Here is a 115,343-nt window from a genome sequence, read left to right on the forward strand (position 1 = left end):
ATATCGAGTCCGTCAACCTGGCGCAGCTCGAAGCATTTTACGACCAGCAGGCCAGGCCCGCCGCCGTGGCGCTGGCCAGCGTGGAAACTGGATTGGAGCCAGAGCCGAACGGCTCCAACGGCTTCGCCATCGCGCCCGCCATCACGCAAAATGGCCACGCGCTGCTGATGATCAACCCGCACACCTCGTTCTACTTCCGTCCCGAAGTGCAGGTTACCAGCGGCGAAGGCCTGAACGCGTATGGCGCCGTCACCTGGGGCCAGTTCTTCGTCTACCAGGGTTTTAACGAGCGCCTCGGCTGGATGCACACCTCGGGCGGCGGCGACGTCATCGACGAATACCTGGAAAGCATCGTCGACCACGATGGCGCCTGGTTCTACCGCTATGACGGCGGCCTGCGGCCCTTGAAAGCCGTGCCGATTACCTTGCGATATAAACTGGCCGATGGCGGCGTGGCATCGAAAACCATCACCGTCTACTACAGCCACCACGGCCCCATCGTGCGTGCGCAGGATGGAAAATGGGTGGCGGTGCGCCTGATGAATGAACCGTTGAAAGCCTTGATACAGTCGTATACGCGCACCAAGGCACGCGACTACGCGGCGTTTTACCAGACGATGGAACTGCGCACGAATTCGTCGAACAATACGGTGTATGCGGATGCGGACGGCAATATCGCCTACTTTCACGGCAATTTCATCCCCATGCGCGACCCGAGCTTCAACTGGAAGCAGCCCGTCGACGGCAGCGACCCGGCCACGGAATGGAAAGGGCTGCACACGGTGGCGCAAACCATCACCCTGTTCAATCCGAAGAATGGCTGGATCCAGAACACGAACAACTGGCCGTATTCGGCGGCCGGCGCCCACAGCCCGCGCCAGAGCGATTACCCCGCCTACATGTCCGTGTATGGCGAAAACGCGCGCGGCCTGCATGCCGTCAAGGTCTTTCAAAATAAAACAGGCTTTACCCTCGACAGCCTGATTGCCGCTTCCTACGACAGCGAATTGACGGCGTTTGAAACGCTGCTGCCGCCACTGTTCGCGGCATACGATGCGCTGCCGGCCGGCGACGCGCAAAAGCTGGCGCTGGCCGACAAGGTGGCCTTGTTGCGGGCCTGGGACTGGCGCTATGCGCTGACGTCGACAGCCACCTCGCTGGCCGTGTTCTGGGGCCAGGAACTGGCGGAACTGACGGGCAAGCAGGCGCGCGAGCAGGGCGTGCCCGTGGTCGATTTCCTGGCGACGGACAAGGTCACGGCGGCGCAGCGGCTGGCTGCCCTGGCGACGGCGGCGGATAAACTGCAGCGCGATTTCGGCAACTGGCAAACGCCGTGGGGCGAGATCAACCGCTTCCAGCGCCTGACGGGCGACGTGGTGCAGCCGTTTGACGATGCGCAAGCCAGCTTGCCTGTGCCTTACGCGTCGGGCAACTGGGGCGCGCTGGCCGCGTATGGCCAGAGCAGCAAGAGCACGACGCGACGGATCTATGGCGAGCGCGGTAACAGCTTTGTCGCGGCCGTGGAATTTGGCCCCCGCATCAAGGCGAAAAGTATTCTTGCCGGCGGCCAGAGTGGCGACCCGAAGTCGCCCCACTTCAAGGACCAGGCGGCCATGTATGTGCAGGGCGAGTTCAAGGAGGTGCTGTTTTATCCGGAGCAGGTGGAGCAGCACCTGGAGCGCCGCTACCACCCTGGAAAATAAGCGCCGGGACGATCAGATTGCGTCGAGCGCCGTGCGCAGGTCATGGCGCAAATCCTCGATATCCTCAATCCCCACCGACAGCCGGATCAAGCCATCGCCGATGCCCAGCTTTGCCCGCTGCTCGGCCGGGATGCTGGCATGCGTCATCAGGGCCGGATGCTCGATCAGGCTTTCCACGCCGCCCAGGCTTTCGGCCAGGGCGAACACTTCGCAGCGCTCGAGGAAGCGGCGCGCGCCGGCCAGATCCGTATCGAGGTCGATCGAGATGATGCCGCCGAAACCTTCCATCTGGCGCTGCGCCAGCGCGTGCTGCGGATGCGATTCCAGCCCCGGATAGAACACCTTGCGCACTTCCTTCTGCTGCTCCAGCCACTGCGCCAGGGCCAGTGCGCTTTCGCAATGGCGCTGCATGCGGATGGCCAGGGTCTTGACGCCACGCAAAGCTAAAAAGCTGTCGAACGGGCCGGCAATCGCGCCTACCGAGTTTTGCAGGAAGGCCAGCTGCTCGCGCCATTCCGCCTGGCGTTCTTCCGCGCCGACGATGGCGATGCCGCCGATGATGTCCGAGTGGCCGTTCAAGTACTTGGTGGTCGAATGTACGACGATATCGAAGCCATGTTCCAAAGGGCGCTGCACCAGCGGGCTGGCGAAGGTGTTGTCGGCCACGGCGATGATGCCGCGCGCGCGGCAGATGTCGGCGATCGCGCGCAAATCGGCCAGTTTCAGCATGGGGTTGGTGGGCGTTTCCACCCACACCATCTTCGTTTCCGGGCGCAGCGCGGCCAGCAGATTCTCGGGATTGGTCAAATCCACATACGTGAATTCGTGGCCGGCCGAGCGGCGGCGCACGCGCTCGAATAAACGGTAGGTGCCGCCGTACATATCGTCGCCGGCGACGATATGGCTGCCCGCATCGAGCAATTCCAGCACGGACGAGATGGCTGCCAGGCCCGAGGCGAACGCGAAGGCCGCGCTACCGCCTTCCAGGTCGGCCACGCAGCGTTCGAGCGCCCAGCGCGTGGGATTGTGCGAGCGGCCATAATCGAGGCCCTTGTGCACGCCGGGGCTGTCCTGCACGAAGGTGGAGGTGGCGTAAATGGGCGGCATGATGGCGCCCGTCGACGGGTCGGGCGACTGGCCGGCGTGGATGACACGCGTGGCGAGATGGCTCTTGCGGGTGGTTTCCTGGCTCAAGATAGTGTCCTGCGTAAGTGGTTGAGAAGGTCGAAGCGGGTGATCAGGCCATAGAAGGCGGCATCGTCGGCGACGACGGCCGTCAAGCCCCGGTCCAGGGTGGCGCGCAGGGCGGGCAAGCCGCTGGATGGCGCCAGGGTTTCGATCTGCGTCGTCATGGTGGTGCCCACCAGCGACGCGAAATGGGCGGCGTCGCCGGAGACGTGCAGCAGCAAGTCCGATTCGTCAAGAATGCCGACCAGCTGGCCTCCGTCGATGACGGGCAGCTGCGCCAGGTCGCTGGCGCGCATGCGGTTGAAGGCCGTGAGCAGGGTGTCTCCCGGCGCCACGCTGACGACGTCGCCCTCGTCGTAGCGGCGCCCTATCAGGTCGCGCAAGTCGCCTGACACGGCCCGCTGCAACAGGCCCTGGTCGCGCATCCAGCCATCGTTGTAGACTTTGGATAGATAGCGCGTGCCCGTGTCGCACACAAAGGTGACGACGCGCTTTGGCGTCGTCTGTTCGCGGCAGTACTTGAGGGCCGCGGCCAGCAGGGTGCCGGTGGACGAACCGCCTAAAATGCCTTCGGCGCGCAGCAGGGCGCGCGCGGAATCAAAACTTTCCTGGTCCGTGATGGTGTAGGCTTTTTTCACGCTGTCCATGTCGGCGATCGACGGGATAAAATCTTCGCCGATACCTTCCACGGCCCACGAGCCGCTCGTGTCCGACACTTTGCCCGTGTCGATGTATTCGGTGAGGATGGAGCCTTGCGGGTCGGCCAGCACGAATTCCAGCTTCGGCTGCGCCTTGCGGAAGTAGCGGGTCAGGCCCGTCAGGGTGCCGGACGAACCGACGCCGACGACGATGGCATCCACGTCATGGCCGCTCTGTTCCCAGATTTCGGGCGCCGTCGTCGTTTCGTGGGCCAGCGGGTTGGCGGGATTGTTGAACTGGTCGGCGAAGAAGGCGCCCGGCAGCTCGCGCGCCAGGCGCGCCGCGTAATCCTGGTAGTACTCGGGATGGCCCTTGCCCACGTCCGAGCGCGTGGTGTGCACTTCGGCGCCCAGGGCTTTCAGGTGCAGCACTTTTTCCGTCGACATCTTGTCGGGCACGACGAGAATCACGCGGTAGCCCTTGATGCGGCCGACCAGGGCCAGGCCGATGCCGGTATTGCCGGCCGTGGCCTCGACGATGGTGCCGCCCGGCTGCAGGCGGCCGTCCGTTTCGGCCGCTTCGATGATGGACAGGCCGATGCGGTCCTTGATGGAACCGCCGGGATTTTGCGATTCCAGTTTCAGGAACAGCTGGCACAGGCCCGTGTCGAGCCTGGTCACTTCGACCAGCGGGGTATTGCCGATCAGCTTGTATAGCGCTGGCGGCTGGGGTGGGGATGGCATTCGATCATTCATGGTAGCTCCTGTCAGAGAAACAACGGCTCCGGATTGTGTCCCGAGCCGCCTTCCGTGCCGCGCAGTGTAGGCGGGTGGACGAGTGCGGCGAACGAATGTTTATATGCTTGCATATGCGCCGTTCGCATATCGGCTGCAAGGTTCGCGCTTCGAGTATGCGCCGTTTTTTACCCGCTTGCCGCGCCAAAGACACGACTATTAAGCTGCCGCAAGCCCGCCATTGCGATTTATAATCACGCCTCGAAAAGGTACTGAACAGTATCCTGAAAAACCAGACGAACAGGGCAGGCGGCAGTGGCAAAACTTTATTTCCGGTATTCCGCGATGAACGCGGGCAAGTCGACGGCCTTGTTGCAGGTCGCGCACAACTATGAAGAGCAGGGGCAGCAGGTGCGCCTGTACACGGCCGCCATCGACAGCCGCTACGGCGTGGGCAGAGTAACGTCGCGCCTGGGCCCGCAGCGCCAGGTCGATATCTTCCATGCCGACACGAATTTCCTCGACGATATCCCGCAAGTAGCCTGCCTGCTGGTGGACGAAGCGCAATTTCTCAGCACGGCCCAGGTGCAGCAGCTGCACCAGCTGGCGCAAGTGAAGGGCGTGCCCGTCATCTGCTACGGCTTGCGCACGGATTTCAAGGGCGAACCGTTCCCCGGCTCGGCCTATCTGCTGGCGCTGGCCGACGATATCGAGGAATTGAAGAATATTTGTACTTGCGGCAAGAAGGCCACGATGAACATCCGCGTGGATGAGCAAGGCCGCCGCATCAAGGAAGGCGAGCAGATCAGTATTGGCGGCAATGAGAGTTACCGCCAGGCGTGCGGGCGCTGTTTCTACTCGTAAATTAATCGGCGACGGGCGCGCCCACGTCGGCATCGTCCGCCAGCGCCAGATCACCCCGCTCGAAGGCGGCCAGGATGTCATTCGCGCGCGCCACGTCGTGCTCGCGCACCATGACGCGGGCGCCGCCGATGGCGGCAGCGAGCAGCATGTCGGCCTGCATGTGCTGGTCATCCGTCAGCAGCACGTCGATGCCGGCCGCTGCCAGGCAGCCACGGATGACGTGGGCGTCCGTGGGGATCATCAGCCGGGCAATTAAAACGTAGTCGTCGTGCATGGTCTCTCCTGAGGCGGTGGATTCTGCCCCATCTTAGCACCCGGATTGCACTTACAGCTTGAACACGCCCACTACCTGGTTCAGCTCCTGCGCCTGTTCCTGCAAGGCGTCGGCGGCCGCGGCCGCTTCTTCCACCAGGGCCGCATTCTGCTGGGTCACCTGGTCCATCTGGGCGATGGCCTGGTTGACTTGCTCGATGCCGCTGCGCTGCTCTTCGCTGGCCTGGGCGATCTCGGCCATGATGGTGCTTACTTGCTGCACGCTGGCCACAACCGTGTCCATGGTGGCGCTGGCCTGGCTCACCTGGGCGTGGCCCAGGTCCACCGTGCTGGCGGACGCCTGGATCAGATCCTTGATGTCTTTCGCCGCTGCCGTCGAGCGCTGCGCAAGGGTGCGCACTTCCGTGGCGACGACGGCAAAGCCGCGTCCCTGCTCGCCGGCGCGTGCCGCTTCCACGGCCGCATTCAAGGCCAGGATGTTGGTCTGGAAGGCGATGCCGTCGATGACGCCGATGATGTCGGCGATCTTGCCGGAGGAGCTGCGGATGGCGTCCATGGTGCTGGCCACCTGCGCCACGGCGGCGCCGCCTTCGGCTGCCAGGCTGGACGAGTCATGCGCCAGCCGGCTTGCCTGCTGCGCGTGATCGACGTTCTGGCGCACGGTGGAACTGAGTTCTTCCATCGAGGCGGCCGTTTCTTCCAGTGAACTGGCTTGCTGCTCCGTGCGGCTCGACAAGTCCAGGTTGCCGCTGGCGATTTCACCAGAGGCCGTGGCGATCTGCCCGGCGCTGCCGCGCACATTGCTGACCACTTGCGACAGGTTGTCGCTGATGCGGTTCATGGCCAGCAGCAGGCGGCCGATTTCGTCCAGGCTGGTCGTGTCGAGGTGCACCGTCAGGTCGCCGGCGGCGATTTGCGCGGCGGCCGTTTCGGCGGCGGCCAGCGGGCGCGACACGAGGGTGCGCACCAGCCAGTACAGCAGCAGGGCGAAAACGAGCAGGGCGATGAAGCCGGAAACGGCCAGCTGGTTGCGCATCTGGCGCGCTTCGAGGGTGATCTCGTCCGTGAACGTGCCGCCCGCGATGATCCATTGCCAATCCTTGAACTGGCGGTAATACAGCTGCTTTTCGCGCGCGCTGGTAGCCGTTTCGCCCGGCGCCGTCCACGTATAGCGCATGGCGCCGTCTTTTTGCGCCAGCATTTCCTGGATGAACATGCGGCCATCGCTGGCCTTGAACTCGAGCGCGCTCTTGCCTTCGCTGTTCGGGTGCAGTACCAGGTGGCCGTAATTGGCGCCGGGGGCCGTGTCGACGATATAGATGTAGCCCGTCTGGCCGATCTTGACCTGGCGAATCTTCTCTTTCAGCATGGCCAGATTCTTGCTGATATCGAGGCCGATGAACAGCACACCCACCACCTTGCCGCCCGCATCGCGCACGGGGTCATATTGCGTGATGTATTGCTTGCCAAACAGTGTTGCCATGCCAACGAAGCGCTGGCCGGCGCGCAGCGGCGCATAGCTGGGGTGGTTGTGATCGAGCTGGGTGCCGATGGCCCGTTCGCCATCCTGTTTTTTCAGCGAGGTGCTGATGCGCACGAATTCATCGCCGTTGGCGGCAAAAATGGTGGCGATCACGCCCGTCTGGGCCGTATAGCGGTCGACTACGGCCGTGTCGAGATTGAGTACCTTGCCGCCGTTGGCCAGCGCTGGCGTGGCCTTGCCGGCGACGGCCACCATGGCGCCCGTGTCGACCGTGAACGGGCCGGGAAATTCGGCCGCGAACAGGCGCGCGAAGCTGGCCGCCTCGTTGACCATGGCCGTGTGAAACACTTCCGTGGTCGTCATGACGCTATTGAGTTCGCTGGTGACGGCCGCTTCGGCGCGCTGTTCCAGGGCATTTGAGGTGCGGATACTGATCAAGGTCGTCAGGCTGGCGAGGATCAGGCTGACGAGCGCAAACGTGAAGACGGTAATCTTGCCGCCGACACTCCAGTGGCGGGGGGAGAACGAAATTGTAGGCATAGTGTGAGTCTGGCAAAGGGTAATCAGCTCGGCCATTCCTGGTCATGACATGACACGCGGGGAGGGGATCTGGTGGGGAATACTGTTGAAACGAAGGCGCGCCAGCCTTGTGGGCCGCGCACAGGCAAGCTGGATTTCAGGGCGCGATGATAGCATGTCGCTTGCGTTTTGTTACTAAGTGTTTCCCGCAGGAATCATTTTTTCGCATAAAAACATCATCTGCATCAAGGATAGCAAAAACAGCCTATTGACTTTTTTGATTGCAATGATGAATTCTGGTATTCATCAGCGATGGGCGATGTAATTTTTGTCACGAATGTTTCACTTTGTAATGAATGAGACGCCGCCCTTAATTCGCGTTTAAGCTTCCGGGAAGAAACTGATATTCCATGGGAGACTGCCAGGCCGTATCCTGTAGAATAATATGCAGACCAGTCGTGTATTCCCCTTACTGTCTTGCTGGCTGGCGCATGCCTATCTGCGCCGCCTGGAATTGATTCAACTAATTTTCGGAGAAGCCGATGAAGAAGCAAATGATGCTGGTCACCCTGGTGCTTGCACTGTCAGCCCACGCTGGCGCAGCCCAGACGGACAAGAGCGCCGCTCCTCCGCTACCCATGAAGCCGCTGGCCCAGCAAACGCAGGCCGCCTTGTGGGCATCGCGCGTATTGACGCGCGTCCATTACAAGGCCACGCCGCTCGACGACGCCATGTCGGAGAAAATCTTCGACCGTTACTTCAAGTCCCTGGACGCGGAAAAACTGTTTTTCGTGCAGGCCGACGTCGACCGTTTCGCGCCGCTGCGCACCAAGCTCGATGACGCCATCATCAATGAAGACCTGACAGCCCCGTTTGCCATCTACAACCTGTATCAGCAGCGTTTCGACGAGCGCATGGCGTATGCGCGTGAATTGCTGAAAACCAAGTTCGACTTTACGGCCGACGAGAGCTACCAGCTCGACCGCGAAAAGGCCGCCTGGCCGAAGAATGACGAGGAAGTGCGCGACCTGTGGCGCAAGCGCGTCAAGAACGACTGGCTGCGCCTGAAACTGGCGGGCAAGGAAGACAAGGCCATCCGCGAGACCCTGGACAAGCGTTATGAAAGCTACACGACCCGTGCGCGCAAGCTCAACAGCGAAGACGTGTTCCAGATCTTCATGAACTCGTACGCCATGTCGATCGAACCGCATACCAATTACCTGGGCCCGCGCGCTTCGGACAACTTCGACATCGCCATGCGGCTGTCGCTCGAAGGCATCGGCGCCGTGCTGCAGACGCGCGATGAATACACGGTGGTGCGCGAAGTCGTGCCGGGCAGCCCGGCCGGCTTGTCGGGCAAGCTGAAAGTGGGCGACCGCATCGTCGGCGTGGGGCAGGGCGAAAGCGGCCCCATCACTGAAGTGCTGGGCATGCGTATCGACGACGTGGTGCAGCTGATCCGCGGCGCCAAGGATTCCGTGGTACGCCTCGACATCCTGCCGGCCGACGCCGGCCCCGATGCCAAGCACGTGGTCTTGCCGCTGGTGCGCAAGAAAATCAGCATGGAAGAGCAGGCGGCGAAGAAATCCATCATCGAAGTGCGTGAAAACGGCGTCAAGCGCCGCATCGGCGTCATTTCCCTGCCGACGTTCTACCAGGACTTTGAAGCGCGCCGCCGTGGCGACAAGGACTTTAAGAGCGCCACGCGCGACGTCACCCGCTTGCTGGGCGAGTTGAAGAAGGACAAGGTCGACAACGTCCTGATCGACTTGCGCAACAACGGCGGCGGTTCGCTGAACGAAGCCGTCGAACTGACGGGCCTGTTCATCGACAAGGGCCCGGTCGTGATGCAGCGCAATGCCGAAGGCAAGGTCGAAGTGGAAAGCGATACGAATGCCGGCCTGGCCTGGGATGGCCCGATGGGCGTGCTGATCAACCGCGGCTCGGCTTCGGCCTCCGAAATTTTCGCCGCCGCCGTGCAAGACTATGGCCGTGGCGTCATCATCGGCGAAGGCAGCTTCGGCAAGGGCACCGTGCAGACCTTGTTCAACCTCGACCGTTTCGGCGGCAGCGAGAAAGCCCGTTTCGGCGAGCTGAAAATGACCATCGCCCAGTTCTTCCGCATCAATGGCGGCACCACGCAGTTGCGCGGTGTCACGCCTGACATCAAGCTGCCGGCCATGTCGGACGCGGAAAACTTCGGCGAATCAAGCTATGACAATGCCCTGCCATGGGTGGCCATCAAGCCGGCGCCCTACATGCCGACGGGCGACCTGAAGGAGATCGTGCCGTTGCTGGACAAGAAGCATGATGCGCGCGTGGCCAAGGACAAGGATTTCCAGTACTTGCTCGATGACATCGCCCTTGTCGTTAAGCAGCGCAAGGAAAACCAGATTTCGCTCAATGAAACCGTGCGCCGCAAGGAGCGCGATGCCCAGGAAGCGCGCGCCAAGGCCCGTGAAAAACGCCTGATCGCGCAGATTTCGAATCCTGCTGACGATCTGGTGGTGATTCCCGATCCGAAAGATGTGCTGAAGGGCGCGAAAGCGGCCAACAAGACGGCCAAGCAGATCGCCGCCGTGAAGGGCGCCTTGCGCACCGACGATGGCTTGCAGGGCGACGAACGGGCGCTGAGTGCAGAGCTGGACGCTGAAACGGCTGCCAAGAGCGCCAAGGACGTGCTGCTGAACGAAGCGGCGCGCATCCTGGCCGATGAAGTGGCGCTGATCAAGGCCGATACCCGCCTGGCATCCAAGGTCTTGCCGTATGCAGCCGATCTCAAGGCGACACCGGTGGCGGCGACATCGAAGTAATGAACGTGGAGTAAGGGGGGAGTTATCTGTTTCGCGTATTTCTATCATTCCAACAATCAATTGGATTGATATGCCGCGATGCAGCATAATGCACTCGTCTCCTCTATTCTCCTCCAAGAAAATAGATTCAGCCCGCTCTCGTAGCGGGCTTTTTTTTGCCTCAGATTTTGTGCGTGGGCAGTTGCACGTCGGGGTGGGCAGCCAGCAGGGCCGTCAGCCAGCCGGCAAACGCCTGCAGCTTGGGCGTGGCCAGCCGGCCTTGCGGCGTCAGCAGCGACATGGGCATGGGTGTGGGCAAGCAGTCGGGCAGCACGGCCACCAGGGCGCCGCTGTCGAGGTGCGCGCGTACCTGGTACATGGCCGCCTGCGCCACACCCAGCCCTTGCAGCGCGCAAGCGACGCTGGCGTCCGCGTCGTTGACGGCGATGGGGCCGCCCATCTGCACGCGCACGACCTCCTTGCCTTGTTGGAAATCCCAGTCGAAGGCGCGCCCCGTGCGGCCCGAGTAATGCATGATGCCGCTGTGCGCCGCCAGGTCGGCCAGGGTGTGCGGCGTGCCGTGCCGCGCCAGGTAAGCGGGGGACGCGCACGTGACGAAGCGCATCAGGCCAACTTGCTTGCCGATGAAGGCGGAATCCTGAAGGGTGCCTACGCGCAAGGCGCAATCGATGCCTTCCTGCGTCAGGTCGACCAGGCGGTCCGTCAGGCTCAGCTGCAATTGCACGTCCGGCCAGGCGGCGTGGAATTGCGCGATATGGGGAATGACCAGACGCCGGCCCACCGTATTGGGCAGGTTGATACGTAGCAAACCACGCGGTTTTTTCGCGTCCGGACCACGAAACGCTAGTTCAGCCGTATCGACGGCTTTCAAAATATCGATGCAATGGCGAAAGTACTCGGCCCCTTCCGGGGTCAGGGACAAACGGCGCGTGGTGCGCTGCAGCAGCTGCGTCCCCAGGTAGGCTTCCAGCTTCTGCAGGGTGGCCGTCAGCGCCGCGCGCGGCAAATTCAAGGTCTCGGCCGCCTTGGAAAAACTGTTGGCCTCGACGATGCGCACGAAGGTCTGCATGGCCTTGATCTTGTCCATGGGATAGCTTCCATTCTAATTGTTCATTTTATGTGAAAAGTATAAGTGGATTATGCCCTGATTATCTTTGCCAGAGTTTTGCCTAGAATGGCAACATCCCTATCGAACCGAGGAAACAACATGAACAAGGCCTCATCTTCCGCTCCCCACGACATTGCGCCGGCCATGGTGCTGCTGCTGGCCATCGCTTCCGGCCTGATCGTGGCCAATCTGTATTACGCGCAAACACTCGTCGGGCCCATCAGCGCTTCGACGGGCCTGTCGGCCAAGGCGGCCGGGCTGATCGTTACCCTGACGCAAGTGGGCTATACCCTGGGCCTGCTGTTTGTCGTGCCCCTGGGCGACTTGCTGGAAAACCGCCGCCTGATCGTCACGGCCTTGCTGGTGACGGCCACGGCCCTCGTGGTGGCGGCCCTTTCCACGGGCGCTATCGTGTTCCTGGCCGCCGCTCTGGCCATCGGCCTCGGTTCCGTGGCGGCGCAAGTGATTGTGCCGTTTGCGGCTCACCTGTCGCAGGAAGCGACGCGGGGGCAGACGGTGGGCAAGGTGGTCAGCGGCTTGTTGCTGGGCATCATGCTGGCCCGCCCCGTGGCCTCGCTGGTGGCGGCCCATGCCAGCTGGCACGTGGTGTTTGGCGGTGCCGCCGTGCTGATGGTGTTGCTGGCGCTGGTGCTGCGCCGCGCCTTGCCCGTGCGCCAGCCGGTGTCCAGCATGAAATATCCGGCCTTGATGGCTTCGCTGTGGCATTTGCTGCTGGGTACGCCCGTGCTGCGCCGCCGTGCCGCCTATCACGCTGGCCTGTTTGGCGCCTTCAGCCTGTTCTGGACCGTCACGCCGCTGGTGCTGGCCAGCCCCGCGTTCGGCCTGTCGCAAACGGGCATCGCCATCTTCGCCCTGGTGGGCATGGCGGGTGCCGTTGCCTCGCCCATCGCCGGCCGCCTGGCCGATGCGGGCCACACCTTGCCGGCCACGGCCGCCGCGCTGGCGCTGGGCATCGTCGCCTTTGCCTTGCCGATGCTGGCGCCAGAGTCAAAACACGTGGCGCTGGGACTGCTCGTTGTCGCCTCCATCGTGCTCGACATGGGCGTGGCGGCCAACCTGGTGCTGGGCCAGCGCGCCATCTTCAGTCTGGGCGCGGAAGTGCGGGGCCGCTTGAACGGCCTGTATTTCGCGCTGTTCTTCGCCGGCGGCGCAGCCGGCTCGGCCATCGGCGCCTGGGTGTATGCGAGTTACGGCTGGCAAGCGACCTTGCTGACCGGCATGGCGTTTCCGGGCTTGGCCCTGCTGGTGTGGCTGGCAGAATTTTTACCGCAGGCTACGCGCCGTACGGCTTGAAACCCTGATGCCGCCTCATTATCACTAATGGATATTTCTATCATCATGAAGATAAAGTGGCGTGATATGCCGCAATGCCGCAAGATGCACTTGTCTCCTCTATCTCCTCCAAGGAAATAGATTCAGCCCGCTTCCATAGCGGGCTTTTTTTTGCCTGTATTTTTTAAACTAAATCACCACCAGATCGAGCGCCCGCATGAAGTTCGCTGCCTGCGCATGCGTGATGACGGCGCCTTTCAGTAGCGCCGCTTCGCTCAATTTGAAGCCGTCGATATCGGCGCCGCGCAGGTCCGCGCCCTGGAACTTCGCCAGTTTGATGGTGGCATTGCGCAGGCTGCCGCCTTCGAAGACGGCCTCGCGGAAATCGCAGCCGGCCAGGTAGGCGTCGGAAAAATCCAGCTGTTTCAATGTCGCCTTGCGGAACGAGAAGCCGCGCAGGTCGGCGCCCACCAGCAGGCTGTCTTCGAAGGTGAGGCCCAGGTGGGCCACTTCTTCGAACGAGGCGCCGGTCAGCTTGCAGCCGCGGTAGGTGGCCGAAGCCAGCTTGGCGCGCCGCCATTTCGTGTTGTTCAGGTCGCAGCCTTCAAACGTGGCATCGACGGCGTCGACGGATTCGAAATCGGCGCTGCCTGCGCGGCAGCGGCGCCAGGTGCTGCGCGCCAGTTTGCTGGCGAACAAGTTGGTTTCAGCAAAGGTGCAGCGCTCGAAGATGCAGCCTTGCAAATCGAGGCGCGACAAGTCTTCGCCGTCGAACGCGCAATCGATGAAATGGCGCGCCGATTGCGCCAGTTGCTGCTCGATGCCGGCGCGGTCCAGGGTCATGCTGCTTACTGCGTTGTCGTGTGTTGCCATCCGTTTTATTCCTAATCAAAGCAGGGGAGGGATGGCGCGGCGGGAAAAATGCACGAACCAGAACACCTCCCCGGCTGGTGGTACAGCCAAAGGTCAGCGCCGTGGGTCCGCGTGGGCGGGAGCATGCCGGACGGTGCCGGGCACTTACCGGGTTACCAACCGGTGCGCTCATTTTCGATCAGCGCGTATTGTAGCTTGTCCGAATCAGCCTTGCCAGTTCTTGCGAAGACGGGTTAGTATCGTTGCAGGTGCAGCCACTGCGCCAACGTCGCTCGGACGGATCCGGGCGCTTACGTATAGAGATACCATGACCGACAGCCAAGCTCCGCGCAGCTTTTCGCGCATCAATCGCCTTCCCCCCTACGTTTTCAATATCACCGCCGAGCTCAAGATGGCCGCGCGCCGCCGTGGCGAGGACATCATCGACATGTCGATGGGCAATCCCGATGGCGCCACGCCGGCCCACATCGTGGACAAGCTGGTCGAGACGGTCAAACGCCCTGACACGCACGGCTATTCCGCGTCAAAAGGCATCCCGCGCTTGCGCCGCGCCATTGCCCATTGGTACAAGAAGCGCTACGAGGTCGACATCGACCCGGACAGCGAAGCCATCGTCACCATCGGCTCGAAAGAGGGGCTGGCGCACTTGATGCTGGCGACACTCGACCGTGGCGACACGGTGCTGGTGCCGAACCCCAGCTATCCGATCCACATCTGGGGCGCCGTGATCGCGGGCGCCGATATCCGCTCCGTGCGCATGGGGCCGGGCGTGGATTTCTTTGCCGAACTGGAACGTGCCATCCGCGAAAGCTACCCGAAACCGAAGATGATGGTGCTGGGTTTTCCATCGAACCCCACGGCGCAGTGCGTGGAACTGGAATTCTTCGAGCGTGTCGTCGCGCTGGCCAAGCAGCACAATATTCTGGTGGTGCATGACCTGGCGTATGCCGACATCACCTTCGATGGCTGGAAGGCGCCGTCCATCATGCAGGTAGCGGGCGCGCGCGACGTGGCCGTCGAGTTTTTCACCATGTCGAAAAGCTACAACATGGCGGGCTGGCGCATCGGCTTCATGGTCGGCAACGCGGAACTGGTGGCGGCCCTGGCGCGCATCAAGAGCTACCACGACTACGGTAGTTTTACTCCGGTGCAAGTGGCGGCCATTGCCGCGCTGGAAGGCGACCAGAGCTGCGTGACGGAAATCTGCGCCCAATACCAGCGCCGCCGCGACGTGCTGGTGAAAGGCTTGCATGAAGCGGGCTGGATGGTGGAAAAACCGAAGGCGTCGATGTATATCTGGGCGCATATCCCGGAAGCGTACCGCCACCTGGGTTCGCTGGAATTTGCCAAGCTGCTGCTGCAAAAAGCCAAGGTGAGTGTCTCGCCCGGCATCGGCTTCGGAGAATACGGCGATGAATACGTGCGCTTCGCCCTGATCGAAAACGAGGCGCGGGTGCGGCAGGCGTTGCGTGGCATAAAGAATATGTTGCGCTCCAGCGACGGGAAAGCGGAAGTGGCAGCATAAAAGTTGCCATATGGAATGCTTCGTTGCCCTTAATATCACTGCTGCGTATTTCTGACATCACGAATATAAAGTGGTTTTATATGCTGCGATGCGGCATCATTCAACTGTCTCCTCTATCTCCTCCAAGGAAATAGATTCAGCCCGCTCCCGCAGCGGGCTTTTTTTTGCCCGTCGTTTTGGCCCTGGGTTCCGACCGGCACGCTCGGCGAACGAGGCGGTCGCTTCGCGCAGCACGGCCAGGTGGATATGTTGGAACATGGTTTCACATGAATATTAATAATGGATACATGAAGTTTTACCATTATTTTTCATGGATGAAAGTCTCTATGATGTATTCATACTTCACTAGGAGGCACTACCGCCATGACCGTCACGACACATAATCTGGGCTACCCGCGCATCGGCGCCAAACGCGAACTGAAATTCGCCCTGGAAGATTACTGGAAGGGCAGCAGCACCCTGGATGCGCTGCAAGGCCATGGCGCGGAGTTGCGCCAGCGCCACTGGCAAGACCAGAGCGCACTGGACCTGGCGCCCGTGGGCGACTTTTCCTTTTATGACCAGGTGCTGGACCTGAGTTTTACCTTGGGCAACCTGCCGCAACGCGTGCGCGGCCTGGAAGGCGCGGAGCTCGATAACTATTTCCGCGTGGCCCGCGGCCGTTCGGCCAGCGACAGCGATTGCAGCTGCGTCCACGCCGGCGAAATGACGAAATGGTTCGACACCAATTATCACTACATCGTGCCGGAATTTTCGGCAGGGACACAGTTCAAGCTCGACAGCAGTCGCTTGCTGCAGCAACTGGCGCAGGCGCGCCAGCTGAAGGTCAACGCCAAGCCCGTGCTGATCGGCCCCGTCACCTATCTGTGGCTGGGCAAGGCCAAGGATGATTCCGACAAGCTGGCGCTGCTGCAAGGTTTGCTGCCCGTCTACGTGCAACTGCTGCAGGAACTGGCCGCCCAGGGCGTGGAATGGGTGCAGATCGACGAACCGATCCTCGTCACGGAGCTGGACGGCGCCTGGCAGCAGGCGCTGGTCACGGCCTACGAGGCCTTGAGCAAAGTCAATCACGTCAAACTGTTGCTGGCCACGTATTTCGGCAAGCTACAAGACAACCTGGCACAGGCGTGCAAGCTGCCCGTGCAAGGCTTGCACCTCGATGCCGTCAACGCCCGCGAAGAAGTGGGGCAGGTGATTGCCCAATTGCCCGCCAGCAGCGTGCTGTCCCTGGGCGTGGTGAATGGCCGCAATATCTGGAAGACGGATTTGAACGAAGTGCTGGCATGGCTGGAACCCGTGCACGCCAGCCTGCAGTCGCGCCTGTGGATCGCGCCGTCGTGCTCCCTGCTGCACGTGCCCGTCGACCTGGACAGCGAGCAAAAGCTGGATACGGATATCCGGTCGTGGCTGGCCTTTGCCCGCCAAAAACTCGATGAAGTACACACTATCGCCGGCGCCCTGAACCAGGGCCGCGCTTCCGTGCAGGGGGCGCTGGATGCTAATCATGCCGCCGTGCAAGCGCGTCGCCAGTCGAGCCGCGTGCACAATCCGCAAGTGAAAGCGGCCGTGGCCCGCATCGACGCAAGCCTGGGCCAGCGCGCTGGCGGCTATACCGAGCGTGCCGCCAAGCAAGCTGCACTGCTGCAACTGCCGCTGTACCCGACGACAACGATCGGCTCCTTCCCGCAGACGGCGGAAATCCGCCAGGCGCGCAGCCAGTTCCGCAGCGGCCAGCTCGATACAGCCGGCTACAAAAAGCTGATGCAGGCGGAAATCGCCCATTGCGTCCAGGAACAAGAGGTGTTGGGCCTGGACGTCTTCGTGCACGGCGAAGCGGAACGCAATGACATGGTGGAATATTTTGGCGAACAGCTCGACGGCTACGCCTTCAGCCAGTTCGGCTGGGTGCAATCGTACGGTTCGCGCTGCGTGAAGCCGCCCATTTTGTTCGGCGACATCAGCCGCCCGCGCGCCATGACGGTCGAGTGGAGCACCTATGCCCAGTCGCTGACGGACAAGCCGATGAAAGGTATGCTGACGGGCCCCGTCACCATCCTGAACTGGTCTTTCGTGCGCGACGACCAGCCGCGCTCCGTGTCATGCTACCAGCTGGCGCTGGCCATCCGCGCCGAAGTGCTGGACTTGGAACAGGCCGGTATCCGCGTGATCCAGATCGACGAGGCGGCGCTGCGCGAAGGCTTGCCGCTGCGCAAATCGCAATGGGCCGACTACCTGCGCTGGGCCGTGGAATCGTTCCGCATCACGGCCAATGGCGTGGCTGACGAAACGCAGATCCACACGCACATGTGCTATTCGGAATTCAACGACATCATCGCGCAGATCGCCGACATGGATGCGGACGTGATCACGATTGAAACCTCGCGTTCCGACATGGAATTGCTGGACGCCTTCGATGATTTCAACTATCCGAACGACATCGGCCCTGGCGTCTACGATATCCATTCGCCGAATATTCCCGGCCAGGAACAGATGGTCAAGCTGATGCGCAAGGCGGCCGAGCGCATCCCCGCCCAGCGCCTGTGGGTCAACCCCGATTGCGGCCTCAAAACGCGGGGCTGGAAAGAAGTCATACCCGCGCTGGCCAACATGGTGGCGGCCGCGAAAACCTTGCGCGGCGACACCGTGGCCTAAGGATGGCAGGGGCAGGGGAGGCCGCTATGGCTGAGACGTGGCTGAGATATAGAACAATCGTATTTCTGTCATCACAACATGCAATTGGATAGTGATGCTGCGATGCTGCATCATTCACCTGTCTCCTCTACTTCCTCCAAGGAAATAGATTCAGCCCGCTTCCATAGCGGGCTTTTTTTTGCCCGCGTGGTACGTGATGCGCTACAACACATTTGCCGCCACGGCCGAACTGTAGTTGCGCGCCAGGGCCGCGATGATGGCGGCCATCGCCTGCGGGTTGTCGGTGGCGCCGAAATGCGCCGCATACAGGCGCTTGGCCGCCTCGACTTGCGCGTTCGTCAGTTTCACGGCGTAAGCCATGCGCACGGTTTCAGGATTGTTCAGCGTCATTTTTCACCTTGAAGACAGGAATTTCGGTTGGCTCGTGTCCCTTGCCCGCGCAAAGGATTGCAATTACAATCGTTGCACTTGCAATCGTATAGGCAATGTCTGCCTTGCGCAAGCGATACCGAGACAGGAGCCGCCATGCATACACCCCTTCCCCATCCGCCACTGCCAGGCGGCGAGACGGGCCGCGCCGCCCATGCCTGCATGGCCGCGCTGGCGCCAGTGTCAGGATCGCCGCTGGCACATGCTTCGCCGCGCCGCGCGCTGGGCGCCATGGCTGGCAGCCTGAAGCAGGGTGGCGCCTTGGTGGCGCGGATGCGCAAGGTGGGTACGCAGGCGGGACCATTCCCGGACGGCGACTCCTGGGAAGTGGGCGCGTCCGCGGGCGCCTGGGCCGTGCGCTATCGCCATGGCGCGGCGCAGCCGGAAAAGCCGCTGCTCTACCTGTGCAGCCCCGCCTCGCTGCCGGCCTTGCGCGCGGTGCTGGTTGAATCGGGAGGGCGTGGCATCGTCTGCAATGATGCGGAAACGCAAGTCTCGCGCTGGCCGAAAGGCGTGCAGCCGGCGCTGCCCGCCTGGCTTGCCGCGCAGCACAATTGCATGCCGTTCGACCCGGCGACGGGCGAGGAAGTGCGCGCCATCCTGCGCGCGGCACTGGAAACGCTGTACCTGGAACAGCAGCCTGGCTATTACTACCTGGCCATACATGATGAAGGTGCCGATGAAGATGCGGACGAATTTGCGGTGGCGGCGCCCTTGTCGGCTGCCGATGCGGCAGCGGCCAGCCTGGGCATGTACCGTGTGTCGCCGCTGAGCCCTGAGCCATGCCGGGTGCGTTTGTGCGGGGCGGGAAGGATGCTGGCCGTCGTCGCCGATGCCGCCCGCTTGCTGCAGGAGGACTGGGATATTGCCGCGCAAGTGTGGAGTTGCCCCAGCTACACGCGCCTGGCGCGCGATGCGCAGGCGGCGGAGCAGTGGAACCTGTGTCACCCGCGCGCCATTCCAAGACTGGCCCATGTGCGGCGCTGCCTCGATGACAGCGCCGCGCCCGTCATCGCCGTCACCGGCTATGGGCAGCACATCGCGGGCCAGATCGGCGGCCATGTGCGTGGGCGTGTCATCGCCATCGGCGCCGATACCAGCATGGAAACGAGTGCGCCGTGGCTGGTCGTCACCGCGTTGAAAGCGCTGGCCGACGATGGCGCGCTGCCGGTGCAGTTCGTCGAGTACGCGCTGCGGCGTTACGCCTTGCTCTGAACCTTGCCCTGGCCTGCGCCGCGTGCCGCCTCGGCGGCGCGCACGAGGGCGGCGCTGAAGTCTTGCTGCCCGTCGCTGTCAAATTGCGCCAGGAACAGGTCGGCCACCGTGGCCTGGTACACGGCCCACATCTGCTTGCGCAGGATTTTCCCGTCTTCCGTGATGGAAACGAAGGCAGCGCGCCCGTCTTCCATCGAACGCGTGCGCGTCACCAGCCGGTCCGTTTCCAGCTTGTCCACCAGGCGCGTCAGGTTGTAGCGTTCGATGGCAAGCGCGTCGGCCAGTTCGTGCATGCGACGCGAACCGTCGGGGCCGCTTTCGAGTCCCCACAGCACGTCATACCACGCATATACGGGCAGCTTGGCCGCTGCCAGGCGGCGTTCGATTTCGCGGATCATCAAACGGTGCGCGCGCACGAACGAAAACCACAGGTCGGGCGCAGGTGCCGAGCCAATTTCAGGCGCAGTTTCAGACATCGGTATTCCTCCAGATCAATCACAGTTGCAAATGCAATTATAGCGCTATACAATGGCCGGCATAACGATTGCAAATGCAATGATTGCAGTAGCAATCGATCATGACGATGTATGCCCACCCTCAGGAGACTGCCATGACCCCATCCCTCGCCGTACCCGATATCGATCCGCAAGAAACCAAAGAATGGCTGGAGGCGATGCAGGCCGTCGTCGCCGTGGAAGGGCGCCCGCGCGCCCATTATCTGATCGACCAGCTCGTCGATATTGATGCCGCGCAGCACGGCGGCATGCACGGCCGCGTCACCACCGCCTATACCAACAGCATCGCCACGGCGCGCCAGCCCGCTTATCCGGGCGACCTGGCCATCGAGCGCCGCCTGAATGCCTACATCCGCTGGAATGCGATGGTGATGGTGCTGCGCGCGGCCAAACACTCGAACGTGGGCGGCCACATCGCCACTTACCAGTCGGCGGCCGTGCTGTACGACGTCGGTTTCAGCCATTTCTTCCGCGGCCATACGGATCAGTTTGCCGGCGACCTGGTCTACATCCAGGGCCATTCCGCGCCCGGCATCTATGGCCGCGCCTATCTGGAAGGCCGCATCACGGAAGCGCAGCTGGACAATTATCGCCGCGAAGCGGGCCGCGAGGGCTTGTCGTCGTATCCGCATCCCCGTCTGATGCCCGATTTCTGGCAATTCCCGACCGTATCGATGGGACTGGGGCCGCTGACGGCCGCCTACCAGGCCCGTTTCATGCGCTACCTCGAGTATCGCGACTTGACGCCACACCAGGGTCGCAAGGTGTGGGCTTTCCTCGGCGACGGCGAGATGGACCAGCCGGAATCGCTGGCCGCCATTTCCCTGGGCGGCCGCGAGCGCCTCGATAACCTGATCTTTGTCGTCAACTGCAACCTGCAGCGTCTGGACGGTCCCGTGCGCGGCAACAGCAAGGTCATCCAGGAGCTGGAAGGGACCTTCCGCGCGGCGGGCTGGCATGTCATCAAGGTCATCTGGGGCAGCGGCTGGGATGCTTTATTGCAGAGCGACACGAGCGGTTTGTTGCGTCAGCGCATGATGGAATGCGTGGACGGCGATTACCAGACTTTCAAATCGCAGAATGGCGCCTATGTGCGCGAGCATTTCTTTGGCAAGTATCCGGAACTGCTGGCGCTGGTGGCACATATGTCAGACGACGACATCTGGCAGTTGACGCGCGGCGGCCACGATCCCGAAAAAGTCCACGCGGCCTACGCGGAAGCCATGCGCACGACTGGCCGGCCTACCGTGATCCTGGCCAAGACCGTCAAGGGTTTCGGCATGGGTGAGGCGGGCGAAGGGCAAAATATCAACCATCAGCTGAAAAAGATGAGCGCCGACGCCGTGCGCGCGTTCCGCGACCGCTTCGCGCTGCCCGTCAGCGATGCCCAGCTGGAAGAGATGCCCTACCTGAAACCGGCGCCGGACAGCGAGGAAGGGCGCTACTTTGCCGCGCGCCGGGCGCAGCTGGGCGGCTACATTCCGGCCCGCATCAGCAAGGTGGCGCCCTTGCCCATACCGCCGCTGTCCACTTTCGCCACCCAGCTCAAGGATAGCGGCGAGCGGGGCGCGTCCACCACCATGGCCTTCGTGCGCATCCTCGGTACCCTGCTGAAAGATCCCGCCTTGAGCAAGATCATCGTGCCCATCGTGCCCGACGAATCGCGCACGTTTGGCATGGAAGGCCTGTTCCGCCAGATCGGCATCCATTCCTACCTGGGGCAGCTGTACACGCCGCAGGATGCGGGCCAGCTCAGCTACTACAAGGAAGCCAAGGATGGGCAGATCTTGCAGGAAGGCATCAACGAATCGGGCGCCATTTCCTCCTGGATCGCCGCCGGTACGTCGTACAGCAACCACGGCCTGGCCACCATTCCGTTCTACATCTTCTATTCGATGTTCGGCTTGCAGCGCGTGGGCGACCTGGCGTGGGCGGCGGCCGATGCCCGCACGCGCGGCTTTCTGCTGGGCGCCACGTCGGGACGCACGACACTGATGGGGGAGGGACTCCAGCACGACGATGGCCACAGCCACGTGCTGTCGTCCGTGATTCCCAACTGCATCTCGTACGATCCCACCTATGCCTACGAGCTGGCCGTGATCATCCACGACGGCATGCGCCGCATGTTTGCCGAGCAAGAAGATATTTTCTATTACATCACCTTGCTCAACGAAAACTATCCGCACCCGGCCATGCCGGCAGGCGCCGAGGCGGGCATCCTGCAGGGCCTGTACCTGCTGCAGGAAAGCCCGGCAGCGGCGGCCCCGCGCGTGCAGCTGATGGGCAGCGGCTCCATCCTGCGCGAAGTGCTGGCCGCCGGCGTGCTGCTGCAGCAGGATTTCGGCGTGGCGGCCGACGTGTGGAGCGCCACCAGCCTGACGCAAGTGCGGCGCGACGGCCTGTCCGTGGAGCGTTGGAACATGCTGCACCCGGACAGCGCACCCCGCGTGCCGTATATCGCGCAATGCCTGGCCGGCCGGCAAGGCCCGGTGGTGATCGCTACCGATTACATGAAGATCGTGGCCGACCAGGTGCGCCCCTTCGTGACGGACCGGCGCTTCGTTGCCCTGGGCACGGATGGCTTCGGCCGCTCCGATACGCGCGAATCCTTGCGCACCTTCTTTGAAGTGGACCGCCATTTCATCGTGCTGGCCGCCCTGACGGCGCTGGCGGATGGGGGCCAGCTGCCGCGCAGCAAGATTGGCGAGGCCATCGCCAAATACGGCATCGACGTGGAAAAACTGGATCCCGCGTCCGTGTAACTTTTCGAGGAGTGATCATGAAACTGTATTACGCAACGGGAACGTGTTCCCTGTCGCCGCACATCGTGGCCATCGAAGCGGGCATTGCGCTGGAGCTGGAAAGAGTTGATATTCGCAAGATTCCACGCGTCACGGAAACGGGCGCGGACTATGCGCAGGTGAATGCGAACCTGTACGTGCCGGCGCTGGCGCTGGACGATGGCACTATCTTGCTGGAAGGCACGGCCATCGTGCAATACCTGGCCGACCTGGCGCCGGCCAGCGACCTGGCGCCGCCGCCCGGCTCCCTGGCGCGCGTGCAGCTGCAGTCGTGGCTGGGTTTTATTGCCACCGAGCTGCACAAGGTGTTCAGCCCCTGGCTGTTCCACCCGGAATACGGCACGCAGGCGCAGGACGTGGCCCGCTCGCGCCTGGCCGCACGCCTCGACTATGTGGAGCGGCAACTGGCGGCCGGCGGACCGTATCTGCTGGGCGAGCGTTATTCCATCGCGGATGCCTATCTGTACACCATCCTCAGCTGGTCGGCGCACACCAAGGTGGACTTGTCGGCCTTCCCGCAAGTGAGGCGCTTGATCGAGCGTGTCGGCGAGCGTCCCGCCGTGCAGCAGGCCTTGCGCGAGGAGGAGGGCAGATATTGATAAAACATATTTCTATCATCACAACATAGAATTGGATGAATATGCTGCGATGCGGCATCATTCACCTGTCTCCTCTACTTCCTCACAGGAATTAGATTCAGCCCGCTCCCGCAGCGGGCTTTTTTTTGCCCATTTTTAAGGTGCAAAGCTGCGCACGCTTGCTTGTCATCATCGCCATCGTGTTGCTTTTGTGCATGCTAAACTGGGCCTTCCCCAGACCAAGGTTCCTGATGCTTCAATTATTTCGCCACACGCTGGAGTCCACGCCGATTCTCGCCCTGTTTCTCGTCATCGGCGCCGGTTATGCGCTGGGACGCATCAGCGTGTTCGGCTTTTCGCTGGGCGTGGGCGGCGTGCTGTTCGCGGGGCTGGCGCTGGGCGCCTTTGCTCCCGGTTCCGTGCCGCCGCCGATGGTCGGCTCCATCGGCTTGCTGCTGTTCCTGTATGGCATCGGGGTGCAGTATGGCGTGCAGTTTTTCGCCGGCTTGCGCGGCGCGGGGCAGAAACACAATCTGATCGCCTTTGCTGCAGTCATGGGCGGCCTGGCCGTGTCCGTCTGGGGCGGGCAGTGGATCGATATCTCGCTGCGCATGGCCAGCGGCGTGTTTGCCGGCGCCATGACCAGCACGGCCGCCCTGCAGGCGGCGCTGGAAGCGTCGCACGGCAATGGCGACGCGGCAGTCGGCTATGCCGTCGCGTATCCGTTCGGCGTGGTCGGCCCCATGCTGGGCCTGTACCTGGCCGGGCGGATATTAAAACCCGTGCTGACGCCGCCGCCGGCACCCATCGTCGTGTCCGAAATTACCATCGACGAAGCCAAATTGGCGGGCGCGGCCCTGTCTGAACTGGCCGACGGCCCGCTGGCGGGCGTACAGGTGATCGGCGTGCGCCAGGGCCACCAGAACCGCTTGCCCGATCCTGGCCTGGTGCTGGGCGTGGGCGACGCGCTGATGGTGTCGGGCACGGTGGCGGGCGTGGAAGCGGCGCGCACGGCGCTGGGCCATCTGGATCCGGGCCGGCTGATGAAGGACCGCAGCGCGTTCGACGGCACGGAAGTGTTCGTGTCGGACGCGGAAATCGTCGGCGTGCCGCTGGGCGAGTTGAATTTGGCGAAAGATTTTCCCCTGCAGATCGCTTTCATCCGCCGCGGCGATGCCATGATCCTGCCGCACCCGTTCCTGACCCTGGAGTTTGGCGACAGGGTGATGGCCATTGCGCCAGCGAAACATGCGGCCGACGTGCGCAAGCTGTTCGGCAATTCCATCACGGCCACGGCCGAGTTCAGCTATGTCTCGCTGGGTATGGGCATGGTCTTGGGTGTGCTGCTGGGCCTGGTGCCGATTCCCTTGCCATGGATAGGCTCGTTCAGCCTGGGCCTGGCCGGCGGCCCGCTGGTGATGGCGCTGATCCTGGGACGCCTGGGCAGGGTGGGCAAGATCAGCTGGCGTTTGCCCCTGTCGGCCAACCTGGTCATGCGCAACTATGGCTTGACGATTTTCCTCGCTTCCGTCGGCATGGCGTCCGGCTTGCCCTTCGTGCAGCAAGTGGGTGCGGATGGCTTGCCCATGCTGGCGCTCGGCGCCGTGACCGTGCTGGTGGTGGTGGCCCTCGTCGTGATCCTGGGCAAGGTCTTCCTGCGCCTGCCGTTTCCCGAGTTGCTGGGCATCGCGGCCGGCGCCACGGGCAACCCTGCCGTGCTGGTGTTCGCCAACCGCCTGGCCAAGTCGGACCGCCCGAACCTGGGCTACGCCATGATTTTCCCCAGCATGACCATCGTCAAGATTGTTGCCGTGCAAGTGCTGCTGCATTTGTATGGGTGATGGCGGCCAACAGCAGGCATTCGCTTCAGCGTGACAATATGTGAGCTTTTCTTTCTTGTAATTCGTTAAGCTCTGGATCCGCATTTTGCCGGAACCGCTCAAACAGATGAACTCGCTGGCAGTGCAACGGATATAGGAAAGAAATTCATGAGGAATAATGTATGGTTGGGTGCCGTAGTTTTAGTCTCTTTCATTTCAGGGTGCGGCGAATCTCCGCCAGCGAAGACCCCGGAAGAAATTGAAAAAATTGCGTTTGATTGTGGCGCTACGAAGCCACAAATTGAGGCATGGTTTGCAACGCATAAAACCGGTTGGGCGGAACACACCGCCGAGGGCGTAAAGTGCATTCAAGATCACCCGTAGGCGGCGAGGGAGTATTCCCTCGGCACCGATGTCAGTCAGGTTTTTTTCGGCCATCGATCAGCAATAAAGCCAGGTAACAAGCAATAAATACTGACGCAACAGAATTCATATGCCAATCAAAGCGAGTCCTTTTTGCTTCCAGGAGCAATTCGACTGGGGCGCAGACATATACTCCGTCTACTACGATGGTGGCTTGGTAATACGCGTCCTTCGAAATCGCAACCAAGTAAGGGAATGAGGTTACATTTTCCCAAGTTGAAGGTTTTCGGCTTCTGGATGAAATCTCTCTGGCGGAGTATTGGGTTGCTGAAGATTTCCCTTCAGCTTATCCGGTCCTTGAGGTGTTCGATGGCGGATGGGCGAGGGAAGAAGACGAGCGTCTTGGCTGTATCCGGCAGCAGCGAGAGTGGATCATTGTGACGGCTGGGACCTGTGTCAGCGTTTTTTCGCAGCATGAACCAGAGATTCGTGATGCAGTCTGGCGTGCCAACGCTTAGCGATTGCCCACGCTGAATGAATTGGGCCGCCAATGATTCAGTATCGCATCCCACGTCCGCTTTTGAGGTGAATCCTGTTAACAACTATCATTGGCAGTGAGGAAAACTATGCAAGTCACGCGTATCGTTGCAAATTTCCTGGCGTCGGATCTGGGCCTGGCGCGGACGTTTTACGAGGACGTGCTGGGCCTGAGCCTGTTGATGGACCATGGCTGGATCATGACGTATGGTTCGCAAACCGAGATGAGCGTTCAAGTGAGCTTTGCGACGGAAGGCGGCTCGAACACTGCCGTGCCCGACCTTTCCATTGAAGTCGATGACGTGGATACCGCATTCGAACGCATGTCCGGAGCAGGGTTCCCTATTGAATATGGCCTCACCGATGAACCTTGGGGTGTCAGGCGGTTTTTTGTGCGCGACCCGTTCGGCAAGCTCATCAATATTTTGTCGCACACATAGACGCGGTGCCACGGCGGCCAGCCGATGCCACCCGCTTCCCTTGCCGCGCCAGCCATTGTAAAAGGCCTGGCACCGCTCCCAATCTGTTGTACAATCCTTGAGAACGGTCGTGCTTTTTTGTGCGCTGAGCTTCCTTGCGTGCAGTCATCACGGCAACCGATAAGAACAAGGAGACAGACATGGACCTGCATTACACGGCCGAGGAGAGCGCCTTCCGCGACACGGTGCGCGCCTTCCTCGAGACCCATCTTCCGGCGGACTTGCAGCGCAAGGTGCGCCAGCATCTGCGCCTGAACCGCGACGATTATGTGCGCTGGCACAAGATTGTCGCGCAGCAAGGCTGGGCCGCGCCGGCCTGGCCCGTCGAACATGGCGGCACGGGCTGGACGGCCGTGCAGCGCCATATCTGGGAAGACGAGTGCGCGCGCGCCGCCACGCCGCCGATCCTGCCCTTCGGCGTCAACATGGTGGCGCCTGTCATCATGGCCTTCGCCAACACCGAACAAAAAGCATATTATTTGCCGCGCATTTTGAATTGCGACGACTGGTGGTGCCAGGGTTACTCCGAGCCGGGCGCCGGTTCCGACCTCGCCTCGCTGAAAACCACAGCCGAGCGCGACGGCGACCATTACATCGTCAACGGCCAGAAAACCTGGACGACGCTGGGCCAGCACGCGGACATGATCTTTTGCCTGGTGCGCACGGATAGCACGGTGCGCAAGCAGGAAGGCATCAGTTTCTTGCTGATCGACATGAAAACGCCGGGCATCACCGTGCGCCCCATCATCATGCTCGATGAAGAGCACGAAGTGAACGAAGTGTTTTTTGATAACGTGCGCGTGCCCGTCAGCAACCTGGTGGGTCAGGAAAACAAGGGCTGGACCTACGCCAAGTATCTGCTGGGGCACGAACGCACGGGCATCGCCGCCGTCGGCCGCTCCAAGCGCGAGCTGACTTTCCTCAAGCAGCTGGCCATGCAGCAAAGCAAGCGCGGTGCGCCGCTGCTGCACGATCCCGCCTTTGCGGCCAAGGTCGCCACGCTGGAAATCGAGTTGATGGCGCTGGAAATGACGGTCTTGCGCGTCATCAGCGACGAAGGCAAGGGGCCGGGACCGCAGGCGTCGATGCTGAAAGTGCGCGGTTCGGAACTGCAGCAGCAACTGACGGAACTGATGGTCGAAGCCATCGGCCCGCAAGCCTTGCCGTTCGACCCGGCATTCCTCGATGGCGGCGCGCCGCACAGCGCGGGCGGCGACGACCTGGCCGCACCGCTGGCCGCGTATTACTTCAATTACCGCAAGACATCGATCTATGGCGGCTCGAATGAAATCCAGAAAAATATCATCACGCAGATGATCCTGGGCCTGTAAGCCAGAAGGAGACGACATGGACTTTCATTTTAATCAGGAACAGCAGCAATTCGCCGATGCGCTCAGGCGCTGGGTCGACAAGGATTACCGCTTTGAAACGCGGCAAAAAATCATCCATTCCGCCACGGGCACGTCCGATGCCGCCTGGGCCACCCTGGCCGAGCTGGGCATGACGGCCTTGCCGCTGCCGGCCGGTGCGGGCGGCTTCGACGGCACGGCCGTCGACATGCTGCTGGTGATGCAGGAACTGGGCCGCGGTCTGGTGGTCGAACCGTATTTCGCCACCGTGCTGGGCGCGCGCTTTTTGAGCCTGGCCGGCGGCCACGACGGCGTGCTGGAACAGGTCGCCAGCGGCAGCCTGAAGCTCGCTTGCGCGCTGGGCGAACGCCAGTCGCGCCATGACTTGCACGATATCGCCACCACGGCCACTGCCAGTGGCGACGGTTTCGTGCTGGACGGCGAGAAAACCGTCGTCATCCACGGCGCGCAAGCGGGCGCCTTGATCGTGTCGGCGCGCAGCAGCGGCGGCCAGAGCGATACGGATGGCATTTCGCTATTCCTCGTGCCTGTTGACGCGCCCGGCGTTTCCGTGCGCGACTACCGCACCATCGACGGCCAGCGCGCCGCCACCGTCACCCTCGTGCAAGTGGTGCTGGGCCACGACGCCCTGGTTGGCCAGGCGGGGCAGGGCTGGGCCGTGCTCGACGCGGCCGTGGATTTCGGCGCCGCCCTGCTGTGCGCGGAAGCCGTGGGCGCCATGGACGCCATCTTTGCCGCCACTCTGGAATACCTGAAGACGCGCCAGCAGTTCGGCGCGCCGATCGGCAAGTTCCAGGCTTTGCAGCACCGCATGGCCGACATGTTCATCCACCTGGAGCAGGCACGTTCGATGGCCATGCTGGCCGCCGCCAAGGTCGACAGCGACGACGCGTCCGAGCGCCGCCGTACGGTCTCCGCCGCCAAGGCGCGTGTGGGGCTGGCTGCCACCTTTGTCGGTCAGCAAGCCGTGCAATTGCATGGCGGCATGGGCGTCACCGACGAATTGCCCGCCGCCCACCATTTCAAGCGCCTCTCCATGATCGCCCTGACCCTGGGCGACGTGGACCATCATATCGAGCGCTTTATCGCCCAGCCGGGCTTTTTGCCGACGGAGACCGCATGACCGCATCGCCTGCCACCACCCCGAAACACTGGTATTTCGAAGATTTCACGCAAGGCCTGGAAATCGACCTGGGCCTGCGCCACGTAACGGAAAAGGAAATCATCGCCTTCGCCACGGATTTCGATCCGCAGCCATTCCACGTCGACCATGCGGCCGCCGAAAAGACCATCTTCAAGGGCGTCATCGCCAGCGGCTGGCATACCTGCGGCATGATGATGCGCCTGGTGGTTGACAACCTGCTCAAGCATTCGTCCAGCATGGGTTCGCCCGGCCTGGACAGCATCCGCTGGCTCAAACCCGTGCGCGCGGGCGATACCCTGCAGCTGACCTACCAGGTCAAGGAAGTGCGCCCGTCGAGCAGCAAGCCGGACCGCGGCATCGTCATTTCCGTGTGGAGCGTGCGCAACCAGCATGGCGAAGTGGTAACTACCGTCGAAGGCATGGGCATGTTCGGCCGCCGTCCGGCAGGCGAAAACCATGCGTGACATCGCCGGCATCGCCGGTTTCCAGGCCTTGTCGGGACAGCACGTGGCTGTTTCGGACTGGCTGACCATCACCCAGCAGCGCATCGACACCTTTGCCGACGCCACGGACGACCATCAGTGGATCCATGTGGACGCCGAACGCTGCGCGCGTGAGTCGCCCTACGGCTGCACCGTGGCGCACGGTTTCCTGACCTTATCCCTGCTGCCGGCCATGTTGCAGGGAGCGCTGCACATGGCCGGCATCCGCATAGCCATCAACTATGGCCTGAACAAGGTGCGCTTTCCCGCGCCCGTGCCTGTCGGCAGCCGTTTGCGCGCGCGGCTCGACATCCTCTGCGTGGACGACGTGCCGGAAGGGGCGCAAGTGAACTGGGCTGTCACCATGGAGCGCGAGGGCGACACGAAACCCGTGTGCGTGGCGGAGTTCCTGATGCGTTGCTATCCCTAGGGCAGGTGGCTGACGAGAAGTGTCAAACCATCGTTTATCCGCGGGGGCTGCCGGCAGCTGACAGGCAGCGGAGGCTGAGCGGCGCTGCCGGCTGCTGCGAGCAGACGGCAGCATACGATGCCACATCGCCGTGCGGCAGGTCGCGGCAGTAATAGGGGATGGTAGCGGGCGTGCCTTCATGGCGCATCCGCCACAGTCCGGTGTCCACGGGGGCAAAGCTGAGCAGCCGGCAATCGACGCTCAAGCCCGTGCCGAGCGCCTTCAGATACGCTTCCTTGCGCGTCCACAACTGGTAAAACTGCTGACGGCGCTGGTCCGGCGCCAGGGCCGCCATGGCCGCGCGCTCGTCGGCGTGGCACAGCAAGTCGAGCAGGGGATCGAGATCGAGCGGGGTTCCCGCACACTGTTCCACGTCCACGCCGACGGCATGGCGGGCGACGGCGAGCAGCATCGCGTCGCCGCTATGGGACAGGTTGAAATGCAGTGCCTGCCCGGCCAGTGAGGGCTTGCCGAAGGCGCCGTGCCGGAAGGCGACGGCGGCGGGTGGCACGTCCAGGTAGTCAGACAGTATCTGGCGCAGAACGCCCTGCGAGCGCCGGTAGCGCGTTTGCAGGGCAAGGCTGCGGAAACGGTCCGCCTTGTCGTTTTCCAGCCGATTCAGGCTAGCGGCAAACGCATCGAGGCGGCTGTCGTCCAGGTCGACCTGCCATAGCGCAATTTCCTGCGCCTCGGGTGTTTGCATAGCTTAGTCCTGCGCCAGCGTGGCGCGGATATCGGCCAGCACCGCCCTGGCGTGCGTCTCGATGAAAAAATGCCCGCCGTCATGCCAGATGCTGTGGCAGCTCCCCGAGGTTTCCAGCGCCCATGCCGCCACGCCGTCTGGGCTGACGCGTGCATCGGCGCGCCCCGCCAATACCGTCAGCGGCACGGTGAGTTGCGGGCCGGGGTGGTAGTGGTAAGTTTCCACCATGCAAAAATCGGCGCGCAAGATCGGCAGCAACAGGGCCATCAGTTCGCGCTCGTCCAGCAGTTCCTGCGGCGTGCCGTCGTAAGTGCGCAATTCTTCCAGCAGGGCGTCATCGGGCAAGCGGTGCAGCATGCGCGATGGCGGGCGGCGCTGCGGCGCGTTCGCGCCGGACACCAGCAGCCGCAGCGGCGGCGGCACATCCAGGCGCGCCAGGCCGCGCGCCACTTCGAACGCCAGCAGGGCACCCAGGCTGTGGCCGAACAGGGCGTAGGGCCGGGGCGTGGCGCGCAGTTCGCGGGCCAGCGCCTGCGTCAGCTCGCCTGCCAGCGGCAGCAGCTGGTCCTGCGGCGCTTCCGCCATGCGCCGTCCATGGCCGGGCAACTCGATGGCGCACACTTCGATGGATGGCTCCAGCCTCGCTTGCCAGGCGCGGAAGGCGGCCGCGCTGGCGCCTGCATGGCCGAAGCAATACAGGCGCAGTGCACGCGTGGCATGCGGCTGGCCGCGCACCAGCCAGCTGGCGCCCAGGCCAGCGCTCACGCTACTTCGGCTTCCCGCGCGCCAGCGTCCATAGCCTGGCGCAAGCTCAGCGGACGCATGTCGGTCCAGACCTGCTCGATATGCGCCAGACATTCCTCCTTGCTGCCCCGCTTGCCGGCTTCGCGCCAGCCGACCGGGATGGCCTTGTAGTCGGGCCAGATCGAGTATTGCTCTTCCTCATTGACGACAACGTAAAAACGGGTATCAGGGTGATCCCAACTCATGCTGACTCCTTTGATCGGTAAGGGCGCCCATGCGCGGTGAAATCATTCTAAATCTAAATGATTATGATTCCTATTTATATTTCATTGTTTTACTGATAAACTTTGAAAAAGTCAGTTTAGTTTGAGTTTAAGTTTAATATTGTTTTAAAGATAACGCAATAGCGGTTTCTTACAGACACTCACAATCCCCGATCGCGACGATTGCAGGCGGATTCCAGGCGCACTCTACAAGAGACATTCCATCCAGGGACTTGCGGACTTGACCGCTCGCCAGGACCTTACGCAATCTCAGATGAAGGAGTTGGCATGCACTCGGCAACAAGTACGGTATTCGATGGTCCGCTGGAGGTATCACCGTTATTCCCGGGAGGCAGCCTTCCCTTGCTGGTCACGCCGGGGCAAGGCGGGCAGTGGCCGGCTGCCATGCCGGCCATGCTGGCCGCCGCGCAAGCCCACCTCGACGAGGCGGGCGGCCTGCTGTTTCGCGGTTTCGGGCTGCACGGCGAGCAGCCGTTCCAGCAATTTGCGCGCGCGTTCGGGCATGAGTTGCTGACCTATGAATTCGGCTCCACGCCCCGTTCCGCGCTGGGCAAGGGCGTGTACACCTCGACCGAGTATCCGGCGCACCAGGTGATTCCCCTGCACTGCGAACAGTCCTATACGCGCCAGTGGCCGATGAAGATCTGGTTCCATTGCATCGTGGCCAGCGCGCAGGACGGCGAGACGCCGATTGCCGACAGCCGGCAGATATTTGCGCGCCTCGACCCGGCCCTGCGCCGGCATTTCGAGCAAAAACGCCTGATGTACGTGCGCAATTACGGCAATGGCCTGGACTTGCCATGGCAGGATGCGTTCAACACGCATGACCGGGCGGAGGCGGAGCGCTATTGCCGGGCCCAGGACATCGCCTTCGAGTGGAAGGACGATGGCGAACTGCGCACGCGGCAAGTGTGCCAGGCGGTGGCACGGCATCCGCGCACGGGGCAGGATGTGTGGTTCAACCAGGCGCACTTGTTCCATGTGTCGAACCTGGCGCCGGCAGTGCGCGAATCGCTGCTGATGCTGGTCGACAGCGACCTCGATCTGCCGCGCAATGTGTATTACGGCGACGGCTCGCCAATCGAGGAGTCGGCGCTGCAGGAGATTCGCGGCGTCCTCGATGCGTGCACGGTGATGTTCCCGTGGGTCGAGGGCGATGTGCTGATGCTCGATAATATGCTGGCCGCGCACGGCCGTTCGACCTTCAAGGGCGCCCGCAAGATCGTGGTGGCGATGGCGGAGGCGGCGCATGAATGACCTTGCCGCCGGCTGGCCAGCCGGATTTCCCGTCGCCGGACAGGCGCTGAGCCACGGCCAGCGCGCCCTGTGGACGTTCTACAAGATGGCGCCGGGCAGCCCTGCCTACAATATGGCGTTCGGCGCCGAACTGGCCGGTCCCGTCGACGCGGCGCTGCTGCGCCAGGCCTTCCTGCATGCGCAGCAAAGCTATGAAGTGCTCGGCTGCGTGTACGCGGAAAGCGAGGACGGGCCGCGCATGCTGCGCCGCGCGGCACCAGGCGAGGACTTTGCCGTCGACACCACGCAGGGCTTGGGCGAGGCGGGTGCGCGGGCCTACCTGGCCCGCCAGGCCGACCTGCCATTCGTGCTCGAAGACGATGCGCCCGTGCGCGCGCGCCTGCTGGTCGACCACGACGGCGGTGAACAGCGGTTTTATCTGATGGCGTCCATGCATCATATCGCCGCCGATTTCTCCAGCAGCTTCGTGTTCCTGGAAACGCTGTTCGAGGCCTATGAAACTTTGCGCGCTGGCCAGGCGCTGGTGCTGCGTCCCGATGCGCTGTACCGTGAGTGGCTCGACGAACACAGCGCCATGCTGGCGGGACCGCGGGGACGGCGGCTGGAGCAGTTCTGGCGCGAGCGCCTGGCCGGCGAACCGGGGCCGTTGCAGCTGGCTACCGATTTCCCCCGCGCCGCATCGCCGGCCTTCGAAGGCGCCGAAGTCGAATTCGCGATCGGCGCGGAAGAAGCGCAGCAGCTGCGCCTGCTGGCCGCGGACCAGGGCGTGTCGCTGTATGGCTTGCTGATGGCGGCCTACCTGGCCTTCATGCACCGCTACACGGGAGAGCCCGAATTTCTCATCGGCACGCCGGTGGCGGGCCACAGCGGCGCGCGTTACCGGAATTTGCTGGGTTTTACGCTCAATGCGATACCGCTGCGCGCCGATTGCCGCGCCGATCCGGCCTTCGCCGATTTCCTCGCCGCGTGCTGGCTGCAATTGCGCAGCGCCCTGAAGCACCAGCAATATCCGCTGGCGCTGATGACCGAGCATTGCGCGCCGCTGCAGGATGGCGCGCGCACGCCGCTGTTCCGCCACATGATGACTCTGGTGCCGCTGGGCGCGCGGCCCGCGCTGGGACGCCACGTGGCGCGCGAACTGTTCGCCACCCAGCGCGGCGCGGCCAATGACATGAACCTGCGCTGGCAGGATTCGGGCGCCGGCCTGCTGGGGCAGTGGCGCTATGACACGGGCCTGTTCCACGCCGCCAGCATCGAGCGCATGGTCGAGCACTTCCGCGCGCTGCTGCGCGATATCGTGGCGCACCCGCAAGCGCGCCTGAGCCAGTTGCGGCTGGCACCGCGTTATTTGTCGCAGGCGCAGGGCCAGCCTTTGCCAGCCGATGCCGCGCCCACGGCGCTGCAGATGTTCCTGCGGCAGGTGGCGCTGCATCCGCAGCATATGGCGCTCGACGCGCCAGGCGGGCGCCTCAGCTACGCGCAGCTGGACCAGGCCGCGCTGCGCCTGGCCATGCGCCTGCAGGCGGCCGGTGTCGCTGCCGGCGACAGGGTCGCCTTGCTGCTGGCGCGCGATACGCCGCTGATCGTCGCCATGCTGGCCGCCTGGCGCGCGGGCGCCGCCTACCTGTGCCTGGATAGCGGCTTGCCGGCGCTGCGCCTGCGCCAGATGCTCGACGATGCCGGCATCGCGCTGACGGTCGGCAGCGGCGCGGCGCCCGCGCTGCTCGAAGGGCGCCGCTGGCTCGATGTTGATGCCGCCGGTGCCGGTGCCGATGCCGACATTGGCGCGGCATGGCGCGCGCCCTTGTGCCATGCCGAACTGCCGGCCTACATCATCTATACCTCCGGGTCGACGGGCGCGCCCAAGGGCGTGTCGCTCAGCCAGGGCAACCTGGCCGCCTACGTGGCAGGCGTGATGCCGCGCCTGGCCTTGCCGCCGCAGGCCAGCATGAGCGCCCTGTCTTCGCTGACGGCCGACCTGGGCTACACGGCGTGGTTTGGCGCGCTGCTCAGCGGGCGCACCTTGCGCCTGATCGGCGACGCGCAAAGCGCCGATCCGGAAGTGCTGGCGGACCTGCTGGAAGCGCAGCCGCTCGATTGCCTGAAGATCGTGCCGTCGCACCTGAAGGCGCTGCTGTCAGCCAGCCGCCCGGAACGGCTGCTGCCGCTGCATTGCCTGGTGCTGGGCGGCGAGGGACTGGACCCGGCGCTGGTGCGCCGCGTGGGCGAATTGCGTCCCGGCTGCCGCGTGGTCAACCATTACGGCCCCACCGAAACGACGGTCGGTTGTCTGGCGCAGGAGGCGGCCACGGCGCCAACGGGCTTGTCCGCGTACGTGCCGGTAGGCGCGCCACTGGCCGGGCGCACCGCCTATGTGCTCGACGCGCGCGGCGAGCTGCTGCCGCTGGGCGCCATCGGCGAACTGTATCTGGGCGGCGCCGGCGTGGCGCACGGCTACCTGGGGCGCGCCGGCCTGAGCGCCGAACGCTTCATTCCCGATGCCCTCGGCTTCGTGCCAGGCGCGCGCCTGTACCGCAGCGGCGACAGGGTGCGCATGCTGGACGGCGGCGTGCTGGAGTTCTTCGGCCGCAGCGATGACCAGGTCAAGATCCGCGGCTTCCGCGTCGAACTCGGCGAAGTCGAGGCCTGGCTCAAGGCCCGCGTGGAACTGGCCGATGCGGCCGTGGTGGCGCGTCCGCTGCCGGGCGGCGACGGCTTGCGCCTGCTGGCCAGCGTGGTGGCGCGCGATGGCGCCGCCGCGCAGGCGGGCCTGATCGACACGCTGCGCGCGGCGATGGCGCAAGCGTTGCCGGAAGCGCTGGTGCCGGCCCTGTGGCAGGTGCTGGCGCGCCTGCCATTGCTGGCGAACGGCAAGGTCGACCGCAAAGGCTTGCCGGAACCTGCTTTGGCCGCACCGGCAGCTGCAGCGGCCGCGCCGCGCAGCGCCCACGAGAACGTGCTGGCCGAAGTGTGGGCCGAAGTCCTGGGCGGCACGGCGGACGGCGTGTCGCTGCACGACAATTTCTTTGCCAGCGGCGGCGACTCCATCCTCGGCCTGCAAATGATCGCCAGGGCGCGCAAGCGGGGCTTGAAGCTGACGCCGAAAAACCTGTTCGACCATCCCAGCATCGCGCAGCTGGTCACCTGTATCGCCGCACCGGCGCCGGCGCCGTCCGCGCCTGCCGTGCAGCTGGAACATGCCGCGCCGTTTGCACTGGCGGGCCTCGATGCGGCGCAACTGGCGGCCCTGCAGGCGGCGCGTCCGGGCTTGCAGGATGCCTATCCGCTGTCGCTGCTGCAAACGGGCTTGCTGTTCCACAGCCGCCTCGATGCGGAGGAGGGCGGCAGCGGCGTGTATTGCAACCAGCTGGTGCTGGAAGTGAATGGCCCGTTCGCGCCGGACGCCATGCGCGCGGCGTGGCAGCAAGCCATCGACGCGCATGCCATCCTGCGCACGGGTTTTGCGTGGCAGGGGCTGGAACAGCCGCTGCAATGCGTGCAGACCGCCACCACCCTCGACCTGCTGCAGCTGGACTGGCAGGCGCTCGACGCAGCAGGGCAGGACGAGGCGCTGCAGGCATTCTGCAGCGCCGACCGCAAGCGCGGCCACGTGCTGGAGCAGGCGCCGCTGATGCGCGTGGCGCTGGTTCGCCTGGCAGCGCAGCGCTGGCTGCTGGTCTGGAGCCGCCATCATTTGATCGTCGATGGCTGGTGCTCGGTGATGCTGCTCGAAGAGGTGCTGGAACGCTACCGCGCCAGCCAGGCTGGCGGCATCCCCGTGCTGCCGCGGCGGCCCGCCTACCGCGACTATATCGAGTGGTTGGGACGGCGCGGCGGCGAGGCGGCGGGCCGCGCGTTCTGGCGCGCCCGCATGGCCGGCGTGGAAGGCGCCACGCCCTTGCCGCCGCTGCTGCCGGCGTCCAGGTCCAATGGCGTGCACCAGACCCTGGCGCTGCACTTTGGCGCGGAAAAAGCCGAGCGGCTGCGGCAGCTGGCGCGCAGCAGCCAGGTGACCCTGAATACCGTGATGCAGGCCGCGTGGGCCATGCTGCTGGCGCGCTACAGTGGTCAGCAGGACGTGATTTTCGGCGTGACCTCGGCCGGCCGCCCGGCGGATTTGCCCGGTGCGCAGGACATGCTGGGCGTCTTCATCAACACCCTGCCGCTGCGCCTGCAGCCACGCGGCGCGCTGGCGCTCGGTGAATTCCTGCGCGCCGTGCAGCAGGAAAATGTCGAGATCCGCGAGTACGAACAAAGTCCGCTGGTCGATATCCAGAAGCAGGCGGGCCATGGCGGCGCGCTGTTCGATACCCTGATGGTCTTCCAGAATCTGCCGATGGCGCAGGGCCGGCGCTGGAGCTGTGCCACGCCGCAAGGCCCGCTGCAGCTGCACCAGCGCGACAACCACGAGCAAAGCAGCTATGGGCTGACCATCGAGGTGATGCCGGACCAGCACATCGACGTGCTGTTCAGCGCTGATGCGGGACGCCTGCCCGGAGCGCAGCTCAAGGCGCTGATGCGGCACTACCAGCAACTGGTGGAAGCGCTGGCGCAGGCGACGGGCAGCGAGGTGCTGGCCGCGCTGCCCATGCTGTCCGCTGCGCAGGCGCACGACCTGTTGGAGCAGGGCCGCAACGAAGGAGGGCCTTGGCGCGACGAAGCCGTGCACGCGCAGTTCGAGCTGCAGGCCGTGCTGCACCCGGATGCGCTGGCGCTGCTGTACCAGGACGAGGCGCTCACTTACCGCGCGCTGAATCTGCGCGCCAACCGCCTGGCGCACGCGCTGCTGGCGCGGGGCGCGGGGCCGGAAGTGCGCGTCGGCATCGCCGTCGAGCGCTCGGTCGACATGCTGGCCGGCTTGCTGGCCATCCTCAAGACGGGCGCCGCCTACGTGCCGCTCGATCCCGGCTATCCGGCCGAACGCCTGGCCTACATGATCGCCGACAGCGGCATGGCGCTGCTGCTGACGCAGGCATCGGTGCTGCCACGCCTGGCGCTGCCGGCGGGACTGCCGGTGCAACTGGTGGAGCAGCCGTCCGCGCTGGAGCACGATCCCGGCCACGCGCCGCTGCCGCAGCAGCTGGCCTATGTGATCTACACGTCCGGTTCGACGGGCAAACCGAAGGGCGTGGGCATCGCGCATCAGGCGTTAAGCCGGCATGCGCAAGTGTCCGTCGGCTTCTTTGGCTTGACGGCGCAGGACCGCGTGCTGCAGTTTTCGACCCTGAACTTCGACGGCTTCGTCGAACAGGCCTGGCCGACCCTGTGCGTGGGCGCGGCGCTGGTCTTGCGCGGCCCGGAGCTGTGGGACAGCGAGACGTTTTACCAGGCGCTGCACCGCTACCGCATCAGCTTGGCCGATTTGACGACGGCCTACTGGTCGCTGCTGGCGCAGGATTTTGCCCAGCAAGGCCCGCGCGACTATGGCGCGCTGCGCCAGGTGCATGCGGGCGGCGAGGCGATGCCGCCGGAAGCGCTGCAGGCCTGGCGCCAGGCGGGCATGCGGCACATCCGCCTGCTCAATACCTATGGGCCGACGGAAGCGGCGGTGACGGCGGCCACGCTCGACTGCGCGCCCTACCTCGATGGCGCGGCGCCGGCGCAGATGCCGATCGGCCTGCCGCTGGCGGGACGCGCGCTGCAGGTGCTGGATGCGGACCTGGCATTGACGCCGCCCGGCGCGGCCGGTGAACTGTGCATCGGCGGCGCCTTGCTGGCGCGTGGCTATCTTGGCCGTCCTGCGCTGACGGCCGAACGTTTCGTGCCGGACCCGCATGGCGCGCCCGGTGCGCGCCTGTACCGCACGGGAGACCTGGTGCGCTGGCGCGCGGGGCAGCTCGATTACCTGGGACGCATCGACCAGCAGATCAAGATCCGCGGCTTCCGCGTGGAGCTGGGCGAGATCGAGGCGCAGCTGCTGGCGCAGCCTGGCGTGCGCGAAGCGGTGGTGGTGGCGCAGGACAGCGCCGCCGGCGCGCGCCTGGTGGCGTATGTGAGTCCGGCGCAGGTGTCGGTGAAGGCTTTGCGCGTGGCTCTGGCGGCGGCGCTGCCCGACTACATGCTGCCGGCGGCCATCGTGGCCCTGGCGCGATTGCCACTGAACCCGGCAGGCAAGGTGGCGCGCAGCGCGCTGCCGGTGCCGGTGCTGGAAAGCGCGGCGTACGCGCCGCCGCAGGGCGAGCTGGAACAGGCGCTGGCGGCCATCTGGAGCAGCTTGCTGGGCGTGTCGCGCGTGGGGCGCGAGGATAATTTCTTTGCGCTGGGCGGGCATTCGCTGCTGGCCACACGGCTGGTGTCGCGCCTGCGCGGCGCGCTGCAATGCGAGCTGCCGCTGCGCACCGTGTTTGCCACGCCCACGCTGGCGGCGCTGGCGGCCGCCATCGGCGTGCACCGCGAGGAGGGGCTGCATGCCGAGGCACTGCCTGCGCTGCTGCCCTTGCCGCGCAGCGGCGCGCCGATGGCGCTATCGCTGGCGCAGCAGCGTTTGTGGCTGGTCGAACGCCTGGCCGCGACGGCGTCCGCCACCTATAACATGGGCGCCACGGTGCGCCTGACTGGGCCGCTGCAGGTGCCGGCCTTGCAGGCGGCGCTGAACTGGCTGGTGGCGCGCCATGAAAACCTGCGCAGCCGCTATCCGGAGCAGGACGGCGATCCGCAGGTGGAGATCGCCGCGCAGCTGCAGCTGGACTTGCCCGTCACCGACCTGCGTCACTTGCCGCTGGCCACCCGCGAGGCGGCGGCCGCCGAAGCCGTCCGCGCCGACGCGCGCCTGCCTTTCGACCTGGTGCACGGACCCGTGCTGCGCGCCAGCTTGCTGCGCATGGAGGATGAGCAGTACCTGCTGCTGTTCGCCATGCATCATATGGTGGCCGACGGCTGGTCGGTCGGCATCCTGGCCGACGAGCTGGCCCATGGCTATGCCGCGCACTGCCTGGGCGAGGCGCCACGGCTACCCGCACTGCCGCTGCAGTATGCCGATTACGCGGCCTGGCAGCGCGCCGTGCTCGATGGACCTGCGGGCTGCAGGCAGGCGGCGTTCTGGCGCGAGGCGCTGGCCGGCGCGCCCGTGCTGCTGCCCTTGCCGCTGGACTTCCCGCGCGCGCCGGTAGCGAGTCACGCCGGCGCCGAGCTGCGCTTCGTCCTGCCCGCCGCGCTGGTGGCCAGGGTAGAGGCGCTGGCCAGACAGCAGCAGGCGACGCCCTTCATGGTCTTGCTGGCCAGCTTCCAGTGGCTGCTGCACCGCCTGACCCTGGCCGACGATATCGTCATCGGCACGGACGTGGCCGGACGGCGCCACAGCGACCTGGAAGGCTTGATCGGCTTCTTTGTCAATGTGCTGCCGCTGCGTTCGCGCATCGCGGCCGGCGACGATTTCAACGCGCTGCTGGCGCAAGCCAGGCGCACCACGCTCGATGCGTTCGAACACCAAGAACTGCCGTTCGACCGCATCGTCGAGGCGGCAGGCACGCCGCGCGACCGGCGCTGGAATCCGCTGGTGCAGCTGCTGTTCGTGCTGCAGAACACGCCGGCCGGCCAGCTGGCGATGCCCGGCATCGACGCGGTCATCGTGCCACCGCTTGAACGCTCCTCGAAGTTCGACATGGCGCTTTTCCTGGAACCGCGCGCCGATGGCGCGCTGGCCGCCGAATGGGTGTATGCCAGCGCGCTGTTCCGGCCCGACAGCGTGGCGCGCCTGGCCGACGCCTGGCTGGACTTGCTCGACCGGGCGCTTGCCGCGCCTGCCACCCCTTTGATCCATTTCAGCGTACCCGCACACAAGGACATCATGGATAGCACACCCGTAACGCCATTCGCGGCCGGCAAGCTCGACGGCCTGAAGAAGAAAATGCCGCTGGCCGGCGCCAGGCCCGCGCCGCGCGCCGCCATCCGCCAGGGGCCGCTGCAGGCCGGCCGCGATTTTCCGCAGCTGATCGAGCCGGCCAGCGACGACCTCGATCCCGTCGCCTGGGCGCGCGGCCAGCGCGAGTTCATCGACGCCACCTTGCGCCGGCACGGCGGCATCGTCTTCCGTGGGTTCGGCTTGCGCACGGCGCAGGAATTCGAGTCCTTCGCCGAAGCCATCGACGCGCAGCTGTATGGCGAATACGCGGACTTGCCGAAAAAGGAGGGCGGCAAGAAGACCTACCGTTCGACGCCGTATCCGGAACAGCAGATGATATTGTTCCACAACGAGAGCGCCCACCTTGACCGCTGGCCGCGCAAGCAGTGGTTCTTCTGCGAGCTGCCGTCGCCCGTGGGCGGCGCCACGCCCATCGTCGATTGCCGCGAAATGCTGCGCCGCCTGCCGGCCGAGGTGGCCGAGACGTTCGAGCGCAAGCAGCTGATGTACGTGCGCACGTTTACCGACAAGTTCGACGTGTCGTGGCGCGATTTCTACCGCACCGACGACCGCGCCGAAGTCGAGGCGCGCTGCGCTGCCGCCGGCATCGAATGCCGCTGGCTGGAAAACGACACGCTGCAGACGCGCACCATCTGCCCGGCCGTGATCCGCCACCCGATGACGGGCGAGCGCAGTTTCTTCAACCAGGTGCAGCTGCACCATATCTATTTCCTCGAACCCGAGGTGCGCGAGGACTTGCTGGCGATGGTGGGCATCGAGCGCATGCCGCGCCACGTGTATTACGGCGACGGCACGCCGATCGGCGATGACGTCATGCGCCTGGTCGGCGAATTGTACGAGGCGTGCGCCGTGCGCTTCGCGTGGCAGCAGGGCGACGTCGTCATGCTCGACAATATGCTGGCGGCGCACGCGCGCGATCCGTTCCAGGGGCCGCGCAAGATCGTCGTGGCGATGAGCGAATTGCTGGGACGCGCGCAACTGGCGCAAGGCGGTGCGGCATGAGCGCGCCGGACGCCATCGCGCTGAGCGCCGAACAGCGCGCCGTGCCGCCCGATGCAGCCATGCTGCAGCTGACGGTGGATATCGCCGGCCAGCCCGATATGGCGCGCCTGCGCGTGGCGGCAGATACGCTGGCGGCGCGCCACACGCAGTTGCGCGCCCAGTTTGGCGCCGTCGACGGCTACCGCGGCCTGCGCCAGTGGATCGCGCCGCCGGAGGCGGTGGACCAGGCGCTGCAGATCCACGCGACGCCGCAAGGCTGCCAGCTGGTACTGCGCCTGTCGGCCCTGGCGGCGGACCGGCGCAGCATGGAAATCCTGTACCGCGACCTGCTGCGCCTGTATGACGGCGCGGCGCTGGACGAACCGTTGCAGTACGCCGAATTCGTGGAATGGCGGCGCGACATCGAGCAGGGCGACGATGGCCAGGCCGGGCGCGCCTACTGGGCCAATGTGGGCCGGCAGGCGCCGGTGCGCCTGGCCTATCGCGATGGCGCCGCGGCAGGAGCGCAGCGTGCGGTGCAAGCGCGCGAGCTGCCCGCGCCGGTGGCGGCCAGCCTGGGCCGGCTGGCCGATGCTTTTGGCGTGCCGCCGGTGGCGCTGCTGCAGGCTGCGTGGTGGGCGCTGCTGGCCCGCATCCAGGGGCATGGCAGTTTCAGCGCCGGCTGGCAGCACGACTGCCGCCGTGACTATGCGGTGATGGATGGCGCCGTCGGCGTCTTTGAAAAGATACTGCCGCTCGATATCGGACTGTCGCTCGACGAGCCGTTCGGCGACTGGCTCTCGCGCTGCGCCGCCATGCTGGAGCAGCACGTGCAGGCGCAGGAATTCGCGCCCGTGGCGGCGCCCTATGGCGATGCGCATTTCAGCGCGGGCTTTGCCGTGGGCGAGTTACCGGCCGGCGCGCAGGTGGGGGACGCCACATTTGCCTGCGGCCCGTTGCCGGCCAGCGCGGACGTCTTTGAGCTGGCGCTGCTGGTCGAACTGGACCCGGCCGGCGCGGCGCGGCGTCTGAGCGTGCGTCATGCGCCGTGCTATGGCGCGGCGGCTGCCAGCCGGCTGCTGGAGCAGCTGGCCACCTTGCTGGCGGCGCTGGAGGAGGGCGCCGCAGAGGCCATTTCCGCCTTGCCGCTGGTGGGTGCTGAGGAACGGGCGGCGCTGCTGGCCCTGAACGGCCCGGCCGTGCGCTATGGCGCGCGCACCTTGCCCGAGCGCGTAGGCGATTGGGCGCGCCAGACGCCGGGCGCACCGGCGCTGCAGGCGCGCGGCATGCAGCTCGACTATGCGCAGCTGGACGAACGCGTCAACCGGCTGGCACACTGGCTGCGCGCGCAGGGCGTGGGCAGCGACAGCATCGTGGCGCTGGCCCTGCCGCGCAGCGGCGACCTGGTGGTGGCGCTGCTGGCCGTGCTGCGCGCCGGCGGCGCCTACCTGCCGCTGGAACCGGAGTGGCCTGCCGCGCGCACCGCGGCGATCCTCGCTGACGCCAGGCCGCTGCTGCTGCTGACACCCAATGAGGAAGGTCGGCGCGGCGGCGTGCGCTGCGTATCCCTGGCCGCCATCGCGCCGCAGTTGCAAGCGTGGCCAGCGACGGCGCCGGAACAGCCGCCCGACGCGGCGCAGGCGGCGTACGTGCTGTACACCTCCGGCTCGACGGGCACGCCGAAAGGGGTGGTGGTGGAACACCGCCACCTGCTCAATTATGCGCTGGCGGCCAGCGAGCAGCTGGGCCTGGACGGCGCGCGGCGCTTTGCGCTCAGTTCCGCGCTGGCGGCGGACCTGGGCAATACGGCGCTGTTCGGCGCGCTGCTGCATGGCGCCTGCCTGGTGGTGGCCGATGCGCAGGACATGGAGTCGCCGGCCGCGTTTGCGCGCTTCATCCGCGATGGCCGCATCGATTGCCTGAAGATCGTGCCATCGCACCTGGACGCGCTGCTCGACGAGCACGATGCGGCGCTGCCGGCCACCATTGTGCTGGGCGGCGAGGCCGCGCCGCGCCGGCTGCTGCAGCGCATCCATGCGCTGGCGCCGGCCAGTCGGGTCTTCAACCATTACGGTCCCACCGAGACTACCATCGGCGTCATGACGCACGCGCCGGACCTCGCCGCGCCGCTGCCGGCCGTGCTGCCGCTGACGCGCGTGCTGAGCAACTGCCGCGTGCTGGTGCTCGACAGCCATGGCGCGCTGGCCGCCACCGGCTCGCTGGGGGAGCTGCATGTGGGCGGCGCGCAGCTGTGCCGCAGCTACCTGAACCGGCCCGGCGCGCTGTTCGTGGACGATCCGCTGCTGGCGGGCGAAAAACTCTACCGCACCGGCGACCTGGCGCGTTATTTACCCGATGGCGGGCTGGAACTGGCGGGACGCGCCGACCATCAGCTCAAGCTGCGCGGTTTCCGCGTCGAGCCGGGCGAAGTCGAAGCGGCGCTGCTGTCCCTGCCCGGCGTGCGCCAGGCCGTGGTCGCGCCGCGTGGCGAGGATCACCAGCGCCACCTGGTGGCCTGGGTGGTGGCGCACGAGGGCCAGCAAGGGCAGGAAGAGGCCTGGCATGCGGCCCTGCGCGCCTGCCTGCCCGAGGTGATGCTGCCGGCCGCCATCGTGCTGCTGCCGCAGCTCCCGCGCCTGGGCAATGGCAAGGTCGACCTGCGCGCGCTGCCCGATCCACGTCCCCGCCAGGCGGCACAGGGGACGCGCACCGAACCCGCGACGGCCCTGGAATGGCTGCTGGCGCACCTGATGGGCGAGGTGCTGGAGCAGGAAACGCCGGGCGCGGATGATGACTTCTTTGCGCTGGGCGGACATTCGCTGCTGGTGATCAAGCTGGTGGGACGCATCCGCAAGGCGCTGCAGCTGGAATTCGCCCCTGGCCTGGTGTTTGACCACGCCACGCCGGCGGCGCTGGCGCGCGCCTTGTCGGCGCTCGCGAACGAGGCCGGCCGCCTGGAGCAGGTGGCGGGGCTGCGGCGCCAGCTGGCCGGCATGACGCCGGAAGCGTGCGCGGCGCTGCGCCAGGGGGCGCCGGCCTAGTGTTTTTTAGGCGAGCTTGCGTTGCGCCGCCTGGCGCTGGCGACAGTCGAGCGGGCAGTCGGCGCAGAAATCGAGCCGCAGCCGGTAGCGCAAACAGCACAGCTGGCGCTGGCGCACGTTCGCCACCAGGCGCGTGGGCTGGTGCAGGGGGTTGGCCAGCTGGTCCGGCCATTGCGCCGTGGCGCACAGGAAGTGCAGGTCGGCGGCGATGCGCGGCTGCGCCCCCATCAGCAACTGGCATTGCAGCAGCGTTTCCTCGGCGATCACGGCGGCATTGTTCCACAGCAGGCGCGGCGCCAGGCGGTATTGCGTGGCCAGCGCGTCCACCACCAGCGTCAGGTGGTTGCGCACCAGCGGTTGCAGGCGCGCGGCGCTATCGAGCGCGGGATGCGCCGCACCGGCGTCTTCCAGCACGAAGCGCAGCGGCGCGCCATCGGTATCGGCCAGGAAACGCACGCGGCCAGGGGCGAGCGGGAAGCACCAGCCGCAGGCGGACGACGCCGCCAGCACGGGCACGAGCAGGGCGTTGAAATACAGCTTGGACCAGGTCGACGCCAGCGCCTTGGGATGGGCGCCGGGAAAGCGCAGGGCAAACAGGGCCAGCGCCGCCGCGAGCTGCGGACCGTCGAGGAAGGCCTCGAGCGCGGTGCCGACGGGGGCGCTGGTGTCTGCTACGGCCAGCGCCGCGCCATAGGCGGCCAGCTCGCCATGAAACAGCTGGGGCAGGGGGCCGATCAGGCAATGCTGTGGACTTGGGGCTTGCTGGGGCAGGGACATGGTCATCGATTCTTCGTGGCACGGCACGTATAAATAAATACATGCTTTGGTTGCGGTAATAACAATTCTCATCTATTATCAGTTAAATGTAAATGTGAAGCATTCTCATTTGTATTCCCATTCTCATTAACGTCAACTGTAACTGATTCGGCACTACTTCTCTCATTGATGTCCTTCTGATTTCGAGGCTGTTTGCATGAACGTTTTCCTGTCCCTGATCCGGCGCTTCCGCGTGTTGCTGCTGCTTACTTCCCTGGCCAGCGTGTGCAGCGCGCTGGCTGGCATCGGCCTGATCAGTGCGATCAACCAGCGCATCGCCGCACCGGCCGCGCCTGGCGCGCATTGGGCCCTCGTCTTTGGCGCCTTGTTGCTGGTGCTGTTCGTCTGCGGCTTCGCGTCCCAGGCCCTGCTGACGGCGCTCGGCCACCGGGTGGTGTATGAAATGCGCCTGGTGATGCTCAAGCGCGTGCTTGATACGGGCATCGAACGCCTCGAACAGATCGGCGCGGCGGCCCTGTATGCGGCGCTGACCAAGGACGTGGCGGCCATCGGCATGGCCTTCAACCGCTTGCCCTTCGTGCTGTACAACGGCGTGCTGGTGCTGGGCGGCTTCGCCTACCTGGCCTGGCTGTCGTGGCAGCTGTTCCTGCTGACGATCGTCGCCGTGGGCGGCGGCGCCCTCTTTGCGCAAGTCATGATGCTGCGCATGCGCGCGCTGATGAAGCAGGTGCGCGAGACGGACGACGCAATCTTTGCCGGCTACGAAGGCGCCATCGAAGGGCGCTGCGAGCTGGCCCTGAACGCCACGCGCAAGCAGCTGTTTTTCGAGCAGGACTTCACGCCGGCCGCCGAACGGGCGCGCCAGCTAGAAGTGCGCGCCGATCGCTACTGGATTTTCAGCCTGAACTGGGGCGCCGTGCTGATCCTCGGCCTGGCCGGGCTGATGTTCATCGCCGGCGACTATTTCGCTGTGCCGGCGCAGGCCGTGGTGGCCTTCGTGCTGGTGCTGATGTTCCTGCGCATGCCATTGAACGACCTGGTCGAAGGCTTGCCGATGCTGTTGTCGGGCAGCGTGGCGCTGGAAAAGATCGACAGCCTGGCGCTCGAGGCGCATCGCGCCGGCTTCGACGTGCAGCCTGCCGCCGCGCCGGTGGCGCCGGGCCTGCCGCTGCTGGTCCTGGAGAACGTGCAATACCAGTATCCGCATGCCAGCGATGAATACGGCTTCCGTCTGGGTCCCGTCAACCTGCAACTGACGTCAGGCGAAATCGTCTTTATCGTCGGCGGCAATGGCAGCGGAAAGTCGACGCTGGCGCGCATCCTGACGGGCCTGTACCAGCCGTCCGCCGGGCGCGTCGAGCTGCTTGGCACGCCGGTCGGCGGCGCCAACAGTGCCTGGTACCGCAGCCATTTTTCCACCGTTTTTTCGAATTTCCACCTGTTCCAGGGACTGGTCGGGCCGCTGGGTACGTTCGATCCGGCGCTGGCGCAAGCCTTTTTGCAGCGCTTGCGCCTGGAGCGCAAGGTCACGCTGCACGCTGGCCGCCTGTCCACCGTGCGCCTGTCGCAGGGGCAGCGCAAGCGCCTGGCGCTGCTGATGGCGCATGTGGAGCAGCGCCCCATCCTGCTGCTCGACGAATGGGCGGCGGACCAGGACCCGCCATTCCGCGACTTCTTTTACCGCGAGCTGCTGCCCGAGCTGCGCCGTGGTGGCAAGACCATCATCGCCATCAGCCATGACGACCGCTATTTCGGCGTGGCCGACCGCGTGCTGCGCTGCGACGGCGGCGTGCTGCAGCCGCTGGCCGTGGCGCGCGGCGTGCGCGATAGCGCGGCGGACCTGAGCGCGGCCTGACGCGGCCCCTGCTTCTTATCTATTACCTGTCAACTGCACCCCATTCGCGATTCAGAACGAGGATACCAACATGGCCGAGAACGTACAGCATCACCCGAGGGAATTTGTCACGCAGCGTGCCGGGGCGGCGGCCCTGTACACCGCCGTCGACGGCGCGCAATTGATCGTCACGCTGGACGGCGTGGCCGTGCAGCGTTGGCAGATGGCCGGTGCTCCGGCAGGGCTGCAGCTGACCTTGCAGTCCGGCGGCGAGGGCGCGCTGGCGCGCGATGCGGCATTGGCTGCCTGTGAAACGGCGTTCGCGCTGTATCCGGGCGAAGCGGGCCTGCAACTGGCGGGGGCGCCACCCGCGCTGGCTGCGCAATTGCTGCAGGGCGCGGCATTGGACGCGGGCGCGGGCCTGATGCAGCTGCCTGCCCAGCGCTTCTGGCAAGAGTCGGGCGTCTGGCTGACACGGCCAGGCAGCGGCGCCTACCCCTTGCAATACGTCATGAGCCACGGCCAGCGCCACCCGCTGCGCGCGCCCAAGCCGTCCGGCCAGGTGTATGCGCGCCACATTCCCTGGCTGAACCAGGTACTGTCGCTGCGCACCGTCGATATCGACGGCGACCTGGCCACTTTTAACCGCTGGATGAACGATCCGCGCGTGGCCCACTTCTGGCAGGAGGAGGGCGACCTGGCCAGGCACCGTGCCTACCTGGAGCAATTGCAGGCGGATCCGCACATGCTGCCGCTGATCGGCTGCGCCGACGGCAGGCCGTTCGGCTATTTCGAGGTGTACTGGGCCAAGGAAAACCGCATCGGCCCGTATTGCGAGGCGGCCGATTTCGACCGTGGCTGGCATGTGCTGATCGGCGAGGAAGACGTGCGCGGCCGCCCCTGGGTGACGGCCTGGCTGCCGTCGCTGATGCATTACATCTTCCTTGACGACGTGCGCACGCAGCGCATCGTCGGCGAGCCGCGCGCCGACCACCAGCAGCAGATCAATAACCTGGACCGCAACGGCTTTGCCAAGATCAAGGAGTTCGATTTTCCGCACAAGCGGGCCATGCTGGTGACGCTGCTGCGCGAGCGCTTCTTCGGTGAGCGGCGTCTGGTGCCGCCTGGCGTGGCGGAGCATGAACTGAGCTATTTCAACCACCTTGCCACGCGAAGCGAGTGACCATGCAAGCCAATTACCTCGTGCATGACCTGATCGGCATCGGCTTCGGCCCGTCCAACCTGGCATTGGCCATCGCCTTGCGCGAGGCGGCCCCCTCCGATGGCGCGCTCGACGCCAGCTTCATCGAGCAGAAGCCCGACTTCGTCTGGCATGGCGACATGCTGCTCGACGACAGCCGCATGCAGATCTCGTTCCTGAAGGACCTGGTCACCCTGCGCAATCCGGCCAGCCCCTATACCTTCATCAATTACCTGCAGCAGCACGGCCGCCTGCAGGATTTCATCAACCTGAAGACCTTCTATCCCAGCCGCCACGAATTCAACGACTACCTGCGCTGGGCGGCCGGGCGATTCGCGGCCGATTGCCATTATGGCGAAGAAGTGGTGGCGGTCGAGCCGGTGCTGCATGACGGCGTGCTCGATCACCTGTGCGTGCGTTCGCGCCTGCATGGCGGCGCCGAGCGCCTGCGCCATGCGCGCAACGTGGTCCTCAGTGTAGGCGGCGCGCCGCACATCCCGCCGCTGTTCGCCGCCTGGCGCGACGACGCGCGCGTGTTTCACTCCTCGCGCTATTTGGCGGGGCTGGCCGCCTTGCCCCAGCCGCGCCGCGTGGCCGTGGTCGGCGCGGGGCAAAGCGCGGCCGAGATCTTTCTCGACCTGCAGGCGCGCGGCCCCGGCATGCAGGTCGACCTGATCGCGCGCAACGCGGTGCTGCGCCCGGCCGACGACAGTGCCTTCGTCAACCAGATCTTCAATCCCGAATATACGGACTATGTCTACCAGCGCGGTTCCGACGCGCGGCGCAGCCTGATCGATGAGCTGAGCAATACCAACTACGCGGTGGTCGACACGGGCCTCATCGAACGCATCTACGACCTGCTGTACCAGCAGAAGGTGCGCGGCAGCGAACGCCACCGCGTGCTGTTCGAGCATGAAGTGGCCAGCCTGCGCAGCGGCGACGATGGAAGCTTGCTGGCGGAATTGCGCCAGGTCGACGGCGGCCCCTCCGGCACTTGCCGCTACGACGCCGTGGTGCTGGCCACCGGCTACCAGCGACAGACCCACCGGCGCCTGCTGGCGCCACTGGCGCAGTGGTTCGACGTCGGCGACGTGGCGCGCGACTACCGGCTGCGCGGGCCGCAGGACTGCGCTGCGGGCATCTTCCTGCAAGGCTGCTGCGAAGACACGCACGGCTTGAGCGACACCTTGCTGTCCGTGCTGGCGATCCGCTCGCAGGAGATCGCCGACGCCATGCTGGAGCAGCGCCGCCAGTGGGGCCGGCCCGCCGCCGATGCCTTCAGTCGCAGGGAAAGCGCGCACGCCTGGTGAAATCCTATTTTTCATGCATGTTTCGAGGAGATGTTGATGTCCGTAGTTAAAAAAAGAGGCGCCCGGCGCATGGCGCTGTTGTCCGCATTCTCGGCCCTCTCGGCCGCTGGCGCCGCGTGGGGGCAACAGGATGAGGTGACCTTGAAGGAAGTGGTGGTGAGCGGCAGCGCCGACGAGCAAAGCGGCAATCCGCGCTTGCGCATCGGCTCCAAGCTGCCGCTGGCGATGCGCGAAATTGCGCAATCGGTCAGCGTGGTCACGCGCGACCAGATCGAGCAGCAGAACCTGGTCAATCTGTCCGACGCGCTGCGCCGCACGCCAGGCGTGACGGTGGAAAACAAGGATGCCAACCGGGCCATCTTTTACTCGCGCGGCTATGAAATCAATTCGGTGCAGCTTGACGGCGTACCCACTACCTACGATTTTCGCGTCAGCGCCTCGTCCGACCTGGCCCTGTTCGAGCGCGTCGAAGTGCTCAAGGGGCCGGCCGCGCTGTATGCCGGCACCAGCGGCACGGGCGGCAGCATCAACCTGGTGCGCAAGCGCCCGACCAGCGAACTGCGCGCCACGGCGGAGCTGAGCCTGGGTTCCTGGAACAAGCGCCGCGCCGAATTCGACGTCGGTTCCGCGCTGAACGCGGAAGGCACCTTGCGCGGCCGCGTCGTCGGCGTGGTGCAGGACAAGGACTTTTTCTACGATGACGCGCATGAGCGCAGCCACACGCTGTACGGCGTGGCCGACTATGCCTTCAGCCCGGCCACGCGTCTGACCGTGGGCGCCAGCACGCAATACGTGCGCGCCGCCGAACAGCCGTGGAATTATCCCGCCATGCTCGACCTGTCAAGCGGCAAGCCCGTGCTGTCGCTGCCCAGGATCCCGCGCAGGACGAATATCGGCGCCAATTTCAACCTGGATCAGTACCGCACCACCAACGCCTTTGCTGAACTCGAACACAAGATGGCCAATGGCTGGAGCGGGCGCCTGTCCGCCAACTGGCAGGAAAGCGGCCTCGATCGCATCCAGGCCTATCCGTGGAATCCGATCGATCCGGCGGACAACCTGGTGCAGCTGTACGTGGGCGGCGGCAAGGACCGCCAGCGCCAGTCCGGCCTCGACGTGAACGCCGGCGGGCCGTTTTCGCTGTTCGGCCGCCGCCACCAGCTGCTGGTGGGCGCCAACTACAGCAAGATGCGCTTTGCTTCGCCGTATTACCGGGGCGAATTCGACGAGAAAGTGGATATCTTCCGGCCGCGCCATGACTTCCCCCGCCCGGACTTCCTGCCGCTGGGGGAAGGGCAGAACCTGCGTTCGGAACAGTATGGCGTCTACACGAATGCGCGTTTCAGCCTCACCGATCCGCTGACCCTGGTGCTGGGCGCGCGCGCATCGTGGTGGAAGGGCCGCACGCAGGACTACACGCCGGACAGCTCGGTGGAAAGCCGCAACGAGGCGACGGGCAAGATCTCGCCGCAACTGGGCCTGATCTATGACCTGAGCCGCGACTACTCGCTGTATGCCAGCTATGTCGACGTATTCCAGCCGCAGGCCTTCGCCGGGCGCGATGGCACGCCGCTCAATCCACTGAAAGGCAAGCAGTATGAACTGGGCATCAAGGGCGAGAGCGCCGACCGCGCGCTGAGCGGCTCGCTGGCGCTGTTCCGCGTCAGCGAAAACGGCCGCGCCCAGTCCGTGCTGGTGCCGGACGGCGTCGACTACTACATCGCCCGCGGCAAGACGCGCAACCAGGGCCTCGAAGCCCAGGTCAACGGGCGCCTGCTGCCAGGCTGGGATGTGTATGGCGGCTACACCTATATCAACTCGCAGGAACTGGAAAGCCTGGACGGACTCGATTCGAGCGCCTTTTCCGCCATCGCGCCGCGCCACATGCTGCGCCTTGGCAGCAACTATGCATTTGCCGGCGACTGGAAGCGCTTCAGCCTTGGCGGCGGCGTGACGGCAGTCAGCCGCTTCTACAACAGCATCGCGGTGCTGGGCGGCGCCCAGCTGGCGCAGGGCGGCTATGCCACCGTAGATGCGCATGCCGCCTGGGCCGTCAGCGAACGCGCCACCCTGGCGGTCAATGTCAGCAACCTGTTCGACCGTCATTACTACCAGCGCATCAATACGCCGCAAAACGGCAACGTGATCGGCGAACCGCGCGCGCTGGCGCTGACCTTGCGCTTGAAGCTGTAAGCCCCTGACGGCCGCCGCCCGGTCCACGCCGGGCTGCTTATCCCATCGTACTCCGACGCCTCCATGACCACCAACCAAGACCAATTGCTTGCCCTGCTGCTCGACGATGAAACCGATGGCGTCGATGCGATACTGCCGCGCGCCCTCGATGGCGATGGCGCCGCGCCGCTGTCCTTCCAGCAGCAGCGCCTGTGGTTTTTGCAGCGCTACGAATCGCGCTCGACCGCGTATAACCTGTGCCGCGCGTTTCGCCTGGAAGGCCCGTGCGACGGCGCGGCCCTGCAGGCGGCGCTGCGCGCGCTGGTGCAGCGCCATGCCGTGCTGCGCACGCGCTTCGAGGAGCGCGACGGCTTGCCGCTGCAGATCGTCGAGGCACACGCCAGCCTGGCGCTGGGGCGCGAGACGGCGCCCGCGGCGGATGCCGCTGACGCCGAATGGCTGGCCGCACGGCTGCGGCGCGAAGCCGACACGCCATTCGACCTGGGCGCCGCGCCGCTGCTGCGCGCGACCCTGATCGATTGCGGCCACGAGCACGCGGTACTCATGCTGAGCATGCACCACATCGTTTCGGACGCCTGGTCCAATCCCGTGCTGATCCGCGACCTGGCGCAAGCCTACCGCGCCGCGCAGGCGGGCACGCCGGGCCTGCCGGCGCTGCCGCTGCAATATGCCGACTATGCGGCCTGGCAGCGCGCCATGCTGCAGGGCGCGCACCTGGATGCGGAGCTGGCCTACTGGACGGCCTACCTGGGTCAGGACGTGCCGGCGCTGAATTTGCCCGTGCTGGCGGACGACCCCGCGCCCGCGCAGGCGTCCGGCTGCCACGCGTTTGCGCTGCCGCCGGCGCTGGCCGGCGCGGCGCTGGCGTTTTGCCGCGCGCAGCAGTGCACGCCATTCGTGATCCTGATGGCAGCCTGGCAACTGGTGCTCGCCGGCTTGAGCGGCCAGCGCGACTTTGCCATCGGCGTGCCGAACGCGGGCCGCAACCGCCACGAAGTGCATGAGCTGATCGGTTTTTTCGTCAACACCCAGGTCTACCGCGCGCGCCTGGCGCCCGGCCTGACGGCGCGCACCCTGTGCCGCCGCTTGCGTGGCGAGGCGCTGGCCGCGCTGAACCACGCCGAGCTGCCATTCGAACTGCTGCTCGACGCGATGCGCATCGAGCGCGACCTGTCGCGCAATCCCCTGTTCCAGGTGCTGTTCAACCTGCGCCACGAAGGCGCGGCCGCTTCCGCCGTGCCCGTGCTCGATGGCTTGTCCGTCAGCCTGCTGTCGGAGGCGCAGGTCGAGGCCAAGTTCGATCTGTCGCTCGATGTCGCCATCGGCGCCGAAGGCGTGACGGCCAGCCTGGAATACCGTACCGCCCTGTTTGATGGGGCCGGCATCGCGGCGCTGGCCAGCTATTTTGTCAACGTGCTGGCGGCCATGCTGGAACGGCCCGATGCCGTGCTCGATGGGAGAGGCCTGTTGTCCGCCGCGCAGGCAGACGCCGTGCTGCGCCAGGGCCGCCATGAGGGTGGACCGTGGAACGACTTGCCCGTGCACGCGCAGTTCGAGCTGCAGGCCGTGCTGCAGCCGGATGCGCTGGCGCTGCTGTACCAGGACGAGGCGCTCACTTACCGCGCGCTGAATCTGCGCGCCAACCGCCTGGCGCACGCGCTGCTGGCGCAGGGCGCGGGGCCGGAAGTGCGCGTCGGCATCGCCGTCGAGCGCTCGGTCGACATGCTGGCCGGCTTGCTGGCCATCCTCAAGACGGGCGCCGCCTACGTGCCGCTCGATCCCGGCTATCCGGCCGAACGCCTGGCCTACATGATCGCCGACAGCGGCATGGCGCTGCTGCTGACGCAGGCGCCCGTGCTGCCGCACCTGGCGCTGCCGGCGGGACTGCCCGTGCAACTGGTGGAACAGCCATCCGCGCTGGAGCACGATCCCGGCCACGCGCCGCTGCCGCAGCAACTGGCCTACGTGATATACACGTCCGGTTCGACGGGCAAGCCGAAGGGCGTGGGCATCGCGCATCAGGCGTTAAGCCGGCATGCGCAAGTGTCCGTCGGCTTCTTTGGCTTGACGGCGCAGGACCGCGTGCTGCAGTTTTCGACCTTGAACTTCGACGGCTTCGTCGAACAGGCCTGGCCGACCCTGTGCATCGGTGCGGCGCTGGTCTTGCGCGGCCCGGAGCTGTGGGACAGCGAGACGTTTTACCAGGCGCTGCACCGCTACCGCATCAGCGTGGCCGATTTGACGACGGCCTACTGGTCGCTGCTGGCGCAGGATTTTGCCCAGCAAGGCCCGCGCGACTACGGCGCGCTGCGCCAAGTGCACGCGGGCGGCGAGGCGATGCCGCCGGAAGCGCTGCAGGCGTGGCGCCAGGCGGGCATGCGGCACATCCGCCTGCTCAATACCTATGGGCCGACGGAAGCGGCGGTGACGGCGGCCACGCTCGACTGCGCGCCCTACCTCGATGGCGCGGCGCCGGCGCAGATGCCGATCGGCCTGCCGCTGGCGGGACGCGCGCTGCAGGTGCTGGATGCGGACCTGGCATTGACGCCGCCCGGCGCGGCCGGTGAACTGTGCATCGGCGGCGCCTTGCTGGCGCGTGGCTATCTTGGCCGTCCTGCGCTGACGGCCGAACGCTTCGTGCCGGACCCGCACGGCGTACCCGGTGCGCGCCTGTACCGCACGGGTGACCTGGTGCGCTGGCGCGGCGGCCAGCTCGATTACCTGGGACGCATCGACCACCAGATCAAGATCCGCGGCTTCCGCGTGGAGCTGGGCGAGATCGAGGCGCAGCTGCTGGCGCAGCCTGGCGTGCGCGAAGCGGTGGCGGTGGCGCAGGACAGCGCCGCCGGCGCGCGCCTGGTGGCGTATGTCAGCCCGGCGCAACTGGATGTGGCGGCCTTGCGCGCGGCCCTGGCGGCGGCGCTGCCCGACTACATGCTGCCGGCGGCCATCGTGGCCCTGGCGCGATTGCCACTGAGCCCGGCAGGCAAGGTGGAGCGCAGCGCGCTGCCGGCGCCGGTGCTGGAAAGCGCGGCGTACGCACCGCCGCAGGGCGAACTGGAACAGGCGCTGGCGGCCATCTGGAGCGTCTTGCTGGGCGTGTCGCGCGTGGGGCGCGAGGATAACTTCTTTGCGCTGGGCGGGCATTCGCTGCTGGCCGTGCAGCTGGTGTCGCGCCTGAACCTGGCGCTGGCCGTGTCGCTGCCGCTGCACGCCGTATTTGAAACCAAATCCTTGTCCCTGTTGGCCGCCGAAGTCGCCACCTTGCAGCAACAAGCTTCACAACAATCGAGGATGGATGATCTCGCATCATTCCTGGATATCTTGGAGTCGACCTGATCATGCAAACCGATATCGCACTGCAGTTGGCCGAACGTTTCAGCGCCCTGACGCCGGAACAGCGGCGCGCCTTTCACAAAAAGATGACCGAGCAGGGCATCACGCAGGCGCAGCTGCCCATTCCACCGCGCCGCCAGGCGCTGACGCGCGCGCCCCTGTCTTTTGCCCAGCAGCGCCAGTGGTTCCTGTGGCAGCTCGATCCCGCCAGCAGCGCCTACCATATCGCGGGCGGCCTGCGCCTGCGCGGACGCCTGCGGGCCGATGCCGTGCAGGAAGCCTTCGACGCGCTGATCGCTCGCCATGAATCGCTGCGCACGTATTTCGAGGCCGACGCGGATGGCCTGGCCGAACAGTGCATCGCGCCGCCGATGGCGCTGCGGCTTGCGCATGCGGACTTGCGCGGCATCGACGATGGCGAGACGCGGCTGGCGCGCATCGCCGACGATTTCAACCAGGCCCCGTTCGACCTGGCAAGCGCGCCCCTGCTGCGCCCGATGCTGGTGCGGCTGGCCGACGAAGAGCACGTGCTGCTGGTGGTCATGCACCACATCGTTTCGGACGGCTGGTCTATCCAGCTGCTGATCGAGGAATTCGGTGCGCTGTACCAGGCGGCGCAGGATGGCGGTGCTGCGGTGCTGGCGCCGTTGCCGATCCAGTATGCCGACCATGCCGCCTGGCAGCGCCACTGGCTCGATGCGGGCGAGCGCGATGTGCAGCTGGCCTACTGGACGGCGCGCCTGGGCGATGAACACCCGGTGCTGCAGCCGCCGGCCGACCATGCCCGCCAGGCGCAGCCTGACTACCATGCCGCGCGCTTCGATTTCGCGCTGCCGCCAGAACTGGGCGCGCAGCTGCACCGCAGCGCGCAGCGCCACGGCGCCACCGTGTTCATGCTGCTGCTGGCCGCCTTCAAGGCGCTGCTGTACCGCCACACGGGCCAGCAGGCGTTGCGCATCGGCGTGCCGATGGCCAACCGCAACCGTGTCGAGACGGAAGGCGTGATCGGCTTTTTCGTCAATACCCTGATCATCGATACGCGCCTCGATGGCCGCACGACCCTGGAGCAGTTGCTGCTGCAGGTACGCGACGCGGCGCTGGGCGCGCAGGCGCACCAGGACTTGCCGTTTGACGTATTGGTCGACGCCTTGCAGCCGGAACGCAGCCTGAGCCACCCGCCCTTGTTCCAGGTACTGTTCAATCACCAGCATTTGCAGCCGCGCGGCGAGGTCCGGCTGGCGGGGCTGTCGGCGACGCCGTACGAACTGGGACGCCAGGCGGCCAAATTCGAACTCACGCTCGACACGCAGGAGCGGGCCGATGGCAACCTGTCGGCCAGTTTTGCCTATGCCGTGGAGCTGTTCGAACCGGCCAGCATCGCGCGCCTGTCGCGCCACTATCTGGCGCTGCTGCGGGCGCTGGCCGACACGCCGCAGTGCGCGCTCGGCGATGTGCCGCTGCAGGAAGACGCGGAACGGGCGGCGCTGCTGGCCTGGAGCCGCTGCGACCAGTCGTACGCATCGCCCGAAGCGGTGCACCTGCTGATCGAGCGCCAGGCGGCGGCCACGCCGCAGGCCGATGCGTTGCTGTTTGGCGAAGAAGTGCTCAGTTATGCCGCCTTGAACGGGCGCGCCAATGCGCTGGCGCACCGGCTGATCGCCCTCGGCGTGGGACCGGAAGTGCGCGTCGGCCTGGCGCTGCTGCGCTCTGTCGAGATGGTGGTGGGCTTGCTGGCCGTGATGAAGGCGGGCGGCGCCTATGTGCCGTTCGACCCGGAATACCCGGCCGAACGCATCGCTTACATGCTGGACGATAGCGCGGTCAGCCTGCTGCTGACGCATGCACCCGTGCTCGGCACTTTGCCCGAGCACTTGCCGCCCTTGCTGATGCTGGACGAGGAAGCGGCGTATGCGGATGGCGTGCATGGCGACCCGCGCGTGGCGCTGCACGGGGAAAACCTTGCCTATGTGATCTACACCTCGGGTTCCACGGGACGCCCGAAGGGTGCCGCCAACCGTCATTGCGCGCTGTATAACCGCCTCGTGTGGATGCAGCAGGCGTATGCGCTGGGCGCGGGCGACACGGTGCTGCAGAAAACGCCGTTCAGCTTTGACGTCTCGGTATGGGAATTTTTCTGGCCGCTGATGTACGGCGCGCGGCTGGCCGTGGCCGGGCCGGGCGACCATCGCGACCCGGCACTGCTGGCGGCGCTGATCGAGCGCCATGGGGTCACCACCGTGCACTTCGTGCCATCGATGCTGCAGGCATTTGCCGCCGACCTGGCACCGGGCGCCTGCGCCAGCCTGCGCACGGTGATCTGCAGCGGCGAGGCGCTGCCGGCCGACCTGCAGGACCGCACCCTGGCCGCCTTGCCGCAGGCGCAGCTGCATAACCTGTATGGCCCCACCGAGGCGGCCATCGATGTCACGTGGTGGCATTGCCGCGCGGGCGATGCCGTGGTGCCCATCGGGCGTCCGATCGCCAATCTGCGCAGCTATGTGCTGGACGATAGTCTGAACCTGGCGCCGGCCGGCGTGGCGGGCGAATTGTACCTGGGCGGAGTGGGCCTGGCGCGCGGCTACCTGCACCGTCCCGCCCTGAGCGCCGAGCGCTTCGTGCCCGATCCGTTCGATGGCGGCGGCGCGCGCCTGTACCGGACGGGTGACCTGGTACGCTGGCGTGCCGACGGCGCGCTGGAATACCTGGGCCGCATCGACCACCAGATCAAGATACGCGGCCTGCGTGTGGAGCTGGGCGAGATCGAGTCCCAGCTGTTGTTGCAGCCCGGCGTGACCGAGGCGGTGGTGGTGGCACAGGCATCCGGCCAGGGCTTGCGCCTGGTGGCCTATGTCACGCCCGCATCGCTGGACACGGCGGCGCTGCGCGCGGCGCTGGCCGTGCGCGTGCCCGACTATATGTTGCCATCGGCGTTCGTCGCGCTGCCGCGCCTGCCCCTGAATGCCAACGGCAAGCTTGACCGCAAGGCGCTGCCGGCCGCGCAATTTGCCGCCGGCGCGGCGCACGCGCCGGCCGAGGGCGAAGTGGAGAACATGCTGGCGTGCCTGTGGTGCGAGGTGCTGGGCCTGGAGCGGGTGGGCCGCGAGGATAACTTCTTTGAACTGGGCGGCGACTCCATCCTCAGCCTGCAGATCGTCGCGCGGGCGCGCCAGGCGGGCTGGAAGCTGACGCCGAAGCAGCTGTTCGAGCGCCAGAACATCGCCGCCCTGGCGCTGGTGGCGCAGCCGCTGCAGGCCGCGCCGGCAGCGCCGGACGCTGCGCAGGGCGAGGTGCCGCTGCTGCCGATTCAGCTCGATTTCTTTGCCGCCGCCATTCCGCAGCGCCACCATTGGAACCAGTCGCTGCTGATGCGGGCGAACGGAGCGCTCGACGCGGGCGCGCTGGAATCGGCGCTGCAGGCGCTCGCCGTTCATCACCAGTCGCTGAGCCTGCGCTTCCGGCGGGAGGAATCGGGCGCCTGGCGCCAGAGCTACGGCCCCGTGCCGGAGACACTGCTGTGGCAATGCGCGGCGCAGGACGGCGCCGCCATCGAGGCGGTGTGCCGTGAAGCGCAGCGCAGCCTGGACCTGGAACAGGGGCGGCTGCTGCGCGCGCAGCTGATCGACGTGGCCGATGGCAGCACGCGGCTGTTCCTCGCCGTGCACCACCTGGCCGTCGACGGCATCTCGTGGCGCGTGCTGCTGGAAGACCTGGAAGCGGCTTACCGGGCCGCGCTGGCGGGAGCGCCCGTGGCGCTGCCATCGCGCGGCAGCAGCCTGCAGGCATGGTCGCTGCGTCTGCGCCAGCACGCGCACACGCCGGCCGTGCGCGCCGAGCTGCCGTACTGGCTGGCGGTGGCGGCCACGCCGGCCGCCTTGCCCTGCGTCCGCCCGGATGGCGCCAACACGACGCGCCACGCGCGCGAGCTGGGCCTGGCGCTGGACCGCGACACCACGCGCCGCCTGCTGAAAGAGGCGCCGGCTGCCTACCGCACCCAGGTCAACGACCTGCTGCTGACGGCGCTGGGCCGCGCTCTGTGCCGCTACACGGGCCAGGCGCAGGTGCTGATCGAGGTGGAAGGCCATGGCCGCGAAGACTTATTCGACGATCTCGATGCCAGCCGCACGGTGGGCTGGTACACCAGCATGTATCCGGTGCGCCTGGCGCCGCTGGGCGAGGCGGGCGCCGCCATCCAGCGCGTCAAGCAGGATTTGCGCGACGTGCCGGCCAAGGGCATCGGCTATGGCCTGCTGCGCCATTTGGGCGACGATGCGGCGCGCGAAGCGCTGGCCGCCTTGCCGCGGCCGCAGCTGATTTTCAATTACCTGGGCCAGTTCGACGGCAGTTTCGCGCCGCAGGGACTGTGGGCGCCGGCTGCCGAGTCGGGCGGCGAAACGCAGGACAGCGATGCCCCGCTGGGGCATGAACTGGCGCTCAACGGGCAAGTGCTGGACGGCGTGTTGAAACTCACGCTCAGTTTCAGCGCGGCGCGCCATGACGAAGGCGCGCTGGCGGCGCTGATGGACGACTATCGCCAGGAACTGGTGGCGCTGGTGGCGCATTGCTGCTCCGGCGCGCAGGGCGTGACGCCATCCGATTTCCCTCTGGCCCGCCTGGACCGGGCCAGCCTCGATGCGCTCGACTTGCCCGTGGCGCGCCTGGCCGACCTGTATCCGCTGTCGCCGATGCAGGCCGGCATGCTGTTCCACAGCGTGTACGCGCCGCAGGACGGCGCCTACCTGAACCAGCTGCGCGTGGATATCGATGGCCTGGACGCCGGGCGCTTCGCGGCCGCGTGGCAGGCCGTCATCGCGCGCCACGACATCCTGCGCACGGCCTTCTTGCCGCAGGCCGTGCCGCCGCTGCAATGGGTCAGCCGCGATGGGGGGCCCGCGCTGCAGGAACTCGACTGGCGCGGCCACGACGACATCCAGGCCGACCTCGACGCGCTGGCGCGGCGCGACCTGGCGCAAGGCTTCAAGCTGGAACAGGCGCCGCTGCAGCGCCTGCACCTGGTGCGCATTTCGGCCTCGCGCCACCATTTCATCTGGACCAACCACCATCTGCTGCTCGATGGCTGGAGCAGTTCGCGCCTGATGGGCGAGCTGCTGCGCCATTACGCTGGCCAGCCGCTGGCCACGCACGGCGGGCGTTATCGCGACTACATCGCCTGGCTGCAGCGGCAGGACGCGGCCGGCAGCGAAAGCTACTGGCGCGCGCTGGCCGCGCCGCTGGCGGCGCCCACGCGCCTGGCCGGGCTGTTGCCGTGCGAGGCGGTGCCGGGCGGGCATGGGGAAGTCGGCACGGCGCTGGAGCGCCAGGAAAGCGTGCAGCTGGCCGCCTTCGCGCGGCGCCACCATGTGACGGTCAACACCGTCGTGCAGGCGGCGTGGGCGATCCTGCTGCAGCGCCATACGGGTCAGCGCACGGTGGCCTTTGGCGCCACGGTGGCCGGGCGGCCCGGCGACCTGGCCGGCGCGCAGCAGTTGCTGGGACTGTTCATCAATACGCTGCCCGTGATCGCCACGCCGCGTCATGCGCAGACGGTGGCCGGCTGGCTGGCCGAGGTGCAGGCGCAAAGCCTGGCCTCGCGCGAACATGAGCACACGCCGCTGGTCGACATCCAGCGTTGGGCCGGGCAAGGTGCGGGCGGCCTGTTCGATACCCTGGTGGTGTTTGAAAATTATCCTGTCGACGAAGCCTTGACCGGCGCGGCGCCCGATGGCCTCGTGTTCAGCGCCATCGAGCGGCGCGAGCAGACCAGCTATCCGCTGACCCTGGCCGTCATGCAAAACGAGACGCTGGCCCTGCATTACGGCTACGACCGCGCGCAGTTCGATGCGGCCGGCGTGGCCGCGATCGGCGCCTGCCTGCTGGCGCTGCTGCGCGCGATGATCGCCGGCGCGCAGCAAACGCTGGGCAGCCTGGCCTTGCCCGATGCGCGCGGGCAGCGGGACTTGCGCGCGCTGGCGCACAGCGGCGCGCCGGCCGTGCCGTATGTGGCGGTTCATGCGCGCATCGCCCGGCATGCGGCGCTGCGCCCCGATGCGCCGGCCGTCGTGATGGGCGGGCAGCAGATCAGCCATGCGCAGCTGGAGCGGCGCGCCCACGCGCTGGCAAGGCGTTTGCGCGCGCACGGCGTCGGCGCTGAAATGCGCGTCGGCGTGGTGCTGGAGCGTTCGATCGACATGATCGTGGCGCTGCTGGCCGTGCTGAAGGCCGGCGCTGCGTATGTGCCGCTGGACCCAGATTACCCGGCCGGGCGGCTGGCCTACATGATGGACGACAGCGGCATCTGCCTGCTGATCGCCCAGGAGCAGGTGCTGGACCGCGTGACGGCGCCCGCGGGCGTGCCGCTGCTGCTGATGCCGCCGGCCGATGCGCAGGACGCTGCTGACGTTGACGCTGGCGATGTCGCGCCATGGCCGGCGCCGCACCGCCACAACCTGGCCTACCTGATTTATACCTCCGGCTCGACCGGCCAGCCGAAAGGCGTGGCGGTGACGCATGGTCCGCTGGCCATGCATTGCGCCGTCACGGCGGATCTGTATGAAATGGGGCCGCAGTCGCGCGAACTGCATTTCCTGTCGTTTGCCTTCGATGGCGCCCACGAGCGCTGGCTGACCACCTTGTGCGCCGGCGGCGCGCTGGTGCTGCGCGACGCCAGCCTGTGGACGCCCGAGCAGACCTATGCGGCCTTGCGCGCCGAACGCATCACGAACGCGGGCTTTCCGCCGGCCTACCTGAAGCAGCTGGCCGAATGGGCTGAACACAGCGGCAACCCGCCGCCCGTGGAGCTGTATTCGTTTGGTGGCGAGGCCATGCCGCAGGCGGCCTTCGAGCAGGTCTGCCGCGCCCTGAAGCCGCGCTTCCTGATCAACGGCTATGGTCCCACCGAGGCGGTGGTCACGCCGATGGTATGGAAGGTTGGCATCGATGCGGGCTGCCGCAGCGCGTATGCGCCCATCGGCCGTCCCGTCGGGGCGCGCAGCGCGTGGGTGCTCGATGACGCCTTGAACCTGGCGCCGCCGGGCATGCCCGGCGAGTTGTACCTGGGTGGCGAAGGCCTGGCGCGCGGCTACCTGGGACGTCCGGGCATGACGGCCGACCGTTTCATTCCCGATCCCTTCGATGGCGCCGGTGGACGCTTGTACCGCACGGGTGACCTCGTGCGCTGGCAGGCCGACGGCCAGCTGGAATACCTGGGACGCATCGACCACCAGGTCAAGATCCGCGGTTTCCGCATCGAGCTGGGCGAAGTCGAGGCGCAATTGCTGGCGCAGCCCGGCGTGCTGGCGGCCGTTGCCGTGGCCCAGCCGCAGCCGGGCGGCAATGGCCACCTGCGCCTGGTGGCCTATGTGGCGCCCGCCAGCCTGCAGCCGGCAGGGTTGAAACTGGCGCTGGCGCGCCAGCTGCCTGACTACATGGTGCCGTCCGTGATCGTGGTGCTCGACAGCCTGCCGCTGAATGCGAACGGCAAGGTGGACCGCAACGCGCTGCCGGCGCCGCAGGCGCTGCAGCAGGGCGGCAGCGTGGCGCCGCAGGGCGCCGCCGAGCAATTGCTGGCCCAGGTATGGTGCGGCGTGCTGGGACTGGAGCAGCTGGGACGCGACGACAATTTTTTTGAGCTGGGCGGCGACTCGATCCTGAGCCTGCAGATCGTGGCGCGCCTGCGCCAGGCCGGCTGGATCGTCACGCCGAAACAGCTGTTCGAGCGCCAGAGCGTCGCCGCGCTGGCGCCGCTGATGCAGGCCGTGGCGGCCAGCGCTGGCGGCAGCGCCGAGGTGGTGGGGGACGACGTGCCGTTATTGCCGATCCAGTCCGCCTTGTTTGCCGCGCAACTGGCGCGGCCCGGTCATTTCAACCAGTCGGTGCTGCTGCAGGCGTCGGCGTCCGGCGCCGGCGACGTCATCGCGGCGGCGCTGGACGTGCTGCTGCAGACGCATGCCGCGCTGCGCCTGCGCTTCAATGATGGTCCGCAGGGCTGGTCGCAGCAGTATGGCGAAGCGCCGGAGGCGCCGCTGCTGTGGCGCCGCGACGCGTGCGACGCGGCCGACGTGGAGCGCCATTGCCAGCTGGCCCAGCGCAGCCTGGACCTGCGCCAGGGACAGCTGCTGCGCGCCGTGCTCATGACCATGGCGGACGGCAGCGTGCGCCTGCTGCTGGTCGTGCATCATCTGGCGGTCGATGGCGTGTCGTGGCGCATCCTGCTGCAAGACCTCGATACCTTGTGCCGCCAGGGCGCCGCCGGCCAACCCTTGCGCCTGGCGGCGCCCAGCGCGCCGCTGCAAGCCTGGGCGCGGCGTTTGCAGGAACATGCGGCCAGCGATGCCGTGCGCGCGCAACTGCCGTACTGGCAGGCGCTGGCGGCCACGCCGTCACGCCTGCCGCTGGCGGACAGCCGTGGCGCCAGCAGCGGTGACCTGGTCGCCGGCGCGGTGCTGCAACTGGACCGCGACACCACGCGGCGTCTGCTGAAGGAGGCGCCGGCCGCCTACCGCACCCAGGTCAACGACTTGCTGCTGACGGCGCTGGGACGCGCGCTGTGCCGCCATGCGGGCGAGGACAGCTTCCTCGTCGAACTGGAAGGCCATGGCCGCGAAGACTTGTTCGAGGACCTCGATATCAGCCGTACTGTCGGCTGGTTCACCAGCGCCTATCCCGTGCGCCTGGCGCCGCTGGGCACGCTCGATGCGGCCTTGAAGCGGGTCAAGCAGGACTTGCGGGCCATTCCCGACAAGGGCATCGGCTACGGGCTGCTGAAATACATGGGCTGCGATGCGGACCGGCAGGCGCTGGCCGCGCTGGCGCCGGCGCAGGTGTTGTTCAATTACCTGGGCCAGTTCGATGGCAGTTTCGAGGCCGATGCGGCCTGGCGCCCGGCGGCCGAAGCGAGCGGCGACGCGCAAGACCCGGAGGCGCCGCTCGGGCATGAACTGGTGATCAATGGCCAGGTCTTCGACGGCATGCTGAAAATGACGTTCAGCTATAGCACGGCGCGCCACGACGGCGCGGCGATCCGGGCACTGGCCGATGATTTCGGGCGCGAGCTGCGGGCGCTGGTCGCGCATTGCTGTGCCGGCGCGCTGGGCGTGACGCCGTCGGACTTCCCGCTGGCGCCGCTGGACCAGGTCAGGCTCGATGCGCTGGACTTGCCCCTGAACGAGCTGGCCGACCTGTATCCGCTCTCGCCGATGCAGGCGGGCATGTTGTTCCACTGCCTGCAGGCGCCGCAAGGCAGCGCCTATGTCAACCAGCTGTGCGTGGACGTGGCAGGGCTCGACGCGCAACGCTTCGCGAGGGCCTGGCGCGAGGTGGCGGCAGGCCACGACATTCTGCGCAGCCGTTTCGTGCACGATGGCGGAGAAGCGCTGCAATGGGTGAGCCGCGCCGGCGCGGGCGAGGTGGACTTGCTCGACTGGCGCGGCCAGGACGCTGGCGCCGCCGCACTTGACGCCTATGCCCGGGCGGACCTGGCGCGCGGCTTCGACCTGGCGCGCGAACCGCTGCAGCGGCTGACCCTGATCCGCTGCAGCGATACGCAGCAGCGCCTGGTCTGGACCAGCCACCATCTGCTGCTCGACGGCTGGAGCACGTCGCAGTTGATGGGAGAAATACTGCGCCACTACCACGGCGAGCCGCATGCGCCGGCGCCGGGCCGCTACCGCGACTACATCGCCTGGCTGCAGCGGCAGGATGGCGCCGCCGGAGAAGCGTTCTGGCGCGCGCAGCTGGCGCCGCTGGCCGCGCCCACGCGCTTGTCGCTGGCGCTGCCGGCGGCGGGCGGTACGGGCCAGGACAGCGTCAGCCTGCGCCTGGAGCCGGCGGCGATGGCCGGCCTGGCCGCCTTTGCGCGGCAGGCGCGCATCACCGTCAACACGTTGGTGCAGGGCGCCTGGCTGCTGCTGTTGCAGCGCTATACGGGCCAGGCTTGCGTGGCCTTTGGCGCCACCGTGGCTGGCCGTCCGGCGGACCTGCCGGGCGCCGACCGCCTGCTCGGCATGTTCATCAATACCTTGCCCGTGATCGCCGCCCCGCATGCGGGCGCACCGGTGGGCGAGTGGCTGCGCCAGCTGCAGGCGCAAAACCTGGCCGCGCGCGAATTCGAGCATACGCCGCTGTACGAGGTGCAGCGCTGGGCGGGGCAGGGCGGCGTCGCCCTGTTCGACAGCATCATCGTATTCGAAAATTATCCCGTCGATGCCGCCTTGCGCGCCGCCGAAGAGGGAGAACTGCGCTTCAGCATGGCCAGCAAGCGCGAAGAGACGAATTATCCGTGGACCCTGGCCGTGATGCAGGACAGCGGACTGACCTTGCATGCCGATTATGCGCGCGCCAGCTTTGACGCCGCCAGCGCGCGCCTGATACTGGAGCAGTTGGGTAGCCTGATGCAGGCGATGGCGCGCGACGCCGACGCGCCGCTCGGCGCCTTGCCGCTGCTGTCGGCGCCGCAGGGCGCGGCCGTGCTGCGCCAGGGCCGCCATGAGGGCGGACCGTGGAACGACTTGCCCGTGCACGCGCAGTTCGAGCTGCAGGCCGTGCTGCACCCGGATGCGCTGGCGCTGCTGTACCAGGACGAGGCGCTCACTTACCGCGCGCTGAATCTGCGCGCCAACCGTCTCGCGCACGCGCTGCTGGCGCGGGGCGCGGGGCCGGAAGTGCGCGTCGGCATCGCCGTCGAGCGCTCGGTCGACATGCTGGCCGGCTTGCTGGCCATCCTCAAGACGGGCGCCGCCTATGTGCCCCTCGATCCCGGCTATCCGGCCGAACGCCTGGCCTACATGATCGCCGACAGCGGCATGGCGCTGCTGCTGACGCAGGCATCGGTGCTGCCACGTCTCGCGCTGCCGGCGGGACTGCCCGTGCAGCTGGTGGAACAGCCGTCCGCGCTGGAGCACGATCCCGGCCACGCGCCGCTGCCGCAGCAACTGGCCTACGTGATCTACACCTCTGGCTCGACGGGCAAGCCGAAGGGCGTGGGCATCGCGCATCAGGCGTTAAGCCGGCATGCGCAAGTGTCCGTCGGCTTCTTTTGCTTGACGGCACGGGACCGCGTGCTGCAGTTTTCGACCTTGAACTTCGACGGCTTCGTCGAACAGGCCTGGCCCACCTTCTGCGTGGGCGCGGCGCTGGTCTTGCGCGGCCCGGAGCTGTGGGACAGCGAGACGTTTTACCAGGCGCTGCACCGCTACCGCATCAGCGTGGCCGATTTGACGACGGCCTACTGGTCGCTGCTGGCGCAGGATTTTGCCCAGCAAGGCCCGCGCGACTACGGCGCGCTGCGCCAAGTGCACGCGGGCGGCGAGGCGATGCCGCCGGAAGCGCTGCAGGCGTGGCGCCAGGCGGGCATGCGGCACATCCGCCTGCTCAATACCTATGGGCCGACGGAAGCGGCGGTGACGGCGGCCACGCTCGACTGCGCGCCCTACCTCGATGGCGCGGCGCCGGCGCAGATGCCGATCGGCCTGCCGCTGGCGGGACGCGCGCTGCTGGTGCTGGATGCGGACCTGGCATTGTCGCCGCCCGGCGCGGCCGGTGAACTGTGCATCGGCGGCGCCTTGCTGGCGCGTGGCTATCTTGGCCGTCCTGCGCTGACGGCCGAACGCTTCGTGCCGGACCCGCACGGCGCGCCCGGTGCGCGCCTGTACCGCACGGGAGACCTGGTGCGCTGGCGCGCGGGACAGCTCGATTACCTGGGACGCATCGACCAGCAGATCAAGATCCGCGGTTTTCGGGTGGAGCTGGGCGAGATCGAGGCGCAGCTGCTGGCGCACCCTGGCGTGCGCGAAGCGGTGGTGGTGGCGCAGGACAGCGCCGCCGGCGCGCGCCTGGTGGCGTATGTGAGTCCGGCGCAGGCGTCGGTGAAGGCCTTGCGCGCGGCCCTGGCGGCGGCGCTGCCCGACTATATGCTGCCGGCGGCCATCGTGGCCCTGGCGCGATTGCCACTGAGCCCGGCGGGCAAGGTGGAGCGCAGCGCGCTGCCGGTGCCGGTGCTGGAAAGCGCGGCGTACGCGCCGCCGCAGGGCGAGCTGGAACAGGCGCTGGCGGCCATCTGGAGCAGCTTGCTGGGTGTGCAGCGCGTGGGGCGCGAGGATAATTTCTTTGCGCTGGGCGGGCATTCGCTGCTGGCCGTGCGCTGCGTCACGCAGGTCAACCAGATGCTGCGCAGCCTGTACACGCAGGATGCGCATGCGCTGTCGCTGGCCGACCTGTTCGGCAGTCCCACCCTGGCCGCCTTTGCCGCCCGCTTTGGCGCCAGCGCGGCCGGTGCGCGGGTGGGCGAAAGCTGGCACAGCCTGCGCGCGACAGGTGACTTGCCGCCGCTGTTCTGCTGTCCCGGCCTGCTGGTGAACGCCTTCGAGTTCCAGGCACTGGCGCAGGCGCTGGGACCGCGCCAGCCCGTGCACGGCTTTGTCAGCCATGCGCTGGGGAGCGAGCGCTGGGCCGACATCAGCGTGGCGGAGCTGGCTGCCCGCTATGCGGACATCATCGTGGCCAACAGTCCGGGCGGCGAGTGCTCGCTGGCCGGCTGGTCGCTGGGCGCCGTGCTGGCGCAGGAGACGGCGCGCCAGTTGCAGGGCCACGTGGCCGTGCGCCTGGTGGGCATGATCGATCCCGTGCTGGGCCAGTTCGATGTTGCTGGCGGCGTGGCGCCGGCGCTGGATCCGCAGCGGGAACGGGCGCTGCGCGAGCAGTGGCTGCCCCGTTCCGGCATGCGCGAACGCTGGGAACAGCTGTTTGAGCGCATGAGCGAGGACGAGTGGGCGTGGTTCGTGCACCTGCAAGGGCGCGACATCGGCGCGCTGCCGCTCGACGGTGACGCCGTGCATTGCAAGGAATACCTGGCCTGGAGCATCGCCAGCCATGCGCTGATGCTGCGCCGTCACCGTCCGCAGCGGGCCGCCGTCAGTGCCCGCGTGTGGATCGCGGAACACACGCGCGCCGCCGGCGTGGCGTTGTTCGACAGCCGGGCGCATTTCGCTCAGGTGCTGGGCGAGGAAGAGGTGGCCGGTACAGGCCACCTCGACATCATCCACGCGCCGGTGCTGTGGCAAGGCTTGCGCGCCAGCTTGCCCGGGGATCCGGCATGAGCCGGCATGCCGTGGCGCGCGTCGCGCTGGGCGTGGCGGGCGCGTATCTGTTCGCCTGGAGTGTCGCCGGCGCCGGCGCGGTGCTGCTGTTCCGCCTGGGCGTGCTGCGCAGCGAGGCCGTGCTGATCGCCTCGATGGCGGCCTTTCTCGCCTACCTGGGTGCCGCCCTGTGGGCTTTTGTCGCGCGCCGATTGTGGCCGGTGGCGCTGTTGCTGATCGGTGTCTGGCTGCTGTACTGCGGCGCCGCCTATTTTTTCGAATGGAGTTGAGCCGCATGGCCTTACGTGAATTGCGGCAATCGATGCTGCTCGTGCATACCTGGACCGGGGTGGTGATGGCCAGCGTGCTGATCGTCGTGTTCTGGATGGGCAGCCTGTCCGTGTTCGACCGCGAGATCGACCGCTGGATGATGCCGGACACGCGCATCGCCGCCGCGCCCGGCCCCGTGTCGGTGGAGCGGCAAGTCTTGCCGGCCGTAGCGGCGCTGGCGCACGGCAAGGCGCTGGCGGAATGGTCTGTCTTCCTGCAGGGGCCGCGCAGTCCCGTGGCGCGGCTGCAGATCGAGGCGCTCGATGGCGAGGAGCTGTCGCGCCAGATCGATCCGCGCAGCGCCGCCTTGCTGCCCGAGGCCGGTTCCTACGGCGCCACGTCCTTCTTCTTTCCCATGCATTACCGGCTGCACCTGTCGTTTGCCGGCATCGGCTACTGGGTCGTGGGCCTGGCCAGCATGGCGATGCTGGCGGCGCTGGTGTCGGGCGTGATCATCCACGCGCGCATTTTCAAGGATTTTTTCGTCTTCCGCCCGCGCAAGGCCTTGCAGCGCAGCGCGCTGGACCTGCATAACGTCAGCGGCGTGCTGGCCTTGCCCTTCCATTTCATGATCGTGCTGTCGGGGCTGGTGATCCTGTTTTCGATTTACTTTCCGGCAGGCATGCACGCGCTGTATCCGGGCGACCGGCAAGGCTTCCTCAACGAAGCCTTGTCGCTGTACCAGCGAGAACGATCGCCAGAACCCGGCATCGTGGCCATGGCCCCCATCGACGCCATGCTCGACACGGCGCGCCGGGCCTGGGGGCAGGGCGAGCCCAGCTATGTGCGCGTGCGCCATCCGGGCAACCGCAACAGTTATGTGGAAGTGAGCCGCGCCACGGCCGACCGGGTCAGCCTGGACGAGCAAACGATTTATTTCGATGGCGCCAGCGGGCAGGTGCTGAAATATGTGCCGCTCAAGCCGGCCGCGGCGCTGCAGCGCTATCTGTCGGGCATGCACTTTGCCCTGTTCGAGCACTGGCCCTTGCGCTGGCTGTATTGCGCGGCCGGGCTGGCCGGTTGCGTCATGCTGGCCTCGGGATTGATACTCTGGAGCGGCAAGCGCGCGGCGCGCCATGCCAAGGCGGGTCAGCGCGGCGCGCGGCTGGTGCTGGCCGTGGCCTGCTTCAGCACGACGGGCCTGCTGATCGCGACCCTGGCCATGCTGGTGGCGAACCGCTTGCTGCCGGCCGGGTTGCCGGACAAGGCGCTGCTCGAAGTGCTGCTGTTCCTGCTGGCCTGGGCCGGCAGCGGCATCTGGGCCGGCGTTGCCCTGTTCTGGCGCCGGCGGCCCGATGCGCCATGGCTGCCGCAAGCCTGGTGCATCGCCATGCTGGCCCTTGCCGCGCCGCCGCTCAACTGGTTAAGCACGGGCGACTTTCCCTGGCATGCCGTGCTGCGCGGCCAGCCTGCCGTGGCCGTGTTCGACCTGGCCCTGTGGTTGACGGCAGGGCTGGCGGCATGGGCGGCGTTGCGCTTGCGCCAGCATCAGCGGCAAGCCCCGCGAACAGGGGGCGCGCATGCCTGAATTGCTTGTCTGGTTGCTGCTGTTTGCCGGCAGCCACGCCTGTTTCGCCCTGCTGGCGCTGTCGCAGGAGCGGCACTGGCACACGGTCAGCGCGGCCAGCATGCCCGTCCATGCCGCCAGCCGGGGCCGCCTGGGCGGCTACGCGGGCCTAGCCCTGCTGTACGGCGTGGCCGTGGCGCGCGAGGGCGCCGGTTTCGGCAGCATCAGCTGGTGCATGCTGCTGTTTTTCGGTGCCTTGACGGTGGCGCTGACCTTGAGCTGGGCGCCGCTGCGGCTGCGCTGGGCCGCTTGGTTGCTGCGCTAGCGCAGCAGCGTGCCAAGCAGCATGTTATTGAGTCCGGGGGAGTTTTTTCGTGGCTTGCGCCGGCGAAATATTGCGCTATGGATTTTTTAATTGCCGTGCATGCAATAATGCTGAAGTAATAATGACCACTTGGCGGTGATTGTTCTGCGCCGCCGGGGGTGTTCAGAGCCCCAAATGGTTGCGAAATACACACTCCAGCTATCCCGGCTGCATCCTATAGAAGATTTGAAGATGACACAAACACACAGATATGTCCTCGCCGGTTTTGGCTTTTTTTCACTTTTACTGCTATTTTTCGGGGCTGGCCTTTTAGATAGCGGGAAAATTGAAGCGAACACGTATCTTTGGGTGCAAGCAGTCGCGATCCTGATCGGTTTGTTTACATTGGCGGCAGCGATTGAAAAGATGCTTCCACGAGGCTTGCAGGAATTTAAATCCTCCGCGCTTTGGTGGACGGTAGGGCTTGCCATATTGGCGTATTTTGCCAGGGTCGCCGCCCTGGATGATGTCAACAAGGTTTTCCACATCGACCCGTCAGGGTTGCCGATGACGCTGGCTGCAGCAAACGTCATGCGGTTTTTTATCTGGATGGAATGGCCTTTTATCGTCGTGGCGTGTATCTCGTTTGTGGTGCTGATTCTCATCGCGAAGGGAACATACTTTCCAGATGAGATGCCTGAAAATGAGCGCGCCGCCGGTGTCATTCTCGTGCTTTCGATTATGATGAACTGTATTTTATGCGCGCTATTCATCCATTTCCATTTGGATGAGCAGGGGCGGCAACAGAAACTGTACCGCACCGCCCATGCTGCGGATTTCGTGTCGAAGTTCCACTGCCAGGGGATCGATCCCGATAAATTTTCCGTGCTGTTCATCGGACCGGAGCAACGAAAGGTGCTGGTTGCGCCGAAGTTGCCAGCGCCGGTATTGTTCGGCAAGATGAGTGCGGAATTTCTCCAGGCACTGAAGGTTCCCGCTGAATTTCCAACCCTCGATTGTGTGCCCACCGTAGACTTTGAGCAGTGGTCTAAAGATCTGTCGACGGTTCGATAACGCTATTATTTCCTTGTCGGTGGACGATCCTTCCAGCCTGATCCATGCCGCATCTCCGATGCATCGCACAGTCGCTTGATGCTGATGCGAGCTGGGATGGGACGTGTCTTGTCTGTCTTGTCGCCAGCGACAGGCTAGCCGTCTATTCCCCCTCCGACGCGCAATACCTGTCCCGCCCCGTATGCTTGGCGCGGTACAGCAGGGCGTCGGCGGCGCGGATCAGGGCGCTGGGGTCCATGCCTTCCGTGGGCATGAAGCTGGCCATGCCCAGGCTGACGGTGACGTGCGGGCCGACGCCCGATCGGGCGTGGGGAATGTGCAGCGCGCGCACTTCGTCGAGAATGCGCTGGGCCACCACTTCGGCGCCGTCGCGCGTTTCCTGCGGCAGCAGGATGATGAATTCTTCGCCGCCGTAGCGCGCCAGCAGGTCGGGCGGGCGCACGGCGCAGCGGCGCAGGGCGGCGCTCACCTGCTGCAGGCACAGGTCGCCCGCCTGGTGGCCATACGTATCGTTGTAATCCTTGAAGTGGTCGATATCGGCCATGATGATGGCCATCGGCACTCCGTCGCGCGCGCAGCGCCGCCATTCGCTGTCCATCGTGTCATTGAAGCTGCGCCGGTTGGCCACGCCCGTCAGCGAATCCGTCAGCGACAGTTCGCGCATGGCGTCGGCCTGCCGCTTGATGGTCAGCTGGCTGCGCACGCGGGCGCGCACGACGGCCGCGTTGAACGGTTTGGTGATGAAATCGACGGCGCCCGCTTCCAGCGCCCGCGTCTCGTCTTCGGGCTGGTTCAGGGCCGTGACGAAGATGACGGGAATGGCGCTGAGGATGGCCGATTCGCGCAGCGCGCTGCAGACGGCATAGCCATCCATGCCGGGCATGACGGCGTCGAGCAGGATCAGGTCCGGCAGTTGATTATGCGCAATTTCCAGCGCCTTGTCACCGCTCAGGGCGAACAGCACGTCGTGTTCCTCTCGCAGCAACTGGTGCAGGATCTGGATGTTTTCCATGGCGTCATCGACGATGAGGATGCGCCCGTTCATGGCAAGGTTGGTCCAGCTCACTTGTTTTCCTCTCGTTTCAGCTGATCGAGCACGAGTTTTTCCGCCTCGGCAAAATTCAGCGTTTCAATCGCATGTGCCATCGCCAGGGCCGCTTCCCGGTCTGACTGTTGTATGGCGGGGTGCAGGGCGTGAAATTGCGCCAGCGCTTTCAGGTTGTTGTTGCGGATCATGACGAGCAGCTCGGCCAGGCCGGCGTGCAGGTCGAGCGGCACGCTGCCGGGCGCGGCCGCTGCCGGCTGGTTGCGCCGCAGGGGCGAGGGTAGGGTGCGGGCCGCTTCGATGACTTCGGCCATCGCGTGTTCCAGGCGGCCCAGCAAGGCGGTCGTGCCGTGCGATTGCCCCGTTTTCAGCGTTTTCTCCGTCTCGGCGGCCAGACTGGCGATATGCGTGGCGCCCAAGTTGGCTGCCACGCCGCACACGCGGTGCAGCAACTGCGCCGCCTGCTGCGCCTGGCCGGCGGCCAGCAGGCGCCGTGTTTCCTCGACGGCGTCGCCTTGCGAATTCTCAAAGCGCTTGAGCAGGGCCAGGAAGGCGCCGTAGTCGCCGCCGAAGCGGTGCAGGGCCGCCGCCAGGTCGATGCCGGGCACCGTGACCGGCAAGTCCAGCGTCTGCGTGACGGCATCGGCTGCCTCGACGGCGCCGTCGCCGCTGGCCAGGGGGGCGCGCACCAGCCGGGTCAGGGTCTGGATCATCTCGTCGACGTCGATGGGCTTGGCCACGTGCGCATTCATGCCGCTGGCGATGGCGCGCAGGCGGTCTTCATCCATGGCATTGGCCGTCATGGCGATGATGGGCAAGTTCGGCAAGCCCAGGGCGCGGATGGCCAGGGTGGCGTCGTAGCCGTTCATGACGGGCATCTGCAAATCCATCAGCACCACGTCCCAGGCGTGTGGCGTGCCGGTGAGCAAGTCGACGGCCAGCCGGCCGTTGGCGGCCACGGTCACGCGCGCGCCCGAGTGCAGCAGGATGTACTGCGCCACTTCCTGGTTGATTTCATTGTCTTCCACCAGCAGCACGCGCATGCCGGTGAGCAAACCCGACAAGGGCGTGGACACGGGCAGCGCGGACGGACTGCTGCGGCCTTCGCGCACGGCCGTCACGGCTGCCAGCAGGCGTGCCGGGGTGGCCGGTTTCGAAACGATGCCGGCCAGCATCAGGCTGTCGGCCAGGCGTTCGAGGTTTTCGCTGTCCTGGTCGGCCACCAGCATGATCACGGGCGGCAGCGCCAGGAGCGCGTCGGCGCGCGCCTCGGTGAGCATGGAAATGCCATCCATGCCCGGCATGGCCGCGTCGAGCAGCACAAGATCGGCCGCCGGCCCGCCGCTGGCCTGGGCGCGCAGCAGGGCCAGGCCGGCCGCTCCGCTGTCGGCGCTGCGGCTGTGCCAGCCCTGCGCCGCGCACCAGTCTTCCAGCATGGCGCGCACGCTGGCGTTGTCGTCGATGATCAGCAGTGACAGCACCCTGGGCGCGCCCTTGGCGGACGGCTCGGGCGGCGGCGCCACCTTCTCGAAGCGGCAGCTGAAGCGGAAGTCGGAGCCCTGGCCCAGCGCGCTTTTCACGCTGAGGGTGCCGCCCATCAATTCCACCATGCGCCGGCAGATGGCCAGCCCCAGTCCCGTGCCGCCATATTTGCGGCTGGTGCCGCTGTCGCCCTGGGAAAACGCGTCGAAGATGCGTTCCTGCTCGGCCGCGCCGATGCCGATGCCCGTGTCGCGCACGGAAAACTCGAGGGTGGCGCTGGCCGCATCTTCGGCCACCTTGTCGATGGACAGCACCACTTCGCCATGCGAGGTGAATTTGACGGCGTTGCCCACCAGGTTGATGAGGATCTGTTCCACGCGCAGGGCGTCTCCGACCAGTTCGTCCGGCACGCCGGGGGCGAGCACGAACACGGGCTCCACGCCGCGCGCCCAGGCGCTGCTGGCCAGCAACACACCCACGCTGTCCAGCATGCGTTCGAGCTGGAAGCGGCGCTGTTCCAGCACCATCTGCCCCGCCTCGATCTTGGAAAAATCGAGCACGTCGTTGACGATATTGAGCAGCGACTGCGTTGCCATCTGGATCTTGCCGACATAGCTGCGCTCGCGCCGTTCCAGCGGCGACTCTTCCAGCAGGCGCGCCAGGCCGATGATGGCGTTCATCGGCGTGCGGATTTCATGGCTCATGTTGGCGACGAATTCGCTTTTCGCGACGCTGGCCGCCTCGGCCTTGTCGCGCGCGCGCACCATCTGCTCGTTGAGTTCATGCAGGCGCAATTCCGTGCGCTTGAGTTCGGAAACGTCCGAGGCCAGCACGAAGAAGCCGCGCACGCCGCCGCTGTCGTCGAAATCGGGGATGTAGTTGGTCCACGTGTGGCACACCTGGCCGCCGGGATCGAGCAGGTCGCGCTCGAAGCTTTGCGGCCGGCCTGCCAGCACCCCCTCGACGTGGGGCGCATACACGTCGAACAGTTCCTGTCCCAGCAATTCGCTCATGTGGATGCCGGCCAGTTCGGCGCTGCTGCGGCCAAACCATTCGTTATAGAATTTATTTGCAAATCGGCAACGCAAATCGGCGCCCCAGTACGACACCATGCCGGGCAGGTTGTCGGTGACGGTGCGGATGAAACGCTCGTTCTGTTCCAGGCGCCAGGTGGTGGCGTGCAGCACCTCGGTGGCGCGCTTGCGTTCCGTGATGTCGATCGAGACCCCCAGCACATGGCTGGCGCGTCCCGCATCGTCGCGCAAGACCACCTTGCGCGTGGTGAAGTGGCGCGTGGTGCCGTCCGCCGTATTGATCGCTTCCTGCTCGATTTCCACCATCTGCCCCGTGGCCAGCAGCTTGCGGTCGGCGCTGACGAAGGCGGACGCCTGCTGCGGCGGGAAGAAATCGTGGTCCGTCTTGCCCAGCAATTGCTCGCGCGAGCGTCCCAGGGTCAGTTCCGCGTGGCGGTTGACCATTTCAAAGCTCAGCTTGTCGGCGCGCTTGACGAAGACCATGGCCGGGATGTTTTCGATGATGGTGCCAAACAGGTGTTTCGAACGGCGAAATTCCGCTTCGCTGCGCTTGCGCTCGCTAATGTCCAGCCACAAGCCCGATACGCCCAGCAACTGCTGTTCCGGGCCAAAAATCGGGTGGTAGGAGACGATCCAGTGACTCAGTTGCTCGCGCTGCTGGCCGCTATGGCCTTGCAATTCGATGTCGACGATGGGCTGTCCCGTCCCGAGCACCTGGCGCACGCAGCGTTCCACCTCGGCCCGCACGGCGTCGTCGAACAGCATGGCGCCCACGGGACGGCCCAGGTGCTGCGCCACGCTGGCCCCGTTGATGGTGGCCAGGTAGTGGTTGATCATGACGATGCGCAAGTCCAGGTCCACGAACAGCATGCCGATCGGCGCCGTCGCGTACACGGTTTCCAGCAGGCGCGTGGATTTTTCCAGGGCCAGCGTGCGTTCGGCCACCAGGCTTTCAAGCTGCGTGCGGTGGCGCCGCAGGTCGCGTTCCAGCGCGCCCAGGGCACCGGCCATCTCGGCTGATTCGCGGTCAGCATGCTTATTCGAGAGCAAGGGTTTGCCTTGCGCCAGCGCATGAATCTGCTGCGTCAGTTCCTGCAGGGTGCTGGCCAGGCGTCCGCCCACGCGCCAGGCCAGGGCAAAGCCGGCGGCCAGCAGCAGCGCCAGGATGAGGGATCCCGTGACTACCGAGCGCAGCAGTGCTTCGGCCACCGTGCTGGTGCGCATGGTGACGGCCACCGTCCAGGCGGCGTCCGGGGCGCGGCGAAAGCCCGTATACACGTCGATGCCTTCCAGGGTGGCGTGGCGCAGCACGCCTTCGCGCGCCTGGCGTATCTGTTCCAGCAGGGGCGCCGCGCTGCGCTGGCCTACATAGCGCTGCGGCGCCAGGGTGCGCGCCACGTTGATGCCATCGGCATTGATGATGGCCGCGCCCAGGTAGGCTGGCAGGTGCAGCTCGCGCAGCAGCACGGACAGGTAGTCGGGCGGATACAGGACCGTCAGCACGTAGGCGGTTCCCTGCGTGCGCGGCAAGGGCAGATTCAGGGCCAGCTGCGGCAGGCTGTCGGGCGCCTTGGCCAGGCTGGTCAGCCGCGGCTTGCCGTAGTCGCGCGCACGCTCCATGCTGGCGGCCCATTTTTGCGGGAGGGGCGGCGGCGCCTGGCTGGCGGGCAGGGTTGTATTGATCAGCTGGCGGCCCTTGGCGTCGGAGACGATGAAGGCGCTGACGGCCAGGCCCGGCTGCAGCAGGCTGGCGGCCAGGGCCCGCAGGGCGCCGATGTCGTCGGCTTGCAGGGCGGGCGAATCGGCCAGGATGCGCGCGGCCATCTGAGCGCCGCTCAGGTCGCGTTCGACGGCGGCGGCCACCGCCCGCGCCGCCTGCGCCGTTTCGCTGACGACATGGTCGCGCTCGCGCGTATAACTTTGCGCCACGAGCAGGAGAAACACGAGCGCCGTCGGAATGACCCAGGCGAGCACCAGCCATGAAATTCTTGAGCGTATCGAAGGCAAATCTTGCACCCGGAAAGCTCCCAGAATGGATGAGTCGACAGGCAGGCTCACGCTGGCGCTGGCTGACCTTGAATGAAAAGATGCTAGACGAAATTGATTGTTCTGACAAGCCTAGTTTCTGGAGTGGAAAAAAGGTTGCGCAAGGCATACAGAAGAGGGGTGATACCCATCCCGCCGTGGCGGCGGGATGGCACGGCGGATTACGGCACCACGGTCAGCACGTCGACATCGATTTCCGGGCTTTCCATGAAATCCTTCTCCACTTCGCCGCGGATTTCCACCCGGGTTTTGGCGTCGATCTTGCGGTTCATGAAGACCTTGTCGTCGATATCCACGCGGATTTCCGCCGTGCCATCGGAGAACGTGTATTTCTCGTTGCCGACTTTACGCAGCAAATGGCCGCGCAGCACGACGGCCTGGTCGTCGACGGGATTTTTCAGGATGGCGGCGACGCTGCTGGGCGCGGCCGGGCCGGCCGTCGGGCCCACGTATTGGGCGTGCGCGCTGCCGGCCAGCAAGACGCAGGCGGCCAGGGAGACGATGAGTGTGCGGTGCAGTGGCATGGTATTCCTTTGATAGTGACTGGCGGCTCAGAAAAAGACGGCGGTGCGGGGAATGATAGCACCGGCATTGCCATAGGGCATGTTCGCCCGGACACTGCCCGTGCTGGCCACGCCATCGTCGAGTTTGCTGTCTATCTGTTCCGCGTAGCTTTCGGGCAAGTTGTCGAAACGGATGCCGTTGCCGGCGCGCCCGCCCACTTCGTCGTTGTACAGGTAGACGGCGCCGCCCTGGGCGCTGGTCATGAATTGCGAGGTGCCGTTGAACGAGCCGGTGATGAAGCCGCCCAGCGCCAGGTGCTGCGGCGCCAGCGTGAATTCGCGCGGCTGGCCATCGCCGATCTGGCCGTCGCCATTGCCGTTGCCGGCCGAATTGGGCACGTGCACCGTGCCCTGGAGATCGTCGCCGGGCAGGGCGCGGAACTTGTCCTGATAGGCGTTGACGGCGGCCGTCAGCGCATTCGACTGCTGGATGATGTTTTTCACCTTGGCGCTGTCGATCAAGCCTTGTCCCTTCAGCACGCCGCCGAGCAGCAAGCCGATGATGACCAGGACGATGGCGATTTCTACGAGCGTAAAGCCGTGCTGGCGGCGTGGGGGCATGGGATTTCCTTGAAAAAAAGTGCTACAGCTTGGGATGGCAGTTTACTGCAATTGGTGCCGGGCGCGCATGGCATTTCAGGCAGCGGGTCATGGGGCGGCCTTTGCTTTCTTCTTGGCAAGTTCGTCGAGCCGTCGCGCGAGGAAAGCCAGCTCGTGCGGATCGCTGATCTGGCCGCTGGCGAGCAGGCCGCCGATCACCAGGCGGGCGCTGTCGAGCTGGTCCATGTCTTCCAGGATGAACGCTTCCATCTCGCGCACCCAAGGCGGCACGTGCGGTCCCGTCGCCAGCCGGCGCAGTGCGCGCGCGTAGCCGAGCGCCAGCGGCAAGTCGTGCAACTGGTGCTTCGCCACCAGCACGGCCTGCGCCATGGCGGGCCAGCGCCGCTGCGGGTCGGCTGCGAAGCTGGCGGCGACAAAGGCCAGCATGCGGCGCGCGCGTTGCGGGTCGGCCACGCCAGCGTACACTACACTGGCGGCCACCAGCGCATACTGGCTGCGCGGATCGAGCGTTTGCGCCGTTTCCAGCCAGCCGGCCAGGCGATCATAGTCGAGCTCGCGCCACGGCAGGCTGACGCCGGGCTGGTCTTCGAACGATTGCAGGTACAGCAGCATGGCCTTAGCCATGGCCAGCGGCTCGCCCAGGCTGGCCAGGCGCGCCACGCCAGCCGGCGGCGCGGCGGGCAGGGGGCGTGCCTGGGCGGGAGCGTGCTGCTGCGCCAGACGCCAGCCCAGCTGCAACAGCAAGCATGCCGCCAGCAGCCAGCACAGGGGGCGCGGCACGCTGGTCCAGGGGCGCTGCGCGGCGGCCATCAGATGTTCCTGCGGTAAAAGTCGCACAATGCGCAGCTGGCCAGCAAGGCCACATAAATGCCGGTTTGCGCCGCCACACCGAGCAGCGCCGGCCAGTCGCCGGTGGCATACAGCAGCCATTCCGTGCGCGTAAATGCATCCAGGCGGGGCAGGAGCAGGGCCAGCACGTCGATGGCGCCGGCTGTGGCCTGTTGCGGCCAGGAATCACCCGCCTGCGGGCCGTGCGCCAGCAGTTGCAGGCTGCCCAGCATGCGCGCCAGCACGTAGAAACCGCCCGTGGCGGCCAGCGCCGGCAGGGCTTGTTGCAGGCTGGCCGCGCACAGCAGGCTGAAGGCGGCGACGATCCACAATTCTCCCAGCAGCGACAGCGCCCATAGCGCGCTTTGCGCGGGCGCGGCGAACAGCGCCATCAACAGGCCGAACAGCAAGGCGGGCACGGCTGCCAGCGTTGCGTATCCCAGCAGTTTGCCCAGCAGGTAGGCGGCGCGCGGCATCGGCAGCGCCAGCAGCAGTTCCAGGCCCCGGTCGGCCGCTTCGCGCGCCATGCTGGTGATGATGAATGTGGCCAGCAGGAAGACGCCGGCCAGGCGCAAGGTGGCTGCCAGCAGGGCCGCCTGCACGGCGCCGCTTTCCGTCAGCGCCAGTTGCTGCAGGAAGCCTGCCAGGGCGGCGGCGGCGCAGGCGGCCAGCAGGAACAGCCACGGCAGCCGGCTGCGCAGCGCTTCGAGCAGCGTGTAGCGGGCGATGGTGACGGCGGGCGAGAGCATGGACATCAGCGCGGCAGCCTTTGCGCGGCCACCATGCGGTTGAACAGGATGTTCGGCGACAGCCAGGCGACGAGGTCGTCGAACTCGCCGCCCGCCTGCTGCGGGCCGCTGGCGGCGCGGCTGATGACGGTGGTGGCGTTCGAAGCATTGTTGCGCTCGTCGACATTGTTGCCGAACGGCACAGCCTGGCGCTGGCCCTGCACGCTGGTGGCGCTGAAACCGTTCTTGCCGTGCGACATGATCACGGCGGGGATGTCGTTCAAGGCCGTCGCCTGCAGCAGCGCGCCGCCATTGCGCGTGACGATGCTGATGTCGCGCGGCGTCGACAGGCTGAAAAGCTGGCCGCTGTCGCTGAAGGCCGGCGTCACGCTGTAGCGGAACAGATTGTTCCAGCTGTCGCCCTGGCGTAGTCCCAGGGTGGCCCAGGGCAGGAAACCGGCGCGTTTTTCGCCCGTGCAGCGCGTGCCGCGCCGGTCTTCCAGGCCATTGCCGGCGGAGATGGCGGGACAGGGCAGGTAGCCGTAGCGCAGCGCGTAACCGGCCAGCGCTTCCTTCGCTTCGTTCAGCGCTTGTTGCGTCTCGGCTACCTTGCGCTGTTCCAGTTGCACCGTCAAGGGCGTGACCAGGCCGCCTATCATCAGGCCCACGATGACGAGCACGATGGCGATCTCGATCAGGGAAAAGCCGCCCTGGCGGCGCGGATGGCGGGTGCTCATGGCAGGTTGCGCGCGGCGCGCATGCGTTGGTACAGGGTGGGCAAGGTAATCCAGGTCAGCATGTCGTCGAAGGCGCCACCGGGCAGTGCGGCATTGCCGGTGGCGGGGCGGGCAATGAAACTGCGGCTGGCGCGGTCGTTGGCTGCTTCGTCGATATTGCCGCGTGCCATATTGATCTGCATCACGCCGCTGGCGGCCGTGCCGTAATGATCCTTGCCTTGCGAGAACAGCACGACAGGCAGGCACTGGACGCTGACGTCGCACTGTTCCTGGCCCGCCACGAAGACGAATTCGCCGCGCGCGCCGCGCTCGAGCACGACTCTGTTGGCGATGGCGGAAAACGAGACGATGGGCGCGCGCGCCATTTCCGGCGTGACGCTGTAGCGCAGCAACTTGCCCCAGGCATCCACCCCGTCCACGCCCAGCGCCACCCATGGCAAAAAGCCGCTGCATGCGGCATCGTCGGCGCAGTCGGCGGCCCGTTCGCGCCCGTCGAGAGCGGAGGCGGCCGGACGTGGCAGCCGGCCTTGCGTGGCGGCAAAACCCAGCAAGGCTTCGCGCGCCTGCGCCAGGGTGGCCAGGGTGCGCTGCTGGCGTTCGGCCTCGCCCGTGTTGCGGCCAAAGGCGCTGATCAGCAGGCTGGCCGCGCCCAGGCCCAGCACGGCCACCAGCAGCAACAGGGCGGCGCCGCGCTGGCGACGGGTTCGGCGATGAGCTGGCCGTGGCGTCATGGCGGCGTCTCCTGCGCCTCGGTCACCGTGCCGCTGGCCGGATCGTAGCGCTGGCCAGGTTTGAGCAGCAGCACCTGGCCGTTCGACAGGCGCAGGGTCAAGGTGCCGGGTTTGTCACGGGCAAGGCGGTTGTGCGGCTCGTTCTGCGCTTCCTGGTTCAGCCAGACGGTGGAGCGGCCGCTGCTGCGCTGCACCACGCCATTCAATTCCACGGGCGGGGCGGGCGGCGGTGGCGGCGGTGGCGCGGCCATGACCGGATCGGGTGGCGGCGGCCCGTAGCGCTGCGCGTCGAGCTGGGCGCGCTGCTGGGGCGACAGGAACAACCGCCCCAGCTGCTGTGCCTGTGCTTGTGCCTGGGCCGTGAGCGCGGCGCCGGCCAGCAGCGCGCCAAGGATCAGGGGGCGCTTCATGGCCGCTCCGGCACGGCCAGGCTGTTGACGGTCAGCCACAGCAGCTCGCATTCGGCGCCCAGGGCGGGCGCCGCCTCGCCGCCGGCCGCGCCATGGCGCTTGAGCGTGCAATCCTGCACGGCGAAATAGCCGGCCTGGCGCAAGTCGTCAAACAGGTTCAGCAAATCCATCTCGTGCAGCAAATCCATCTGCAGGCGCATGCGGCTGCCACGCAGATGATATTGCCCCATCACCATCGGCAACGGCACTCGCAGCCCTTGCTGCGGGCTGATGTCATAGCTGATCGGCAGCAGCTTGCGCTGTTCCTGGCTGCGGCGGATGGCGTCGATCCAGGCCAGGCGGTTTTCCTCGCCGATCAGGCCGCGCTGGCGCAGGGCCAGGAATTGCGGCTCGTAGGCGCGGATTTCCTGCTTTTCCGCTTCCGCGTGGTTGAACAGGGTGGCCGCCGCCGCGCGCGTATGCTGGGCCAGGTACAGCTGTTGCGCTTCGCGCATGCGATAGGCGGCGCTCAAGCTGAGCAGCGCCATGCTGACCAGCAAGGTCAGTGCAAAGCACAGCAGGGCGCCGCGCACCAGGTGCAGTTCGCCCAGCCAGGCGGGCAGGGTGCGCATGGGCGTGCTTGCCCGCTGCATGCCGGGCAGGGGAGGCTGCTTGACGGGGCCGCTCATGGCTGCCACTCCAGCAAGAGGGTAAAGCGGGCCTGGCTGTCCGGCGCCGGCGCGGCGCTCTTGCCGGACAGGGCCACGCTGGGACGCAAGTCGAGCGGCGTTTCCTCGAGCGTCACCTGCATGCCCGGCTGGCGCGCCAGGGTTTGCGCGAAGGCCGTGATGGAGGCCAGCGCGGTGCGGTAGTCATTGTTCGGCATGGCCACGTCCGCTTCCAGGCGCAGCGCCTGCGGCGGCGCGACAGGGATGCCGGCCAGGCTGCTGCCCAGCGGGCGACCGCCTTCCGTCTGCGGCGGCGCCTGCTGGCTGCCGCTCGTGCGCGCAGGGGGCGGTCCCGCGTTCCAGTGCAGCTGGCCCAGCTGGATTTGCGGCGCCTGCTCCAGCGCTGCGCTCAGCATGCCCAGCAGGCGGCCCGGCTCCGGCGCCTGGCTGGCGATCATCTGCCCCAGGGTGACGGCCACTTTCATGTTCTGCGTCTTGGCCGGCGCCGGCGGCTGCGTCGACATGACGCTGCGGTAGCGTTCCTGGTAGGACGCCGTTTCCTGCGCCAGCCGCTGCGTGCTGGCCCCGTCGGCGATCCCGCCAAGCAGATTGATCACGCACCACAGGGCGGCCGACGCGCCGATCAGCGCGCTGGCGCCATACAGCGTCTTGCGCGCGCGCTGGAAGTGGTAGTAGCGGGCCAGCGCGCCGGGCGGATAGTGGCTGGCCGGCGGATGCTTGCCCAGTAAGGTCAGCAGCAATGCATCGGCCAGCGCCGGCGTCTGGCGCAAGCCCACCCGTGCGCCGGCCAGTTGCAGGTCGATGAAGTGGTACGCCACTTCGACGCCGTTGTCGCACAGCAGTTCAAGCTTGGCGATCTGCGCGGCCGGCGCCAGGATGACAGTATTCAGAAGGTCGCCGCGCGCCAGCATGCGCGTGCTGGTGAGAAATTGCCGCGTCTTTTCCGTTTCCAGCGCGATATTCACGGCCACGCCGTCGAGTGCGATGGTGGCCGTCTGGCGCGAGAAGCGCAGCTGGCCCTTTTCATAGTAACTTTGCCGCAAGCCGCCCGATTGCTGCGTCACCAGCAGCAGGTGTTCGTGCGCGATCGACAGCTTTTTGACCAGCGCGATACTGAGCAGGCTGGTCGAATAGATGCCGGCCACGGGCACGCGCAAGTGTTCGAGCGCCTCCGTCCACGGCTGCAGCAAGGTGGGATTGGTGAGGGCGAAAAACAGCACCTGGTCGTCGTGGCGGCCCGTGCTTTCGCGGCCCAGCATGGCGCTGCCCCGGTAGGGCGTATCGCGGTGCAGCTGCTGCCTGCGCCGCTCGAGCAGGGCGCGGCCCGCCTTGCCGCGCACGTGGGGCACGAGCTGATGCTGGAAATCTTCCTCGATCAAGTCCGTCAGCAGGTAGGCGGGCACGCCCAGCCTTTGCTGCTGCGGGTCTTCCAGCCACGCGGCGAACCCGTCCAGCCCGGCCGCGCTGGCGGGAAAGGACTGACCGGGGCCCAGCACGCCGTGGTCCCAGTCGTAGGCGCACAGGGCGTCGCTGGTGAGGTAGAGTAATTGTTTGCGGAACACGGCGGCCTCAGGTTTTGATTGTGCTGATGGTGTCGTAAATCGGCCCCAGCACCGACAGCATGATCCAGCCCAGCAGCAGGCCCAGGATGACCGTCATGGCCGGCTCGATCATGGCTTGCACTTTTTCAATCAATTCCTTCACTTCGCGGTTGTAAAAGTAACTGACATTGCGCAAGGCCGTGTCCAGCGAACCCGTGGCCTCGCCCACCTTCAGCATGCGGATCACCAGCGGCGGGAAGATGCCCGTGTGCTGGAAGGCGGCAGTGACGCCGTAGCCTTCGCTGATCAGCTGGGCGGCGCGGCGCAGGCCGGCCGCCACCACCTGGTTGCCGGCGATGCCTTCGGACAGGCGGATACATTCGAGGATCGTGATGCCGGAGGCATACATCAGGGCAAAAAACGTGGCGAAGCGGGCCAGGATGATCTTGTGCAGCACGGGGCCGACCAGCCACAGCCGCAGTTTCAAGCCATCCCAGGCATAGCGGGCGCCTTCGTTGCGGCGGATCAGGGAGCGCAGGCCGAAAAACAGCAGCACGGGCAAAGCCAGCAGCAGATACCAGTAGTCGATGAACACGTTCGATACGGCAATGAGCACGCGCGTGTGCAGCGGCAGCTCGCCGCCCATGTTGCGGATGAAGGCCGTCAGCTGGGGCACGAGATAAATCATCAGGAAAAACGTCACGGCCGCCACGACGATGGCGACGACGACGGGGTACATGATGATCTTGCGCGTCTGCGAGGCCAGCTCGTCCTGCCATTTCAGGCTTTCCGACAGGTTCTTGAACACCTCGGCGATCCTGCCGCTTTGTTCTCCCGCCAGGATCAGGCTGGTAAACGTGGCGTCGAAGATGTCGCCATGCTGGGCCAGCGCGCCGGACAGGGGCAGGCCGCCCTCGATGCTTTCGATCAGGTCCGTGACGACTTCGCGCAGGCGCGGATGGTCCGTGCTTTCGCGCAAGTCATTCAAGCCTTCCAGGATGGGCACGCCCGCACCCGTCAATTGCTCCATGTGAAAGCAGAAATTGATCAGGTCGCGGCGGTGGATGATGCGCTTGCCCAGCAGCACCAGATACTGGCCCGTGATCTTGCAGTCGATCAAGTCGAGCTGCATGCGGTGCAAACGCGCTTCCAGGTCGGGCACGTTGGCCGCCTCCATGCTGCCGGGAATCAGGGCGCCGGCGGCATCCATGGCGCGGTAGACATATTGCGCCATCAGGCCAGCCTTTCCGTCAGGTCGACCACTCGGCCCACTTCTTCCAGGGTGGTGACGCCTTCCAGCACGCGGCGCATGCCGTCGTCGATGATGCCCTTGAAGCCGGCCGCGCGCGCCGCGTTCTTCAATTCGCGGCTGCTGGCGCGGCGCGCCGTCAATTCATCGAGTTCGGCCGTCATCTTGAGGATTTCCATGATCGCCAGGCGGCCTTTGTAGCCCTGGTGCGCGCAGCGCTCGCAGCCGACGGCGCGGCAGATGGACACGGGCGCTTCGTCCGGGACCAGGCCCAGCAGGCGGCGTTCGATGGTATCGGCGATCACTGTTTCCTTGCAGTGCGGACACAAACGGCGCACCAGGCGCTGCGCCACGATGCCGATGATGTTGCCGGCCATGATGTCGGGCAAGATGCCGATGTCGAGCAGGCGCGCCACGGAACCGATGGCCGAGCTCGTATGCAGGGTGGAATACACCTGGTGCCCCGTCATGGCGGCGGCAAAGGCCATTTCCGCCGTTTCGCGGTCGCGGATCTCGCCAACTAAAATGATGTCCGGGTCTTGCCGCATCATCGAGCGGATGCCGTCGGCAAAGCCCAGCTTGACGGATTCGTTGACGGAAGTCTGGCGTATCATGTTCATCGGATACTCGACCGGATCTTCCAGGGTCATGATGTTGACGCTTTCCGTATTGATATGGTTGAGTATCGAATACAGGGTGGTGGTCTTGCCGCTGCCCGTCGGGCCCGTCACGAGGATCACGCCGTCGGGGCGCGCGATCATGAGTTTCAACAAGTTCAGTTCCGCTTCGGCCAGGCCCAGGGCGTCGAGCGGGACGATGCCTTTTTGCCGGTCCAGCACGCGCAGCACGACGTTTTCGCCATGCGTGGTGGGCTGCGCCGAGGCGCGGAAGTCGATTTGCCGCCCGGAAAACTTGATGCTGATGCGCCCATCCTGCGGCGCGCGCGCCTCGGCGATATTCATGTTCGACATCACCTTCAGGCGCACGGCCATGGCTGGCCAGTACGATTTGTGCAGGCTGCGGATTTGCCGCAGGATGCCGTCGATGCGGTAGCGGATGCGCAGGAACGACTGTTCCGGCTCGAAATGGATGTCCGAGGCGCCGTTCTGCACGGCATCGGCCAGCAGCGCATCGATCAGGCGCACCATGGGCTGGCTGTACTCGTCCGACGGCGAGGCCATGCTTTGATAGCTGACTTCGCCCGTTTCGATTTCGTGCAGGATGCCGTCGATCGACAGTTCAAAACCATAGTACTGGTCGATGGCGCGCGAAATATCCGATTCATTGACGAGCACGGTGGAAATCGTGATGCCCTTGACCAGCATGGCGCTGATTTGATCGAGCGCAACGATGTTGCTGGTGTCGGCCATGGCCAGGATCAGATTGTCCGCCTGCCGTTCATAGACGATAGGGAAGACGCGATAGCGCTTGGCCACGTCTTTCGGGATCAGTTTTAATGCAATGGCGTCGACCACCAGGCTCGACAGATCCGCGCTGACCTGTTTCAGATTTTCGCTGAGCGCCTCGCGCACGGTGGCTTCCGTCACAAAACCCAGGGTGATCAAGAGCTTGCCCAGCGGTTCGCTGCTGCGCCGTTGCTCGATCAGGGCGATGCGCAGCTGGTCTTCGCTGATCACGCCTTTCTGGATCAGCAGTTTTCCGAGGGGAAGTTTTGCCTGTTCTGCCATGTGATGCTTATTCCTGACGGGGGGTGATGATGGCTGGCTCGGCCACGGGTGCTGCCACCGGCGCGGGGGCCGTCAGTTCGCGCAAACGCGTTTGCACGACGGCCTGGTCGAAGGCGGCGGGAGTCGTCTGCGCCAGGGTCAGGGCGCGCTGGTAATACGTGGCGGCCAGCCGGGGCTGGTTCAGCCGGTCCAGGCCCACGGCCAGGTTGAAGGCATAGTCGGGATTGCCGGGCGCGGCGCCGTAGGCGCGGAAAAATTGCTGCTGTGCCTCGTTCCAGCGGCGCTGCTTGGCGTACACATTGCCCAGCGCAAACAGCACTGGGGCGCTGTCGGGGCTGCGCGCCAGGATGGCTTTCAATTTTGCCTCGCTCTGCGCCACATCGCCCTGGCGCAGGCCGATCAGGCCGGCCAGCGCTTCGCCATCGTCGGGATTGATTTCCAGCAAACGCACGTACAGGGCCGCCGCCTGCGCACCCTGATTTTCGCGCAGGGCCACGGCCGCCAGCCCCAGCAGCGCGTCGCGGTTGTTCGCATCCTGTCGCAGCACGGTTTCATATTGCTGACGAGCAAAGCCCAGCTGGCCCCCGTTGAATGCCTGGTAGGCTTGCTGCACGCCGGGGTTGATTTGCGGTGCGGCGACGCTGCGCTGCACCTGGATCTGGCTATTCTCGGGCGCGGCCAGCGGTGGCAGGCTCGGTGGCGCGGGCGGCGCCATGTGCGCCAGCTGGGCCGCCACGGCGGCCTGGGCTGCCGCCTGTATCATCGCTTGCTGATCCGCTGCCGCCGCTGCCGCCGCTGGCTGGCGCGCGTCGCGCGGATAGTCGGGCGGCAGCGCGGCGGGCGTCATGGCGTCCGTCGGCGCGGCGCCCGTGGCCGGCAGCACCACGACGGGACCGGCAACGCCGGCCGTCCCTGGGGCGTCCGTCAACGGCATGGGTACGCCGGGCAGGTTGGCGCCCGCGCCGGGACTGGTGCTGGCGCGCCAGTACCAGTACGCCATCGAGCCGGCCACCAGCAGCAGGATTGCCAGCAGCACGGCCAGGCGCACGGTGGCCGGGTCGACGCTGATGGGGCCAGTGGGACCTTTCGGCGGCGGATTGCTGCGGCTGGCGCGGGGCCGGGCTGGCGGCGGTTCGGGGCGCGCGCGCGGCGGTTCGGGAGGCGGGCCAGGCTGCGCGCCTTGCTGTGGATCTGGCTGGGCAGCATTTTGCGCCGGCTGCGGCGCGGGCGCGTCCGATAGCGGTTCCAGGCGCAAGGTGCTGGCCGGCTGCACGGGCGCTGGCGTGGCCGGCGCGGGACGGGGCGGCAGGGCGTCGGCCGGCGCCAGTTCCAGCACCTGGTCGTAGGCTTCGGACGGCTTTTCCAGTTCCTCGTCGGAAAGGCTGTTCTGTTTGGCGCGCTCGGCTTTCTTGAGCGCCTGCATCAGCAAGCTCATGGGAAGTCTCCCTGCAAGCGCGCCTGCGGCCGGACAGGCGGTGCTGGCGGGCCATCCGTGTAGGGCTGGCTGTTGAGCGGCGCCTGGCCGGGCAGCAAGTAGCGGTAATCGCGGTAATCACCCTCGACGCTGGCATCCTTGACCACCACGGGGCGCATGAAGATCACCAGTTCCGTCTTGCTGCTTGCTTCATTGCGGTAGGTAAACAGATTGCCCACCAACGGCAGGCTGGACAGGCCGGGCACGCCGTCGCGGGCATTGTCGATGGAATCCTGCATCAGGCCGCCCATCACGGCGATCTGGCCATTGCCCACTTTCATGATCGATTCCAGCTCGCGCGCCTGGATCACGGGCACGCGGCTTTGCACGTTGGCCGTGGCCAGGGCCGGATTCGGGTCTTGCACATAGCCAACAATGCGCGTGATGGTGGGGCGCACGTTGAGGGTGACTTCATCGCTGTCGGAAATCTGCGGTGTGACGCTCATGACGAAGCCGACGGGCACCGTTTCCAGTTTCGATTCATACGTGGCCGGCGTGGTGATGGTGCCCGTCGAGCTGATCACGGCGGGCGTCACCTTGATGGTAAAGAAGACATTGTTGTCGACCACTTTCAGCATGGCCGTCTGGTTGTTCAGCACGCTGATCTTCGGGCTGGACAGCACTTTCACCTTGCCAAACGATTCGAGCAGCTGGATGGTGGTGGAAAAGCTGTCTTTCAGATAATTGAGCAGGAAGATGCCGGGCGTGGCGTTCGGCGTGACGCCGCTGGACAGGCCCGCCGTACCCACTTGCCCTTGCCGCAATTGCAGGCTGCCCGTCAGGCGCGACCAGTTGATGCCTTGCTGGTATTCATTGCTCAGGCGCACTTCGATGATGGTCGCCTCGATCAGCACTTGCCGCTTGGCGCTGTGCAACACCGCGTCGAGGAATTCGGCGATCTTTTCATGCTGGCGCCCCGTGGCGCGCACGGCGATCAAGCCACCCTCGACGTTGACGACGACGGACGAGGGGCTGCCCTTGTTGGCCAGTTTCAGCAGCGGCATGCCGTTCGCGTCCAGCGGCTGGCCGGGAGTCGCGTTCTGGCTGGACGCCTGCTGGCCCGGCATGTTTTGACTCCCGTTCGGGTTGCCATACTGCATCGGCGGCTGGGCGCCGTACTGGCCCGTTGCGCCGCCGGCAGGGTAGTTGCCAGCCTGGTTCTGTAGCTGCCCTTGCTGCCCCTGCTGGCTGGGCATGGTCGTCAATTGCTGGTTCAGCTGCGCCAGCGGATCCACCTGCACATCGTTGAGCGTGGTCTCGCGCAGCAGGTCGCGGATATTCTTTTCCAGGCTGTACCAGAAATTATTTTCCGAACGATTCACGACCAGGGTGGTCGAATTGTTATTGCCGTTACCGCCGCTGCCTTGTGTGCTGCCAACGGGGTTGCTGGCGTTGTTCGACCCGCCGCCCGCCGTGGAAATTTGCGTGGCGATATTCACGCTGCTGTTGGTGCTGCGTGCCATGTTGACGTAATCGACCTTGTAGGTGCGCCATACGGGTGCGTCGGGCAGCACCGTCAGGTTCTTGCCATCGATTTCGTAGCGCATGTCGACTTGCTTGCCGATACGCGCCAGCAGTTGCGGCAGCGTCTGGTTCAGCGCATTCAGGGTGACACTGCCTTCGATCTGCGGGTGGATATCGATATTCATGCCCGCGTCGCGCGCCAGCGCAAACAGCAGCGATTGCACGGGCACCTTGTGCACGGTGACGCTGTAGGTTTCCACTTTGGGCGCCGGCAGGGGCGCGGCCAGCGCGCTGCTTTGCTGCACCGGTTCGGGAATGACGCCGGCGGGAACGGGCGCGGCATTGAGGTGGGCAGGCGACAGCGGCGTTTGATGCGTGGCGCAGCCGGCCAGCATGGTGCTGCAGGCGAGGGCGACCCAGGAGGCCAGCACAGGAATAGGGTGTTGAGTCATGAAAAGTTCGCCCTTGAAGTCGTGTTGTGCTTTTGTAATTTTACCCAGCATGATCGCTCAAAAGCAATCGGCTGTGCAGGCCCGGGAGGCAATATGCCGAAATAAAGTCAGGGGGCGCCACGCCCCGTTTTCGCCGCGATCATGGCTTTCATTTCCATACGGATACTATCTATGTCGCTCAGCAATATTTTCCGTGGCGACGCCGGGGCCAGCCTGGCCCGCACGGCTTCGGCGCTGGCCTGGTCGGCAAAGCTGCCGTAGACGATGAGCAGGCGCGCGGCGGAGGTATTGCCCGGCGTCTTTGCGGGCGCGGCGCCAGGCAAGCGAAACACATGGAGGTCGCGCAGGCCGGTGGCTTGCTGCGCCTGCTGCAGGAAGGTTTCCGCCGCAGCCGTTTCGGTGGCGGGCAGGCTGGCGATTTGCAGCACCAGTTGCTGCGGCCCTTGCTTTGCCAGCCAGTCGCGTGATTCGGCCAGCTTGCTGTCGAGCAGCGTGGATGGCGCTGGCAGCGGTGCGTCTGCAACGGCTGTCTGCAGCGCGCCTGGGTGCGCAATGGCGGGCGTGGTGGCGTGTGCCTGCGATGCCTGGCTTGCCGGCGGGGCCGTCCTGGCGGTCGCCGCTGTCTGTCCCTGGCTGCCCGTCAGCCATTGCCACAGCAGCGCAGCGGCCAGCAACAGCATCAGCGCGCTCAAGGCGCCTGCCAGCAGCTTGCCCGCATGCCAGGACGGACGGTAAAAGGGGCTGTCGGCAATGGCCAGGCGCACATGGCGCGCGTTGATTGCCTGCGCATCGTCGGCAAACGCGGCCAGCAAGGCCTTGTCTGCCAGAATATTGATCCTGCGCACGATGCCCTGCGCAGCGCGTGCCAGCCGGCGCAGCGCGGCCGGCGTAAAAACGAGCGGCGCCGTGCGGCCGGCGGCGGCCAGGCGGCATGCCAGATAGTCGTCCAGCAAGGCCCGTGGCAGGCGCGGCACATTAAAACTGTGGGTGATGCGTTCCTTCAATTGGCGGAACTGGGGCAAGTCCAGGGTGTGCTGCAATTCCGGCTGGCCAAACAGCACGATCTGCAGCAGCTTGTGGCTGGCTGTTTCCAAATTCGTCAGCAGGCGCAGCGCTTCCAGGGTGGCGCCCGGCATGGCTTGCGCTTCTTCGGCCAGCAGCACCACCTGGCGCCCCGCCGCATGCCGGGCGATCAGCTCGCCGTGCAGGGCGCGCAGCACGGCATCGGCGCGGCAGCCATCCAGCGCGAGGCCCAGTTCGGCGGCGATGGCGTGCAGCACTTCGTCCGGTTCCAGCCGGGGATTGAGCAAATACAGCACGTCGACCTGAGGCGGCAGGCGTTCGGCCAGCATGCGGCACAGCATGGTCTTGCCGCTGCCCACTTCGCCCGTCAGCTTGATGATGCCTTCGCCTTGGGTGACGGCATACAACAGCGCAGCGAGCAGTTCGCCCCGTGTATTGCCCGTATAAAAGAAAGCCGGGTCCGGCGTGATGCCGAACGGCGCCGTGCGCAAGCCGAAGTGGCGCAGATACATGCCGTGCGGCGAGGGCGCGTAACGGCTGGGGCTGGCGAGGTGCGTGTCGGCGTTCATGCCGCAATGCAATTGAGGAAAGCCTGCTCCAGGCTGGCGTCGGTCGCGCCGCCATGACGCGCGCGGCATTCGGCGGGCGTGCCTGTAAAGACGATGCGGCCCGCATGCAGGATGGCCATGCGGTCGCACAATTCTTCCACGTCGGCCAGCGCATGCGAGGTGAGCAGGGCGCCACGGCCTTGCGCGCGCGCCTGCCGCAGCACTTGCTTGAATTGCGCGCGCGCCTTCGGATCGAGTCCGCTCATCGGTTCATCGAGCACCAGTTGCTCCTTGCCCGACAGCAAGCAGGCGGCCAGCCCCAGTTTCTGCATCATGCCTTTCGAGTAGTCGCGCGCAGGGCGCAGCAGGGCGTCCGGGGCCAGGTCCAGCGCGTCTAGGGATTGCTGCAGCGCCTGCGCATCGGGGTGCACCTTGTGCAGGCGCGCCAGGTAGCGCAGGAAGTCGCCGCCCGTCAGGTAATAGGGCGCCTGGAAACGTTCCGGAAGAAACGACAGGGGCTGGCGCGCCGCGCCATGCCGGTGCGGCTGGCCAAAGATGGCGATCTCGCCCCGCTCGGGCGTGCAAAAGTCCAGCAGGCATTTGAGCAAGGATGTCTTGCCCGCGCCATTCACGCCAACCAGGCCGAACAGCTCCCCCGCGCGTACCTGCAGGTCGACGCCGCGCAGCACGGCGCTGCCCGCCAGCTGCAGATGCACGTTGTGGAACTCGATGGCGCAGGCGTTCATAGGGACAAGGGTCGGCAGGCAAGACGGGATACGACCGCCATTATTGTCACGGGCGCGAGCGGGCGGCAAGTGTTTCCTTGCAGAGTGTTGAAATGCGTAAAAATCAAACGATGGAATGTATTTTCTTTAAGAAACAACAGGTTCTGGAATAAAATACCCCCGCGCGCCGCTGGCGTGCATCGTCTGAAGAATTTGTCGAGGAGCAAGCATGGCAAGGCCAGAGAAAGTCCGGCTCGGTGAAATTTTGGTGCAGCAGAAATTGCTGACGGAAGAACAGTTGGGCCAGGCCTTGACGGAACAGAAGCGTTCGGGACGCAAGCTGGGCCGCGTTTTCGTCGAGCACGGCTTCGTCACGGAAGAGCAGATTTCGGGCGCCCTGGCGCGCCAGCTCGACATTCCCTACATCAACCTGAAGTTTTTCAACATCAATCCCGAACTGGTGCGGCTGCTGCCGGAAACCCAGGCGCGGCGCTTCCGCGCGCTGGTGCTGGAAGACCGTCGCGAGGGCTTGCTGGTCGGCATGTCCGACCCGACCGACTTGTTCGCATATGATGAAATTGCGCGCCTGGTCAAGCGGCAGATCGAACTGGCCGTCGTCAATGAAACGGAAGTGCTGGCCGCCATCGACCGCATCTACCGCCGCACGGAAGATATTTCCACGCTGACGCGCGAGCTGGAGCAGGACCTGGGCGATGTCTCCGTCGACTTCGGCGCACTGGCCGTCAATCCAGGCCTGGAAGAGGCGCCCATCGTCAAGTTGCTGCAATCGGTGTTCGAGGATGCCACGCAGGTGCGCGCCTCGGACATCCACATCGAACCGCAGGAAGGCCGGCTGCAGATCCGCTTCCGTATCGACGGCGTGCTGCATTTGCAGACGGAAGCGGACAGCAAGATCGCCAGTTCGCTGGCCCTGCGTTTAAAACTGATGTCGGACCTCGATATTTCCGAGAAGCGCTTGCCGCAGGATGGCCGCTTCGCCATCCGCGTGAAAAACCAGCGCATCGACGTGCGGATCTCGACCATGCCGACACAGTACGGCGAATCGGTGGTGATGCGCTTGCTGAACCAGGGCGGCACGACCTTGCGCCTGGACGCCATCGGCATGCCGCCCAAGCTGGTGGCGCAGTTCCGCGCCATCGTCAGCCGCCCGAACGGCCTGGTGCTGGTGACGGGGCCGACCGGTAGCGGCAAGACGACGACCTTGTATTGCGCCTTGTCCGAACTCAATTCCGTGGAGAAAAAGCTCATCACGGTGGAAGACCCCGTCGAGTACCGCTTGCCCGGCATTAACCAGGTGCAAGTGAACGACAAGATCGAGCTGAACTTTGCCCGCGTGCTGCGCTCGGCCCTGCGGCAAGATCCCGACATCGTGCTGGTGGGCGAGATGCGCGACCAGGAAACGGCGCAAATCGGCCTGCGCGCCGCCATGACCGGTCACCTGGTGCTGTCGACCCTGCATACGAACGACGCCATCAGCACGCCGCTGCGCCTGATGGACATGGGCGTGCCCCGCTACATGGTGGGCAGCTCGCTGCAAGCCGTGCTGGCGCAACGCCTGGTGCGCGTGATCTGCGAAAGCTGCAGCACGCCGTACGCGCCGACGCCGAACGAATACGAATGGCTGCGCCTGGAACTGGGCGAGCTGGTCGAGCGCAACCAGTATTTCCACGGCAAGGGTTGCTCGCATTGCAACGGCATGGGTTACCGGGGCCGCACGGGCGTGTACGAATTGCTGGAAATCACGCGCGCCGTGGCCGACGCCGCCAACCATGCCGATCCATCGCACTTCATGAAGGTGGCGACGGCGCAGATGGCGGGCGAAACCCTGCGCCGCCACGCCGTGCAGCTGGTGGTCCAGGGCCGAACGACGGTGATGGAAGCGATGCGCATCAGCAACCAAAGCGAGGATTGAGGTGCCGTTTTTCTCCTACAAGGCGCGCAGCGCCAGCGGCGAACTGCTGACCGGCGTGATGGAAGGTGCCGACAGCGGCGCCGTGGCCGACCAGTTGATGGCGGGCGGCAGCACGCCCGTCGACATCAGCGCCACGAAACAGACGGTGACGAAGGCCGGTTCCAACCAGCTGGGCTGGTGGGCCAGGCTGACCGAGAAAAAAGTCACGCCCATGGACGTGCAGTTGTTCAGCCGCCAGCTGTACACCCTGCTCAAGGCGGGCGTGCCCATCATGCGCGGCCTGGCCGGCTTGCAGGAGTCCGCCATCAGCCCCGCGTTCGGGCGCATCATCAAGGATGTGCGCGAGTCGCTCGACGCGGGCCGCGAACTGTCGGCCGCCATGGCGCGCCATCCCGCCATCTTCACGCCGTTCTACCTGTCGATGGTGCGCGTGGGCGAAATGACGGGGCGCCTCGATGAAGTGTTTTTGCGCCTGTTCGACCACCTGGAATTCGACCGCGACATGCGCGCGCGCGTGAAAACGGCGACGCGCTACCCGACCTTCGTCGTCTTCGCCATGCTGGCCGCCATGGTGGTGGTGAATATCTTCGTCATTCCCCAGTTCGAAAAGGTCTTTGCCAGTTTCCATGCTGAACTGCCCTTGATGACGCGCATCCTGATCGGTACCTCGCGCTTTACGGTGGCGTACTGGCCCATCCTGCTGCTGTTGGGCGCGGGCGGCTTTTTCGGTTGGCGTGCCTGGCTGCGCACGAAACAGGGTTTATATAAGTGGGATCGCGCCAAGCTGCGCCTGCCGATCGCCGGCAAGATCATCCTGAAGGGCACGATGGCCCGTTTTGCGCGCAGCTTTGCCCTGTCAAGCACGAGCGGCGTGCCCATCGTGCAGGCGCTGACGGTGGTGTCGCAAACGGTGGACAACACGTATTTGAGCGCGCGCGTGGAACAGATGCGCGACGGCGTCGAGCGGGGCGAAAGCATCTTGCGCACCTCGGTGGCGGCCAACGTGTTTACGCCCGTGGTGCTGCAGATGATCGCCGTGGGCGAGGAATCGGGTTCGCTCGACGATCTGATGGACGAGATCGCCGACATGTACGAGCGCGAAGTCGATTACGAGCTGAAAACCCTGTCGGCGCAGATCGAGCCGATTTTGATCGTCTTCCTCGGCGCCATGGTGCTGGTGCTGGCGCTGGGCATCTTCCTGCCAATCTGGGACCTGGGTCGGGCGGCCCTGCACTGATGGCCAAACCGTTCCGCCAGCGCGGTTTCACCCTGTTCGAGCTGGCGGTGGTGGCGGGCGTGTTCGCCATCCTGATGGCCGTATTCTTGAACAGGGTCAGCTACTATCAGCAGCAGGCGCAGCAGGTGGCCGCGGCGCAGATGCTGGGCGTCCTGCGCACCAGCTTGCGGGTGCAGGTGCTGCACCTGTACCTGGCGGACCGGCGCGAGCAGTTGCCGGCGCTGGCGCGGCAAAACCCGTTCGACTGGCTGGCCGACAAGCCGGCCAACTACCTGGGCGAGTTCGCGCAGCCGGAGCTTGAAAAGTTACCTGCAGGGAATTGGTTGTACGATAAAAAAGAACAAAAAATCATCTATTTGTTTAGTAATGGCAATATTTTTCCCAGTAAAAGGGTTGATTCAGTGAAATTTAAGGTAACCTTGCCACGTGCGGACGCCGATCTTGACAAGCTCGCCCAGGAACCCGATATCGTGGTGTGGAAATCGCCGGACCCGGCAGCAAACTGACGCGCTTCCTGGTCCGGTGCAGCGACAGTTTCATGGCGTTGGTTTTGAATTTTTTATTTGATTTTGGAGAAAGCAAGAATGAACAAGTCTTTACGTAGTATGAAAAGCGGCGCCCAGGCAGGTTTCACTCTGATCGAACTGATCGTCGTCATCGTCATCCTCGGCATCCTGGCCGCGACGGCGATTCCTAAATTTATCGACATGTCGACCGATGCGCGCGTGGCCAAGATGCAGGCGGCCGCTGGCGCCGTCAAGGCGGGCGCGGCCCTGTATCATGCCCAGTGGCTGGTCGGCGGCGCGGTTGCCGATGCTTCAGGTGTTACCAGCGCGAAGATGGAAGGTAAGGATATCGCAGGTATTTATGGCTATCCGACTGCTGATACCATCATCGATGCGGCTGGCCTGACCGACCCAGACTACAAGTTCGCAGGTGGTGTCGTGAAGCCCGATGCAACCCGCGCGACATGCACGGTAACGTACGTTGCTCCGACCAAGGCAGGTGACGCGCCGAAGATTACGGTCGAAGCAAGCACCACGACCTGCAATTAATATCTGAGCACTCTGCAAGGAAAGTCCGGCCACGCCCGGCCTTCCTTGCGCACCACCAGCCCAACCCCAGGCGCCAGCCCGTTGGGCTTTTTTACGGGCCATCCATTGCAGCAGCCACCGACAGTCTTTCCGCATCGCCAAGCAGGGCCGCCACGCCCCCTGCGGCGTACGGCTGCGCGCGGCTTCACCTTGATCGAACTGGTGGCCGTTCTGGTGCTGGCGGGTTTGCTGGCGACCTTTGCCGTCAACCGGTTTTTCCAGCGCGACACGTTTGACGCGCGCAGTTTTGCCGACCAGGTGACGAATATCGTGCGCTACGGGCAAAAGCTTGCGGTGGCGCAAAACCGTGCCGTGTTTGTCAGCATCGATGCCAACAAGGTGGCCCTGTGCTTCGATGCCGGCTGCAGCGATGAGCAGAAGGTGGTGCCGCCGACGGGCAGCAACAGCGGCAGCAAAGACACGGTGAAGTATTGCACGGCGACCAACTGGCTGTGCGAAGGCCGTCCGGCCAGCGTCACCCTGTCCACCGACGCGAAGGCTACGCCGAGCTTTTATTTCGACGCGCTGGGCCAGCCATATGTGCTGGCCAATGTGTTTCCTGACGCATCGACCTTCCCGGCGCGGCTGCAAATCAGCATCCAGGGCGACGGCCTGACGCGCACCGTCACGGTTGAAGGGGAGACCGGCTATGTCCATTAGCCAGCATCGCCGGCGTGAACGCGGCGTGACCCTGATCGAACTGGTGCTGTTCATCGTCATCGTCGGCCTGGCCTCGGCCGCCATCCTCGGCGTGATGAGCATGACGACAAGGCACAGTGCCGACCCGCAGCTGCGCAAGCAGGCGCTGGCGATTGCCGAAGGCATGCTGGAAGAAATCCAGCTGGCGCGGTTTACCTATTGCGATCCGCAAGACCCTGCCGCGCAAACGGCCACCAGCCCGGCCGGCTGCGCCATCCCGGAAGTGGCCGGACAAGAGGGGGGCGGCGTGACGCGGCCCTTCGACAACGTCAACGATTACGTGAGCGCGTATGGCACGGCCACGAATTACAAGACGGATGCGCAGGGCGCAGTCTGGGCTGCAGGTTCCCCCCAGGAATACGTTGCCTCTGTGGTGATCACCCAGGCAGCCCTGAACGGCTTGCCTGCCACGGAAAGCCTGCGTATCCAGGTGACGGTGCCGTATGCCGACCAGCAGATCGTGCTCGACGGCTATCGCGTGCGCTATGCGCCGAACAGCATTCCATGAAAACAATCCTCAACGCCAGACGCCGCCCGCGCGGTTTTACTCTCGTCGAGATGGTCATCGTGATCGTCATCACGGGCATCATCGGCACCATGGTCGCCGTCTTCATCCGGGTGCCCGTGCAAGGCTATATGGACGTCGCGGCGCGCGCCGCGCTGGCCGACACAGCCGATACGGCGGCGCGCCGCCTGACGCGCGACGTGCGCCTGGCACTGCCCAACAGCGTGCGCGTGTCGAACGACGGCCTGTTCCTGGAATTGTTGCTGACCAAGACGGGCGGGCGCTACCTGAGCGATAGCGATGCGGCCGCGCCGGGCAATGTGCTGAGCTTTGAGACCCCTCCCGACCCCAGCCTTCCACTGAACTTTACCGTCGTCGGCGCCATGCCCGTCAATGCGCTGGGCGCGCGCCAGGCGATCAGCGTGGGCGACCAGATCGTCGTCTACAACCTGGGCGCGGAGTACGCGCCGAACAATGCCTATGCCTGCAGCGCGGCGAATGGCTGCAACCGCGCGGCCGTGACGGGCGTGTCCGGCGGCGTCGTCACGCTCGGCAGCTATCCTTTCACGACGGCGCCGGCGCCGCTGCCGTCGCCATCGAACCGCTTCCAGGTGGTGTCGACGCCCGTCACCTATGCGTGCGATCTGGCGACCGGCACCCTGACCCGTTACGCCGGCTATGCCATCCAGGCCACCCAGCCGGTTGCGGCGGACTTGAAGAATGGCGCACTGCTGGCGCGCCAGGTGACAGGGTGCGCCTTCAGCTATGCCGTGCTGGCCAATGTGCAGCGGGGCCTGGTGAATATCAGCCTGAGCCTGGGTGCGGCGAACAGCAATACGGGCGTGCTGCGCCTGGTGCAACAGGTGCAGGCGAGGAATACGCCATGACGCGCATGCTGCGCCAACACACGGGCCGCATGCGCGGTTTCAGCCTCGTCACGGCCATTTTCCTGCTGGTGGTGCTGGCCGCGCTGGCGGCCGTGATGGTGAATATCTCCACCTTCCAGCAGACGGAATCGGCGATGGACGTGCAGGGCGTGCGCGCCGAGCAGGCTGCCCGCGCCGGCCTCGAATGGGGTTTGCAGAAACAGATCAGAGCGGGCCTGACCACCGGCGCGGCATGCATCGGCGGTACCACGTTCAGCTTGCCGGCGGGCACGACACTATCGGCGTTCAGCGTCACCGTGCAATGCAGCTCGGCCACGGCGCCCGCTACCTTGACCAGCTGGACCATCACGGCCACGGCGTGCAATCAGCCGGCCTCGGTCGAGCCGCGCTGTCCGAACGCGGGCAATAACGCCGATTACGTCCAGCGCCGTTTGCAAGCCGTGCTGTCGCAGTAAGGTCAACTGCATGAAAAAAAGATCGCTAATTTATTGTTTTTACACAATAAAGTTGGCTTCATGAATTAAAATTGGCTGGATGCATTATCTGCGCGACAAGATCGGGCAGGCACTTACACTGGATAGTTCGCATGGGTTTATTCGCAAGAGCAAAGAAGTACGATGGATGGCTGGCCACGGCGTTTGGCCGCGAAGGCGTCAGCGCTGTCGTTGTCGAACGTCCCGCCGACGGCATGCCGCGCGTGCGGGGCGCCAGCTACCAGGCGGCTGCGCGGCCGGCGCCGGCCGAGGTGCTGGAAAAACTGGGCAAGGAGCTGCAGGCGACTGCGCGCCACTGCACCAGCGTGCTGGCCGGCGGCGAATACCAGTTGCTGTCGCTGGAAGCGCCGGCCGTGCCGCGCGAGGAACTGAAGACGGCCGTGGGCTGGCGCCTGAAGGACATGCTGGACTTCCCCCTGGCCGAGGCCACCATTGACGTGTTCGACATTCCCGGCGATCCGAACGGCACCCAGCGGGGCAGCAGCGTGTTTGCCGTGGCGGCGCGCAACAGCGCCGTGTCGCGGCGCCAGGCGCTGTACGCCGAATGCAAGATCGGCCTGTCCGTGATCGATATCCCCGAGATGGCGCAACGCAATATCGCCACCTTGTTGGAAACACCGGGACGCGGCATCGCCGTGCTGTTTTTCGATGGCGACGGCGGCTTGCTGACCATGAGCTTCAATGGCGAGCTGTACCAGGCGCGCCGCATCGACGTGACCCTGACGCAACTGCAGTCGCCCGACGCCAGCCAGTATTACGACCGCGTCACCCTGGAACTGCAGCGCTCGTTCGACCACTTTGACCGCCAGTTTCATTTCATTTCGCTGGCCCGTCTGATGCTGATGACGGGCGCCAGCGATGGCTTGCACGCGTATCTGGCCGACAATCTCTACATGCCGGTCGAGCAACTGGACCTGGCCACGGTGCTGGACCTGTCGCAGGCCGCCGAGCTGCGCGACCCGGCCATGCAGGCGCGCTACTTCCTGGCCATCGGCGCCGCCTTGCGCGAGGTTGGCCAGCACCCGGGCAAGCACGAAGGGAAGGGCGCATGAGCCAGCAGATCAATCTGTTCAACCCCCAGTTTGAACTGAAAAAACACCATATGTCGGCGCGCACGGCCGGCCTGGGCCTGGGCGGCCTGGCGCTGGTCTTGCTGGCCATGGGCGTGCTGGCCCAGCAGGCAATGGCCAGCCTGGAGCAGCGCGAAGCGGGCGTCAAGGCAGCGCTGGCGCAAGGCGAGGCGAAGCGTGACCAGATCTTGCGCGATTTTCCGCCACGCAAGAAAGATCCGGCCCTGGCGCAGGAACTGGCGGCCGTCGAGGCGCAGCGCCAGTTGCTGCAGGATGCGTCTGGCGTGCTGGCAAGCGGCAAGCTGGGCAATACCCTCGGCTATGCCGGCTATTTTCGCGCGCTGGCGCAGGCCAGGGTCGAGGGCGTTTGGCTGACGGGCGTGGACATCACCGGCGCCGGCAATGACTTCGGCTTGCAGGGCCGCGCCTTGCACGCGTCGCTGCTGCCTGCCTACATCACGCGCCTGGGCCAGCAGGAAGTATTGAAAGGCAAGAGTTTCGCCAGCCTCGACATCGGCCAGCCCCAGCCCCAGCCCCAGCCCCAGCCCCCGGCCGTGGCCGAGGGCAAGGCGCCCAGCCTGCCTTATGTCGCGTTCAGCCTGCAGTCGGCCGACCGCGCGGCCGGGCCAGCCGCGCCGCCCAAACCTGTTGCGGGAGGAACACGCTGATGCTGCCCTTGCTGAAAAAATGGGCCACGGCCTTCGACGCCCTCAGCCTGCGCGAGCGGCTGATGGTGTTCGGCGCCGGTGCGGCCGCCGTGCTGTTCGTGTTTTATTTCATGAGCTTTAATCCCCTGCTGGCGAAACGCGCCGCGCTGGAGGCGAGCATTGCGCAAAAACAAAGCCTGTTGACGGCCACCGACAAGGAAATCGAGCTGACCATGCTGGCCCACGCCACCGATCCCGACCAGGAAGTGCGCGCGCGCCTGGTGGCACTGCAGGCGGAAACGGCATCGCTGGCACAGGCGCTGCGCCAGAAGCAGCATGGCCTGGTGGCGCCCGAGCGCATGGTGACCTTGCTGGAACACTTGCTGCGCCGGCACGCCGGACTGCGCGTGGTGTCGCTGAAAACCTTGCCCGCCAGCGCCGTGGGGGCACATTCAGCCGATGCCGCGAACGGCGCTGCGGCGGACAAGGCGGCGCCGGCGCCCCTGCTGCACCAGCACGGCGTGGAAGTGGTGCTGCAAGGCAGTTATGCCGACATGGTGCAATACATGCAGGCGCTGCAAGCGATGCCAACGCGCGTCTTCTGGGGCGCCGCCCACCTCGACGCTGCCAGCTACCCGAACGCCAGCTTGACCCTGACCTTACATACCCTCAGCATGGACGATACATGGATCGCACTTTGACCGTTGGCCGCGCGCTGCCGGCGCTTTCCCTGGCGCTGGGGTTGACGCTGAACCTGGCGTGGCCGGGCGCGCAGGCGCAGGCGCTCGATGATCCGACGCGCCCGCCGGCAGCCCTGTGGGCGCCCGCCAGTACCGTGCCCGCCGTCGCGGCCCGGCCGCAGCTGCAGTCGGTGCTCATCTCCACCCAGCCGGGCGGACGCCGCCTGGCCGTCATCGATGGCCAGACGGTCAGGGTCGGCAGCAAGGTGGGCGGCGCCGTGGTGACGGAGATCCGCGACACGGCTGTCGTGTTGCGGCGTGGCAAATCACTGGAAGCCTTCAAGCTGTACCCGAGCAGCAAGACCGATAACAAGGCCGATCGCAAGACCGATAGCAAGACCGGCAGCAAGCAGGAGTAGAAGAAGTGGCCAAGCAACTCAATCAACACAAGGCGAGCATGTTCAAGATCAGTACGATGGCGGCTGTCATCAGCGTCAGCCTGGGCCTGGGCGGCTGCAATGTCGCGCCCGTCAAGCGCGACACCTATAATGCGATCACCGATGCCGTCAAGGGCGCGGCGGCCACCACGGCGCCAGCGGCCCAGCCGGACGCCGTGGAAGCGGCGCTGCTGCCGCCCGTGGCGGCCCTGGCCCAGCAATTGCCGAAGGCCCGCGCCGCGCTCGACGAGCGCTTCAACGTGGCCTTCAACAATGTGCCGGCGCGCCAGTTCTTCACTTCCATCGTGGCCGGCACGCGCTACAACATGCTGGTCCATCCCGACATCGGCGGCACGATTTCCGCCAACCTGAAGGACGTGACCCTGTTCCAGGCGCTCGACGCCGTGCGCGAACTGTATGGCTACGATTACAAGGTCGAGGGCACGCAGATCTACATCAAGCCCCTGACCATGCAGACGCGTTTGTTCCACGTCAATTACCTGACGGGCGCGCGCCGCGGCAGCTCCAACCTGCGCGTGTCGTCGACGTCGGTAGGTTCGGTCGGTTCGACCAACTCGGGCGGCTCGGGCAATAGCGGCAATAACAATCAGGGCAATAACCAGAATAACGAGCAGAACCAGCAGACGAATAGCGGCCAGGGCGGCCGCACGCTGGACAGCAGCAACCTCACCACCTCGTCGACGGCGGATTTTTGGCCGGAATTGAAGGCGGCGCTGGAAGCCATCGTCGGCAGCACCGAAGGCGGCCGGCAAGTGGTGCTCAGCCCGCAGTCGGGCGTGATCGTCATCCGCGCCATGCCGGAAGAGTTGCGCAATGTCGACATGTATTTGAAGGCCACGCAACTGTCCGTCGACCGCCAGGTGATACTGGAAGCGAAAATCCTCGAAGTCGAACTCAATAACAACACGCAGACGGGCATCAACTGGGCCTCGTTCGCCTCGATCAAGAGTGGCCACACGAACCGCATTTCGACGGGCTTCATCCAGCCCGGCGGCAGCCTGGCGCCGCTGCCGTTCAACGGCGGCCAGCCTCCCAACATGACAAATGGCAATGGCTTGACGGCCAGCAGCGGTTTTGGCCTCAGTTCGGCGGCGAACGCGGCCGGTTCCATGTTCGGTCTGGCTTTCCAGACGGCCAATTTTGCCGCCATGATTTCCTTCCTGGAATCGCAAGGCTCCGTGCACGTGCTGTCGAGCCCGCGCATCGCCACCATGAACAACCAGAAGGCCGTGCTGAAGATCGGCACGGACGAGTTTTACGTGACGGGCGTGTCGACCACGACGAATACGACGGCCAGCGGCGCGACGACCAGCCCCAACGTGACCTTGCAGCCGTTCTTTTCCGGCGTGGTGCTGGACGTGACGCCGCAGATCGATGCGGATGGCAACATCATCCTGCACGTGCACCCGTCCGTCAGCCAGGTGTCGACCATCAGCAAGGAAATCGATCTGGGCAGCGCCGGTTCGCTGAAACTGCCGCTGGCCGCGTCCAGCACGTCCGAGATGGACAGCATGGTGCGCAGCCAGGATGGCCGCATCGTCGCCATCGGCGGCCTGATGCGCCAGGCCACCACGGCGGACCGCTCGCAAGTGCCGGGCGCGGGCGATATTCCCGTGCTGGGCGCGCTGTTCCGCAACACGGGGCAGGTGATCCAGAAGCGCGAGCTGGTGGTGCTGATCAAGCCGACCATCGTCGACGGCGCGAACAGCTGGAACGAGGACTTGCTCGATTCGGGCAAGCGCATCGAGGCGCTCGACCCGCGCCGTCCGTCGGAGCGGCGCTAAATGTACCAGACCCATTTCGGCTTGCGCGAGGCGCCGTTCGGCCTCACGCCCGATACCAGTTTCTTCTTCAACGGCCCGCAGTCGCAAAAGGCGCTCAACACCTTGCTGGTGGCGGCGCGCAATGGCGAGGGCTTCATCAAGATCACTGGCGAAGTGGGCACTGGTAAAACCTTCTTGTGCCGCAAGTTCATGCAATCCTTGGGGCCGGACTTCGTCACGGCCTACATCCCGAATCCGAACTTGCCGCCCCGCTCGCTGATCCTGGCGCTGGCGGATGACCTCGATGTGCTGCTGGAGAAAGATGCTGATCAGCATCAATTGCTCAAATCCCTCAACCTGCGCCTGCTCAACCTGGCGGCGCAAGGCAAGCGGGTGCTGCTGTGCCTGGACGAGGCGCAGGCGATACCCGTTGACAGCCTCGAAGCCTTGCGTTTGCTGACGAATCTGGAAACGGAAAAGCGCAAGCTGCTGCAAATCGTGCTGTTTGGCCAGCCCGAACTGGACGTCAAGCTGGCCCTGCCGGAAATCCGCCAGCTGGCGCAGCGCATCACCTTTCACTACCACCTGGGTCCGCTGTCGCGCGACGACGTGGATTTTTATGTGGCGCACCGCCTGCGCGTGGCCGGTTTCGATGGCGCGCGCCTGTTCAGCCGTGGCGGCGTGGGCAAGCTGTACCAGGCATCCGGCGGCATTCCCCGCCTGATCAACATCATGGCGCACAAGGCGCTGATGGTGGCGTATGGCGAAGGACGGCAGCAAGTGGGCGCCCGCCACGTGGCGCTGGCCGCCAGCGACACCCTGGCCAGCAAGCCGCGCCGCTTGTGGCAACGGCCGTGGCCGTGGCTGGCCGGTGCCGGCGTGCTGGCCGCCGCCTGCGGCGCGAGCTGGACTTTATTGAACCGATGACGAAGATGAGCCTGTAGATGAGCCTGATTAACAAGATGTTGCAAGACCTCGATGCACGCGGCACCCCCGATGGACGCGGCGACGCGGCCGGCATCCGCTCCGTGCCCGAACGCGAGCGGGGCGTTTCGCGCGCGCTGGTCTTCGGCGGCGCCGCCGGCTTGACTGCCGCCGCCATCGCGCTGGGCTGGGTCTACCTGAAGCGCCCGGTCGTGCCGCCCGTGCTGGTCAGCGTGGCCAGCACGCCGGTGTTGGTTCCAGTATCGGCACCGGTGCCTGCCACCGTTGCACCCGCGCCCGTCGTGGCGGTTGAACCCGAACCCGTATTCCAGGCCGAGGAAGCTGCCCCCGCGCCAGCCAGGCTGCCTGCCGCCGACCTGCGCCGCATCACGGCCCAACCCGCCAAGCCTGCCGCCGCACCCGTGGTGAAAACGCCAGCGCTGGCCGCCAGCGAGCGCGTCATCGACGGAAAACAGGTCACGCCGCAGCAGCGCGTGGAGAATGAATACCGGCGCGCGCTGGCGCAGTTGCAAGGTGGCCGCGTGTCTGACGCCATGCTGGCCTTGCAGCAGACCCTGCAACTGGACCCGCGCCACCAGGGTGCGCGCGAAACCCTGGTGCGCCTGCTGCTGGAAGCGCAGCGCCCAGACGAAGCAGCGCGCCAGTTGCAGCTGAGCCTGGCGCTGGACCCGAAACAGCCGGCGCAAGCGATGATGCTGGCCCGTTTGCAGCTGGACAAGCCCAACGGCGGCGCGGCGGCCCTCGATACCCTGACGCGCAGCTTGCCGTACGCCAGCGACAGCGGCGAATACCACGCCTTCCTGGCCGGCGTGCTGCAGCGCGAACAGCGCTACCGCGAAGCGGCCGACCACTATCAGCTGGCTCTGCAGACGGCGCCCGACAACAGCGTCTGGTGGATGGGCCTCGGCATTGCCTTGCAAGCCGACAACCACCCGGCCCAGGCGCGCCAGGCATTCGAGCGCGCCAAGGGCTTGCAAACCCTGTCGCCGCAACTGCAGGCATTTGTCGAGCGCAAGCTGGTGCAGCTGACGGCGGCGACTGCGAAGTAACTTTACCTCAATGAAAGAAACAGCTTGAAGCCTCTCGGTCTGCTTATCGTCCTGTGCTGCCTGGCCGGCAGCACCCTGGCCAGCAGCGCCCAGGCAGCCCCCGCCAGCGCCCCTGCCAACTACGTTCTTGAGAATACGGAAGTACGCGACATCCGCGCGCAAGCCCTGAAGCGCGATTACCAGGTGTATGTGGCCTTGCCCGATTCCTACCGGCAGGGGAACAAGCGCTATCCGGTGCTGTTCGTCACCGATGCCAATTATGCATTTCCCGTCGTGCGCAATATCGCGCAGCGCCTGAGCAAGCATGCGGGGATGGAAGAAGTCATCGTGGTCGGCTTGTCGTACGCCAACGGCGATGGCGGGGTGTACAGCCGCCGCCGCGACTACACGCCGACCACGCCGCGCAAGCATGATTACCGCTCGGACATGCCGGGGCGGCAGCCGGCGTTCGGTGAAGCGAAGGCGTATGGCCAGTTCATCTCGGGCGAAGTGTTTCCCTTTATCTCCAGTAATTATCGCGTGAACATGCAGCGCAAGGTCTTCATCGGCCATTCCTACGGCAGCCTGCTGGGCCTGCAATTCCTGCTGACGGAACCGCGTACTTTCGAGCACTACATCCTCGGCAGCCCGTCGCTGTGGTACGACGCCGGCGTCATGTTCGACCGCGAACAGGCGTATGCCGCCAGCCACAAGGACTTGCCCGCGTCCATATTCTTTGGCATCGGCGGCCTGGAAAGGCTGGCGGCGGGCAAGAAGCGTTCGCGTTCGGAAGAGGACGCTGACATGGTGGCCGACTTGCGCGAGTTCGACGGGAAGTTGACATCGCACAAGTATCCCGGCCTGAAGACGCGCTTGCGCGTCTTCGCGGATGAAGATCACGCGAGCGTGTTTCCTTTCGTGCTCACGCATGGATTGCGGGCGTACCTGACGTCCGCAAAATGAAGGGTGCCGGGCGCCGCCCGCCAGACAGTGCCAGCGTCGCCATGCATACGCCGACCGCAGGAAGCGGTCATCGATAAGGTCAGGTGCCATGCGTACATTGAATGAATTATTGGATAGTGAAGACCCGGCGTTTGCGCTGATCAAGCAATGGGCCAGCGAGGCCGACATGCCGGTGGAATTGCTGCCTCCCTCGGCCGGCAGGGCGGAGGTGCTGCTGAGCCTGCAGATCACCACGCGTTCTCCCCTCGGGGCGATAGCCTATGAAACCGGGGGCATCCTGGTGGATGACGGCTGGCTGCGCATATTGGGCTCGGGCCATGGCAAGCTGGAGCGCAACATTGCTACCTGGAACGAAGGAAAGGCCGAGGGTTTTCTGTTGGTGGCCGACGACGTGCTCGGCGGCTTTTTTGCCCTCAACGGCGGCGCGCTCGGCCCCGATCAGGGCCAGCTTTATTACCTGGCCCCCGAGACACTGGAGTGGGAAGCGCTGGAGATCGGCTACACGGCGTTTGTCGAATGGGCATTTACCAGCCAGTTGCGGCAGTTTTATGGCCGGCAGCCTGGCGAGGCGCACGGCTTTGATGAATTGCCCTTGTCCGGCGACCTGTGCCTGAATTTTTATCCATTTCTGTGGACGCAAGAGGGCTCCCTCAAGACCAGTTCGCGGCGCGCCATTCCCGTGGAAGAGCAGTGGGCACTCAACCTTGATTTAAAACAGAAGGTGCTGGATGCGCCTGGGAGCACGAGCTGAGGCATGGCTTGCGGGCGTCTTTGAAACGCATCGCCATGCGCATCCCGAACCGGCGAAATCGCATTTCAATCCATGAATCGAGCGGTTTGTCGCAATGGCATGCGCCAGAAAAGGACAAGGGGATAGCATACAGTGGGCTTTTTCGCGATGCGCGGCCCGCAAGCGAGTGTTCGATACTGCCGCAGCAATCAACGGACGCTTCCCCATGACCTTGACCAGGATGAATACGCATGAAATTGACCGTTCCACATATCCTCTCCACCTGTCTGCTTGGCGCCTTCGGCGTGATCGGTAGCGCGAACGCGGCTTCCGGCGATGCCGAACTGGTGGCTCTGGTGCAGCGCCATGCGCAGGCGCAGAATAACTTTGATCAAGTTGCCTTGAAAGCCATCACGGCGGAGAATTATGTGGAAATATCGCCGGTCGGCGAGGTGGACGGGCGTGAAAAAATGTTGTCCTTCTATGCGCCAGAGCAGAAGCGGCCGAGTCCCCAGCTCCAGTTTGATGAGCCAGTGGTGCGTCTGTTTGGCGATACGGCGCTCATCTCGGCGCGGCTCTCCTACCGTCTCAATCAGGAGGGGGGAGCCCGCACCTTCGCCCTGCGCGCCGGCTATGTGGCTCGGCTTGTCGACAAGCAATGGCTGCTGGTCAGCGCACAATACACGGGCATCCGTCCGCCGAAACCGTAAGCTGAGATTTAGTTTGACGCTGGCCTTGCCTAGCCAGCCTACAGCCGCGCCTCATCGCCCCACACATGCCGCATGCTGAAATGCATGCCGGCATCGTCTTCGTGCAGCGAGGAAACGATGGCGAACTGGCTGTCGCCCGTGTCGCGCGGCGTCATCTGCGATAGCTGGGCGGCGGCCAGCGGCGCGCCCAGCGCATCGCTGAGCGGATGCACGTGGCCGGCGCCCCGTTGCGTCACCACCCCCAGTTCGCCGCTGCGCAGGCGCACCAACGTTCCGGGCGGATACTTGCCCAGCAGATTGACGAACTGTTCGCCCAGCAGCGGGTCGATGGGCACGCCCTGGTCGAGAAAGATGTGCTGCAGCGCCTGGTCGGGCACGATGGAGCGGCGATAGTTGCGCGCGGAAACGCGGGCGCAATAGCGGTCGGCCAGGCCGATCAGCTTGGCATTTTGCAGGATTTCATCGGCCGTGCGCCCCTGCGGGTAGCCGCTGCCATCGTCGTTTTCATGGTGCAGCAGTACACAGCTCAGCCATTCCTCGTCGTCGACGCCCGCGCAGCGCAGCAATTCCGTGCTTTCCTGCGGATGCTGGCGCACGATGCGCATTTCGTCGTCGTTCAGGGGGCCGCGCCGGTCCTGGAAGCTGTCGTGGTGGCGCAGCATGCCCACGTTCATCGTCAGCGCGGCCGCGCCGATCAGCAGTAATTCATCGTGGGACTTGTGCATGCTGCGGCCCACCAGCATGGCCAGCAAGGCTGTTTCGATACAGTGGCGCACGGCGTAGCTGCCGGCGATCTGGTTGAGCAGGATGCTGGCCAGGGAGATGTCGGCATCGTGTTCCAGCGCGCGCAGCAGTTCGCGGGCGATGTCGCGCACGTCGCGCTCGGCATTGTTTTCGCTGCGCAAGGCCAGCAGCAGCCGTTCCAGGCGCTGCGCCGCTTCATTGAGCATGCGCAAGACGGACGGCTGTTCCGGCGCGCCCACGTACAAGCCCAGCTGCAGCAAACGGCCCAGTTGCGTGCCGTCCGTGATGATCTGTCCCTTGCGCAGTTGCGGGCCGGCACTATGGTCCGCCAAAAACAAATCCCAGGGCAGGGGTTCGCCGGGAACCAGGTCGGCCGGGCCGATGCGACGCTGTACCATCTGTCATCCTTTGCCCCGCCGCAGCGAAGCCATGTTCAGTGCTCGGTTATATGCTGCGCAGGCGCTCCAGCGCCAGGCGCAAGGTCTCGTCTTTCTTGGCAAAGCAGAAGCGCACGATGCCCGATTCCTTGCCCTGCGCGTAAAACGCGGAGACAGGAATGGCGGCCACCTTGATTTGCGTCGTCAGCCATTCGGCGAACTGCGCTTCGGTCTCTTGCGAAATGGCATCGTAGCGCACGCACTGGAAATACGTGCCGTCGGCCGGCAACAGGGTAAAGCGGCTGCCCGCCAGGCCGTCGCGGAACAAGTCGCGCTTGCGCTGGTAAAACGCGGGCAAGTCCAGGCAGGGCTGCGGGTCCGCCATGTAGCCGGCCAGGCCGTACTGCATCGGCGTGTTGACGGTAAACACGTTGTACTGGTGCACTTTGCGGAATTCCGCCGTCATGGAGGCTGGCGCGGCGACATAGCCGACCTTCCAGCCCGTCACGTGATACGTCTTGCCGAAGCTGGAGACGATGAAGCTGCGCGCCGCCAGTTCCGCGTTGCGCGCGAGCGACTCATGGCGCACGCCGTCATATACCATGTGTTCATACACTTCGTCGGACAAGATCAGAATTTGCGTGCCGCGCACGATGTCGGCAAGGGCGGCCACGTCGGCGGGACGCAAGATCGTGCCCGTCGGATTGTGCGGCGTGTTGATGATGATCAAGCGCGTCTTGTTGCTGACGGCGGCAGCCAGCTTGTCCCACGGCACGCTGTAGCCCTGTTCACCCACCTCCATGGAGACCAGCACGGGCACGCCGCCGGCCAGGGCGATGGCGGGCAGGTAGCTGTCGTAGGCCGGTTCGATGACGATGACTTCGTCGCCCGGGTGCACGCAGCACAGGATGGCCGTGGTGAGCGCCTGCGTGGCGCCGGCCGTGACGGTGATTTCCGTGCCGGCGTCATAGCTGTGGCCGTACAGGCTGGCGATTTTCGCGGCAATCGCCTCGCGCAGGGGCGCGGCGCCCGTCATCATCGGATACTGGTTGTGGCCGGCGCGCATGGCGTCGCTGACGAGTTCAACCAGTTGTGGCGCGCAATCGAAGTCGGGAAACCCCTGGCCCAGGTTGACGGCGCCATGCTGGGCCGCCAGGCTGGACATGCGGGTAAACACGGTGGTGCCCACGAGAGGCAGGCGGCTGGTCAGGGCGGGAGTCGTGTAGGGCAGGGACGGGCTGTTCATGAACGGTAGGGTCGCGGTGCGGAAAGTGGAGTCGTGTCCCATTCTAGCGCAGCGCGCCCCGTTGCGTGTGGGGCTTTGGCGGCTCAGCCTGGCAAGGCCCAGCCTTCCGGCACCATGATCTTGAACATGCCGGCCTTGGCCGTCTTGCGGGCCAGTTTCAGCAGGGCCTTGTCCTTGGTGATGAGGATGTCGGCGTTGGCGTCACGCGCCAGTTCGAGGAATTTCTGGTCATCCTTGTCCGTGCAGACGGGCAGGCGCACGCCGGACACGGGCGGTGCCACCACGCTGATGTGCGCGTCGAAGCGGGCGGCGGCAACGGCGCGGCTGGCTTCATCGAGCGGCAAATGTTTGTAATGCAGCACGACCAGATATTCCGCGCGGCAATCTTCGCGCGTGATGGCATGCACGGCGCCGCTTTCCATGGCCGCCAGCAGGGGCGCCCAGCGCGGGTCGTTGAAGACGAACAGGTCGAGGCAAACGTTGGTGTCGAGGACGAGTTTTTGTGGAGCAGGTATCATGTCGGCAATTCTATTCTGTAGTGATAATTTATGTTGATCGTGCTTTCGCCCGCCAAGAGTCTCGACCTGGAGACGCCGCCAACAACCTCGTTGCACAGCACCCCCGATTTTCTCGACCATTCCGCCCAGCTGATCGAGCGCATGCGCCAGTTTTCCCCGGCCGAAGTGGGCAGCCTGATGGGCATTTCCGACGCCTTGTCGGCCCTCAACGTGGCCCGCTACGCTTCCTGGACGCCGCAGCTGGCGGAAGCGCGCCAGGCCATCATGGCCTTCAATGGCGACGTGTATGCCGGTTTCGAGGCGCGCAGCCTGCAGCCGGCCCAGCTCGACTATGCCCAGTCGCGCGTGCGCATCCTGTCGGGCCTGTACGGCTTGCTGCGCCCGCTTGACCTGATCCATCCGCACCGCCTGGAAATGGGCACGCGGCTGTCGACCACGCGCGGCAAGGATTTGTATGCGTTCTGGGGCGACACCATCACCAACGGCCTGAACCGCACAGCCAGGGAGCAGGGCGCCAAGGTGCTGGTCAATCTTGCTTCCGAAGAATATTTCAAATCCGTCAAGCCGCGCCAGCTGGACGTGCCCGTCATCGCGCCCGTGTTCGAGGACTGGAAGAACGGCAAGTATAAAATCATCTCGTTCTACGCCAAGCGCGCGCGCGGCATGCTGGCCCGCTATGCCGCCGTCAACCAGATTCGCGATCCGCAGCAACTGAAGCAGTTCGATGTCGACGGTTACGGTTTCGTGCCGGAAGCGTCGAACGACAAGAGCTGGGTGTTCCGGCGCAAGGTCGGCGAATAAGTAAAAAACCGGAGCAAGCTCCGGTTTTTTTCATTTTACTGCCAGAACTTCCACCACTTGCGTTCCTTGTTCACCCCTTCCGGGCTGAGGAATGCCGTGTTCGGGTAGTTCTTGGTCAGCACGCGCAAGGTATCGTCGCGCAGGTCGGTCAAGCCCAGCTTGTCATACGAGCGGTACATGATGAACAGCGCTTCTTCGATGGCTGGCGAGGCGGCAAAGTCGCTGACCGTCGTTTGCGCGCGGTTGGCGGCAGCCAGGTAGGCGCCGCGGCGGTAGTAATAGCGCGCCACGTGCACTTCGTATTTCGCCATGGCATCGATCAAATAGTTCATGCGGGCCAGCGAATCGGGCGCGTATTTGCTATTTGGAAACTTGTCGACCAGTTGCTTGAAGGCCGCAAACGCTTCGCGCGTGGCTTTCGGATCGCGCTCGGTCGGATCTTGCTCGTACAGGAAGTTCAGGAAGCTGATCTGGTCATTAAAGCTGATCAGGCCCCGCAAGTAGTACATATAGTCTACATTGGCGTGGTTCGGATGCAACTTGATGAAGCGTTCGACGGCAGCCAGTGCCTGTGCCTGGTCTCCCGACTTATAATACGCGTAAGCGATCTCCATCTGCGCTTGCAGAGCATAGTTGCCGAAAGGATAGTTAGCCTCCAGCTTCTGGAACAGGCCGATTGCAGCTTCATAGTGCTGCCCGGCCATTTCTTCACGCGCCTCCGAGTATAATTTCGTAACGGACCAGTTTTTGGTCTCATCCACTTTTTCTGGCAACAAGCTGCAAGCGGACATGCCGAGCAGAACGACTGAAGCGACTACCAACGATAATTTTTTTTGCATGACGTTTTGCAAGAAGGTTTTAACCAAGATTTTACAATAGGCTGATTATAGCCGATGGGAATGCTGTGATATTAACTCCGAAGCCTAATTTGGCTGACCCCGCGTTTGACTCCCTTTCTGACCATGCTGCCGAAGAGGCGTTTGACGGCGATTTTGCCGCCGACGACGTCTTCGAGGAAATGGCCCCGATTACATTGGAACTGACGCCGGACGCCTGCGGCCACCGCCTCGATAAAGTCATCTCCAAGCTGGTGCCGCAATACTCGCGCAGCCGCTTGCAATTGTGGCTGGAAGCCGGTTTCGTGACCGTCGATGGAAAAGTTGCCAAACGCAACATGACCGCCTATGGCGACGAGAAGATCGTCATTCTGCCGCAAAGTGCGCCGGAAGACGAGGCTTTTAAGCCGGAAGCGATGGAATTGAACATCGTGCACGAAGATGAGCATATCATCGTCATCAACAAACCGGCCGGACTGGTCGTGCATCCAGGCCCCGGCAACTGGTCGGGCACTCTGCTCAACGGCTTGCTGCACCACTGCCCGCAACTGGCGGGCGTGCCGCGCGCCGGCATCGTGCACCGCCTGGACAAGGACACGAGCGGCCTGATGGTGGTCGGCAAGACCCTCGCTTCGCAAACGGACCTCGTGCGCCAGTTGCAGGCGCGCACCGTCAAGCGTGAGTATTTCGCGCTCGTGTGGGGCACGCCGAAGGCGGCGGGCACCATCGACGCCTCGATCGCGCGCCACCCGCGCGACCGCGTCAAGATGGCCGTCTCGGAGAATTTCACCGCCAAGCCTGCCATCACGCACTATGAATTGATCGGCAGCGGCGAACTCGACCGCCGTCCCGTGAGCCTGATGCAATGCCGCCTGGAAACAGGCCGCACGCACCAGATCCGCGTCCACATGCAGCATCTGGGCTTCGCGCTGGTCGGCGATTACGTGTATGGCAAGCAGCATCTGGTGTCCGTGTTCTCGCGCCAGGCGCTGCAGGCGCGCCGCCTGGGTCTCGTGCATCCGGGTACCCTGGAAGCGTGCGAGTGGATCGTGCCGCTGGCCGATGACTTCGCGCAACTGATCGCCACCGCCGGCATTCCCGAGCCGGAACAGGTCTGATGACGTCACCGTTGCCTTGCATTATTCCCCATTGGCCCGGCTTGCCCGCGAACGTGGGCGCGCTGTCGAGCATGCGTGTGGGCGGCGTCAGCCAGGAGCCATATGGTGACGGGCAGGGCGGCGGTGGCTTGAATCTGGGCACGCACGTGGGCGATGATCCCGCGCATGTGGCCGCCAACCGCGCGCGGCTGGCCGCCATCTTGCCTGCCGAGCCGGCCTGGCTGTCGCAAGTGCATGGCGTGGCCGTGGCCGATGCCGGCAAGCTGGACGGCCATGTGCCGGACGCCGATGCCAGCGTGGCAACACAGTCTGGCGCCGTGTGCGTCGTGATGACGGCCGATTGCCTGCCCGTGCTGTTTTGCTCGACGGATGGCCTGGTTGTCGGTGCGGCCCACGCGGGCTGGCGCGGCCTGGCCAACGGCGTTTTGCAGCGCACGGTGGCAAGCATGCGCGCGCAAGGCGCGACGGACATCCTTGCGTGGCTGGGGCCGGCCATCGGCCCACGGCAATTCGAAGTGGGGCAGGACGTGCTGCAAGCGTTCCGCAACGGCGCGCGCGATGATGTTGAGCGGCAAGTGTTATCCAATGCCTTCACCGCCATCGCCGACAAGCCCGGTAAGTACCTGGCCGATATCTATGCGCTGGCGCGCACCATGCTGCTGCGCGATGGCGTGGCGCAAGTGGCCGGCGGGGAATATTGCACCGTCAGCGATGCGGCGCAGTTTTACTCGTACCGGCGCGATGGCGTCACGGGAAGACAGGCCAGCTTGATCTGGCGCAAATAATCTGCACGGCAGACACTTATGTGTCTGCCGTTTTTGTTTTATCGTCTGCTGAGGCAAGTGCGCGGGCTTTTAGCTCGGCCTTGCGTTTGCGTCTCCTTGAGCCCGTCAGATAGAATAGGATGGACAGGGGGATGACGCAGTACAGCACGAAGGTCATCACCCCGGCGACGATGGACGGTTCCGTCAGCGCCATGAGGCCGACGACATAGATCCAGGCAACAGCGGTCATGAGCATCATCGGTATTGGCAGTCAGTAAAAGTTTGCATGCAGGTGATCCTAAAGTATTTATTTTTCGACTACGTTTCGGCGCCTAACAAAACCGTAGCGAGCGGAAGGGAGAGGTGGCTAAGAAGCGCAACCGTACTCTAGTACGGTGAGCATCGCAGGCCGCCTATACCGACGCG

84 protein-coding genes (1 of these 84 running past the window's edge) are annotated in these 115,343 nt (G+C 65.5%); 49 read left to right on the top strand and 35 right to left on the bottom strand.

Annotation, left to right across the window (positions count from 1 at the left end; translation table 11 throughout):
• Positions 1–1,703, top strand: the 3' portion of a protein-coding gene (locus tag SJI03_RS15865; RefSeq protein WP_322427825.1) for a penicillin acylase family protein. Its footprint begins 505 nt before the window's first position; 1,703 of the gene's 2,208 nt are visible here — the last part of the coding sequence; its start codon lies beyond the left edge, outside the window; the stop codon is at positions 1,701–1,703.
• Positions 1,704–1,715: 12 nt separating this feature from the next.
• On the opposite strand, the gene SJI03_RS15870 is transcribed toward SJI03_RS15865, so the two are convergent.
• Entirely contained in the window at positions 1,716–2,897 is a 1,182-nt protein-coding gene (locus SJI03_RS15870) for a PLP-dependent aspartate aminotransferase family protein (protein WP_322427826.1), read from the bottom strand.
• Positions 2,894–4,285: a pyridoxal-phosphate dependent enzyme gene (locus tag SJI03_RS15875; RefSeq protein WP_416208755.1), complete on the bottom strand. Its 1,392-nt coding sequence runs from the start codon at positions 4,283–4,285 to the stop codon at positions 2,894–2,896. Before SJI03_RS15875 ends, SJI03_RS15870 begins: the two co-directional genes overlap by 4 nt.
• A 294-nt stretch (positions 4,286–4,579) precedes the next feature.
• Here SJI03_RS15875 and SJI03_RS15880 point away from each other — a divergent pair, with 294 nt between their 5' ends.
• Positions 4,580–5,128 (top strand): thymidine kinase, encoded by a 549-nt coding sequence (locus tag SJI03_RS15880; protein WP_034755172.1) that lies wholly within the window; start codon positions 4,580–4,582, stop codon positions 5,126–5,128.
• 1 nt (position 5,129) lies between these two features.
• Here SJI03_RS15880 and SJI03_RS15885 read toward each other — a convergent pair whose 3' ends face one another.
• Entirely contained in the window at positions 5,130–5,402 is a 273-nt protein-coding gene (locus tag SJI03_RS15885) for a putative signal transducing protein (protein WP_099378798.1), read from the bottom strand.
• A gap of 51 nt (positions 5,403–5,453) precedes the next feature.
• Entirely contained in the window at positions 5,454–7,424 is a 1,971-nt protein-coding gene (locus SJI03_RS15890; RefSeq protein WP_322427827.1) for a Cache 3/Cache 2 fusion domain-containing protein, read from the bottom strand.
• A gap of 521 nt (positions 7,425–7,945) precedes the next feature.
• Between SJI03_RS15890 and SJI03_RS15895 the strand changes: the two genes are divergently transcribed.
• Positions 7,946–10,216: a carboxy terminal-processing peptidase gene (locus SJI03_RS15895; RefSeq protein WP_322427828.1), complete on the top strand. Its 2,271-nt coding sequence runs from the start codon at positions 7,946–7,948 to the stop codon at positions 10,214–10,216.
• 160 nt (positions 10,217–10,376) lie between these two features.
• Here SJI03_RS15895 and SJI03_RS15900 read toward each other — a convergent pair whose 3' ends face one another.
• Positions 10,377–11,303, bottom strand: coding sequence for a LysR family transcriptional regulator (locus SJI03_RS15900; protein WP_322427829.1), 927 nt, complete (start codon positions 11,301–11,303; stop codon positions 10,377–10,379).
• Positions 11,304–11,423: 120 nt separating this feature from the next.
• Between SJI03_RS15900 and SJI03_RS15905 the strand changes: the two genes are divergently transcribed.
• Positions 11,424–12,638: an MFS transporter gene (locus SJI03_RS15905; RefSeq protein WP_322427830.1), complete on the top strand. Its 1,215-nt coding sequence runs from the start codon at positions 11,424–11,426 to the stop codon at positions 12,636–12,638.
• A gap of 168 nt (positions 12,639–12,806) precedes the next feature.
• Here the strand turns inward: SJI03_RS15905 and SJI03_RS15910 are convergent, their stop codons facing one another.
• On the bottom strand, positions 12,807–13,490 hold the full coding sequence (locus SJI03_RS15910; RefSeq protein WP_322427831.1) for a pentapeptide repeat-containing protein: 684 nt from the start codon (positions 13,488–13,490) through the stop codon (positions 12,807–12,809).
• Positions 13,491–13,797: 307 nt separating this feature from the next.
• Between SJI03_RS15910 and alaC the strand changes: the two genes are divergently transcribed.
• The gene (gene alaC / locus SJI03_RS15915; protein ID WP_322427832.1) at positions 13,798–15,015 is read left to right on the top strand and encodes an alanine transaminase; all 1,218 of its coding nucleotides are present in this window, start codon (positions 13,798–13,800) and stop codon (positions 15,013–15,015) included.
• A 96-nt stretch (positions 15,016–15,111) separates the two neighbouring features.
• Here the strand turns inward: alaC and SJI03_RS15920 are convergent, their stop codons facing one another.
• Positions 15,112–15,273, bottom strand: a complete 162-nt coding sequence (locus tag SJI03_RS15920; protein ID WP_322427833.1) for a hypothetical protein — start codon at positions 15,271–15,273, stop codon at positions 15,112–15,114.
• Between the two features lie 105 nt (positions 15,274–15,378).
• Between SJI03_RS15920 and metE the strand changes: the two genes are divergently transcribed.
• Positions 15,379–17,667 carry a 5-methyltetrahydropteroyltriglutamate--homocysteine S-methyltransferase gene (metE, locus tag SJI03_RS15925; RefSeq protein WP_322427834.1) on the top strand — a complete coding sequence of 763 codons (2,289 nt, stop codon included), beginning with the start codon at positions 15,379–15,381 and terminating at the stop codon, positions 17,665–17,667.
• A 201-nt stretch (positions 17,668–17,868) separates the two neighbouring features.
• Here metE and SJI03_RS15930 read toward each other — a convergent pair whose 3' ends face one another.
• Positions 17,869–18,057, bottom strand: a complete 189-nt coding sequence (locus tag SJI03_RS15930; RefSeq protein ID WP_099378805.1) for a hypothetical protein — start codon at positions 18,055–18,057, stop codon at positions 17,869–17,871.
• Between the two features lie 135 nt (positions 18,058–18,192).
• Between SJI03_RS15930 and SJI03_RS15935 the strand changes: the two genes are divergently transcribed.
• Positions 18,193–19,311, top strand: coding sequence for a transketolase-like TK C-terminal-containing protein (locus SJI03_RS15935; protein ID WP_322427835.1), 1,119 nt, complete (start codon positions 18,193–18,195; stop codon positions 19,309–19,311).
• Here the strand turns inward: SJI03_RS15935 and SJI03_RS15940 are convergent.
• Complete coding sequence (locus SJI03_RS15940) at positions 19,296–19,787, bottom strand: MarR family winged helix-turn-helix transcriptional regulator (RefSeq protein ID WP_322427837.1); 492 nt, start codon at positions 19,785–19,787, stop codon at positions 19,296–19,298. The two genes, SJI03_RS15935 and SJI03_RS15940, sit on opposite strands and share 16 nt — an antisense overlap.
• Positions 19,788–19,921: 134 nt before the next feature.
• Between SJI03_RS15940 and aceE the strand changes: the two genes are divergently transcribed.
• The 8 genes from aceE (at position 19,922) to SJI03_RS15980 (ending at position 29,830) form a co-directional block, all read left to right on the top strand.
• On the top strand, positions 19,922–22,588 hold the full coding sequence (gene aceE, locus SJI03_RS15945; RefSeq protein WP_322427838.1) for a pyruvate dehydrogenase (acetyl-transferring), homodimeric type: 2,667 nt from the start codon (positions 19,922–19,924) through the stop codon (positions 22,586–22,588).
• Positions 22,589–22,605: 17 nt separating this feature from the next.
• Positions 22,606–23,226, top strand: a complete 621-nt coding sequence (gene gstA / locus SJI03_RS15950) for a glutathione transferase GstA (RefSeq protein WP_322427839.1) — start codon at positions 22,606–22,608, stop codon at positions 23,224–23,226.
• Between the two features lie 230 nt (positions 23,227–23,456).
• Positions 23,457–25,046 carry an aspartate:alanine exchanger family transporter gene (locus SJI03_RS15955; RefSeq protein ID WP_121669855.1) on the top strand — a complete coding sequence of 530 codons (1,590 nt, stop codon included), beginning with the start codon at positions 23,457–23,459 and terminating at the stop codon, positions 25,044–25,046.
• Positions 25,047–26,014: 968 nt separating this feature from the next.
• Positions 26,015–26,365, top strand: a complete 351-nt coding sequence (locus tag SJI03_RS15960; RefSeq protein WP_322427840.1) for a VOC family protein — start codon at positions 26,015–26,017, stop codon at positions 26,363–26,365.
• Positions 26,366–26,544: 179 nt separating this feature from the next.
• Positions 26,545–27,735 (top strand): acyl-CoA dehydrogenase family protein, encoded by a 1,191-nt coding sequence (locus SJI03_RS15965; protein ID WP_322427841.1) that lies wholly within the window; start codon positions 26,545–26,547, stop codon positions 27,733–27,735.
• A gap of 16 nt (positions 27,736–27,751) precedes the next feature.
• On the top strand, positions 27,752–28,897 hold the full coding sequence (locus SJI03_RS15970) for an acyl-CoA dehydrogenase family protein (protein WP_322427842.1): 1,146 nt from the start codon (positions 27,752–27,754) through the stop codon (positions 28,895–28,897).
• Complete coding sequence (locus SJI03_RS15975; RefSeq protein ID WP_322427843.1) at positions 28,894–29,382, top strand: MaoC family dehydratase; 489 nt, start codon at positions 28,894–28,896, stop codon at positions 29,380–29,382. The genes SJI03_RS15970 and SJI03_RS15975 overlap by 4 nt, the downstream gene beginning before the upstream one ends.
• Positions 29,375–29,830, top strand: coding sequence for a MaoC family dehydratase (locus SJI03_RS15980; protein WP_322427844.1), 456 nt, complete (start codon positions 29,375–29,377; stop codon positions 29,828–29,830). The genes SJI03_RS15975 and SJI03_RS15980 overlap by 8 nt, the downstream gene beginning before the upstream one ends.
• A 34-nt stretch (positions 29,831–29,864) precedes the next feature.
• On the opposite strand, the gene SJI03_RS15985 is transcribed toward SJI03_RS15980, so the two are convergent.
• The 3 genes from SJI03_RS15985 to SJI03_RS15995 are packed head-to-tail and all read right to left on the bottom strand — an operon-like array spanning position 29,865 to position 31,561.
• Positions 29,865–30,572 carry a 4'-phosphopantetheinyl transferase family protein gene (locus tag SJI03_RS15985; RefSeq protein ID WP_322427845.1) on the bottom strand — a complete coding sequence of 236 codons (708 nt, stop codon included), beginning with the start codon at positions 30,570–30,572 and terminating at the stop codon, positions 29,865–29,867.
• Between the two features lie 3 nt (positions 30,573–30,575).
• Positions 30,576–31,337 (bottom strand): thioesterase II family protein, encoded by a 762-nt coding sequence (locus SJI03_RS15990; protein WP_322427846.1) that lies wholly within the window; start codon positions 31,335–31,337, stop codon positions 30,576–30,578.
• Positions 31,334–31,561: an MbtH family protein gene (locus SJI03_RS15995; protein WP_099378819.1), complete on the bottom strand. Its 228-nt coding sequence runs from the start codon at positions 31,559–31,561 to the stop codon at positions 31,334–31,336. The genes SJI03_RS15990 and SJI03_RS15995 overlap by 4 nt, the downstream gene beginning before the upstream one ends.
• A gap of 306 nt (positions 31,562–31,867) precedes the next feature.
• On the opposite strand from SJI03_RS15995, the gene SJI03_RS16000 reads away from it, so the two are divergent.
• From SJI03_RS16000 to SJI03_RS16010, 3 genes are read left to right on the top strand one after another with little or no spacing between them, the layout of a single operon-like run.
• Complete coding sequence (locus tag SJI03_RS16000; protein ID WP_099378820.1) at positions 31,868–32,857, top strand: TauD/TfdA family dioxygenase; 990 nt, start codon at positions 31,868–31,870, stop codon at positions 32,855–32,857.
• Positions 32,850–41,720, top strand: a complete 8,871-nt coding sequence (locus SJI03_RS16005; RefSeq protein WP_322427847.1) for a non-ribosomal peptide synthetase — start codon at positions 32,850–32,852, stop codon at positions 41,718–41,720. The genes SJI03_RS16000 and SJI03_RS16005 overlap by 8 nt, the downstream gene beginning before the upstream one ends.
• Positions 41,717–44,740, top strand: coding sequence for an amino acid adenylation domain-containing protein (locus tag SJI03_RS16010; protein WP_322427848.1), 3,024 nt, complete (start codon positions 41,717–41,719; stop codon positions 44,738–44,740). Before SJI03_RS16005 ends, SJI03_RS16010 begins: the two co-directional genes overlap by 4 nt.
• Positions 44,741–44,746: 6 nt before the next feature.
• Here the strand turns inward: SJI03_RS16010 and fhuF are convergent, their stop codons facing one another.
• Positions 44,747–45,523, bottom strand: coding sequence for a siderophore-iron reductase FhuF (fhuF, locus tag SJI03_RS16015; protein ID WP_322427849.1), 777 nt, complete (start codon positions 45,521–45,523; stop codon positions 44,747–44,749).
• A 190-nt stretch (positions 45,524–45,713) separates the two neighbouring features.
• Here fhuF and SJI03_RS16020 point away from each other — a divergent pair, with 190 nt between their 5' ends.
• From SJI03_RS16020 to SJI03_RS16065, 10 genes are all read left to right on the top strand, one after another.
• Complete coding sequence (locus SJI03_RS16020) at positions 45,714–47,372, top strand: cyclic peptide export ABC transporter (protein WP_322427850.1); 1,659 nt, start codon at positions 45,714–45,716, stop codon at positions 47,370–47,372.
• 70 nt (positions 47,373–47,442) lie between these two features.
• Positions 47,443–48,534 carry a GNAT family N-acetyltransferase gene (locus tag SJI03_RS16025; RefSeq protein WP_322427851.1) on the top strand — a complete coding sequence of 364 codons (1,092 nt, stop codon included), beginning with the start codon at positions 47,443–47,445 and terminating at the stop codon, positions 48,532–48,534.
• A gap of 2 nt (positions 48,535–48,536) precedes the next feature.
• Positions 48,537–49,862 (top strand): lysine N(6)-hydroxylase/L-ornithine N(5)-oxygenase family protein, encoded by a 1,326-nt coding sequence (locus SJI03_RS16030; RefSeq protein ID WP_322427852.1) that lies wholly within the window; start codon positions 48,537–48,539, stop codon positions 49,860–49,862.
• Between the two features lie 36 nt (positions 49,863–49,898).
• Positions 49,899–52,055, top strand: coding sequence for a TonB-dependent siderophore receptor (locus SJI03_RS16035; protein ID WP_322427853.1), 2,157 nt, complete (start codon positions 49,899–49,901; stop codon positions 52,053–52,055).
• A 63-nt stretch (positions 52,056–52,118) separates the two neighbouring features.
• Positions 52,119–55,394: an amino acid adenylation domain-containing protein gene (locus tag SJI03_RS16040; RefSeq protein ID WP_322427854.1), complete on the top strand. Its 3,276-nt coding sequence runs from the start codon at positions 52,119–52,121 to the stop codon at positions 55,392–55,394.
• A 2-nt stretch (positions 55,395–55,396) separates the two neighbouring features.
• Positions 55,397–68,479, top strand: coding sequence for a non-ribosomal peptide synthase/polyketide synthase (locus SJI03_RS16045; RefSeq protein ID WP_322427855.1), 13,083 nt, complete (start codon positions 55,397–55,399; stop codon positions 68,477–68,479).
• Positions 68,476–68,748, top strand: coding sequence for an iron uptake protein (locus SJI03_RS16050; RefSeq protein ID WP_099377548.1), 273 nt, complete (start codon positions 68,476–68,478; stop codon positions 68,746–68,748). Before SJI03_RS16045 ends, SJI03_RS16050 begins: the two co-directional genes overlap by 4 nt.
• Positions 68,749–68,753: 5 nt before the next feature.
• Positions 68,754–70,316, top strand: a complete 1,563-nt coding sequence (locus SJI03_RS16055) for a PepSY-associated TM helix domain-containing protein (protein WP_322427856.1) — start codon at positions 68,754–68,756, stop codon at positions 70,314–70,316.
• Positions 70,309–70,620: a DUF3325 domain-containing protein gene (locus SJI03_RS16060; protein WP_099377546.1), complete on the top strand. Its 312-nt coding sequence runs from the start codon at positions 70,309–70,311 to the stop codon at positions 70,618–70,620. Before SJI03_RS16055 ends, SJI03_RS16060 begins: the two co-directional genes overlap by 8 nt.
• A 231-nt stretch (positions 70,621–70,851) precedes the next feature.
• Positions 70,852–71,673: a hypothetical protein gene (locus SJI03_RS16065; protein ID WP_322427857.1), complete on the top strand. Its 822-nt coding sequence runs from the start codon at positions 70,852–70,854 to the stop codon at positions 71,671–71,673.
• Positions 71,674–71,815: 142 nt separating this feature from the next.
• Here the strand turns inward: SJI03_RS16065 and SJI03_RS16070 are convergent, their stop codons facing one another.
• From SJI03_RS16070 to SJI03_RS16150, 17 genes are all read right to left on the bottom strand, one after another.
• Entirely contained in the window at positions 71,816–72,739 is a 924-nt protein-coding gene (locus tag SJI03_RS16070) for a diguanylate cyclase domain-containing protein (RefSeq protein ID WP_322427858.1), read from the bottom strand.
• Positions 72,736–77,208 carry a PAS domain-containing protein gene (locus SJI03_RS16075; protein ID WP_322427859.1) on the bottom strand — a complete coding sequence of 1,491 codons (4,473 nt, stop codon included), beginning with the start codon at positions 77,206–77,208 and terminating at the stop codon, positions 72,736–72,738. Before SJI03_RS16075 ends, SJI03_RS16070 begins: the two co-directional genes overlap by 4 nt.
• Positions 77,209–77,441: 233 nt before the next feature.
• Positions 77,442–77,804, bottom strand: a complete 363-nt coding sequence (locus SJI03_RS16080; RefSeq protein WP_322427860.1) for a NirD/YgiW/YdeI family stress tolerance protein — start codon at positions 77,802–77,804, stop codon at positions 77,442–77,444.
• 27 nt (positions 77,805–77,831) lie between these two features.
• Positions 77,832–78,404: a prepilin-type N-terminal cleavage/methylation domain-containing protein gene (locus SJI03_RS16085; RefSeq protein WP_077405876.1), complete on the bottom strand. Its 573-nt coding sequence runs from the start codon at positions 78,402–78,404 to the stop codon at positions 77,832–77,834.
• Positions 78,405–78,491: 87 nt separating this feature from the next.
• The gene (locus tag SJI03_RS16090) at positions 78,492–79,214 is read right to left on the bottom strand and encodes a hypothetical protein (protein ID WP_322427861.1); all 723 of its coding nucleotides are present in this window, start codon (positions 79,212–79,214) and stop codon (positions 78,492–78,494) included.
• Positions 79,214–79,987, bottom strand: a complete 774-nt coding sequence (locus SJI03_RS16095; protein ID WP_322427862.1) for an ABC transporter permease subunit — start codon at positions 79,985–79,987, stop codon at positions 79,214–79,216. Before SJI03_RS16095 ends, SJI03_RS16090 begins: the two co-directional genes overlap by 1 nt.
• Entirely contained in the window at positions 79,987–80,697 is a 711-nt protein-coding gene (locus SJI03_RS16100; RefSeq protein WP_322427863.1) for a type II secretion system protein, read from the bottom strand. Before SJI03_RS16100 ends, SJI03_RS16095 begins: the two co-directional genes overlap by 1 nt.
• Positions 80,694–81,428 carry a hypothetical protein gene (locus tag SJI03_RS16105; RefSeq protein ID WP_322427864.1) on the bottom strand — a complete coding sequence of 245 codons (735 nt, stop codon included), beginning with the start codon at positions 81,426–81,428 and terminating at the stop codon, positions 80,694–80,696. Before SJI03_RS16105 ends, SJI03_RS16100 begins: the two co-directional genes overlap by 4 nt.
• Positions 81,425–81,838, bottom strand: coding sequence for a hypothetical protein (locus tag SJI03_RS16110; RefSeq protein ID WP_322427865.1), 414 nt, complete (start codon positions 81,836–81,838; stop codon positions 81,425–81,427). The genes SJI03_RS16105 and SJI03_RS16110 overlap by 4 nt, the downstream gene beginning before the upstream one ends.
• A complete protein-coding gene (locus SJI03_RS16115; protein ID WP_322427866.1) occupies positions 81,835–82,506 on the bottom strand; it encodes a hypothetical protein in 672 nt (223 codons plus the stop codon). Before SJI03_RS16115 ends, SJI03_RS16110 begins: the two co-directional genes overlap by 4 nt.
• Positions 82,503–84,068: a hypothetical protein gene (locus tag SJI03_RS16120; protein WP_322427867.1), complete on the bottom strand. Its 1,566-nt coding sequence runs from the start codon at positions 84,066–84,068 to the stop codon at positions 82,503–82,505. The genes SJI03_RS16115 and SJI03_RS16120 overlap by 4 nt, the downstream gene beginning before the upstream one ends.
• Positions 84,069–84,075: 7 nt before the next feature.
• Positions 84,076–85,281 (bottom strand): type II secretion system F family protein, encoded by a 1,206-nt coding sequence (locus SJI03_RS16125; protein WP_322427868.1) that lies wholly within the window; start codon positions 85,279–85,281, stop codon positions 84,076–84,078.
• Positions 85,281–86,984 (bottom strand): GspE/PulE family protein, encoded by a 1,704-nt coding sequence (locus SJI03_RS16130; protein WP_322427869.1) that lies wholly within the window; start codon positions 86,982–86,984, stop codon positions 85,281–85,283. Before SJI03_RS16130 ends, SJI03_RS16125 begins: the two co-directional genes overlap by 1 nt.
• Positions 86,985–86,991: 7 nt before the next feature.
• Complete coding sequence (locus SJI03_RS16135; protein ID WP_322427870.1) at positions 86,992–88,419, bottom strand: tetratricopeptide repeat protein; 1,428 nt, start codon at positions 88,417–88,419, stop codon at positions 86,992–86,994.
• On the bottom strand, positions 88,416–90,374 hold the full coding sequence (locus tag SJI03_RS16140; RefSeq protein ID WP_322427871.1) for a secretin N-terminal domain-containing protein: 1,959 nt from the start codon (positions 90,372–90,374) through the stop codon (positions 88,416–88,418). The genes SJI03_RS16135 and SJI03_RS16140 overlap by 4 nt, the downstream gene beginning before the upstream one ends.
• 107 nt (positions 90,375–90,481) lie before the next feature.
• On the bottom strand, positions 90,482–91,966 hold the full coding sequence (locus SJI03_RS16145) for an ExeA family protein (protein ID WP_322427872.1): 1,485 nt from the start codon (positions 91,964–91,966) through the stop codon (positions 90,482–90,484).
• Complete coding sequence (locus SJI03_RS16150) at positions 91,963–92,691, bottom strand: ABC transporter ATP-binding protein (RefSeq protein ID WP_322427873.1); 729 nt, start codon at positions 92,689–92,691, stop codon at positions 91,963–91,965. Before SJI03_RS16150 ends, SJI03_RS16145 begins: the two co-directional genes overlap by 4 nt.
• A gap of 208 nt (positions 92,692–92,899) precedes the next feature.
• On the opposite strand from SJI03_RS16150, the gene SJI03_RS16155 reads away from it, so the two are divergent.
• The 18 genes from SJI03_RS16155 to SJI03_RS16240 all read left to right on the top strand — a co-directional run bounded on the left by SJI03_RS16155 (position 92,900) and on the right by SJI03_RS16240 (position 108,513).
• The gene (locus SJI03_RS16155) at positions 92,900–94,603 is read left to right on the top strand and encodes a GspE/PulE family protein (RefSeq protein ID WP_099377531.1); all 1,704 of its coding nucleotides are present in this window, start codon (positions 92,900–92,902) and stop codon (positions 94,601–94,603) included.
• 1 nt (position 94,604) lies between these two features.
• The gene (locus SJI03_RS16160) at positions 94,605–95,840 is read left to right on the top strand and encodes a type II secretion system F family protein (RefSeq protein ID WP_322427874.1); all 1,236 of its coding nucleotides are present in this window, start codon (positions 94,605–94,607) and stop codon (positions 95,838–95,840) included.
• On the top strand, positions 95,840–96,346 hold the full coding sequence (locus SJI03_RS16165; RefSeq protein ID WP_099377529.1) for a type II secretion system protein: 507 nt from the start codon (positions 95,840–95,842) through the stop codon (positions 96,344–96,346). The genes SJI03_RS16160 and SJI03_RS16165 overlap by 1 nt, the downstream gene beginning before the upstream one ends.
• A gap of 78 nt (positions 96,347–96,424) precedes the next feature.
• Positions 96,425–96,895: a type II secretion system protein gene (locus tag SJI03_RS16170; RefSeq protein WP_281431297.1), complete on the top strand. Its 471-nt coding sequence runs from the start codon at positions 96,425–96,427 to the stop codon at positions 96,893–96,895.
• Between the two features lie 105 nt (positions 96,896–97,000).
• Positions 97,001–97,594 carry a type II secretion system protein gene (locus tag SJI03_RS16175; RefSeq protein WP_322427928.1) on the top strand — a complete coding sequence of 198 codons (594 nt, stop codon included), beginning with the start codon at positions 97,001–97,003 and terminating at the stop codon, positions 97,592–97,594.
• Complete coding sequence (locus tag SJI03_RS16180) at positions 97,584–98,141, top strand: type II secretion system protein (protein ID WP_322427875.1); 558 nt, start codon at positions 97,584–97,586, stop codon at positions 98,139–98,141. Before SJI03_RS16175 ends, SJI03_RS16180 begins: the two co-directional genes overlap by 11 nt.
• Positions 98,138–99,025 (top strand): prepilin-type N-terminal cleavage/methylation domain-containing protein, encoded by an 888-nt coding sequence (locus SJI03_RS16185; protein WP_322427876.1) that lies wholly within the window; start codon positions 98,138–98,140, stop codon positions 99,023–99,025. The genes SJI03_RS16180 and SJI03_RS16185 overlap by 4 nt, the downstream gene beginning before the upstream one ends.
• Complete coding sequence (locus SJI03_RS16190) at positions 99,022–99,480, top strand: agglutinin biogenesis protein MshP (protein WP_322427877.1); 459 nt, start codon at positions 99,022–99,024, stop codon at positions 99,478–99,480. The genes SJI03_RS16185 and SJI03_RS16190 overlap by 4 nt, the downstream gene beginning before the upstream one ends.
• Positions 99,481–99,611: 131 nt before the next feature.
• A complete protein-coding gene (locus SJI03_RS16195; protein WP_035819671.1) occupies positions 99,612–100,571 on the top strand; it encodes an agglutinin biogenesis protein MshI in 960 nt (319 codons plus the stop codon).
• Entirely contained in the window at positions 100,568–101,257 is a 690-nt protein-coding gene (locus SJI03_RS16200) for an MSHA biogenesis protein MshA (protein WP_322427878.1), read from the top strand. Before SJI03_RS16195 ends, SJI03_RS16200 begins: the two co-directional genes overlap by 4 nt.
• Positions 101,257–101,937 carry a type II secretion system protein GspM gene (gspM, locus tag SJI03_RS16205; protein ID WP_322427879.1) on the top strand — a complete coding sequence of 227 codons (681 nt, stop codon included), beginning with the start codon at positions 101,257–101,259 and terminating at the stop codon, positions 101,935–101,937. The genes SJI03_RS16200 and gspM overlap by 1 nt, the downstream gene beginning before the upstream one ends.
• Positions 101,922–102,335 (top strand): MSHA biogenesis protein MshK, encoded by a 414-nt coding sequence (locus SJI03_RS16210; protein WP_322427880.1) that lies wholly within the window; start codon positions 101,922–101,924, stop codon positions 102,333–102,335. Before gspM ends, SJI03_RS16210 begins: the two co-directional genes overlap by 16 nt.
• A gap of 38 nt (positions 102,336–102,373) precedes the next feature.
• Entirely contained in the window at positions 102,374–104,158 is a 1,785-nt protein-coding gene (gene mshL / locus SJI03_RS16215) for a pilus (MSHA type) biogenesis protein MshL (protein WP_322427881.1), read from the top strand.
• Complete coding sequence (locus SJI03_RS16220) at positions 104,159–105,064, top strand: ExeA family protein (RefSeq protein WP_322427882.1); 906 nt, start codon at positions 104,159–104,161, stop codon at positions 105,062–105,064.
• Between the two features lie 17 nt (positions 105,065–105,081).
• Positions 105,082–106,131: a tetratricopeptide repeat protein gene (locus tag SJI03_RS16225; RefSeq protein ID WP_322427883.1), complete on the top strand. Its 1,050-nt coding sequence runs from the start codon at positions 105,082–105,084 to the stop codon at positions 106,129–106,131.
• A gap of 24 nt (positions 106,132–106,155) precedes the next feature.
• Positions 106,156–107,073 (top strand): alpha/beta hydrolase, encoded by a 918-nt coding sequence (locus SJI03_RS16230; RefSeq protein WP_322427884.1) that lies wholly within the window; start codon positions 106,156–106,158, stop codon positions 107,071–107,073.
• 88 nt (positions 107,074–107,161) lie between these two features.
• On the top strand, positions 107,162–107,824 hold the full coding sequence (locus tag SJI03_RS16235; RefSeq protein WP_322427885.1) for a DUF2625 family protein: 663 nt from the start codon (positions 107,162–107,164) through the stop codon (positions 107,822–107,824).
• A gap of 230 nt (positions 107,825–108,054) precedes the next feature.
• Positions 108,055–108,513, top strand: a complete 459-nt coding sequence (locus tag SJI03_RS16240; protein ID WP_322427886.1) for a nuclear transport factor 2 family protein — start codon at positions 108,055–108,057, stop codon at positions 108,511–108,513.
• Between the two features lie 38 nt (positions 108,514–108,551).
• Here SJI03_RS16240 and SJI03_RS16245 read toward each other — a convergent pair whose 3' ends face one another.
• The 3 genes from SJI03_RS16245 to SJI03_RS16255 form a co-directional block, all read right to left on the bottom strand.
• Positions 108,552–109,655, bottom strand: coding sequence for an HD-GYP domain-containing protein (locus SJI03_RS16245; RefSeq protein WP_322427887.1), 1,104 nt, complete (start codon positions 109,653–109,655; stop codon positions 108,552–108,554).
• A 46-nt stretch (positions 109,656–109,701) separates the two neighbouring features.
• Positions 109,702–110,880 (bottom strand): pyridoxal phosphate-dependent aminotransferase, encoded by a 1,179-nt coding sequence (locus tag SJI03_RS16250; protein ID WP_099377515.1) that lies wholly within the window; start codon positions 110,878–110,880, stop codon positions 109,702–109,704.
• A gap of 83 nt (positions 110,881–110,963) precedes the next feature.
• Positions 110,964–111,398, bottom strand: coding sequence for a putative toxin-antitoxin system toxin component, PIN family (locus tag SJI03_RS16255; RefSeq protein WP_034781135.1), 435 nt, complete (start codon positions 111,396–111,398; stop codon positions 110,964–110,966).
• Between the two features lie 30 nt (positions 111,399–111,428).
• On the opposite strand from SJI03_RS16255, the gene yaaA reads away from it, so the two are divergent.
• On the top strand, positions 111,429–112,199 hold the full coding sequence (gene yaaA, locus SJI03_RS16260; RefSeq protein WP_099377513.1) for a peroxide stress protein YaaA: 771 nt from the start codon (positions 111,429–111,431) through the stop codon (positions 112,197–112,199).
• 35 nt (positions 112,200–112,234) lie between these two features.
• Here yaaA and SJI03_RS16265 read toward each other — a convergent pair whose 3' ends face one another.
• Entirely contained in the window at positions 112,235–113,038 is an 804-nt protein-coding gene (locus tag SJI03_RS16265; RefSeq protein WP_099377512.1) for an outer membrane protein assembly factor BamD, read from the bottom strand.
• Between the two features lie 89 nt (positions 113,039–113,127).
• Between SJI03_RS16265 and SJI03_RS16270 the strand changes: the two genes are divergently transcribed.
• Together SJI03_RS16270 and pgeF are read left to right on the top strand one after the other, a co-directional pair.
• Entirely contained in the window at positions 113,128–114,153 is a 1,026-nt protein-coding gene (locus SJI03_RS16270; RefSeq protein WP_322427888.1) for an RluA family pseudouridine synthase, read from the top strand.
• Positions 114,153–114,938, top strand: coding sequence for a peptidoglycan editing factor PgeF (gene pgeF, locus SJI03_RS16275; RefSeq protein ID WP_322427889.1), 786 nt, complete (start codon positions 114,153–114,155; stop codon positions 114,936–114,938). Before SJI03_RS16270 ends, pgeF begins: the two co-directional genes overlap by 1 nt.
• 16 nt (positions 114,939–114,954) lie before the next feature.
• On the opposite strand, the gene SJI03_RS16280 is transcribed toward pgeF, so the two are convergent.
• Positions 114,955–115,176 (bottom strand): hypothetical protein, encoded by a 222-nt coding sequence (locus SJI03_RS16280; protein WP_307789224.1) that lies wholly within the window; start codon positions 115,174–115,176, stop codon positions 114,955–114,957.
• Positions 115,177–115,343: the final 167 nt, after the last annotated feature.

This window comes from Janthinobacterium sp. GMG1 (genome assembly GCF_034427795.1).
GTDB lineage: Bacteria > Pseudomonadota > Gammaproteobacteria > Burkholderiales > Burkholderiaceae_D > Janthinobacterium.

What these genes read in the sequence shown, in the direction of transcription:
- SJI03_RS15955 (WP_121669855.1), top strand. Translation starts at nt 23,457, where the DNA reads ATGCTTCAATTATTTCGCCACACGCTGGAGTCCACGCCGATTCTCGCC.
- SJI03_RS16235 (WP_322427885.1), top strand. Translation starts at nt 107,162, where the DNA reads ATGCGTACATTGAATGAATTATTGGATAGTGAAGACCCGGCGTTTGCG.
- SJI03_RS15970 (WP_322427842.1), top strand. Translation starts at nt 27,752, where the DNA reads ATGGACTTTCATTTTAATCAGGAACAGCAGCAATTCGCCGATGCGCTC.
- SJI03_RS16265 (WP_099377512.1), bottom strand. Translation starts at nt 113,038, where the DNA reads ATGCAAAAAAAATTATCGTTGGTAGTCGCTTCAGTCGTTCTGCTCGGC.
- SJI03_RS16045 (WP_322427855.1), top strand. Translation starts at nt 55,397, where the DNA reads ATGCAAACCGATATCGCACTGCAGTTGGCCGAACGTTTCAGCGCCCTG.
- SJI03_RS16180 (WP_322427875.1), top strand. Translation starts at nt 97,584, where the DNA reads ATGTCCATTAGCCAGCATCGCCGGCGTGAACGCGGCGTGACCCTGATC.
- SJI03_RS16025 (WP_322427851.1), top strand. Translation starts at nt 47,443, where the DNA reads ATGGCCGAGAACGTACAGCATCACCCGAGGGAATTTGTCACGCAGCGT.
- SJI03_RS16250 (WP_099377515.1), bottom strand. Translation starts at nt 110,880, where the DNA reads ATGAACAGCCCGTCCCTGCCCTACACGACTCCCGCCCTGACCAGCCGC.
- SJI03_RS15930 (WP_099378805.1), bottom strand. Translation starts at nt 18,057, where the DNA reads ATGACGCTGAACAATCCTGAAACCGTGCGCATGGCTTACGCCGTGAAA.
- SJI03_RS15940 (WP_322427837.1), bottom strand. Translation starts at nt 19,787, where the DNA reads ATGTCTGAAACTGCGCCTGAAATTGGCTCGGCACCTGCGCCCGACCTG.
- SJI03_RS16000 (WP_099378820.1), top strand. Translation starts at nt 31,868, where the DNA reads ATGCACTCGGCAACAAGTACGGTATTCGATGGTCCGCTGGAGGTATCA.
- SJI03_RS16155 (WP_099377531.1), top strand. Translation starts at nt 92,900, where the DNA reads ATGGCAAGGCCAGAGAAAGTCCGGCTCGGTGAAATTTTGGTGCAGCAG.
- SJI03_RS16130 (WP_322427869.1), bottom strand. Translation starts at nt 86,984, where the DNA reads ATGGCAGAACAGGCAAAACTTCCCCTCGGAAAACTGCTGATCCAGAAA.
- SJI03_RS15905 (WP_322427830.1), top strand. Translation starts at nt 11,424, where the DNA reads ATGAACAAGGCCTCATCTTCCGCTCCCCACGACATTGCGCCGGCCATG.
- aceE (WP_322427838.1), top strand. Translation starts at nt 19,922, where the DNA reads ATGACCCCATCCCTCGCCGTACCCGATATCGATCCGCAAGAAACCAAA.
- SJI03_RS15995 (WP_099378819.1), bottom strand. Translation starts at nt 31,561, where the DNA reads ATGAGTTGGGATCACCCTGATACCCGTTTTTACGTTGTCGTCAATGAG.
- SJI03_RS15900 (WP_322427829.1), bottom strand. Translation starts at nt 11,303, where the DNA reads ATGGACAAGATCAAGGCCATGCAGACCTTCGTGCGCATCGTCGAGGCC.
- SJI03_RS16065 (WP_322427857.1), top strand. Translation starts at nt 70,852, where the DNA reads ATGACACAAACACACAGATATGTCCTCGCCGGTTTTGGCTTTTTTTCA.
- SJI03_RS16220 (WP_322427882.1), top strand. Translation starts at nt 104,159, where the DNA reads ATGTACCAGACCCATTTCGGCTTGCGCGAGGCGCCGTTCGGCCTCACG.
- gspM (WP_322427879.1), top strand. Translation starts at nt 101,257, where the DNA reads ATGCTGCCCTTGCTGAAAAAATGGGCCACGGCCTTCGACGCCCTCAGC.
- SJI03_RS16190 (WP_322427877.1), top strand. Translation starts at nt 99,022, where the DNA reads ATGACGCGCATGCTGCGCCAACACACGGGCCGCATGCGCGGTTTCAGC.
- SJI03_RS16115 (WP_322427866.1), bottom strand. Translation starts at nt 82,506, where the DNA reads ATGAGCGGCCCCGTCAAGCAGCCTCCCCTGCCCGGCATGCAGCGGGCA.
- SJI03_RS16055 (WP_322427856.1), top strand. Translation starts at nt 68,754, where the DNA reads ATGGCCTTACGTGAATTGCGGCAATCGATGCTGCTCGTGCATACCTGG.
- SJI03_RS16145 (WP_322427872.1), bottom strand. Translation starts at nt 91,966, where the DNA reads ATGAACGCCGACACGCACCTCGCCAGCCCCAGCCGTTACGCGCCCTCG.
- SJI03_RS16225 (WP_322427883.1), top strand. Translation starts at nt 105,082, where the DNA reads ATGAGCCTGATTAACAAGATGTTGCAAGACCTCGATGCACGCGGCACC.
- SJI03_RS16080 (WP_322427860.1), bottom strand. Translation starts at nt 77,804, where the DNA reads ATGCCACTGCACCGCACACTCATCGTCTCCCTGGCCGCCTGCGTCTTG.
- fhuF (WP_322427849.1), bottom strand. Translation starts at nt 45,523, where the DNA reads ATGACCATGTCCCTGCCCCAGCAAGCCCCAAGTCCACAGCATTGCCTG.
- SJI03_RS16245 (WP_322427887.1), bottom strand. Translation starts at nt 109,655, where the DNA reads ATGGTACAGCGTCGCATCGGCCCGGCCGACCTGGTTCCCGGCGAACCC.
- SJI03_RS15890 (WP_322427827.1), bottom strand. Translation starts at nt 7,424, where the DNA reads ATGCCTACAATTTCGTTCTCCCCCCGCCACTGGAGTGTCGGCGGCAAG.
- SJI03_RS16210 (WP_322427880.1), top strand. Translation starts at nt 101,922, where the DNA reads ATGGATCGCACTTTGACCGTTGGCCGCGCGCTGCCGGCGCTTTCCCTG.
- SJI03_RS16170 (WP_281431297.1), top strand. Translation starts at nt 96,425, where the DNA reads ATGAACAAGTCTTTACGTAGTATGAAAAGCGGCGCCCAGGCAGGTTTC.
- SJI03_RS16280 (WP_307789224.1), bottom strand. Translation starts at nt 115,176, where the DNA reads ATGATGCTCATGACCGCTGTTGCCTGGATCTATGTCGTCGGCCTCATG.
- SJI03_RS16195 (WP_035819671.1), top strand. Translation starts at nt 99,612, where the DNA reads ATGGGTTTATTCGCAAGAGCAAAGAAGTACGATGGATGGCTGGCCACG.
- SJI03_RS16090 (WP_322427861.1), bottom strand. Translation starts at nt 79,214, where the DNA reads ATGGCCGCCGCGCAGCGCCCCTGGACCAGCGTGCCGCGCCCCCTGTGC.
- SJI03_RS15975 (WP_322427843.1), top strand. Translation starts at nt 28,894, where the DNA reads ATGACCGCATCGCCTGCCACCACCCCGAAACACTGGTATTTCGAAGAT.
- SJI03_RS16125 (WP_322427868.1), bottom strand. Translation starts at nt 85,281, where the DNA reads ATGGCGCAATATGTCTACCGCGCCATGGATGCCGCCGGCGCCCTGATT.
- SJI03_RS16060 (WP_099377546.1), top strand. Translation starts at nt 70,309, where the DNA reads ATGCCTGAATTGCTTGTCTGGTTGCTGCTGTTTGCCGGCAGCCACGCC.
- SJI03_RS15965 (WP_322427841.1), top strand. Translation starts at nt 26,545, where the DNA reads ATGGACCTGCATTACACGGCCGAGGAGAGCGCCTTCCGCGACACGGTG.
- SJI03_RS16140 (WP_322427871.1), bottom strand. Translation starts at nt 90,374, where the DNA reads ATGACTCAACACCCTATTCCTGTGCTGGCCTCCTGGGTCGCCCTCGCC.
- SJI03_RS16185 (WP_322427876.1), top strand. Translation starts at nt 98,138, where the DNA reads ATGAAAACAATCCTCAACGCCAGACGCCGCCCGCGCGGTTTTACTCTC.
- pgeF (WP_322427889.1), top strand. Translation starts at nt 114,153, where the DNA reads ATGACGTCACCGTTGCCTTGCATTATTCCCCATTGGCCCGGCTTGCCC.
- metE (WP_322427834.1), top strand. Translation starts at nt 15,379, where the DNA reads ATGACCGTCACGACACATAATCTGGGCTACCCGCGCATCGGCGCCAAA.
- gstA (WP_322427839.1), top strand. Translation starts at nt 22,606, where the DNA reads ATGAAACTGTATTACGCAACGGGAACGTGTTCCCTGTCGCCGCACATC.
- SJI03_RS16085 (WP_077405876.1), bottom strand. Translation starts at nt 78,404, where the DNA reads ATGCCCCCACGCCGCCAGCACGGCTTTACGCTCGTAGAAATCGCCATC.
- alaC (WP_322427832.1), top strand. Translation starts at nt 13,798, where the DNA reads ATGACCGACAGCCAAGCTCCGCGCAGCTTTTCGCGCATCAATCGCCTT.
- SJI03_RS16135 (WP_322427870.1), bottom strand. Translation starts at nt 88,419, where the DNA reads ATGAGCTTGCTGATGCAGGCGCTCAAGAAAGCCGAGCGCGCCAAACAG.
- SJI03_RS16255 (WP_034781135.1), bottom strand. Translation starts at nt 111,398, where the DNA reads ATGATACCTGCTCCACAAAAACTCGTCCTCGACACCAACGTTTGCCTC.
- SJI03_RS16005 (WP_322427847.1), top strand. Translation starts at nt 32,850, where the DNA reads ATGAATGACCTTGCCGCCGGCTGGCCAGCCGGATTTCCCGTCGCCGGA.
- SJI03_RS16050 (WP_099377548.1), top strand. Translation starts at nt 68,476, where the DNA reads ATGAGCCGGCATGCCGTGGCGCGCGTCGCGCTGGGCGTGGCGGGCGCG.
- SJI03_RS15935 (WP_322427835.1), top strand. Translation starts at nt 18,193, where the DNA reads ATGCATACACCCCTTCCCCATCCGCCACTGCCAGGCGGCGAGACGGGC.
- SJI03_RS16030 (WP_322427852.1), top strand. Translation starts at nt 48,537, where the DNA reads ATGCAAGCCAATTACCTCGTGCATGACCTGATCGGCATCGGCTTCGGC.
- yaaA (WP_099377513.1), top strand. Translation starts at nt 111,429, where the DNA reads ATGTTGATCGTGCTTTCGCCCGCCAAGAGTCTCGACCTGGAGACGCCG.
- SJI03_RS16200 (WP_322427878.1), top strand. Translation starts at nt 100,568, where the DNA reads ATGAGCCAGCAGATCAATCTGTTCAACCCCCAGTTTGAACTGAAAAAA.
- SJI03_RS16100 (WP_322427863.1), bottom strand. Translation starts at nt 80,697, where the DNA reads ATGAGCACCCGCCATCCGCGCCGCCAGGGCGGCTTTTCCCTGATCGAG.
- SJI03_RS16165 (WP_099377529.1), top strand. Translation starts at nt 95,840, where the DNA reads ATGGCCAAACCGTTCCGCCAGCGCGGTTTCACCCTGTTCGAGCTGGCG.
- SJI03_RS16240 (WP_322427886.1), top strand. Translation starts at nt 108,055, where the DNA reads ATGAAATTGACCGTTCCACATATCCTCTCCACCTGTCTGCTTGGCGCC.
- SJI03_RS16020 (WP_322427850.1), top strand. Translation starts at nt 45,714, where the DNA reads ATGAACGTTTTCCTGTCCCTGATCCGGCGCTTCCGCGTGTTGCTGCTG.
- SJI03_RS16110 (WP_322427865.1), bottom strand. Translation starts at nt 81,838, where the DNA reads ATGAAGCGCCCCCTGATCCTTGGCGCGCTGCTGGCCGGCGCCGCGCTC.
- SJI03_RS15875 (WP_416208755.1), bottom strand. Translation starts at nt 4,285, where the DNA reads ATGAATGATCGAATGCCATCCCCACCCCAGCCGCCAGCGCTATACAAG.
- SJI03_RS15985 (WP_322427845.1), bottom strand. Translation starts at nt 30,572, where the DNA reads ATGCAAACACCCGAGGCGCAGGAAATTGCGCTATGGCAGGTCGACCTG.
- SJI03_RS16095 (WP_322427862.1), bottom strand. Translation starts at nt 79,987, where the DNA reads ATGTCCATGCTCTCGCCCGCCGTCACCATCGCCCGCTACACGCTGCTC.
- SJI03_RS15885 (WP_099378798.1), bottom strand. Translation starts at nt 5,402, where the DNA reads ATGCACGACGACTACGTTTTAATTGCCCGGCTGATGATCCCCACGGAC.
- SJI03_RS16150 (WP_322427873.1), bottom strand. Translation starts at nt 92,691, where the DNA reads ATGAACGCCTGCGCCATCGAGTTCCACAACGTGCATCTGCAGCTGGCG.
- SJI03_RS16035 (WP_322427853.1), top strand. Translation starts at nt 49,899, where the DNA reads ATGTCCGTAGTTAAAAAAAGAGGCGCCCGGCGCATGGCGCTGTTGTCC.
- SJI03_RS15920 (WP_322427833.1), bottom strand. Translation starts at nt 15,273, where the DNA reads ATGTTCCAACATATCCACCTGGCCGTGCTGCGCGAAGCGACCGCCTCG.
- SJI03_RS15895 (WP_322427828.1), top strand. Translation starts at nt 7,946, where the DNA reads ATGAAGAAGCAAATGATGCTGGTCACCCTGGTGCTTGCACTGTCAGCC.
- SJI03_RS15960 (WP_322427840.1), top strand. Translation starts at nt 26,015, where the DNA reads ATGCAAGTCACGCGTATCGTTGCAAATTTCCTGGCGTCGGATCTGGGC.
- SJI03_RS16010 (WP_322427848.1), top strand. Translation starts at nt 41,717, where the DNA reads ATGAGCGCGCCGGACGCCATCGCGCTGAGCGCCGAACAGCGCGCCGTG.
- SJI03_RS16040 (WP_322427854.1), top strand. Translation starts at nt 52,119, where the DNA reads ATGACCACCAACCAAGACCAATTGCTTGCCCTGCTGCTCGACGATGAA.
- SJI03_RS15980 (WP_322427844.1), top strand. Translation starts at nt 29,375, where the DNA reads ATGCGTGACATCGCCGGCATCGCCGGTTTCCAGGCCTTGTCGGGACAG.
- SJI03_RS15910 (WP_322427831.1), bottom strand. Translation starts at nt 13,490, where the DNA reads ATGGCAACACACGACAACGCAGTAAGCAGCATGACCCTGGACCGCGCC.
- SJI03_RS16105 (WP_322427864.1), bottom strand. Translation starts at nt 81,428, where the DNA reads ATGACGCCACGGCCAGCTCATCGCCGAACCCGTCGCCAGCGCGGCGCC.
- mshL (WP_322427881.1), top strand. Translation starts at nt 102,374, where the DNA reads ATGTTCAAGATCAGTACGATGGCGGCTGTCATCAGCGTCAGCCTGGGC.